The following is an 82240-nucleotide window of genomic DNA, read 5'->3' on the forward strand; positions in this document are numbered from 1 at the left end:
TTGGGGCCGAGGGTCACCTTGACGGCGTCCGCGAGCTGGTTCATGCCGCGCTCGAGACCGCGCCGGGCGTCCTCGTTGAACGCGATCATTTTCGATGTCATTCCTGCTCCTGCTCTTGACGGGGCTCTCCGGGACGGCGCCCGCGACGGACGGCCCACCGGCGGGCGGCCAACCCGCCGACGGACCTCGCCGTCCCGGCACACGCCGTGTGGTTGGCACTCTCCAGGCGTGAGTGCCAGGCGCTCCACCGCACTCTATCCACAACTTGCGTGCCACGCACATAGTGCGTGGCGCGCAATTTCGATAGGGTTGCCCCATGAACGACGACGCGATGGACCTCCGGGCACGCAACAGCCAGGCCACCCGGGAGGCGATCAGCCATGCCGCGCTGAGCCTGGCCATCGAGCGAGGCCCCAACGGGCTGGCCCTTGTCCGCGTCCATGACATCGCCACGGCCGCGGGAGTCTCACCCCGCACCTACAACAACTACTTCTCGAGCAGGGCCGAGGCGATCTGCGCCTTCCAGGCCGACCAGTCCAGGCGCGTGGGGCAGGCGCTGCGCTCGCGGCCCGCCGGCGAGCCGCTCGACCAGGCCGTCACCGCGGCCGTGATCGAGCTCTACAGCGACCCCGAGCCCGACAAGGCCGGCCTGCGCATGATCATGTCGACGCCCGAGCTGGAGGGCGAGGCGCTGAAGGCGTTCACCATGGCGGAGGGTCCGCTCGCCGAGGCGATCGCGACGCGCACCGGCACCGACCCCGGACGCGACCTGTTCCCCGCCGTCACGGCCGCCGCGGTCGCCGGTGCCATCCGCGTGGCGGGGCGGCACTGGCTCGAGCCCGGCAACACCGAGTCCTTCGCCACCACCCTGCGCCGCGCCCTGTCCTGCGTCCTGCCCGTCGCGCCGCCCGATGCCCCGTCCCGGCGTCCCGGCGGCACCGGGTGAACGGCCTCGTACCTGAACCGAGGTTCACCTCAGGTTAGGGTTGGCCCATGCCGGAACCCGCGACGATCGCCGAGGAGCTGACCATCGGCGAGCTGTCCGAGCGCAGCGGCGTGCCCGCCTCGGCGCTGCGCTTCTACGAGCGGCGCGGGCTCATCGCCAGCCGCCGGACCACCGGTAACCAGCGCCGCTATCACCGCAGCACGCTGCGCCGGGTGGCGTTCATCCGCGCATCGCAGGGTGTCGGCATGCCGCTGTCGGTGATCGGGGGAGTGCTGGGCTTCCTCCCCGAGGGTGTCCCGCCCACCCGGGAGTTCTGGCTCAAGGCGTCGGCGTGCTGGAGCGAGGAGATCAACGCTCGCATCGAGAAGATGGAGCGGATGCGCGACCGGTTCACCGAGTGCATCGGCTGCGGCTGCCTGTCCTTCGAGCAGTGCGCGCTGATCAACCCCGGGGACACGCTCGCCGAGCACGGCCCGGGTCCCCGCCGCCTGCTGGGTCCCTGACACCGGCCCGGCGGCGACGGGCGGAAAGCCGGCGGCCGGCACCGGGGACATCGGGCGCCGGGCTTCACACGGAGGCCGTCGCGACCCGGTTGAACAACCGGCCGGCGAGGTCGACTCCCACGACCGCGCCGCCGGCGTCGCGGGTGAAGAAGCCGCGCTGCCCCTGGAAGGCGCCGCCGGTGATGACGTACTCGTCCCCGTCGCCGGGCAGCAGGCCGAAGTCGAACGGCGCGTGGTCGGCGGGCAGTTCGATGTCCGCCGAGGCCCTGATCTCCGGCTTGATGAGGACCTCCAGCCGTAGCACCGCCCCCTCCGCGGTGATGGTGAGCGTCATGGCGTCGTTCTCGTACCTCCCGGCGATCTCCCGGGCCCGGGCGTCGTCGTAGGGGAGCGGCTCGGGGTCCCGGTCGACCACCCCGAGATGGTGCGCAAGCGCCCAGCGCACGACGGCTCGGTTGAAGGCGAGACCCTCGTCCGGGCCGGCGTTGGACACCGCGACGACGGCGAAGCCGCGTTCGGGCACGGTGAGGAGCTCGGCCTTTGTTCAAGCCCTTGTCGGCCGGGCTCGGCGAGGCGTCCCGGTCGCCGGGCGGGCTCGCCGGCGGTGAACGGATCGCGGTCGGCCGCACGAATATTTAAGACTTGACTTATATAAGTGTTAGATGAAATTGTCGATGCCGTGCAGGCCTTCGAGGCGCTCGGTGACCCGGTGCGACGCCGGATATTGGAGCTGCTCGCCGGCGGTGAACGGAGCGCGGGCGCGGTCGGCGGGGTCATCCGGACGGAGTTCGGGATCTCGCAGCCGGCGGTGTCGCGGCACCTGCGGGTGCTGAGGGACTCCGGCTTCGTGACCGTCCGCGCGGACGGCACCCGGCGGCTGTACGCCGTCGAATCGGCACCCCTGCAGGAGGTCGACATCTGGCTGGAGCGCTTTCGCCGGTTCTGGAACCGGCACCTGGACACGCTGGGCGCCGAACTCGCGCGCGGCGGACGCGGGCCCCGGAAACGGCGCGAGGACGACGCCGGGATACCGCCCGCGGACAGATACCCCTCAACGAGGAACGAGGAAGACACGTGATCGACATCGTCAACCAGATCAACGCCACCCACCGGGAGATCGGCGACCTCCCGGTCGCCACCGGCCGAGGGCGGTCGCTGCTCCTGCGCCGCACCTACGACGCCTCGATCGAGGATGTGTGGAGCGCCTGCACCGACCCCGACCGGATCGGCCGATGGTTGGCCCCGGTCGACGGCGACCTGCGGCCCGGTGGCACGTACCAGCTCAAGAACAACGCCGGCGGGACGATCCTGCGCTGCGAGGAGCCCCATCTGATCAAGGTGACCTGGGCCCTCGGGGAGGGCATGAACACCGAGGTCGAGGTCCGCCTCGCGCGCGGCGAGGACGGCGGCACCGTCCTGGAGCTGGAGCACGCCTCTCCCGCCGAGATCGTCGACGAGCTGGTACGCACCTACGGGCCCGGCGGCACGATCGGAATCGGCGGTGGCTGGGACCTCGCGCTGCTCGGTCTCGACCTGTTCCTGCGCGGCACCGCGTTCGACCCCGAGAGCTGGGAGGACACGCCCGAGGCGAAGGAGTTCGCCACCCGTAGCTGCCACGCCTGGGGGCCCGCGATCCAGGCCGCCTGGGGAACCGGCGACGACGACCTCGCCGCGGCCATCGCGTTCGGGGTGCGGCACTTCGCCCCCGAGACCCCGGGGGACGACAACGGCTGATCGCCGCTGGACGCGGGCCGCACCGGCCTTGACCAGAACGCGGCCCATGAGCGAGGACATGGGCCGCGTCCGGGTCGAGGCCGGGCCCGTGGCGGTCAGCTCGGACAGGCGTCGCGGCAGGCGCCGAAGCGATCGGCGTCCGGCCGGGTGAAGGCGGTCTCCTGCGTTCCCCGCACCGCCTCGGACATCGCCTCCTTCCAGACCAGGCCGGGAAGCGACGTGCCGTCCACCCGCGGGTAGTGGCGGCCGCCGATGGTGACGTCGATCAGCGGGTGCCGGAACGCGCCGCGCGGGTCGCCGAGGCTGACGGCCGAGGCCAGGCCGGGGGTGTAACCGGCGTACCAGGCGGCGGTGAAGTCGGCGGTCGTGCCGGGCATGCCCGCCGCCTCGCGGCCGATGCCGCCGAGCGCGCCTTTCGCCAGGACCTCCGACAACACCGCGGTGACCGCGTCGGCCACCGCCGGATCCAGGACCTGGCCGCAGCGAGGCGGGAAGGAACGTGGGACCCCTGAGCCGTCGCGGATCTCCGTGATCACCGTCGGCTCGCAGAAGCGGCCGCGGGCGGCGAGGCTGGCGTAGGAGTTGGCCACCGAGACGGGGTCGACCTCGTTGACGCCCAGCGTGAACGTCTCGAACCCCCGGAGCGGCGTCCCGTCGGCGCGCCTGAGCCCGAGCCGCTCGGCCATCCTGACGGTCTCACACAAGCCGACCTTCTCCGTCAAGCGCATGAAGAAGGTGTTCACCGCCTTCTGGGTGCCCGAGCGCAGGGTGACGAACCGGTCCCCGCCCTTCTCCAGGTTCACGACGGTGTGGGCCGGATCGGCGACAGCCTCGTTCGCACAGTTTTTGAACGCCCCGTAGTCCGGGGCGCGGTACTCGTCCGAGATCTGGAAGCCGTCGTCGTGGCGCAGACCGGCGGCGAGTGCGGCGGCCAGGGTGTAGGGCATCGCCGTCGTGCCCTGCTGGAAGGCCACCTCGCCGGCGGTCTCACGGCTGGTGGCCATGGCCCTGATGGCGCCCTCACCCGGGACGATCATGACCTGGGTGACGACCTGCGGGTCGTCGCGGTGGACATGGGCGTCGACGGCCCGCTGCGCCGCCCGCTGGAGCCGCTGGTCGATCGTCGTACGGATCGTCAGGCCGCCGCCGGTGAGCAGCCGCGGGTCCTCGGCGAGAAGCCGCTCCCTGATCTGCCGGCACAGGGAGGGATACCCGCTGTTCGCGCAGTCGCCGGAGAACTCCTCGATGACGGCGCCCTCGACGTCCAGCAGCACGCTCTTTCCGGCCACGGGGGACGCGGAGGCGATGGAGGCGGCGGAGGCGGCGGCGGACCCCGAGACCAGGTGCTCCTCAGCCGGACCGCCGTCCGCGGGGTTCAGCAGCAACAGGAGAACCGCGACCAACGCCCCCGCCACGGTGATGCTCAGGAAAACCAGCAGTGCCCTCATCGTCGCCCTTCGGTGCGCCTCACTCCGTGTATGGATCATCCGCGAACGGCGTGGCGCGGGCAACCGGCCACGACGGCTCTCCTGCCCTTCGGTCCACGCATGAGGGATCCGTTCTCCGCGGTCAGGGGCAGGGGGTGACGGGAGCCCGCCAGAGGCCGGCCAGCGCGTCGACGAGCCCGACGGCGACGGCCTCCCAGCTCGCGTGGGTCGTTGACTCGCCCTCGTGCAGGGCGCGCTCGCGCTCGGCCAGCGCGTGCGCGAGGAGCAGGCGGGTCATGTCGCCGCGCTCGCGGTGCACCTCTTCCGGCAGGTCGGGCAGCAACCGCAGCATGCCGTCCAGGGTGCGCCGCATCGACGGTGTCGCCACGGACTCCTCGGTGACGATCTGGCGCAGGGCGGGCACGGCGGTGACCTGGGCCAGGCAGCGGGCCCGCCAGCTCGGCACGCCCAGCGCGTCGAGGTGGTCGGTGGCGGGTCGTACCAGGCAGGAGATCCACGCGCGCAGGTCGGCGGAGTCGCCGATCGCCTCCAGCATGCGCAGCCGCCGCTCCTCGGTCTCGGTGGTGTAGCGGCGGATGATCGCTCGTACCAGGTCGGCCTTGGTGCCGAAGTGGTAGCCGACGGCGAAGTTGTTCGCCTGCCCGGCGGCCTGGCCGATCTGCCGGTTGGAGACCTCGCCGACCCCGTGCTCGGCGAACAGCCGCTCGGCGACGTCCAGGATGGCTCCGCGCGTCTCCCGCGCCCGCTCCGTCCTGCCGGGCACGGTCCTCCCGCGCTTCGTCACGCCGGACGCGGTCCTGCTGGGGACGGTCTTTCCACGCTCCCTCTCGTCGTGCTCCGTCTTTCCGTGATCCGTCCGGCCGGGCACGGTCACCATCGGACCGGAACCTTCTCCAGCCCGCCGACCACGAGACCCTCGCGGCGCCTGAGCTCGGCGGCCGGGACGGCCAGCTCCAGCGTGGGCAGCCGCTCCAGCAGCACGCTCAGCACGGTCTGCAGCTCGGTGCGGGCCAGCGCCTGCCCCAGGCAGGAGTGCGGGCCGGCACCGAAGGTCACGTGCGGGTTGGGCGAGCGGTCCAGCCGCATCTCGCCGGCGCCCTCGAACTGCCTCTCGTCCCGGTTGGCCGAGGCCATGCTGCACACGACCGTCGTGCCCGCGGGCAGCTCCTCCTCCGCCACCGTGACCCCCTCGCTGAGGTACCGCGGCATACCGAAGCCGGGATTGGCGTCGAAACGCAGCACCTCCTCCACCGCCGAGCGGATCAGCGTGCGGTCGGCCAGCAGCGCCTCCCAGCGAGAACGGTCGGCCAGCAGCATCGACACCATTTTGCCGATCATGTTGGCGGTGGTCTCGTGCCCGGCAACCAGCAGGCCCTTGGCCGTCATCACCAGCAACTGCTCGGTCAGCCGCCCGTCCAGCCCTTCCACCATCGAGGCCAGCTCGCTCAGCAGGTCGTCGCCCGGCTCGGCCCGCTTGGTGTCGACGTGTGCCATCAGGTAGGCGTCGAACTCGCCCTGGGCGGCGTCGATCTCCTCCTGGCCGAACCTGGTCATGCTGAGCATGGTGTCCGACCAGTACGCGAACCTGTCCCGGTCGGAGTCGGGCACCCCGAGCAGGTCGCAGATCGCCCACACCGGCAACGGGAAGGCGACCGCGCTCACCAGGTCGGCGGGCTCGCCCTGGACGACCATCCGCTCGACCAGCCGCTCGGCCATCGCCTGGATCCTGGGCCGCATCGCGATGACCCGCTTGGCGGTGAACGCCCTGCCCACCAACTGCCGCCACGCCCGGTGGGTGTCGCCTGTCATGTCGCCGCCGCCGTCACCGCTGCGGCCGAACACGCCGCCCGACTCGTTGGCCGTCACCCGCGCCGCCCCCTCGGCGTCGAGCCGGCGGGTGAAACGCGGGTCCGACAGGACCTCCTTGACGTCCTGGTAACGCGTCAGCAGCAGCGCGGTGTCCCCGCTGGCCAGCCGGATCGGCGCGACCGGGCAGCCCTCCCGCAGCTCGGCCCACTCCCGCGGCGGCTCCAGCGCGCTGGGGTTGCGGAAGGGGTATTCGGGCGCCTCGGCGCTGAGCTCGCTCAAGATCACTCTCCCTCGGAGACCACGGTTGGCGTCATTTAAGTCGCCCGACTTATTCAGGTCAAGTAACTCGAATTCGCTCCTCACCGGAACCTCCCGAGCGCGGCGGCTCCAGCCGATCGTCGGCCATGACCGGACGGTACTTCGCGGTGCGATAATCGTGAGCCGTGACTGACAACCGCATCCCTCCTCCCTTCATCGGTGACGAGCGCGCCATGCTGAACAACTGGCTCGACTGGCACCGCGAGACCCTGGCCGTCAAGTGCGCGGGGCTCTCGGAGGAGCAACTCCGAGAGCGCTCGGTGCCGCCGTCGACCCTGTCGCTCCTCGGCCTGGTCCGCCACATGGCGCACGTGGAGCGCGTCTGGTTCCGCCGCGTGCTGAACGACGAGGACGTCCCCCTGCTGTACAAGACCGACGACCCCGACGCTGATTTCAACGACGTGGACACCGCCTCCGCCCAGGAGGCCTTCGCCACCTGGCGGGCCGAGATCGAGCTTGCCCGCAAGCTCTCGGCCGAGGTGCCGCTGGACGCCGTCGCGAAGCGGCAGCGCCACGGGCAGGACTGCTCCCACCGCTGGATCCTGGTCCACATGATCGAGGAGTACGCCCGGCACAACGGCCACGCCGACCTGCTGCGCGAGCGGATCGACGGTTTCACCGGCGAATAGGCGTCCTTCCCGGCGAGGCCCGCCGCACGACGGACGACGCACGACGGAGGACACGGAGGACACCCGATGGACATCGTTGACGAGATCAACCAGGCGCACCGCGAGCTGCTCGACGGCGAGCGCAAGGTCATGACGCTGCGGCGGCGCTACGACGCGGAGCCCGAGGACGTGTGGGACGCCTGCACGAACGCCGAGCGGCTGAGCCGCTGGTTCCAGCCCGTCACCGGGGACCTGCGGCCGGGGGGAACGTACCGGATCGAGGGCAACGCGGGCGGCGAGATCCTGCGCTGCGAGCCGCCCCGCCTGCTGAGGATCAGCTGGCTGTACGGCGATGACCCCGGTTTCTCCGAGGTGGAGGTGCGCCTGTCGGGGGAGGGCGGCGGCACCCTGTTCGAGCTGCGCCACACCGCCGACGTGCCGCCGGAGATGTGGACCGGCTACGGCCCCGGCGCCGTCGGCGTGGGCTGGGACCTCGCCTTCCTGGGCCTCGGCCTGCACCTGTCGGGCGCGCCCAAGGTCGACGAGGACACCTTCCACCTGACCGACGAGGGCCGGCGCTTCATCGCGGCCGGCAGCCAGGCCTGGGGCCGGGCCCACGAGGCCGCCGGAGGCCCGCCCGGCCAGGTCGCCGCCGCCGTCGCCGCCACCACCGCGTTCTACGCCCCGCAAGAGGAGCCGCCATGACCCGGGACGGGCGCTCTCCCCGCGCCGCCCCCGGGGGACCGTCGTTTTCGAAGATCGGCGGCGCGTCACCCATCGCTCCCACGGGCACGCCACGCGGACGGCACGGGCGCGAGCTGCCATCTTTGTCGCCGCCCGGCAAACGGACTACCCTCGCCCGTGACCGGTCCGAACGGACCTTCGAGTCCACGAGCCGTCGCGCGACCAAGATCACATCAGTCACATGTCATACCCGCCAGATGTCACACCATCCCGATGGGCGCGTTTGTGCGAGCCGCACAACTCCGGCCGCGAAACACGCTTAGTCCCCGCCATTCCGGTATCCGGAGGCAGTCGAGAGGATGTACCCCGGTTACGGCGGGGACGACCGCCGTGTTCACCGTCTTCGAAAGGCCCGCTCAGTGTTCAGTCGTGTCGCCATCGTCAACCGCGGTGAAGCCGCCATGCGGCTCATCCACGCCGTTCAGGACCTAGCCGCGGAGACGGGCACACGGATCGAGACCGTCGCCCTGTACACGGACTCCGACCGGACGGCCACGTTCGTCCGGGAGGCGGACATCGCCTACGACCTGGGACTCGCCGCGGACCGGCCCTATCTGGACCACGCGGTCCTCAGAAAGGCCCTGGTCGAGACCGGTGCGGACGCGGCCTGGGTCGGCTGGGGCTTCGTGGCGGAGGACCCGGCGTTCGCCGACCTGTGCGCCGAGATCGGCGTGACGTTCGTCGGCCCGAGCGCCGAGGCGATGCGCAGGCTGGGCGACAAGATCGGCTCGAAGCTGATCGCCGAAGAGGTCGGGGTGCCCGTCGCGCCGTGGAGCCGGGGTCCGGTGGAGACGCTGGAGGAGGCGAAGGCGGCGGCGGAGCGGATCGGCTACCCGCTGATGCTGAAGGCGACCGCGGGCGGCGGCGGCCGCGGTATCCGGATGGTCGCCGACGCCGACGAGCTGTCCCAGGCCTACGAGCTGACGCGCCAGGAGGCCGCGCGGGCGTTCGGCAGCGGCGTCGTGTTCCTGGAGCGCCTGGTGACGGGCGCCCGGCACGTCGAGGTGCAGGTCATCGCCGACGGGCAGGGCACCGCGTGGGCGCTGGGCGTGCGCGACTGCTCCGTGCAGCGGCGCAACCAGAAGATCATCGAGGAGTCCGCCTCCCCGGTCCTCGGCGCCGAGCAGGTCGCCGAGCTGAAGGCGTCGGCCGAGCGGCTCGTGCTCGCGGTGGACTACCGGGGCGCGGGCACCATCGAGTTCCTCTACCACCCCGGTGAGCGGCTGTTCGCGTTCCTCGAGGTCAACACGCGTCTGCAGGTCGAGCACCCGATCACCGAGATCACCACCGGCGTCGACCTGGTGAAGGCCCAGTTGCACGTCGCGGCGGGCGGCAGGCTCGAGGGGGACGCGCCACAGGAGTGGGGTCACGCCGTCGAGGCGCGCCTCAACGCCGAGGACCCCGACCGCGACTTCGCGCCCTCACCCGGCCGGATCGCGCGGCTGGCACTGCCCAGCGGCCCCGGCATCCGGGTGGACACCGGGTTCAGCGAGGGCGACACGATCCCCGCCGACTTCGACTCGATGATCGCCAAGATCATCGCGCATGGCCGTGACCGTACGGAGGCGCTGGCCCGCCTGCGCCGCGCGATGTCACAGACGACCGTCATCATCGAGGGCGGCGTGACGAACAAGGGCTTCGTCCGCACGCTGCTCGACGAGCCCGCGGTGATCGACGGGTCCGCCGACACCGGCTGGATCGACCGCGTGCGCGCCCAGGGCGCCCTCGTCGCGCACCGGCACTCCGCGATCGCGCTGATCGCCGCCGCCATCGAGGCCTACGAGGACGAGGAGGCCGTGACGCGGCAGCGCTTCCTGGCCGCCGCGCACGGCGGCCGCCCGCAGTCGCAGCACGAGAGCGGACGCGCGCTGGAGCTCAAGCTCCGCGACGTCGGCTACCGCGTCCAGGTCGCCCGCACCGGCGGCCACCGGTTCCGCATCGGCATCTCGGCGGGCGGCCCCCAGCACGCGGCCGACGTCGACATCGAGCGTTTCGACGAGCACAGCGGCCAGATCACCGTGAACGGCGTCCGCTTCAAGGTCGTCACGAGCACTCACGGCCCGATCCACCTGGTCGAGGTCGACGGCGTCACGCACCGGATCAGCCGCGACGAGGGCGGCATCGTACGCTCGCCGGTTCCCGCGCTCGTGGTGGCCACGCCGCTGCAGGCGGGCGACGAGGTCGAGGCCGGCGCGCCGCTGCTCGTGGTCGAGAGCATGAAGATGGAGACCGTGCTGCGCGCGCCGTTCCGCGGCCGCGTGCGGGAGCTCGCGGTGTCGGTCGGCAGCCAGGTGGAGGCGGGTGCCCGACTGCTGCGCCTGGAGCCGCTGGGCGACGGCGACGAGGCGGCCGGTCCCGTGGCCGAGGTGCGGGAGGTCGAGCTGGATCTGCCGGCCGAGCCGGCGGACGTGCCCGCGGCCGAGCGGGCCGCGCGCGGGCTGCAGGACCTGCGCAGCCTCCTGCTGGGCTTCGACATCGACTCGCGGGACGAGAAGCGCCTGCTCACCGGCTATCTGGCCGCGCGTGCCGAGCTCGCCGAGAAGGGCGAGCACGAGCCGGCCGGCGAGGTCGAGTTGCTGCGCCTGTTCGCCGACCTGAGCGAGCTGAGCCGCAACCGGCCCGCCGGGGAGGAGTCGAAGCCCGACTCCTCGGTGCACAGCCCCCGCGAGTACTTCCACACCTACCTGCAGTACCTGGACCCGGACCGGGCCGGGCTGTCGGAGAGCTTCCGGCAGCGGCTCGCGCACGTGCTGTCCCGCTACGGCGTCGAGGGCCTGGAGCGCACGCCGGAGCTGGAGGACGCGGTCTTCCGGATCTTCCTGGCCCAGCGGCGCGCGTCCACCGACGTCGCCGTGGTGACGACCCTGCTGCGCCAGTGGGTCAAGGAGTCCCCGCCCGCCGAGGCGGACCGCGTCACCGTCGGCCTGGCGCTGGAGCACCTGGTCGCCGCCACCCAGGTCCGGTTCCCGGCCGTCGCGGACCTGGCGCGCGGCGTGGTGTTCGCCTGGTTCGCCCAGCCGCTGCTGCGCCGCACCCGCGCCAAGGTCTACACGGCCGTACGCAAGCACCTGCGCCACCTCGACCGGCACCCGGACGCGCCCGACCGCGCCGAGCGGATCTCCGCCATGGTCGCCAGCGCCGAGCCGCTCGTCCGGCTGGTCGGCCAGCGGATCGGCCGCGAGGGCGCGGACCCCGTGCCGCTGCTCGAGGTGCTGAGCCGCCGCTACTACGGCAACCGCGCGCTCGGCGACATCCGGGTGAGCAAGATGGCGGGCTGCACGTTCGTCGTCGCCGACCACCGCACCACGACCGGCAACGGCCGTGTCGTGGCCACCGCGGTCGACTTCCTGGCGCTGACCGAGGCGGTCAAGGCGGTCGACGAGTTCGCCGGTGACGGCGAGCTGGTGGCGGACATCTACCTGACCTGGTCGGACGGCCCGAGCGACCCCGACGAGATGGCCGAGCGCCTGCGCGAGGTCATTGTCGCGCAGCAGCCGTCGAACCGGGTCGGCCGCATCGTCACGACCGTCGCGGGCAACAGCGGCGCCGTGATGCACCACCACTTCACCTTCCGGCCGTCCGCGGACGGCTTCGCGGAGGAACGGCTGCTGCGCGGCCTGCACCCGCGCATCGCCGAGCGCATGCAGCTGGAACGGCTGCGCGACTTCGACCTCACCCGGCTGCCCGCCCCCGACGAGGAGGTCTACCTCTTCCGGGCCACGGCGCGGCAGAACCCGTCCGACGAGCGCCTCGTCGCGTTGGGGCAGGTCCGCGACCTGACCCCGCTGCGCGACGACGAGGGCAGGCTCGTCGCGCTGCCCGCGGCCGAGAACATCCTGGCCACGTGCCTCGACGCGATCCGCCGGGCCAAGAAGCCCGGCGCGAAGACGTCCGCCACCAACCGGATCGTCATCTACGTGTGGCCGCCGAACGACCTCTCGCCGGAGGACCTGAACACCGTGGCGAAGCGCGTGCTGCCGACGACGGCGGGCGCGGGCCTGGAGGAGGTGCTCTTCCTCGGCAGGCGCCGCGACGGCGCCACCGGCGAGCTCGTCGACATCGCCGTGCGGATCGGCTACGACGTGGGCTCCGGCGTGCAGCTGTCCGTCGTGCCGCCGCCGACCGAGCCCATCGAGCCGCTGGACGACTACCGCCAGGAGGTGCTGCGCGCGCACAGCCGAGGCACGCACCACCCGTACGAGCTGACCGCCATGCTCGCCGGGCCGTTCGGCTCGTTCACCGAGTACGACCTGGACGAGCGGTCGGAGCTGGTGCCGGTGAACAGGCCCAAGGGGCGCAACACCGCCGCCCTCGTCGCGGGCGTCGTCAGCACGCCCACGTCGCGCCACCCGGAGGGCATGACCCGCGTCGTGCTGCTGGGCGACCCGACGAAGGCGCTCGGCGCGCTGTCCGAGCCCGAGTGCGCGCGGGTGATCGCCGCGCTCGACCTGGCCGAGCGGATGCGGGTGCCGCTGGAGTGGTTCGCGCTCTCCGCGGGCGCCCGGATCTCGATGTCGTCCGGCACCGAGAACATGGACTGGGTGGCGGCCGCGCTGAAGCGGATCGTGAACTTCACCCAGGACGGCGGTGAGATCAACATCGTGGTCGCGGGCATCAACGTCGGCGCCCAGCCGTACTGGAACGCCGAGGCCACGATGCTCATGCACACCAAGGGCATCCTGGTGATGACGCCGGACTCCGCGATGGTGCTGACGGGCAAGCAGTCGCTCGACTTCTCCGGCGGCGTGTCGGCCGAGGACAACCACGGCATCGGCGGGTACGACCGGATCATGGGCCCGAACGGCCAGGCACAGTACTGGGCGCCGGACATCCGCGGCGCTCGGGAGATCCTGATGTCGCACTACGACCACAGTTACATCGCGCCGGGGGAGAGCGGGCCGCGCAGGACGGTCACCGGCGACCCGGTGGACCGCGACGTGTCGACGTTCCCGCACAGCGTGCCGGACAGCGACTTCACGACGGTGGGCCAGATCTTCTCCGTCGAGTCCAACCCGGACCGCAAGAAGCCGTTCGACATCCGCACCGTCATGCGCGCGCTGTCCGATCAGGACCACCCGGTGCTGGAGCGGTGGGCGGGCATGGCCGACGCGGACACCGCCGCGACCTGGGACGTCCACCTCGGCGGCCGGCCGGTGTGCCTGCTGGGCATCGAGTCCAGGTCCGTGCCGCGTCGCGGGTTCCCGCCCACCGACGGCCCGGACACCTACACCGCGGGCACCCTGTTCCCGAGGTCGTCCAAGAAGGCCGCCCGGGCCATCAACGCCGCCAGCGGGAACCGCCCGCTGGTCGTGCTGGCCAACCTGTCGGGGTTCGACGGGTCGCCCGAGTCGATGCGCAAGCTGCAGCTGGAGTACGGCGCGGAGATCGGCCGCGCGGTGGTGAACTTCAAGGGCCCCATCGTGTTCTGCGTGATCTCCCGGTACCACGGCGGCGCGTTCGTGGTGTTCTCCAAGGCGCTCAACCCGAACATGACCGTGCTCGCGGTCGAGGGCTCGTTCGCCTCGGTGCTCGGCGGTGCTCCGGCCGCCGCGGTGGTCTTCGCGCGCGACGTCGACAAGCGGACCGGCAACGACCCCCGCGTGCTCGCGCTCGCCGCCCGTGTCGCGGAGGCACCGGCCGCCACGCGGGCCGCGCTGGCCACCGAGCTGGCCGAGCTGCGGTCGTCCGTGCGAGCCGAGAAGCTCACCGAGGTGGCCACCGAGTTCGACCGCGTGCACAGCATCCAGCGGGCGGTCGACGTCGGTTCGGTGGACATGATCATCAGCTGCGCCGAGCTGCGGCCGAAGATCATTGAGGCGGTCGAGAGGGGCCTCGCCCGGCAGGTCTGACCCGGTCCCGGAGCCGGAGGCCCACGCCTTCGCCTCTGCCGTCCTCCGGCCGGCAGAGGCCGCGCTCTCCGGCCGCCGACTCGAACGGGGAGTCGTGGGGCGGCACGCGTCGTGCCGCCCCACGAACGGGATCGTCCGCGAGAAGACGGTTCGCGAGCGACGATTCCGCCTCGTGGCGGGAGTCTCACCTTCTGACCCCTCACCGACCGCTGCGAGGACTCCCATGGCCCACGACGGAACGCCGCCCGACACGACCGATCCGGAACCGAAGGCGGATCTCCGCCGCGCGTCCGACATCTGGCCGCTGATCCACGCCGAACGAGCGGCCCTCGCGGCGGACCTGGCGAACCTGACCGGCGAGCAGTGGACGACGCCGTCGCTGTGCACCGGGTTGACCGTGCGTGAGGTGCTGGCGCACCTCACCTCGGCGGCGAGCCTCACCCCGGTGCGGTGGCTGGCGGGCGTGATCCGCTGCCGCTTCGACTTCGACAGGCAGGTCGCCATGCGGCTCGCCGAGCAGCTGGGGGCGACCGCGGCCGAGACGCATGACAGTTTCCGCCGCGTCGTCACGAGCACCACCGGGCGTTCCCCCTTGAATGTGGACACCTTGGAGACTGGATCTTGAGGTCCAGGGGAAGAGATGTCACTGATGGTGATGAAGAACTACCCGCCCGAGTTCAAGGCCGACGCGGTGGCGTTGGTGTTGTCGAGGCCGGACCGGACGATCACGTCGATCGCGCGGGATGTGGGGGTCAGCCGCGAGACGCTGCGAGTCTGGGTGCGTGCCGCGCAGGCCCGCGGTGAAGGCGGAGCCGGCGCGGCCGCGGTGGGTAAGAGCGCGTCGGGCCGGCACGTACCCTCGGACGACGTGCTGGAAGAGGAGAACAAGCAGCTCAAGGCGCGGATCCGGGAGCTGGAGCAAGAGCGGGACATCCTGCGCAGGGCCGCGAAGCTTTTCGCGGGCGAGACGAACTGGTGAACCGCTTCCAGTTCGTTGACGATCACAAGGCGCTCTACGGGGTGAAGCGGTTGTGCCGGGTGCTACAGGTATCGCGCTCAGGCTTCTACCGGTGGCTGAAGGGCGCCGGTGCGCGGCCGGCCCGCCGCCAGGCCGAGGAGGATCTGGCCCGGCGGATGCGGCGGATTCACACCGAGTATGAGGGCACCCATGGCTCGCCCCGGATGACGGCTGAGTTGCGTGCGGCCGGGATCGAGGTCAACCACAAGCGGGTTGAGCGGGTGATGCGCCAGTACGGCATCGTCGGGCTGCATCTGCGCAAGAAGGTCCGCACCACGGTGCCGGAGCCGGATGCCCGGCCGGTGGCGGACCTGCTCCACCGCGACTTCACCGCTGAGCGGCCAAACAGCCGCTACGTGGGTGACATCACGTATCTGCCCGTTGGGGGCGGCATGTTCCTCTATCTGGCCACGGTCGTGGATCTGTATTCGCGTCGTCTGGTGGGCTGGTCGATCGCCGACCACATGCGCACCGAACTCGTCGTCGACGCGTTACAGGCTGCCGCGCACACCCGGGGCGGCCGCTTGGAGGGCGCGGTCTTCCACAGCGACAACGGGGCCCAGTACTGCTCGCGAGAGTTCGAGCAGGCCTGTCGTCGGCTCGGCGTCACCCGCTCGCGAGGAGCGGTCGCAACCAGCGCCGACAATGCCTTGGCCGAGTCGTTCGACGCGACCCTCAAACGCGAAACCCTGCAGGGCTCACATCGCTGGCCCGACGCCCGCACCGCCCGCCTGACGGTGTTTCGCTGGATCACCCGCTACAACACGGTCAGACGGCACTCCCGTCTCGGCCAAATGAGCCCGATCGACTACGGGGAGAGGGCAGATAACCTGAAGGCTGCCGCCTGAGATCGGTGTCCACATTCAGGGGGGAACCCCCGCGACGCGGAAAGGGACATCAAAGCGCGGACCCTACAGGAGTGGCGCCGCCGACTACGAGGTCGAAGGGGAGAACATTATCTAGGGTTGGAGGACCCTTCCAGCAGGTCAGAAGACGATGATCTCTTCTTTCACGTAGGCCAAATGACCGAACGCAGCCCGGATCCAAGAAGGCCCGTCGGCAAGAGTCGCGCCACACGGCCCAAATCAGCGGCGTGGCTGCAGGTCGCGGTGCGCGACGATATTACATACGGAGGGCAGGTTTCGGTTCGGGCGTTTGGGGACGAGTCAGGCGCCTTGCGAAGCGATAACGCTGGATTGGACATTTCCGCAGGTCGCGCTACTCGTTAACACCCCCTGTGTCAAGCCGCCTTGGGGCTTCCGATTCCAGCGTTGCTTTGGGGCGGCGCTGGCTCGGTTTGCGGCACACCCCACTCGGCCAAGCGTGGCTACGCCCGGGGTTGCGGGCGCGGACCTGCAGGCCAGATGGCTGTCACTGGACCGCCATGGTCTTTCCCATCGCGCATAATCTACTATAGGTAATGAATTAGTTACTTTACGTAGTTGGGCGGCCTATTAAGTCGGGATCGAAGAGGTCCCTGACCTCGTCCCATCGGAGATCCGTCATGTTGCCTGGTCGCGAGGCATCGGCAAATGGGATTTTAGAGCCGGTCGTCAGACCAGCGAGGCCAGCGCCACGCACACCACGAACGGGACGGGGATGAGCACGGCAGAGCCAAGCCACGCCGCCAGCCGTCGTCTATGCCAGAGTGGGAGGCATACGTCGATCACGATTATCTGTGTCAAGGTGAGTAGACCGGTTGTCACCAGTAAAATGGTGATGAAAAACCCGTTCTCGAGGGTCTCGTAGTTGCAGTTGGTGGGCTCGGCAAGGGCGCAGTCCATCGGCATGTACTCGGTCAGCAGCCACCACGCCAGATAGAACGGCACCATGGCGGGCACACCAAGTCCGAGGTTCGCCAGAGCGGGACCCCATAGGCCGCTTCTTGCTCGCCCCTTGCGCCCGGCATGCGCATCAGTCATGGTCACGCTCTCACCTCGTGGGCCCGTCTGGCCAGATCTGCACCGGCTTGATTGATCCTTAACCCTGCCACGGACGGCAGCGGACGTCTGGGGGATCTTGATACACGTAGCCGTCGGGTCTGTCAATCAAACGGCTCTGGCTCACTTTCGGTGGTAACCAAGCGTGCTCACAGGTGATGAGGAGGCGCTGGAGACGAATCAGGCGGCCAGAAGGGTGTCGTGGCGCGGTCCGGCGAGCAGGGGGCACGGGCGACCGCGCGGTCGCACAGGCGTCTGATAAGGAAACCGCCCAGCTCCGCGACGTCAGCTTGATGCGCACGTTCCGTCACCACCGAAAGTGAGCCAGAGCCGTTTTTTCTACAGTCCCGGTTGTGCAGTGCCGTCAAGAAGGCGGCCAGGGCGTCGGCCGCCTCCGCGCCGCGCGTGACGGGGGCGCGGCCGGCGGGCTCGCCCGGAACCCAGGTGGTGACGATCCAGGGACGCGGGAACCGCGCGGAGGGCTCACCAAGGCGTTGCGGGACGGGAACCGGCAGTGGAAGGCGCGGGGCGAGGGCGGGCAGCCAGGTGTGCTCCTTGAGTAGCAGTTCGTCCGCGGTGTCCCCACCCAGGGCAACCGGACAGCGAGGTCGTCGCCGAGCCGCCAGAGCTGGTTGGCCCAGCCCCGCGCGCCGAGCCTCACAGGGTGATCGGCCAGGTCGGGGTGCTGGTCGCGCAGCAGATCCCGCACCAACTGCGCAGTGATAACCATCGCGGTGTGAGTCATGCGGCGCACCGGTAGCCGGATGGCGAGCTGTGGGGCGAGGGGACGACCACGGTCGCCTCCGACTCCACGCACGTGCGGGTTCACTTCTCCTTGGCCGGGGAGAACCCCTCGATGGCCCCGTGCAGCACCTTCCTGAACGTTTCGCTGCCGGTGTGTCCGGAGTCGGCCACCACGTGCAGCTCGGCGTCCGGCCAGACCTCGGTCAGCTCTCAGGCCGTCTGGAGAGGGCTGCCCAGGTCCAGGCGGCCGTGGATCAGGGCGCCGGGGATGCCGGCCAGCCGGTCCGCGTTGCGCAGCAGCACGTCCTCTTCCAGCCAGGCGGCGTTGGCGAAGTAGTGTGCGCAGATGCGGGTCCAACTCCAGAAGTGTCGTTATATCGGCTCCGTTCTGGTGTGCGTTAGACGTCTAAGAGAAGTGCCGGTTTGGGTCGGTACGTCATCTACGGAGAAAACATGACGATTAAGCAGTACCTCGGCCTGCTTGTCTTCAGGACTTCACATGGCCCGTACCCGGATCCCCGATCGCCCAGCGGCGGTGGTTTCGACAGCAGCAGGAGTTCGCGCCGCCGGAGGCGTCGCCGCTGACGGCGCCCGAGAGGCGAACAAGCATGATGTGGCCAGGACCGGCGCAAGTGCGACTCTCTTCAGGAGAGCGCCCTTCGGTGACGGCACCTGGCCCCGTGCCGCCCGCCCCCCTTTTCCACCCCTGCTGACGAAAGGTGCCGGATCTGCCCGACCAGCTTGACTGGCGCCGACGAGATCTCGTGTCCCCGGATGCAGCGGTAGAAGCCGCCCGGCTGCGGCCAGCACAGCCGGCAATACCCCTTCTTGATCGGGACCTCGCAGTGGCAGCTTGCGCACTGGCCGACTTGGTGGAGCTGGCCGAAGGTGTAGCAGGCGCGGCAGTATCGCCCCGGGAGCACGCCCCAGGCATGGCAGCCCACGCAGGTCGCCGCCGGCTTGGTCGGGGAGCTGACCGACGACCTGCAGGCGCAGGTCCAGGCCGGCCGGACCGACAGCTTCACCACCGAGGTGCCGCAGGAGAACGTCCTGCTCAGCATTCTGGTGATGAAGCCCCATCAGACGGGTGGCAGCGACCGTCCGTCCCGACGTCGCTACGGTCGGACAATCCCTGATTCGTAGGCGATGATGACGAGGTGGACGCGGTCGCGGCCGTCGAGCTTGGTGAGCAGCCGTGACACGTGGGCTTTGGCGGTGGCCACGCTGATGTGGAGGCGGGCGGCGATCTCGCCGTTGGACAGCCCTCGTCCGACGAGGGTCAGCACCTCGCGTTCGCGCTCGGTGATGCCCTCGACGGGACGCGGGTGCGATGGGGGTCGGCGCCCTTCCCCGGTCTCCGGGCGGGCGGCGAACTCTGCGATGAGCCGCCGCGTGACGCTGGGCGCGATCAGCGCGTCCCCGGCGGCGACCACGCGGATCGCCATGAGGATGTCGTCCAGCGCCATGTCCTTGACGAGGAAGCCGCTGGCGCCGGAGCGGAGCGCGGCGTACACGTGGTCGTCGTCGTCGAAGGTGGTGAGGACGAGGACCCGTGGCGCGGCCGGGCCCGCCGTGATCAGCCGGGTCGCCTCGATGCCGTCCATGCCGGGCATGCGGATGTCCATCACGATCACGTCGATCCGGATGTCCCGGGCCAGTCGCACCGCTTCGGCGCCGGTCCCGGCCTCCGCGACGACCTCCAGGTCCGGCGTGTCGGCCATCAGAACGCGCAAGCCGGCACGGACGAGCGGCTGATCGTCGACGAGGACGACGCGAACCGTCATGGGACGTGAGCTCCTTCGGACAGGGGCAGCCGGGCGGTCACGCGGAAGCCGCCCCCGGGACGTGGTCCGGCGGTGAACTCGCCGCACAGCAGGTTGACCCGCTCGCGCATGCCGACGATGCCATGGCCGAGGCCGCCGGTGCCGCCGGTGCGGCCGCCGCGTCCGTCGTCTTCGACCTCGACGCGCACCTCGCCGTCCCGGTAGCCGATCGTCACCCGGCACTCGCAGGCGTCTGCGTGGCGCAGCACATTGGTGAGCGCCTCCTGGACGATGCGGAACGCGGCCAGATCGACCTCGGCGGGAAGCGACCGCCGTTCGCCGAGCCGTCTCACCTCGACCCGGACGCCTGCGTCTCTCGTCGCCGCGACCAGCCGGTCGAGATCGGCGAGCCCGGGGGCAGGGTCGAGGGACGCGGCTTCCGCCGCGGAAGGCGGCGGGGTCCCCGGTTGCGGGCGGCGCAGCGCGACCAGGGTGCGGCGTAGTCCGGAGAGGGCGTCCCTGCTGGTGTTCTCGATGGTGGCGAGCGCGTTGCGGGCCTCGGCCGGTTGCGTGTCGAAGACCCGTCTGCCCACGCCCGCCTGGATGGCGATGATCCCGATGCTGTGCGCGATCACGTCGTGCAACTCGCGGGCGATGCGGAGCCGTTCGCCGGTGACGGCCTCGGCCGCGGTCCTGGCCCGCAGCTCGGCCGCGTGCTCGCGGCGCTCCCGCACTGCCCTGCCGCTCATCCACACGGTGATCAGCGCGAGGACGAGAACCACGACGGTGCCGACGAACACGTCTCGCCGGACACCGAGGTAGGTCGCGGAGCCGATCTGCACGGCGAGCGTCATGCCGGCGGCGAGGAACGCGATACGGCGCGGGCGGTTGGCCACGATGTGGCCGACGCCGACGTCGGTCGCGAGAACGGACAGGTACAGCAGCTCCGGATAGGGCCGCGTGGCCGCCGCGGCGACCATGCCGGCGAGCATCAGCGCCAGGGCCGCCACCGGGCTGCGCCGCAGCAGCGCGATGGGCAGCAGCGTGGCGGCGGCCGACAGGAACAGGCGCAGCCCGGCCGAACGATAGGGCCCCGCCTGCACGGCGAGGGCCAGGGCGAACGGGTAGGCGCAGGCCCCCGCCCAGGCGAGAAGCGCACGCACCCTCAGCCAGGGGCGGTCGGTGGCGGGCATAGGGGCGATCGTAGTTGCCCGGCCCGGCGGCGGCGTCGGCCCGTGGTCGTACGACCACGGGCTACCCCGCCCCCGCAGTTGTGGCCCGTGGGCCGACGCCGCGCCAGCCGGGCCACGGCACCGTGGGGTGGGTGATCGAAATTCACGAACTGACCAAGCGCTACGGCCGGACCACCGCCGTCAAAGACCTGACCTTCACCGTCCGCCCAGGTCACGTCACCGGGTTCCTCGGCCCCAACGGCGCCGGGAAGAGCACCACCCTGCGGCTGCTCCTCGGCCTGCAGCAGCCCACCGGCGGAACGGCCACCATCGACGGCCGCCCGTTCCGGGATCGCCCGCGCGGGTTGCGGCAGGTCGGGGCGCTGCTCGACGCCCATGACGTGTACGGCGGACGTACCGCGGCGACGCATCTGCTCGCGCTGGCCCGGGGCAACGGCATCCCGCGCAGCAGAGTGGCGCAGGTTCTGGAGGAGGTGGGCCTGGCGAGCGCGGCACGACGCCGTGTCAGCGGGTTCTCCCTCGGCATGAAGCAGCGGCTCGGGATCGCCGCCGCGCTGCTCGGGGACCCGCCCGTGCTGCTGTTCGACGAGCCGATCAACGGCCTGGACCCCGAGGGGGTGCGCTGGGCACGCGGCCTGTTCCGGCGGCTGGCCGCCGAGGGGCGCACCGTGTTCGTCTCCAGCCACCTGATGAGCGAGATGGAGAGCACCGCCGAGCACCTCGTCGTCATCGGCCGGGGCGAGCTGATCGCCGAGGAGAGCGCGGCGCGGTTCGCCGCCCGCGGCGCCCGGCCGAGCGTGACCGTCCGGGCCGCCGACACCGCCACGTTGACGGCCGTACTGACCGCCGAGGGCGCCACGGTCCGGCCGCCCGACCCCGGCGAGGACGCACCCCTTACGGTGGCCGGCTTGAGCGCGGCCCGTATCGGCGAACTCGCCTGCCACCACCGGATCCCGCTGGCCGAACTCGCCACCCGTACCTCCTCGCTGGAGGAGGCCTTCATGGATGTCACCGCGCACAGCGTGGAATTCCGGACAGGAGACTCCCGATGACCACAGCAGTACCCTCGCGGGCGATCGCCGCCGCACGCGCCGTCGAGCACCGCGACCGCTTCGGCGACCTCCTTGCCGCCGAGTGGATCAAACTGTGGTCCCTGCGCTTCATGCCCTGGGCGTTCGGGCTCGGCGCCCTGATCGTCATCGGGATCAACCTGAACGCCACCGTCACGGACTACACGAACTACCCACTCTTCCCGCCGGAGATCCGGGACACGTTCGTACCGATCCGGGCGATGCGCGACGCCTTCACGCCCGGCGCCGGCCTGGTTCTCATGCTCGTCGCTGGCGGCATCGGCGCCCTCACGATCGTCAGCGAGTACAGCTCCGGGCAGATCCGCACGACCTTCGCCGCCGTACCCGCGCGGCGCGCCGTACTCGCCGCCAAGATGACCGTCGTGACGGCGTGCACGCTCGCCTACGGCGCCGTCGTCGCGGGAACGTCCTTCGGCGTGACCCAGGCCATCCTGTCCGGCCGGCACCTCGCCCTGCCGCTCGGTCACCCCGGCGTGCTGCGCGCCATCGCGGCCTCAGCCCTGCTCGCGCCGGTGTGCGCACTGGTCGGCCTCGCCATCGGCGTGTGCGTCCGGCACACCGCCGCCGCCATCGCGACGATCACCGGCGTCCTGCTGCTGCCGTCACTGCTCGACGAGCGCGATGAACGATCGGCCGCCCTCTTGCACGCGCTGCCACGGGGGGCATGGGATCGGCTGACCGAGGTCGGTCACTCCCCGCTGCCGGTTCCCCACCCGGCGTCGATTACCGGATCATGGACGGTGTACGCCGCCTGGTCGCTCGGCGCGGCGGCCATCTCCATGATCATCGTCTACCGCCGTGACCTCTGACCTCACCGGCCCTCCGATGGCACAGCCACAGCGTCACCGGCTGAGCGAAAGTCGACCGGTCGGCCAGCAACTCGGCCAGCCGGTAGCCGGCAGTGTCGGGATCGGCTTCGGCCAGCGCGCGCAGTTCGTCGAGACGGTCCTGCTCGGCCAGCAGCCGGGCCAGCAACGAGAGGGCCTCAGGACGGTCGGCGGTGGCGACGTCAACAGGGCGATGGCCTCCTCTGCCTGCCCCTGCTCGGCCAACGCTTCAGCCAGCCGGTGAGCGGCAACGGGGTGTCCCTGCTCGGCCAGCGCGCGAAGGTCGTCGATGCGACCGTGCTGAGCCGGCAGCGTGACCAGTTCACCGGTGGTGACTCGGCTGTCGACGTCGACCAGCGCCCGCAGCTCTGCGAGCGGGGCGTGCTCCACCAGAAGCTCTAGGAGCTGGCGGACGACAGAGCAAACGCCCGTGTGGGCCAGGGCTCGCAACGCGGCGATGGCCTCGTCCACCTCGCCCTTCTCGAGCAACAGCTCGTGCCGGGCTCACCGGCGGGGTGGACGGCCTCGACACGGGTCCGGTGCGCAGCTCGGCGCCGCGCTCGATCAGCGCGGCGGCGTAGCGCTTTAGGTAGGCGACGACCTCGTCGCGGCGCGGGTAACGCTCAGGGCCGCCGACTTGCTGCAGGCCCTGCGCGAGCGGCGCCCTACGAACGATTGGAACCCTCTTCCAACGAAACGTTCCGGCGCGGTGCAGGCGGGGGTGAACACCGCCCCGCGGCAGCCGGGGCCGAGGAAACGTGACGTGAACAGCCCGTATGACCCTGAGTTAAAGAGGCGCGCGGCTTGAGCTGGGATTTTCCGAACTTGCGTGCTAGATGTCCTAGCTGCAGGGCATCATGGACCTGCTAACCACTACATGTGGTGATTCGTGCAGTCCCAGCGGTGACGCCCTGCGACCCCTGTAGCGGTTCGGGGCCGAACCGGGCTGGTGTTTGGCCTGCCAGTAGGAGTGGAACGGCCAACCGGGCTTAGTGTCACATGTTTTGACGCCATGGGTCTGACCAGAGCGGACTTGCCCGATGGCGGATTTGGCAGAGCCTAGAGCCATGCACCAGACCCATTTGCCGCCGGAACTTACAACCAGGTCGCGGTCGGCGATTACCGATTCGTGGGTGCTGCGTCCACGGGAATGGTGGCGAGCAGCGCACGGGTCTCGGCAACGACGCGGTCAGCGAAAGCAAGGTCACGGACTTGAGCGGGGCCAACCATCGGCTGGCCGTTCTCGTCGTAGTACGCCCCTGTCCGATCCGACCTGTCGGTCAGTACCCCGGTGATCATCCGGGCGGCGCGCTTCGGGGTGCTCCAGTACTTGATGAGGGGCGCGAGCGGCGCGGCGAAGTACTTCGCCAGAAACCGGGCGGCGGCGTTCGCGTCGCGGCCGAGGCCGGTGCCCGGCATGAAGCCCGGTTCGACCGCGTTGAAGCGCAGCCGCGGAGTCTCACGCGCGAACGCGAGCACGGTGGCGAGGTTGCACTGCTTCGAGGTGACGTAAGCGTCGAAGCCAGCTTTGGACGAGCCGCCGGGCTTCCATTCGCCGCGCAAGCTGGCTTCTGCCGAGATGTAGCGCCCGCCGCGGAAGCCGGCGACGGCCGCGGGCTTCCGCTCCGAATCCTCGACGGCCGAGCAGACGAACACGACGTTCGCACCGTCGGAAAGGTGCGGAATGAGCGCCTCCGTCAGTGCGAATGGTCCGAGGTGATTGGTCGTGAAGGCGAGGTTCCACCCCTGTGCGATTTGATCGGCGCGGGTCGGCACGATGCCCGCGTTGTTGAGCAGGCCGGCGATCGGAAGACCGAGCGCGACGATCCGTGCGGCCGCGCGCCGCACGCTCGGGATGTCGGAGAAGTCGCAGACCACCGATACCGCGTGACCCTGGGGCCGCGCGTTGATCTTGGCTTCGACCTCTGCGAGCTTGTTCGGGTCGCGGCCCACCAGCACGACGGAGCCGTGCTCGGCGAGCCTGAGCGCGGTGCGCCGGCCGATTCCGGACGTCGGCCCGGTGATGATCCACGTCCTGGCCTGCGATGTGCTGCGGCTGGAGTTTGGCACGTCGGTTCCCTCACGGTGGAGATTATGGGGATGGATGGAGATCAGACGGTGGGCGCAGCGGAGGAGCCGGCCAGCACCCGCCAAATGGCGTCGAACGCGACACTGCCGCGGGCCTCGGCCTCGGTGCGGGCGACCCTGGACAGCCAGGGCATCGCCTACGCACAGATCAGGTTCGTCCCGACCGCGACCTCGGCGGCCCTGCAGGTCTTCCTGTCCACCCCGGACAACGTGGGGGACTGGGGCCGCATCAGCCGGTACGTGCCCACGCCCAACCGGGCTCCCCCGGCCGCCCGAGCCCGCACCGCCAGCGACAGCAGGCTCGAGGCTGGCTCCGGCGCGTGCCCCTGTTCCGCAACGGGCCGCCGCCTCCAGCCCTGCCCGCGAGAAAGTCCTTGAGGCCCAGCTTGCGCGGCTGCGGGGTTTGGACGGCGGGCCCACGCGCGACCCTGCCTCCGCGCCCAGGCCTCCCCGCCCACGTGAGTCAGAGCCCACTCGGCGGCACGCGCCCGCAGTGAGGGTGCCCGCGCCCCGCTCCGACGAGCAGATCGCCAGCGAGTTCAAGGACACCATCGCGCACCTGGAAGAGGCGCTGGTCCTGGGAGACCGCAAGAACAAGGCCCGGTGCGCACGGCGCCTGCACGCACTGCGCCAGGCCCACCGCAAGAGCCTGTCCAGCGACGACAACCGAGCAATCAAGGCCCTGCTCAGGCGGGCCAGTACCAACTGACCGCCTGCCTCCCGCGCCGGTCCCGTGCTCGCGCTCGCCTGAATGTGACCGGGGCGGAACACCATGGCCCAGCCGTCGTGGAAGCCGAACCTGAGGCGGCCCCGGGCTGGACGGTCGACCTGCACGGCCCCGCCGGCCTGCGGATGATCGGCCCGGGCGGCGCGCTGTATGACGGCGACCTGCAGACGGATCCGGCCTGGCGGCAGGCCACCACCGGCGCGGGCGTTTGCCTGCTGCTTGGTCGGCACCGGACCGCGCCTGCACCAAGCCCCGGCGAGCATGCGGGAGGCCCTGACCCGTATGAATGAGGTGGCGCGCGAGGGCCGGCTGGCCGGTAGCCTGGTGACCGTGCAAGCGCGCTGAACACCGATCTCGTTCCCGGCGGCCTGAGGCGGCGCGGCGCCCGAAGCGCGGAAACCGAAGACCCTCATCAAACGCCCCTCACCACACCCCACTGATGTTGAACGACAAGATCCTGACAGCGAGTCGCGACGAGAAGGTCAGTGGCGGAGAGTGAAGAACATCTTGGGACAACGCGAAGGGTGAAACCTCGGGGATCAGCGACACGGGCTCCGCTGGGGTGTGCAAGCTGCGCCGCATTCTCTTCGGAACCGCGATGCCGTGAGGGTCCCTTTCGGGTGGGCTCATACTGTTGCACTAGTGCACGGTATGGTATTTCCCGTTGTTGACGTGGGATCAGGCGTTCGCTTACGTACGGTGTCCACATGAAGTATCTGGAAGGGCCTTTCGCGCCCCTTACTGAAGAAGTCACCGCCTACGACCTGCCTGTCACCGGGCGGATCCCGGCCGAGCTCAACGGCCGCTACCTGCGCAACGGGCCCAACCCTCTGGGCGTGGAAGACCCCGTTGTGCACATCTGGGGCATGGGCCAGGGCATGGTGCACGGGGTGCGGCTGCGTGACGGCCGGGCCGAGTGGTACCGCAACCGCTTCGTGCGCACACCGGGCTTCGCGCCCATGGTGCACGTGATCGAGCACGCTCAGCGCACCTTCGCCTTGGCGGAGGGTGGCCTGCCGCCCGCCGAGTTGGACGAGGAGCTGAACACCGTGGGCGTGTGCGAGCTGGGTGGGACTGCGGAGGGGTTCACGGCGGGGGCGCACTCCAAGCACGACCCGCTCACCGGCGAGTTGCATTCGCTGTCGTACATGCCGGGCCGCGACTTCGTCCAGTACATCATGACCGACCCCGGGGGAAGTGTCGTCCAGACCACCGCCATCCCCATGACGCGGACGCCGTTCATGCACGACTTCGCGCTCACAGAGGAACACGTGGTGTTGTGGGACACGCCGCTGGGTTTCGACGGGTTCGAGTGCCGGTGGTTGCCGGGGCACCCGACGCGTGTGGGGGTCATGCCGCGGACCGGTAGTGACGTGCGCTGGCTGGACATCGATCCGATCCATGTCAGCCACACGCTCAACGCCTACGACGACGGCGACGCGATCGTGGTCGACCTGGTCACGGCCGAGGGGCCGTTCGATCCCGCCGACCCCGGAGCGATCCGGCCCACGCTGGACCGCTGGACGATCACACCGAACAAGATCCACCAGCAGCGCATCGACGACCGGCCGCAGGATTTCCCGCGTGTGAACGAGGCACGTGCCACCCGCCCATACCGATATGGCTACTCGGCCGCGACAGCCCTGTACGGGATTCCGTTCGTGCCCGAGGGCATGCCGCCGGACGACGCATTCACTAATGCCCTGGTCAAGCACGACCTGAAACGAGGGACGAACGAAGTACACGGGTTTGGCAGGGACGAGGCGGTCGGAGAGGCAGTGTTCGCCGCCGCGGGGCAAGGGGAGGACGAGGGGTACCTGCTTACGTACGTGCACAATCCTCGCCGAAACGCCAGCGATCTGGTGATCCTCTCGGCCCAGGACTTCACCGGCGAGCCCGTCGCGCGCGTCCACCTCCCTGTCAGGGTGCCGCTCGGTCTGCACGGCAACTGGCTGCCTGACCGCTGAGACGTGGCAGTATGGCCGTCGTGAACGATCCGCAACCGCCGTACCTCCGGATCGTCGCCGACATCGAGCGGCGCATCGCCGACGGAGAGTTGCAGTCCGGCGCTCCCGTTCCGACCACCAGGGCGATCATGCGCGAATGGGGAGTCGCCATGGCGACGGCCACCAAGGCGCTGGCTGCGCTCAAGCAGGTCGGCGCCATCGAGTCGGTGTCTCGGGTCGGCGCCGTGGTCGCTCCGCGGAGGCTGCCCTCGCGTTCAGCCGGGAGCCTCGAACGCGACCGCGTCGTCCGCGTCGCCATGGAGATCGCCGACGCCGACGGCCTGGCCGCACTGTCCATGCGGGCGGTCGCGGCTAAACTCGGCGTCGCCACCATGGCCCTCTACCGACATCTCGAGGCCAAGGCCGAGTTAACCCAGCTGATCGCCGACGCCGCGTTCGCCGAGATCGAATATCCGGCGCCGCCGCCGGGATGGCGTTCCCACCTGCGGGTGGCCGCTCAGCTACAGTGGGCGGCCTACCAGCGCCATCCCTGGCTGCCACGGCTCGTGTCCATCACCCGGCCGGCCACACTGCCCGGGCAGCTCGCGTACGGGGTATGGACCCTGCGCGCGCTCGACGGCCTCGGCCTGGACCCGATCACCCGCATGCACGTCTACGGCACGATCGTGAACTACGTCCGGGGGACGGCGATCAACATCGAGAGCGAGGCCATCGCTGAACTGGACACGGGCATGACCAGCAAGCAGTGGGGCCAGGCCAAGCTGTCCGTCGCCGGGCCGCTGATCGCCCAGGTCGCGGAGCCGGGCGCGGAGCTCGACCTGGAATCACTGTTCACCTTCGGCCTCGAACGCCTGCTGGACGGCCTGGCCACCGTGATCGCACCCCGGGAGATCCGCCGGTGACCGGGCCTTCACCAGAGTCGGCACGTCGATTGGACGCCGAAGCGGCCCAGTGGCACCGCGGTCTCGACCGCGTCCCTAACTGCGCGCGCAGCGTGGAAGGCCAGCGCACCAGAAGGGGTCCCGGTAGTAACGAAGCGGGAGACAACGGATATGCAGGTCAGCGGCCCACCTTCCAAGCTGTGCCCGAAAGTTCTTAAGGGGCCTCTGACCTGCATATCCGTTGAAAATTTCGCCGATGCTACCGGGACTCCGAGCAGAGCGTTGGTGTTGGCGGTGAGGCCGTGTCCACTGACCCTCCACCCTTGGTTACCGACGTTCGGTGATGCCACGACTATGGCCCGGCCAGCCTGCGACAGGGCATAGAAGAGCTGAACGGGCCGGGTGGCGTAGCCGGCGATACCAGCTGCGCCTAGGAACTGCTCGCACTGCTCCAACGCCGACTGGAACGTCGTGCGCCGCGCGCCCTGTTTCGCATATCCCGGTGGGTCGTGACGAAGCGCGCGCAGATTCCGAAAGGCCGTGCCCACAGATGCCACTCCGCTCCCTTGTCATCGGCACCACCGTACAAAGGGACTCGGCCGCCCATCCACCTGTTACTTCCGCAGGCGCCCCAGATGCTCGGCCGCTCTGACTCTGGCCCGCCAGATCAAGGCCCACGCCCCGCACTGCCGCGTCATCCTCACCATGTACGAGATGAAGCGCCTGAGCCGCGACGCCGCCGAGCTCACCGCCCTGGCCGACCACCTGACCGCGCACGGCCTGGTCCTGGAGATGCTCGCCGGGCCCCTGGCCGGTATCCACGACCCCACCGGGCCCGGCCGCATCCTGTTCGCCTTTTCGCCGCCATGGCCGAAACCGAACGCGACAACGTCCGCGAAGCCACCGTCGAAGGCCTCGATGCCGCCGCCCGCAAAAGCAAGCACGGCGGCCGCCCGCCGGTCATCACCGAAGACATGCTGCACACCGTGCTGCGCCGCCGCCTGAACGGCGAGTCCGTCGAGCAGATCCAGCCCGACCTGATCATCGCCACCGGCAAACGTAAAGGCCATAGCCCCAGCCCGGCCAGCACCTACCGAGCCATGGCCGAACACAACAAACGCCAGGCCTACCCCGAAGCCGTCCAAGCGGCCCACGCCGACTTCGCCACCCTCACCACCAGCCGGTGACTTTCACCCCGACGCCGCCGCGAGGCTACGCCGACCAATCCCAGCGGACTTGCATCTCATGATCGAAGTAGTCGGGCCGGACGACGGAAAGCTGCAGGCAGGTCAGCGCGCCCGTCTTCGTGGGGTGCACGACTTCCACATACCGTGCGCACCCGAACCTCGTGACCCAGCGGGGCAGGAACCGCAGATATTTGAAACCGAAGCTGGCGTAGTGCGCGGTGTCGGCGTTGTAGACGATGTCCTGACCGTGCAGGTGCACATCGCCGAGGTTCACATCCGCCTCCTCGAAGTGCGCCAGCACCGCCGCACCTGCCCGATAGGGCTCTCTTCCCCTGGACCTCAAGATCCAGTCTCCAAGGTGTCCACTTTCAAGGGGGAACGCCCCCCTGCCGACCGTGGCGATGCTGGGCGAGACGATCGTCCACGCGGAGGACATACGGCGCCCGCTGGGCATCCGCCGCGATTACCCGATCACCGCCCTCACCCGGCTGGCCGACTACTACCGGGGTTCCGACCTCGTGGTCCTCGCCAAAGGACGGATCGGCGGCCTGCGACTCGCCGCCGACGACGGCCCCTTCAGGGCCGGCTCCGGCGCGCTCGTGTCCGGCACCACCCTGGCGCTCACGATGGCCATGACCGGGCGCGCGGCGTACTGCGACGACCTCGAAGGCGACGGCGTCGCGATCCTGCGCGACCGCATGGGATGACGTGATCGTCCGGTTTGAACGGTCCCGCTTCCGGCGGCCCCGGGAAGCGATGATCATGACGACGCGGGAGATCTCGCGCGGGTGGCATCCGAACATGGAACCGGTGATCGTGGCCTCCGACCTGGCACTCCCGGCGCTCGCGCTCCTGCTCGTTTCGTTGGTCGGCCGGCGCGCCGACCGGATCGCGGCCGAGGTCGACAGCCGTGATGACGCCCCGCCCGCCGCCTGACCCCCGATGACGCCCGGGCACGGGACAAGGGCCCGGACCGGCGACCGCACGCGACGCGGCCGGCACGCCTGCTCGGCGGGCAGGACCGGCCGGGCGCCCCGCGCGGGCAGGGCCGGCGGGGCGCCCCGCGTGGGTCAGCCGACGCTGGCGATGACGGCGAAGCGCGCGCCGTGAGGGTCGGAGAGCACGGCGAAACGGCCGACGCCCTCGATGTCCGCGGCGGGCGCGACGAGGTCGCCGCCGAGCTCCCGCGCCCGGACGACGGAGGCGTCGCAGTCGGCCACCTCGAAGTACGCCAGCCAGTGCGGCCTGTCGCCCTCCTGAAGCGACATGACGCCTCCCAGGTCCTGGCTGTCGTCCCCGGAGGTCGACAGCAGGAGGTACGGCATGTCGCCGAACGTGATGTCCTGGACCTTCCAGTCGAAGACGGCCTGGTAGAAGGGGCGGACGGCCTCCGTGTCGGGGACGTACAGCTCGAGCCAGGCCAGGGAGCCGTTCTTGGTGACGAGGTCCAGACCCTCGATGGTGCCCGGCTGCCAGACGGCGAACTCGGCGCCGCCGGGATCGGTGAATCCGGCCATCCGGCCCTTGGTGAAGACGTCGTCCGGCGCGATGCGCACGGTCCCGCCCGCCTGCTCGACCGCCTTCGCCGTGGCGTCGGCGTCGGCGGTGTGGAAGTAGGGCGTCCACGCGGAAACCGCTCCCTCCTCGCTGAGCGGCCCGATGGCGGCGACGGTCTTGCCGTCGAGCTGGAAGAAGCCGTAGCCGCCCGCCTGGGGACCGGCCTCCTGGAAATGCCAGCCGAACAAGGAGGAGTAGAAGGCGGCGGTGGCCTCGGTGTCGGGCGTGCCCAGGTCGATCCAGTTGGGGGCGCCGGGGACATATCGGGTGGTGAGCATGGCCTCTCCTTCGATGCGTTCACGTGGCGGTGACCCGGCTCCGGGCTTCCGCGCGCGGGGGCGAAACCAGTGGGCCGGTCGCCCCTCAGCCTGCCAGAGTCCACCGACATTTCCCTCTCCCGCGTACCCGATGCGCGGGAAGCCCGGGAACCACCGGCCCCGCCACCGTGAACACCGGCGAGCGGACCTGCCGGCCGGCGTCGTGCGAGCTCCGTACGGACGTTCAGGTGAAGCGCCGGTAGGTGATGGGGGACGCGCCGGCCACCGTCTGGATCTTGACGTGGTCGCCCGGTTTCGGGGCGGCGATCATCTGGCCGTCGCCCATGTAGACGGCGCAGTGGGTCGCCGGATCGCCGAAGAAGACGATGTCGCCCGGCTGCGGCGGGCCGGTGATCGGCCGGCCGCTCGCCTGGTATCCGGCGGCGGTGTTGTCCCCGATCTTGATGCCCGCCTCGTTCAGCGAGACGTGCACCAGACCGCTGCAGTCGAACGCGTTGGGCCCGTCGGCGCCCCAGACGTAGGGCTTGCCGATGTGGCTCCTCGCGGCGGCCACGACGTCGGCTCCGGTGCCGTCGCCGGTGACCGTGTACGGGATCGCCTGGCCGCCCCCTCCTCCACCGCCTCCACTGCCACCGCCCGAGCCGCCGCCGTCGTTCCCGGACGACGAGCCGCCGCCCTGTCCACCGCCGCCCCGCGAGCCGGGTTCCGTACCGGCGAGCGTGGTGCGGAGCTCCTCCTCGGGCACCGGCACCCACCGGGTGGTGTGCCCGGGGCCGGGGACGAAGTCCTGGTCGCCCGCGGCCGGGATGGCGGAGAACACCGTGGTGTCGCCGAGATGCTTGTCGATCTCGCGCCGCGCGGTGGACAGCGCGGTCTCGGCCGAGTCGATGTGCCCCCGCACCTGGGACACCGCCATCTCGACCTGCCGGCCGATGCCCGGCTTGAGCTGCTCCTCGGTGGCGTGCGGGTTGCGGCGCCGGTATTCCGCCACCCACGTCAGCAGGTCGCCGCAGACGCGCTCGGCGTCCGACCTCGCCGTCTCGACGGCGCCGGCGGCGGTGTCCAGGGAGTTCGCGCAGTCGCCCAGCGCGTCCCGCAGGGAACCGCCGGCCTTGTCGTACCGCCGCATGTACGCGACGAAGGCGTCGGCGGAGGCGCCCCTCCAGGCGGTGTCCACCTGGTTGACCGCGTTCCTCAGGAGCCTGAACGGATCGGCGGACGAGCTGACCGCCTTGCGCCACCGGGTGGCGATCGCCCGGATCGCGGCGGGGTCCCCGTCCGTCTTCTTCACCAGCGCGGCCAGGGCCTGCCCTCCGGGCAGCGCCGCCACGGAGTCCATGTCGGTCATATGACCGGAAGATGACTCGTGGTGCCCCGCTCGGCCGCGGTCACGTTGTCCTCGATCGTGTCGAGGGCACGTTCGACGCCGTCAAGACGGCTCTTCACCGTGCCCAGCTCGCCGTCCGCGTACCCTTCGACCCGGCCGATCGCGTCGGCCAGCTCCCGGGCGCCGGTCAGGGTCCCGAAGAGCGACGAGCTCGCGCCGCCCTTGGCGGGGAAGTCGTCGCCGACGGTGGCGAGCCTTCCCCCCTGGGTGTTCACCGTGACGCGCAGCTTGGCCAGCGCCTCGCGATTCAGATCGAGGTTTCCCACCGGAGCCGACTCCCTCCGCCGTCGCCGAGATACCACCCGCTCGGACACCGGTTCGGCGCGTTGGCCGGTTGCCTGCCCACCGTCCGGCCATATCTACCAAGAAGCGATCATATCCAGCGAACCGTGATCATCGCAGTACAAAAACCTATCCGTCCCCGTGGTTCGCTGGTCGCGGTCCCGCCGGCAACCATGGCGTCGCCCTGCATTGTGATGACACGGTGAGGACGAGAAATCCGCGCGGTCCGCCCGCTGCCCGTCGATCGTGCCGCGGGGCGTTCCGGGCGCGATCAGCCCAGGCGGTGCTCGTACAGCTTCCGCAGTTCCTCGACGCGGCCCTCCGGCCGGCGCCGGGGCTCGCCCTGGACGACGGCCTCGAAGAGCGCCTCCAGGTGCGCCTGCCAGGCGGCGAGCGCCGTCGCGCGGAGATCGGCCAGTCGCGCGGGAACCGTCTGCGTCAGCACCACCCGGGTGCCCCGCGCGGGATCGTGCGCGAGCTCCCAGCGCACCCGCCCCGCGGGCTCGCCGTCATGGAGCCAGTCGTACTCCAGGACGCGCGGCGCCCCGGCCTCCGTCACCGGGCCCGTGGGCACGTACGGGTTCGTGAACCACGCCGACGGCTCCGCGCCCGGCCGGGGGTCGTCCCGCTCGGCGAGGATGTCCCACACCTCCTCGACGGGCTTCCACATCAGGTCGCGCGCGAACCTCACGAGGTGGCCGTCGCCGCTCTCCCGCGTCTCGCCCTCGGCCAGCCCGAAGGCCTCGACGTAGGCCCCGATGCGGTCGGCCCAGTCCGAGGGCTGCTCGGAGGGCTCGCCGTCCAGCGTGGCCAGCAGCGCGACCAGGCAGACGTCCCAGCCCGCCGCGGTGCGGCCCGCGGTCAGCCGACCGGCCCACCCGCCTCCCAGCGTGTGGGTGAAGACGAGCCGGCACCCCGGCCCGTCGGGGAGCACCTCGAAACGCAGCACGTCCTGGTTCCAGCGGAAGGCGTACACCTTCGGGGGGTCGAACTCGAGGATCCGGCCGTGGGTGAGGTCGTCCCCGCCCTCGAAGGTGAAGCGCATCGCGGCGCCGACCACCTGCTCGGTCTCCACCGTCGCCGGGAACCAGTGGACCATCTCGGCCGGGTCGGTGACGGCCTTCCAGACCTTCTCCGGGGAGTGGGCCAGCCGCCGTTCGAAGCGCAGCACCGGCCGGTCGTCGACGGTCCGCAGGGTCGCCTGTTGTTCCTCCATTATGTTGCCCTTTCTCAGGTTTTGTCGGATTACTGATGTCTCGTCAGGCCTCTTCCGGCATGGTGTCGAGGTGGCGTTCGAGCGCGTCCAGGCCGGCCTCCCACATGCTCCGGTAGGGCTCGAGCCAGGCGGCCATCTCGGCGAGCGGCTCCGGACGCAGCCGGTACCACCGGCGCTGCGCGTCGTGCCTGACCTCGACCAGGCCCGCCTCGCGCAGGATCCTCAGGTGCTTCGACACCGTCGGCTGGGTCAGCGCGAGCCGCTCGACGAGGTCGCCCACGGGACGCTCGCCGGTGCGGAGCAGGTCGAGGATCTCCCGGCGCCGGGGCTCGGCCAGTACTTCGAATGTGGTTGCCACTTCGGCAATATAGCTGGATTGGCATATAAGATGTCAAGGAGCATGGAGGGCGAGCCAGGCGTCGCGTCCGGCGTACGGGAGGGGAGTGCGTGGTTCGCGGGTTTCCGCGCGGGCGGCAGATGCCGGCGCCGGAAGGTGGGTGACCCGCGCGGCCACCCCGGGCCGCCCGGGGCGATTCGAGCCGTGGCGCCGGAGCCTCAGCGGGAGACGGTCTCGATCCTTCGCCTCCCGGCCATGACCACCACCACGATCGCGTAGAGGCCGAGCTGCACGACCGTTCCCGCCAGGGTCTGCCAGGGCACCGACCCCTGCTTCAGCGCCTCCGGCAGGCTCCCGTCGGCTCCGCTGACCCCGAACGCCAGCACGTTGTTGGCCACGTGCAGGGCGATGGCGGCCTCCAGGCCGCCGGTCCGCACCGCCAGCCAGCCCATCAGCGCCCCGAAGGCGAAAACGTCGATGACGCCCCAGTCGACGTAGGCGTGCACCGCGGTGAAGCCGGCGGCGCTCAGCAGGATGCCGGGCCACGGGTTGGAGAGGAAGGCGCCGAACGCCTGGATCAGCCATCCCCGGAACACGTACTCCTCGGCGGCGGCCTGGAAGGGCACCAGGAGCAGGGTGACGGCCAGGGCGGGCAGGAAGCGCTCCCAGCCCACCCAGCCGAACATGTCGCCGAGGTTCTTCCCGGTGGCGACGTAGGTGACGGCGACCGCGGCCTGGCCCAGCACCACGGCGCCGATCGCCACCGCCGTGCACCGCGCTATCCACCGCCACCGCAGGCGGCCCACGACCGAGGAGAGGGTGCCGGGCGGGCGCCGCTGGATCCACGCCACCACGCCGTACACGACGGGCAGGACGGCCGCGATCGAGAGCAGGTTGATCCCCAGGTCGAACACCGGATCGGTGAAGATCTGCCCGTCGGATCCGCCCATCTCGACGCCCGCGATCACGCCGGCCGTCGCACCGCCGAGGATGACGGCGAGCCCGGCCAGCATGAGGCCCGCGAGGCCCGCGACCGTGCCCAGCACCGGCCGCCACCAGGCGTGCAGGCGGGTGCGCGCCAGCCGGTCGTAGCGGCTGCCGGGCGGTGCCGGCACCAGCCAGGGGTCGCGCCGGGGCGGGGGCGGGGAGTGCTCCATGGGTACGCCGGGCGCGTCCGGAGCACCGGGAACGCCGAACCGGTGGGGCGGCGGGCCGGGAGGCTGGGCGGGGGGCTGGAGGGGCTCCGCCGCGGGCCGAGGGTCCTGGGGGACGTGCATGGATTCGTTCCGTTCCGATGGATTCGCGGAGTTCATGAGGGTTCATGAAATCAGGGGGCGGGGCGCGCCTCATCGAGCTCGACGCTCCACCCGGGATCCCGGTCCCCTTCCGGCACAACGACACCCGATGCCGTTCGGTTCCGCGCCGTTCCCTTCGGGGACGTCACGGGGTCCCGGCGGGCGGTCCCGGTGGAGGCCCCGGCCCTGAGCTCCGGAATCCGGTTTGAGCTGGTGTTTCGTGGATGGATCTCGCGGGGTGGGGTAGGTCGTCGATCAACGTCCACGACCGGCCGGCACCCCCTTGGGGCCGAGGCCGGGTCTCCACACCGGAGGGATCGAGATGAGTGAATACGAGCGTTCCCGTACGATCGCCGCACCGCCGGAGGTGGTGTTCGACCGGGCGGGCGATCTGGACAACCTTGACGAGTGGCTCCCGCACGACCTGCACGTGCACCCGGGAGACCTGCCCGCGGTGACGGTGCACGACGACACCGGCGGGCAGGACTCCACCGGGCAGGACTTCCGCGCGCTGCTGCGCACCGAGCGAGACCAGCTCCGGATGGAGTGGGGCACCCGCGACGACGGCAGCTACGCCGGGTGGCTCCAGGTGGCCGGCATCGGCGACGCCGAGAGCGAGGTGACGATCCACCTGTCCTTCTTCGACGAGGCGCACGCCCCGCCGGGCGACGCGGTCGACCGGGCGCTCGGCGACAGCCTGGAGCGGCTGGCCGGTCAGGTCGACCGGCGAGGCGGCTGATCCCCCTCCGGTGGCCGCGTGCGGGCGGCCGTACGCGACCGTACGCCGGGCCGGTCCCGGCTCCGGCGGCCCGGCGGGTACACGACACCGTCCCGGCCGGGCTTCCCGGCGTACCGGCCGCGTCCCCGAGCCGACCCGCGTCACGTCCCGGAAGATCACGCTCCGCGGACGTTGGTCATGATCGCGTAGACCGAGCTGGAGGCCGTCATGAACAGCCAGTTGCGCTTGAGGCCGCCGAAGACCAGGTTGGAGGTCTTCTCGGGAAGCCTGAGCCTGCCGATCAGGGTGCCGTCCGGGGCGAAGCAGTGCAGCCCCTCGTGCGTCGCCGCCCAGATCCGGCCGGCGATGTCGAGCCTGATCCCGTCGAGGCCGCCCGCCGAGCATTCCGCGAGCACCCTGCCGTTCTCCAGCGCGGCGCCGCGCACGTCGAAGACCCGCAGATGCCCGCGGTGAGTGTCGGCGACGTAGAGCAGGGACTCGTCCGGCGAGAAGGCCAGGCCGTTGGGGCGGGCGAAGTCGTCGGCCACCGCCGTGACCTCTCCGGTGGCGGGGTCGAGACGGTAGACCTGGTCGTTGCCGATCTCGCTTTCCGCGCGGTGGCCCTCGTAGTCGCTGGTGATGCCGTAACTGGGGTCGGTGAACCAGACGGAGTCGTCCGACCTGACCACCACGTCGTTGGGGCTGTTGAGACGCCTGCCCTGCCAGCTGTCGGCGATGACGGTGATGGAGCCGTCGTGCTCGGTACGGGTCACCCGCCGGTTGCCGTGCTCGCAGGAGATCAGCCGGCCCTGCCGGTCGAGAGTGTGACCGTTGGTGTAGCCGGCCGGGACGCGGAAGGGACCGACGTTTCCGGTCATCTCATCCCATCGGAGCATCCTGTCGTTGGGGATGTCGCTCCACAGCAGATAGCGGCCCGCCGCGACGTAGGTGGGACCTTCGGCCCAGCGGCAACCGTGGTGGATCCGCTCGATCCGCTCGTCGCCCCCGACGCCGACGAACCGTTCGTCGAGCACCTCGAACTCCGCCGCGATAGATTCCATCATGCAATCCTCCTTGATCACAGAATATGATACGGCGATGGACAAGATTGACAAGACGTTGGTCAGCCTCCTTCAGGTCGATGCCGGCCAGTCTTACGCCGCGCTCGGCGCGGCGGTGGGGCTGTCGAGCGGCGCCGCGCACGAGCGGGTGCGCAAACTGCGTGAACGGGGGCTGATCCGGCGGACGACCATCGAGGTCGATCCCATCGCCGCGGGCAGGGGCGTGCTGTCGTTCGTGCTCGTGGAGGGAGGGGCGTGGATGGGCGCGTCGGGCGAGGCACTGCTGGCGATTCCCGAGATCGAGGAGGCGCACGTCATCGCGGGCCCGGCGTCACTGCTGGTCAAGGTGCGCACGGCGAGCACCCGGGAACTGCAGGAGGTGCTGCGCAGGATCTTCGAGATCGAGGGGGTGACCGGGACGCAGACCGTCATGGTGCTGGAGAGCTTCTTCGAGCGTGGCCTGCATGTCCCTCACTAGGGTGCGAGAAGGCCTCCGCCGGTCACTACCGGCGGAGGTCCTCGCCGGTACCGAGCCCGGAACGGTGAGCGATGACGGCCAGCGCCGTGCGGTCCCGCGCGTCGAGCTTGGTCAGGATCCGGCTGACGTAGGTGCGTACGGTGGCCGGGCTGATGAAGAGCGCGGCGGCGATCCTGTCGTTGGTCTCGGCATGACCGATGCGGGCCAGGACGGCGAGTTCCCGTTCGGTCAGCGTGGCCAGCCGCGGGTCCGGCTCGGGCGGTCGCGGGGTCTGGGCGAGACGTTCCATGACGCGCCGGGCGATCGCGGGGGAGAGCACGTTGCCGCCGCCCGCGGCCGTCCGCACCGCCTTGCGGAGGTCCTCCGACGGTGTGTCCTTGAGGAGGTAGCCGGCGGCTCCCACGGTGACGGCCTCGACGATGTCCTCCTCGTCGTCGAACGTGGTCAGGATCAGCACCCGCGAGCCCCTCAGGGACTCGTCGGCGCGGATGGCCGCGGTCGCCGCGAGCCCGTCCATGCCGGGCATGCGGATGTCCATGAGCACGACGTCCGGGTGGAGCTCCCGGACGCGGGAGAGCGCGGCACGCCCCTCCGAGGCCTCGCCGACGACGGTGATGCCCGGATCGTTCTCGAGGAGTGTCCGCAGTCCCGCGCGCACGAGCTCCTGATCGTCGACGATGACCACGCCTATCATGACGTCCTCTCCAGAGGGAGGACGGCCCGGACCGCGAATCCCGCGGACTCGCGTCCGGCCGTCAGGGTGCCGCCGAGGGTCTCGGCCCGCTCGCGCATCCCGGCGATGCCGTGTCCCGGACCGATGCCGTGTCCCGGACCGATGCCGTGTCCCGGACCGACGCCGTGACCTGAGCCGACGCCGTGTCCCGGGCCGCCGTCACGGACCTGTCCGGGACCGTCGTCGACGACGGACAGGCGCAGGACCGCGCCGTCGTCGAGCGCGGTGATGCGGGCACGGGTGCCGCGGGAGTGCTTGACGATGTTGGTGACCGCCTCCTGGACGATCCTGAACGCCGAGGCGTCCACCGTCGCGGGAAGCTCGGCGGTGACGCGCATCTCGATGTCGATGTCGATCCCCGCGGCCGCGGCGGTCTCGCGGAGTGTGCCGACGCTGGACAACGAGACGACCGACCTCGCGTCCTCGTCCGGGGTACGGAGCAGGGCGACGGTCCTGCGCAGCTCGCTCATCGTGCGGGTGGTGGTGGACTTGATCAGGTCGAGAGCCGCCCGGGTCTGCGACTCGTCGCGGCCGAGCGACTCGCGGGCGACATCGGCGTGCAGGGAGATCACGGAGGTCGTGTGGCCGATCGAGTCGTGCAGGTCACGCGCGATGGCCAGGCGTTCTGCGTGCAGCCGGGCGTCCGCTTCCTGCCGGTACCGCTGGGCGGTGAGCTCGGCGATCCGTCTCGCTCCCGCCTGCGCGTTTCGCCGCGACCTCAGGCTGTCTCCCAGGGCGATCGCAGCGGCCATGAGCAGGATGTGCCCGGCCAGTTCGTACCCGACGACGAACGAGAAGTCATCTCCCTCGGCCAGGCGGAAGAACAGCGAGACCGCGATCACGACGGTGGCGGTGACGACGGCATGGACGAGACGGCCGAACTCGGCCGCCGAGAACAGCGCCGCGGCGACGGGGACCGCGATCCCGACGGCCGGATAGCCGGCGGCGTAGTAGGCGAACAGTCCCAGGGCGGTGACGGCGAGCACGGTCACCGGGTGGCGTCGCCGGGCGAGCATCAGTGCTCCCAGTCCCACGGCCCACAGGTGGGCGATCACGTCCGGGCTCTGCCGTCCTCCCTGGCCGGCGGAGATGACGATCGACACGATGAGAGCGACGCCCGCACCGATCAGGGCGTCGACCGCCCAGGGCGGAAGTCTCCTCAGCGCCTGCCCGTACCGCTCTTCGATCATGAATTCACCCTATGGCGCCGTCCCGTCGCTCCGCGTTCCGCGTGAGGCGACGCCGGCGGTCGCCTCTCGACGTACCGGCATCGAGACCGGAGACGGATGTGCCGCGTCCCCGGCGCTTCCTAGCGTGAGGCCATGACCTCTCGAAACACCCGGCCGCGTCAACCGCTCGCCTCCGGACGCCCGGTCCTCGGGCTGCCCGTGCTCGCCGTGATCGGACTCGCTCTTCTCGCGGCGCCCCGGGTCGTGCTCCACGACCTGGACGTCATCCACGAGGGTACCTTCGTGAACGCCCTGTTCGTCTTCGTGCCTCCGGTCGTCTGGATCGCGGTCGCCCTCTGGAAACGGGTGCCCAACCCCTTCCTCACCCTCCTCGTCGTGGGCCTGTTCTACGGCGTCTTCCTGGCCGCGGGACATCAGCTGCTCTGGAACTCCGCGTTCGGCGGCAACCCGCCCGCGCTCGGCGGAAACCTGAGCGACCTCGACCCGGCCACGCAGTCCGCCGTCCTGCGGCTCTTCGCCGCGATCAGCAGCGTCTTCACCGGTGTGATCGTCGGAGCGATCACCGGCCTCGTCGCCTGGGGACTCGGCAAGGTCGTTCCCTCCAGCCCCCGGAGGCCCTGAACGGGACGCGGCCCTCCCGGTGCCCCGGACCGGGCGTGACCCTCCCGGTCCGCCGGACGCGTGCGTGTCTCCGACAGTGCGCGACGAGCGGAGTCTTCCGCTGTTCAGGGGCCCCTACCGGCCCTGCCGCAGGCCTCCGGTTCCCGGAAAAGCGTGTCTAAACTGGTTCGCATGATCTCTCGGAGCGAACTGTTCGCGGGTGCCGCCACCTACTACGCGCGTTACCGGCACGGCTACGAAACAGAGATCATCGACTACATCGCGGACATGCTGGACCTCGACGACCGGGTACGGGTGCTGGACCTCGGGTGCGGTCCGGGCACGCTGGCGATCCCCCTCGCGTCCCGGGCCGGGGAGATCCTGGCCGTGGACCCCAGCGAGGAGATGCTCGCCGAGGGGGTCCGGTGGGGCACGCCCGGCATCCGCTGGCTGCGGGGCGACTCCTCGACGCTCGGAGAGCTGCCGCTCGGCCCGGTCGACCACGTCGTCATGGGCCGTTCCTTCCACTGGATGGAGCGCGAGCGGGTGCTCCGGCGTTTCGACGGGCTGCTCCCCGCGCACGGGGCGGTCGTCCTCGCCGGTCCCACCACCGACCCGGTCGAGCCGCCCTGGGAGCCGGTGGTGCAGGCCGTACGGCAGACGTTCGGCCTGGAGTGGCGGGCGAACAGCGAGGAGTACGCCCAGAGCGGGCGGCACCATCAGGAGGTGCTGCGCGAGTCGGCGTTCCGCCGGCTGGAGTCCCGGTGTTTCGCCCGCACGGTCCGGCAGTCCGTCGACGAGATCGTGGGGTTGCAGCTGTCGTTCTCCTACTCCTCGCCCGCGCGACTCGGTGAGCGCCTGCCCGCGTTCACGGAGGCGGTGCGCGAGGCGCTGGCCGCGGCGAACCCGTCGGGGGAGTGGCAGGAGGAGGTCGTCACCGAGATAGTCGTCGCGCGCAGGTCGTGACACGGGTCGTGACGGCTGCCGCACGCGTGTCTCGAACGCCCCGTTCGCCCGGTCGCGCCTCGTGGCGGCGCCGGGCCTGAGGGACCTTCCCGGAGCTCGCGGGGGTCCTCACCCGCGTGCTGGGCAGGCCCGTCGAGCACCGGGAGGTCACCGACGCGGAGGCCGGTTGGCCGGGGGGCGTGTTCCCCGCGGTGCGCGCCGGGGCCCTCGCCGAGACCGGCCCCGACCTCGCGCGCCTTCTGGACCGGCCGCCGTCCGGGCCGGAGGAGACGGTCGGCGCCCTCATCGCGCGTACGGCCGGCTGAGCGGCGTCGGCCGAGCGGCCCCGACGGCGATCGGCCCGGGTGACGGCGGGGCCGGAAGACCGATCAGGTCAGATAGTCGCGCAGGGCCCGCGAGCGCGAGGGGTGGCGCAGCTTCGTCATGGTCTTGGACTCGATCTGCCGGATGCGCTCGCGGGTCACCCCGTAGGCGCGCCCGATCTCCTCCAGCGTCTTGGGCCGGCCGTCGCCGAGCCCGAACCGCATCGCCACCACCCCGGCCTCACGCTCGGACAGCGCCTCCAGGATCGTGTGCAGCTGCTCCTGCAGCAGCGCGGAGGCCACCGCGTCCTCGGGGGTGATCGCCTCGGAGTCCTCGATGAGGTCGCCGAACTCGCTGTCGCCCTCGGTGCCCAGCGGGCTGTGCAGGGAGATCGGCTCTCGCCCGTACCCCTGGACCTCGACGACCCGCTCCGGGGTCATCTCCAGCTCCACGGCCAGCTCCTCGGGGGTGGGCTCGCGGCCCAGGTCGGTCGTCATCTGCCGGTGCACGCGCGCCAGCTTGTTGATCACTTCGACCATGTGCACGGGGATGCGGATGGTGCGGGCCTGGTCGGCGAGCGCCCGGGTGATCGCCTGCTTGATCCACCAGGTGGCGTACGTGGAGAACTTGAATCCCTTGGTGTAGTCGAACTTCTCCACGGCGCGGATCAGCCCCAGGTTGCCCTCCTGGATCAGGTCCAGGAACAGCATGCCCCGGCCGGTGTGACGCTTGGCCAGCGACACCACCAGGCGCAGGTTGGCCTCCAGCAGGTGGTTCTTGGCCCGGTGGCCGTCCTCGGCGAGCCATTCGAGCTCCGCGCGCACGTCGGGCTGGAGCCGGTCGCCGTCGTTGAGCCGTTCGGTGGCGAACAGCCCGGCCTCGATGCGCCTGGCGAGCTCGACCTCCTGCTCGGCGTTGAGGAGGGGGATCCTGCCGATCTGCTTGAGATAGTCCTTGACCGGGTCGGTGCTCGCCCCGACGGTCGCCTCCAGGGCTGCGGGTGCCTCGTCGTCGTCGGTCAGGACCAGGTCCTCTTCCTCAACCTCGACAACCTCAACGGTGCCTTCCACGGTGGCGGCTTCCATGGCGTTCACACCTTCCCCAGGTCTGGTCAGATACAACAACCCGTGCAGTTCAAGGTACGTCCCGCGACGGTGTGCTGCGGCGCCTGGCTCGCCGTCGCGTCCTTCGCTGGGAGCGGAGAGCTCCGCCGCCGGGAACTCTCACGGAGGGCGCGGCCGTCCCGTTCGACGCCGAGCGGCCGCCGGGCCGCCTTCCCGGCGGGGAAGGCGGCCCGGCGGATCTTCCGGCGACGCTGCGGGCGTTGCCGTGATGGTGGGCGTCCGGGGGAGGGAGGGGGAGCGGAGGCCGGATCTCGTCGAACCCCGCCGGACCCCACCGGGTCAGGACGAATCAGAACGAATCAGGCTGGATTAGGCCGTATCTGGCCGGATCAGGCCGGGAAGTCGTTCGGGTTGACGCCGGTCGTCCGGGCGTTGCCGCCCCTGACCGGGTTGAGGGTCAGGGTCCAGATGGTCGAGCTGGACGAGGTCGTGGTGAACCTCAGCTTGCTGGTGAAGCGCTGGTAGGAGGGGGAGCCGGTGAACCTGCCCCGGGAGGTGCTGAACCGGTGACCGGAGGTGAAGAAGATCGTGTAGGTGCCGTCCCTGACATCGCGGACCGAGGCCGTCGACCGGGCGCGGACGTAGATGCTGATCGCCTTGGACCTGCCGCGGACCAGCGTGACGACGGCGTCCCTGCCGGTGCCGTTCTTGACCTTCAGCGTGCCCCGCCCACCGCTGATGCGGTCGTAGAGGATCTTTCCGTTACCCGGTCGCGCGGCGGCCTCGGTCGAGGAGACGGCGACGGTTTCCCGGGCCGAGGCGGTCGCGGGGGCGGCGACGGAGCCGGCCAGCAGAACGGACGCGAGGGTGGCTCCCGCGAGGTGGCGTAAACGAATCATTGCGTAAATATGGCTAATTCCTGGTTGCCGGTCAAAGCAATTCGCGACCGCACTGACTCTTTGGGTGATTTGTATGGGTATTTAGGTCCTCTGGCGAGCGCTCGGGCGGTGTGCGGGATCCGGGGTCCTCCGGTCGGGGCCCCGCAGGCTCCGAGTCGCGGCACCGCCCGGTTTCGGCGGTCAATATCGTTTTCTGGTGGTCTTCGAGGGGCGAAGGAAGGTCAATACAATTCGTCTGATGTCGATGACCCCGATGACCCCGATACCCCGAGGATCGCGAGGATCGCGAGGATGAAAGTCATGCCGTGGCCGGTGCCTCGATCCGCGCGGGCCGGGGCGCCGGTCGCGCGGGCCGGGGCGCCGGTCGCGCGGGCCGGGGCGCCGGTCGCGCGGGCCGTCCGGCGTGGCGCGGGCCTGATCGCGGGGGGCGTGACGGGTGTCGCCGAGCTCGGCTTCCTGTGCGTCGCGGGCGGGCTGTTCGCGGTCCTGGCGGCGTGGCCCGCGGGCCGGCGCGCCGCCCGGCGCTTCGCGGCGGCGGGAACGGCGCGGTTGGTCGCGCTGGAACACGCCCGGCTGGCGGCGTGCTTCGACCACGGCACCGGCGTGTGGTCCGGCCACGGTTCCGGCGGGGGGCCGGCGAGGAGCGCGTACGGCTACCTCGCGCTGCGGGCGGCGTTCGGCACGTTCGCGAGCCTTCTGACCTTCACCGGTCTCTTCGTCGGCCTGCTGTTCCTGGCCGGCGGCGCCGGGGAACTGCTCTCCGGCGCGTCGTCCCCGGTCCCGCTGCGGTATCCCGGCGTGCGCCTGACGGTCGACAGCGGGCCGCTGGGCACCGCCTACGGGCTGGTCCTGCTGGGGCTGGCCGCGCTGTGCGGCGCGGCGACGGTGGCCGCCGAGCGGCGGCTGGCCGCGTACTTCGCCGGTCCCGGGGAGCGGGAGGCGATGCGCCGCCGCATCGCGGAGCTGACCGCCACCCGCAGCGGCATCGTGCGGGCCGTCGACGACGAGCGGCGGCGCATCGAGCGTGACCTGCACGACGGCGTCCAGCAGAGGGGCGTGGCCCTGGGAATGCTGCTGGGCCGGGCTCGGCACGGCGCCGACCCGGCCGCGGTCGCCGCCCTCGTGGACCAGGCGTACGCGGAGTCACGCCGCCTCCTCGACGAGCTGCGCGGCGTGGCCTGGCGGATCTACCCGGCCGCGCTGGACGAGCTGGGCCTGCGCGCGGCCCTGGCCGGGGTGGCGGAACGGGCGGGCGTGCCGGTGACCGTCCGCTACGGCCTCGCGGAACGCCCGGTGTCCGAGATCGAGACGGCCGTCTACTTCGTGGCCCGCGAGGCCATCGCCAACGCCGCGAAACACGCGGGTGCCGGCGGCGTCCTGGTGGTCCTGAGCGAGGACGAGCACGCGGTGACCGTGGAGATCTCCGACGACGGCCGGGGCGGGGCGGATCCCGCCGGTGGCGGGCTGTCCGGGCTGGAGCGGCGGGTTCTGGCGCTGGACGGCGCCTTCGAGGTGGACAGTCCCCCCGGTGGCCCGACCAGGGTCACGGCGACGCTGCCCCGCGGCGGGTCCGAACGCCCGGAGCCGTCATGAGGCTGATCCTCGCCGACGACTCCGTACTGTTCCGCGAGGGCCTGGTCCGTCTCCTGGAGGACGCGGGTCACGAGGTGGTGGCGGCGGTGGGCGACTCCGCGGGGCTGCTCGAGGCCGTGGACGGGCACCGCCCCGACGTGGCGATCGTGGACGTGCGCATGCCGCCGGGCCAGGCGGGCGAGGGGCTGCGGGCCTCGCTGACTATCCGGGAGCGCCAGCCGGGCGTGGGCGTGCTCGTACTGTCGCAGTACGTCGAGACGGCCTACGCCGCCCGGCTGCTCGCCGGAGCCCCCGAGGGGCTGGGCTACCTGCTCAAGGACCGGGTGACCGAGGTGGGCGAGTTCCTGGAGTCGCTGGAGCGGGTCCGCGCGGGCGGGACGGTCTTCGACCCGGAGGTGGTCCGGCGGCTGCTCGCCCGCACCACCCGCACCGACCCGCTGAGCAGGCTCACCCGGCGGGAGTCCCAGGTGCTGGAGCAGCTCGCCCAGGGGCTCGTCAACGCCGCGATCGCCGAGCGTCTGCACGTGTCGCAGAGCACGGTGGAGAAGCACATCAACGCGATCTTCGACAAGTTCGGGCTGTCGCGCACCCCCGGCTACAGCCGGCGCGTCCTGGCCATCCTGCGCTATCTGGACGGCTGAGCGGCGCCGGGCGCGGGCGTCCGGCGCGCCCGGACCAGGTGGCCGATCCGTACGGGGACCAGGACCGCGCAGGCCCCGGTGGCGAGGACGAGCCAGATCATGAAGGACGGGTAGATGTAGGCCACCTGTGTCCAGGTGATGTCCTTCCCCCTGGCCAGCATCCCGAAGACGTCGGTGATCGTCAGGCACAGCACCCCCGGCAGCGCGTACGGCAGCAGTCGCGCCGCCGCGCGCCACGCCGGGTGACCGGCACGCCGCGCCGCCCACCGGCGGGAGCGGGCCAGCCCGCGGCCCGCCAGCAGGAGCGTCACGGCGGCGGCCGCCGCGATGGCGAGGTCGATGATCAGGTGCGGGGGGATCGAGGGGGGTGCCTCGGGCTCCTGTCCCTCGGCCATGGCGACCAGCGCGTCCGCGACGGCGTCGCTGTCGGCGTACGCCGTGCCGGTGTTGGCCATCACCGCGATGCCGTACCCCGACCGGGGCAGGAGCTTCTGCTGGGCCGTCGCGGTGAGCAGGTCGCCGCCGTGCCCGACGACCGGTGAGCCGTTTCCCGTCGTGCCGATCGACCACCCCAGGGCGTAGGAGTCGTTGATCTTGGACGGGGTGCGCATCTCCGCGACGCTCGCGGCGGAGACGACGCGGACACCGCCCGGTCCGACCCCCTCGCCGCTCTGCATGATCATCCACCGGGCCATGTCCCCGGCAGTGCTGACCACCCCGCCGGAGCCGTTCCCGAACCCCGGGGGCTCGGGAAGGGCGAGCGTGGCGCCGAGCAGGTGGAGGTGGCCCCGCGCGCTCGCGGGGAGGTCGCGCTCGGTGTCGATCGTGGTGCTGTTCCGCATGCCGAGCGGGCCGAACACGTGTTTTTCGAGGTAACCGGCGAAGGGCACGCCGCTCGCCACCTCGACCAGTCGCGCGGCGACCTGGAAGTTGGTGTTGTGGTAGCTCCACCGCGTGCCGGGGTCGGCGGCCAGCCTCGCCCCCCTCAGCCGCGCCACGGCCTCGCGGAGCGATCGGGGCTGGGGCAGGCTCCTCTCGGGAAAGGCCTGGTCGGCCATGCCCGAGGTCTGGTCAAGCAACTGGCGGACGGTGATGCGGGCCGCCCGCGGATCGGCCATCACGAACTCGGGGAGCCGGACGCGCACCGGTTCGTCGAGCCTGACCACTCCCTTCTCCACCAGTTGCATGACGGCCAGGGAGGTGAAGGACTTGCTGAGCGACGCGGTCGCCATGGGGGTGTCCGCCGTGACGGGATCGCCGGAGGAGGTACGGCCGTAGCCGGCGACGTGGACGACCTCGTTCCCCCTGGTGACGGCGACGGCGACCCCCGGCAGTCCGGTCGCCTCCCGGTAGGCCTTCACGAAACGGTCGACGGACGCGGGATCGATGTCCCGGAGGGCGGTATTCGTCCCCGCCGATGACACCGGCGCCGATGACGTCGGCGCCGACGACGCCGTCGCGAACGGGGCCGGCGCGAACGAGGCCGCCGTCAGGAGGGCCGTCGCGAACATGACGGGGCGGGCCACCGGGCGGCGGCCGGCGGGGCGCCGGGAGAGCGGACCATTTGTGATCTTGAATTCGGGCACCAGTCGACGTTACGAACACCGCTCCGCCCGGACCATCGTGAGATCCCTCCGCGTTCCCCTGCGAAAAACCACAGGTTCCCCGGTGCCGGGACCATGCCGCCCCGCACCTCCGGACCGCGGGAGGCCCGCGACGCCGGGAGACTTCGTGGCGGTGGGAAACCCTTCGGCACTGGAAAAGAAACATCGGACCGTTCCAGGAGAGTGTGCCTGTTCGTGGCCCTGGTCGAGTCACCTGTCGGTCTCTGTCGGCCTATATATCGTGCAAAGCCATACTATAAGCATATTTTTGCGAAAAGAAGTAGAAACATTGCGGACATCTGTCCGCCATCTTATGGTGTGCACAGCGCCGTTCGCCGATCCCCCCGGCGACGGCGGTATCCTCTCCGCCCCCCACCCGGCTGGATCGCGGTGACCGTACGTTCCGCCGGCCGCGGCGATCCGGCCCCGCGTGACGAAGGGTCAGCCGATGAAGACATCCGATCAATCTGTCAGCCGCTTACGCCATACCGGGCGACGCGCCCAGATCGTCCTCGCGCTCCTGCTGGCCGCCCTGTGCTGGGCCGGAGCCCAGGCACCGCTCCCGGCGCGCGGCGCGGCCGTCCCCGAGCAGTCTTCCAACGTCCACCTGTTCTACTACTCCTGGTACGGCAATCCCCAGACGAGCGGTGAATGGCGGCACTGGCAGCAGGGCGGCCACACCCCGCCCGACGACGTGGGCGCCGACCTGTACCCCAGCCTGGGTGCCTACGACTCGGGCGACCACGCGGGCGCCGTCACCAGGCACATGCAGTGGATCAAGCAGGCCGGGGTCGGCGTCATCGTCTACAGCTGGTGGGGCCGCGACAGCTTCGAGGACAGGCTCACCCAGGGCGTGATGGACGCCGCCGCGCGGTACGGCGTCAAGGTCGCCTGGCACCTGGAGCCGTACGGCGGGCGCACGGCGGCCTCCACCGTCGAGGACATCCGCTACATCAACACCCGTTACGGCTCCCACCCGGCCTTCTACCGTGACGCCGAGCACGGCAACAGGGCGGCTTTCTACGTGTTCGAGAGCCTGAGGATCACCGACTGGACCGCGCTCGACCAGGTCACCGCGGGCAACATCGTGCTCGCCCAGACCACCGACACGTCAAAGATCGCGCACTTCTCCGGCATGTACACCTACGACGGGATCGCCGGCGCCACCGCGCCCGGCTGGGCCGAGGCGGGCGCGTACGCCAAGCAGAACAACCTGATCTGGGCGCCCTCGGTGGCCCCCGGCTACATCGACGACCGCGCGGTGCCCGGCAACACCACCCCGACCCTCGGCCGCGCCGACGGCGCCACCTACGACCTGGAGTGGTCCAACGCCCTCGACCCGGCCAAGGGCGGCCTGCCCACCTGGGTCTCCATCACCTCGTTCAACGAGTGGCACGAGGGCAGCTCCATCGAGCCCGCCGACTCCACCCCGCCCGCCGGGTTCGGCTACCAGACGTTCGACGGCGCGTACGGCAGGACGGGGACCGCGGCGGAGACCGCGTACCTGGACCGGACGAAGTACTGGGCGACGGAGTTCGAGACCCGCAGGGCCGGCGGCACGCGCGACACCCAGCCCCCGACCGCGCCGGGCGCCGCGCGCGCCGTCCCGGCGTCGAGCACGAGCATCACGGTGGGCTGGAACGCGGCCACCGACAATGTCGGGGTGACCGGCTACGACGTCTACCGCGAGGCGGGCGCCACCGACGTCAGGGTGGGCGGCACAGCGGGAACGTCGTTCACCGTCACCGGTCTCACGCCGTCGACCTCCTACAGCTTCTACGTGGTCGCCAGGGACGCCGCGCAGAACACCTCGCCGCCCTCCGGCACGGTGACCGCGACGACCTGGCCCCCGCCCGGGTGCTCCCCGGGCACCGGTGACCTGGCCCGCGGCAAGTCGATCACCGCGAGCAGCACCACGCAGAACTACGTGGCGGCCAACGCCGTCGACGGCAACGCGAACACCTACTGGGAGAGCGCCAACCACGCCTTCCCCCAGTCGATCACCGTTGACCTCTGCGCGCAGGCCGCCGTCGGGCGCCTGGTGCTGAAGCTGCCGCCGTCCAGCGCCTGGGGCGCGCGCACCCAGACGCTGTCGGTGCTCGGTTCGTCCGACGGCACCGCCTTCGGCACCCTCGTGTCGTCGCGGGGCCTCACCTTCGACCCGGCCACCGGCAACACCGCGACCGTCACCTTCCCGGCGACGACGAAGAGGTACGTGCGGCTGAACATCACCGGCAACACCGGCTGGCCCGCCGGGCAGCTGTCCTCGTTCGAGGTCTACTCCTCCTAGACACCCCTCGCACGCGGCCGGCCGGGCCGGCACCGGAGCGGTGCCGGCCCGGCCGGAGCGCGCCTCGTCAGGTCGCGTCGAGGTCGGGCCGCCTTGAGGTCCGGCCGCGTGAAGGGCCGCGTCGCTGCTGGACCGCCCTGCGGTCAGGCAGCGCGGAGGGCCCCGTGGGTCAGGCCGCGTCGAGGCGGGACAGCTCCTCGGCCGACAGCTTCACGTCGACCGCGCCGACCGAGTCGCGGATGGTCTCCGGACGCGAGGAGCCCGGGATCGGGATCACCACCGGCGCCTTGGCGAGCATCCACGCCAGGCACACCCGCTGCGGGCTCACCCCGTGGGCCCGCGCGACGTCCTCGAACACGGCGAACCGCGAACCCAGTTCGCCGGCCCGCGGGATCCCGCCCAGCGGGCTCCACGGCAGGAACGCGATCCCCAGCTCCGCGCACAGCTCCAGCTCGGGTTCGCTGGAGCGGAACGACGGCGAGAACTGGTTCTGCACGCTAACCAGCCGCCCGCCGAGAATCTCGTTGGCCTGCCGGATCTGGTCGGGATCGGCGTTCGAGATGCCCGCGAAACGGATCTTGCCCGCGTCCAGCAGGTCGCGGATCGCCCCGACCGACTCCGCGTACGGGACCTTCGGGTCGGGGCGGTGGAACTGGTAGAGCCCGATGGCCTCGACGCCGAGGCGTTGGAGTGACGCGTCGCAGGCCTTCTTCAGGTGGTCCGGCGAGCCGTCCAAAGTCCACGAGCCGTCGCCGGGGCGCACGTGGCCGCCCTTCGTGGCGATCAGCACGTCGGACGTGTCGCCGCCGTAGCCGGCCACCGCGCGGGCGATCAGGGACTCGTTGTGGCCGACCTCGTCCGCGCCCACGTGATAGGCGTCCGCGGTGTCGATCAGCGTCACGCCCGCCTCCAGCGCGGCGTGGATCGCCGCGACCGAACGCTGCTCGTCGGGGCGCCCCTCGATCGACATCGGCATGCCGCCGAGACCGATCGCGCTGACCTGGACGTCGCCGATGCGGCGTGTCTGCATGGGAGTTCCTCCTCGGAGATCGGTTGGTACGGCTTTCACCCTCTCCTGCCCCGATTAAGCTGTCCAATAGAAGAAACTGATGCCTTTCAGCGATTTCGGTGATGAATCATGGAACTACGGCAGCTGGAGTACTTCGTCGCCGTCGCCGAGGAGTGCCACTTCACCCGGGCGGCCAACCGGCTGCGCGTCGCCCAGTCGGGCCTGTCGGCCTCGATCCGCTCGCTGGAGCGCGAGCTGGGCGCCTCGCTGTTCCTGCGCAGCACCCGGCAGGTCGAGCTGACCCCCGCCGGAAGGGCGCTGCTGGTCGAGGCCCGGCGGGCGCTGTCGGCGACCGACGCGGCCAGGGACGCCGTCGCGGCGGTGCAGGGCCTGCTCCGCGGAAGCCTGGCCATCGGCTCGCTGCAGTGCCTGCACGCGGTGCACCTGCCGGCCGTGCTCGCCCGCTTCCTCGCCGCCTACCCCGGCCTGGAGATCCGGCTGCGCCAGGGGGGATCCGGCGAGCTGATCGAGCAGGTGCGCGCCGGACGGCTGGACCTGGCGTTCGTCTCCCGCCCGGCCCGGTGCCCCGACGACATCGTGGTCGGGCCGCTCGCGGACGAGCCGCTCGTGCTCGCCTGCGCGCCCGATCACCCGTTCGCGGCCAGGGAGAAGGTCGAGCTGCCGGAGCTGCGGGCGGAGCGGTTCGTGGACTTCCAGCCGGACTGGGGCACCCGGGACCTGGCCGACGACGTGTTCGCCGCCGCGGGCGTCGAACGCCGCGTCTCTCTGGAGGTGAACGACGTGCACTCGCTGCTCGACCTGGTGACCTTCGGGCTCGGCGTGGCGCTCGTGCCGCAGTCCTTCGCGGTCAAGACCGACCGGGTGCGCTTCGTCGGGCTCGCCGGGGCCGTGCCGGCCTGGGAGACCGTCACCGTGACGGGCGACCCGACGAGCGCGGCGGCGGCCGCGCTGCTGCGCGAGGTCCACGAGGCGAGGAGCGGCCCGGTCGCGGCGGAGCCGGTCACCTGACGTGCGGCGGAGGCCGGTCCCCCCGCCCGACTGATCTCCTTCGCCCGTCACTCAAGCGTGTGGCCGTCTCCCGCGTCTCTCACCCAAGTGTGGCCGGTCCTCCTCGCCCGTCATCTGAGCGTGTAGTAGAGGCCGATCTTGCTCAGTTCCGTGGCGGGGCCGTCCGCGAGGACCCGCACGACCTTCCCGCGCAGGTCCAGCATGACGACCTTCATGGTCTTCCCCTCGGTCACGGTGCCGAGGAAGTGGCGGTCGCCCAGCCAGCCGCTGAAGCTCATCCCTTTCCTGATCGGGACGACGGCCCTGCGCTCCGCCGTGGCGGCGTCCCACACGCAGACGTCCTGGGGCCTGTCGCGGCAGCGGGTCGTGAAGACCGTCCCGAGTGAGGTGGCCCGGACGTCGTCCGTGACCAGCCGGCCCACCTTCGGGACCGTCCGCAGCGGCGTGCCGTCCAGGCGGTAGAAGCGAACCGACCCGTCCGGCCCGGTGTGCAGGACCGAGGCCGCGTCGGCGCCCCAGACGTAGTCGGAGCGGTGGTCGTCGTCCCGCACCCGGAAGACGCGGGCCGTGCGCGAGGCCACGTCCACGATCACGAAGCCCCGGGAGCGCTGCTCCTCCTCGATTCCCTCGTAGATCGTCAGCAGGATCCTCGTCCCGTTCCGGTCCCAGTGCGGGTTGAAGGTCGTCAGCGGGGAGTCGACGGTCCTGATCTGGGTCTCCGGTTCTCCCCCCGGACCCACCAGCCGGATCAGGTCGAACCCCTCCAGCGTGAACTTGTTGTCCGGGTTGACGGCGACGCGCGCTCCTCCCGGCGCGGACACGGCGGTCATGAACGTCCCCAGGAACGTGAACTCCGCGGTGTCGCCCCGCCGAAGGAAGACGGGGGAGCCGCCGGCCCTCTTGCGCGAGTCCCGGTAGGTGGTGACCCGCTCCGTGTCCGCGGGGTTCTCCCTCAGGGTGATCTTCGTTCCGGGGATCCGCAGGTCGGTGGTGGAGGTGGTGGGCATCGTCCCGATCGGCGGTCTCGCGGGCGGGGAGGGGGTGCCCTCCGGACCGCTCGCGACCACCTTCGCGGGCTCCTCCGTCCCCGCCGCCCGGACCGCGAGGACCGCGACGCCGGAGGCCGCCGCGAGCGCCAGCGCGGCGAGGGCGGCGACCACCGGGCGCGAGGCGCGCCGCCGGGCCGGCGGGGGAGCGGCCTGCTTGCGGCCTTCGCCGAGCACCTCGTGACCCGATTCGTACGACGGCCGCTCCGCCGGATGGCCCAGCAACCGCAGCAGCGCCGGCATGGCCGCCGGGCGCGCCCGCGGGTCCTTGGCCAGGCACCCGGCCACCACCTCGCGCAGCTCGTCGTCCAGGGAACCGAGCGTGGGCTCGGCGTTCAGGATCCGATGGATCACCGCGGGCAGCGGGCTCGTGCCGAAGGGCGGTTCCCCCGTCGCCGCGCACACCACCGTCGACGCCCACGCGAACAGGTCGGCCGACGGCCCCGCCTCGCGCCCGTCGAACTGCTCGGGCGCCATGTACGGCGGAGTGCCGACCAGGTGGTCGGAGGCCGTGGAGACGGCGTCCAGCGCGCGGGAGATGCCGAAGTCGATCACCCGGGGGCCGTCGCGGGCGAGCAGCACGTTCGCGGGCTTGAAGTCGCGGTGCACGACGCCCGCCCGGTGGATGGCGGCCAGCGCGGTGAGGGTCCCGACCGCGAGCCTGCGCAGCTCGGCCCCGCGCAGCGGTCCCCGTTCGTCGATGACCTGGGCCAGGCTGGGCCCGTCGACGTACTCGCTGACGATGTACGGCATGCCGCCGGCCTCGCCGTGTTCCAGCACCTGCGCGGTGCAGAACGCCTCCACCCGGCGGGCCAGCTCGATCTCACGGTGGAAGCGCGCAAGGGTCTGCTCGCCGCCGCCCCTGCCGAGAACCTTCACCGCGACCCGCGCCCCGGCGGGGGACTCCGCGAGGTACACCGTGCCCTGCCCGCCGCGGCCGAGCCTGCCGGTGACCCGGTGCGGCCCGATCCGGTCGGGATCGCCGGGAGCCGGGGGGAGGACCCTGGTCATCCGGCCGTCACGGTGAAGCTCAGGAGGGCCGTGTCGCCCTTCTTGAGGTCGGCGAGGACCCGGACGGTCTTGCCGTACAGGTCGACCACCTCGATCTTGGAGCCCTTCTTGACGGGGTTCTGGAGGAGCAGGTGGTTGTTGTTGAACCAGCCCACGAAGCGGGCGTTCTCCCCGATGTTCATCGTGTAGCGCCGGTGGCCGCTCACCGTGTCCCACACGCACATGGTCTTCCCTTTGGGGCATATCGTGGCGAAGAGCGCGCCCGAGGGGGAGAACCAGGTGGTGTTGCGCGGCTGGCCGACCCAGTGCATCGTCCGGATGGACTGCCCGTTCGGGCCGTAGAAGTCGACCCCGTGGCCCTTGCCGTCGTAATATCCCCGCGCGACCGAGCCGTCCGGCGCGAACGTGACGGGAAACGTGTCGGAGCCGACGGACTCGGTGCGCACGTGGGTGGCCCTGCGCGCCGCCACGTCCACCACCACGAACCCGTCGGACTGCTCCTCGTCCGTGTCCCGTACCGACAGCAGGACCTTGGAGCCGTCCTTCGACCACACGGGGTTGTGCCCCTCCCTGGGCCGCTCGACGGTCGGGACGTCGAACTGGGTGCCGTTCCTCAGGTCGCGGACCCTCAGGTAGTCGAAGGACGAGTCGGCGAACTTCCCGATCGGGTTCAGCGCCACCAGGTCGCCCTGCGGCGACAACACCGGCTGCATGGCGCTGGCCACCTGTTTGAACGTCTCCTTCCCCTTCTCCCTGACGAACGAGGCGAAGGGCAGCTTGATGTTCACGTAGCCGCCCAGCTTGACCGTGTCCTTCGGGTTCTCGTGCAGGGTGATGCCCGTCCCCGGCAGCTTGATGTCCCTGGTGGCCTTCTCCGCCGACTCCCAGGGCGCCGTGGTCACGTTCGGGCTGAGCTGGGGCTGGGGGGTGAAGGCCGGGGCGAGCGCGCCCTGCGCGGTGCTCCGGGCCGGGCGCGGAGCGGCCGCGGGCGCCGGGTCTCCCGACACCGCCAGGTAGACCGCGCCGCCGGAGACGAGGGCGACGGCCAGCGCGCCCGCGGCCAGCAGCGCGGGGCGGGCACGCCGCAGCGGCCGGGTGGCGGGAGTGCCGGGCACGAAGGACGCTGACGACGCTGACGACGCTGAGGACGCTGAGGACGCGAAGGGGCCGAGGGGCGCCTGGTCGGAGGTGAGGAACCCGCCGACCAGGCGGAGCAGGGCGTCGCTCGCGGTCGGCCGCCGCGCGGGATCCTTGGCGAGACAGGTCGTGACCAGCTCGCGCAGGTCGTCGGGGAGCGCGCCGAGGTCGGGTTCGTCGTTGACGATGCGGTTGACCGTGCCCGACATCGTCCCCGCGTCGAAGGGGGAGCGGCCCGAGGCGGCGAAGACCACGGTCGCCCCCCACGAGAACAGGTCCCCCTCGGGCCCGGGGGAGGTGCCCATGAGCCTCTCCGGCGCGCTGTATGCGGGGACGTCGACCTTGCGGGTCGTGCTGGACGCGGTCGCCTCCAGCGCTCGCGCCATGCCGAGGTCGATCACCCGTGGCCCGTCGGGGCCGAACACCACGCTGCCGGGGCGCAGGTCGCCGTGGACCGTACCCGCCTGGTGCAGGGCGACCAGGGCGGTCATCGTCCCGACGGCCAGCCGGTGCAGCGCGGACGCGCCCAGGACGCCCTCGGAGGTCACCGTCTCCTGCAGCGTGGGACCGTCGACGTACTCGCTCACGATGTACGGCCTGTCGCCGTTCACCCCGCCGTCCGGCCCGCTGTCCAGCACCTGCGCCGTGCAGAAGGCGGGTATCTCCCGCAGCGGCTCCATCGCCTCCCGGAACCGCTCGGGACTCACGTCCGCGGGGAGCAGACGCACGACCACCCGGTCTCCCGAGGGGGCCGTGGCGAGGTAGACGTCATCCCCGAGCCGCCCGGTGACCTGGTACTCGCCCACGCGTTCGGGATCCCCCGCCCGTACGGGGTCGATATCGGGCATGGTCTGGCTTCCTCTCCGAGGAGTCCATTCGAGATCACTAATTATGAGGATTCGGCACCACAAAGTGGAGAATTCAGGAGAAGAGATGCGGACTTCTCCGGGCGCCGCGCTCACGGGTACGGCCGGACGGATGTCACCCGCCCGAGGCGTGGTCCGGGTTCCGGTGAACCTGCTGTTCCGTATGGGAATGGCCTAAATTCGGGTCGCGGTGTCCTCGTCTCACTGCGGGGAACGGGCCTGACGTGAAAAGCTCGACCATTCACTGGGCGACCGGTCGCGGTCGAAGGGGGCGAACTTGCGCGTTGTTCGGGCGATGAGCGAACAAGCCGATGGCCAGAACCCGGATCACCGGCAGGCCGGGCCCACCGTGGTCCGCATGCTGGTGGGCGCGCAGCTCCGGCGGCTGCGCGAGAACGGCCACATCACGCGCGAGGAGGCCGGAGAGGCGATCCGCGCCTCGCACTCCAAGATCAGCCGCCTGGAGCTGGGGCGGACCGGCTTCAAGCAGCGCGACGTGGCCGATCTCCTCACCCTCTACGGGGTCGTCGACGACGACGAGCGCGCCTCGCTGCTCGCCCTGGCCGCGGAGGCCAACAGGCCCGGCTGGTGGCATGCCTACGGCGACGTGGTTCCCCCCTGGTTCGACGCCTTCCTCGGGCTGGAGCAGGCCGCCTCCCTCATCCGCGGCTACGAGGTCCAGTTCGTCCCCGAGCTGCTGCAGACCGAGGAGTACGCCCGCGCCCTCATCCGGCCCGCCTGCGCCGGCGCCCCCGAGTCAGAGGTCGAGCGCCGTGTCGCCCTGCGGATGGGGCGCCAGCGGCTCCTCACCCGGCCCGAGCCCGCCACGCTCTGGACCGTCGTCGACGAGGCGGTGCTGCGCCGTCCCGTCGGAGGCCCCCGGGTGCTGCGCGACCAGCTCCGGCACCTCACGGAGATCGTCGAGCTCGGCCACGTCACCCTCCAGGTCATGCCGTTCAGCGCCGGCGCGGCCGCCGCGGCGACGGGCCCCGCCACCATCCTGCGCTTCCCCGAGGGGGAACTGCCCGACCTGGTCTACCTCGAACAGCTCACCGGAGCCCTCTACCTGGACAAGGTCGCCGACGTCGAGCGCTACTGGCACGTCATGAACCGGCTGGGGATCGAAGCCGAACGGCCGGCCGCGACGACGGCTCTCCTGCACCGCCTCATCAAGGAGATCTGAGGTTCTCCCCGAGCCCCTCAAGGAGACCCGGGCCTCCCGGCCCCGGGGGAGGGAACCGGGACGCGGACCGGCCGCGGGAGCGCGGGGAGACCGGCCCGGGGCGGGTGACGACCCGGGCGTCCGTCTCCGCGGGAATCACGGGTCGCGCCGGATGCGGCGGCCGGTGACCTCGGTGGCGGCGATCCTCACGTACAGCTCTCGCTCACCTCCCGCCCACGGCCGGACGCCCAGCGCCGCCAGGGCGGCACGGTCCTCGTCCGAGGAGACGTGGTGGACCCCGCCGCGCACCAGCACGCTCCAGCCCTCGCGGCCGGCGTCGTCGATCCGGTCGACCTCGAAGGCCACCTTGGACTCGACCCCCTGGACCCCGGTGCGCAGGGCGTCGTCGAGCGGGCCGCCGAAGGCGGTGCGGAAGATCACCGAGCTGCCGTGCAGGGCGTAGTTGACCGGCAGGATCACCGGGCCGTCGATCTCCTCGAAGGCGATCCGCCCCACCCCGCCGGGGGTGATGAGCCGCAGGCACTCGTCCCGGTCCAGCTTCTCCAGCTCCGGCCGGGAGCCCGGCCGGCCCCGGCCGGGCGGCAGATCGACGTTCCCGCCGAGCAGGTCCTCGGGCCTGGTGTCCAGGGCGGTGGCCACGCGGTTCACGGTGCCGGTGTTCGGCGAGGCCACGGCGTCCTCCAGATAGGCGAGATAGCCCGGATCGATCCCGGCGCGCCTCGCCAGCTCGTCCCGGGTGAGGCCGAGGTCCTCGCGTCGTCTGGCGATCCGGCGGCCGAGGTCGCCCGGGGCCGATACGCGTCCAGTCATGGGATTCTCCAGCTGAGAAGATCGATGTCGCTGCGAGTCCGGGGCTCCTCCGGCTCCGCGCCCCCCGATCGGCATCACCTGAGGCCTCCCCCCACTCGCTCGCCCCTAATCCGGTGCGGCGGATGACCCGCCCCGCGGCCTCGCCCGCCGGAGCCCCGCCATCCCGGCACGCGCGAGATGGCGGGGCGTCTACGATGGACTCGCCTGGGAAGCGCTTTCCGGACGGCGGTGGCGAGGGAGCCTCGATGAAGTTGGCGTTCAGCACGCTCGGCATGCCGGGGCAGGGCCTGCGCGAGGCCGTCGCGACGGCCGTGGAGTACGGCTGCGCCGGTCTCGAACTCCGCCTCCACCCCGACACCGGGGTCCATGCCGGGCTCTCCCCGGCACGGCGCGCGAAGGTCCGCGCGGTCCTCGCCGGGTCGCCGGAGGGGCACCCGGCAGTCGCGGGGGCGCCGGGTGCCCACCGGCAGGACGCCGGGTCGCCGGGCGGCCGCCCGGAAGAGGCCGGGTCGCCGGGCGACGGCGGGGACGGCACGCCGGGCGCCGCGCGCCCCGCCGGTGGCGGCTCGTCCGGGATCGCCCGGCCGGAGGTCTCCGCCCTCGCCGGATACGTCAGGATCGCCGCGGCGGGCCCGGACGAACCCGTCGTGCGGGCGCTGCGGGACGATCTGGCGCTCGCCGCCGACCTGGGCGCGCCCGCCGTGCGGGTGTTCCCCGGAGGGGATGACGTCGAGATGGGGGCGCGGCGGCTGCGCGCGGTCGCGGACCTGTGCGTGGAGTCAGGGGTACGGGTGCTGGTGGAGACCCATGACGCGATGCCGACCGGCGCCGCGGTCGGGCGGCTGCTGGACACGGCGGGCGTTCCCGGGGCGGCGGGCGCGCTGTGGGACGTGCTGCACCCGTGGCGGCACGGCGAGGAGCCCGCGGAGACCCTGGCGGCGCTGGCCGGGCACCTGGCGTACGTGCAGATCAAGGACGCGGTCTCGGCCGCCGACACGACCCCGGTGCCGATGTGGGCGGGCGGGGTCCCCCTCGACGAGTGCGGCGAGCTGCTGCGCGGTTTCGGGGGCTGGGTCTCCCTGGAGTGGGAGCGCACCTGGTATCCGCACGTGGCGCCGGTGGAGGAGATCCTCCCCGGAGCCCGCGAGTGGGTCGCCCGCTTCTCGGCGTGACCGTCCTCCGCGCCGTCCCCTCCCGGTTGATCCGTCAGGCGGGCCCGGCGGGCGGGGTCGTGGTGAGGCCGTGCCCGGAGAGCGGCGCCGGGCAGCGGGCGGCGGCCCGGTACGCCGGCGCCGGGCCCCGAGATCAGGATGTTCCTGTTTCGGGACCCCGTTCCGCCTCACTGTCAACCGGTGAAGAAGTTGGTGTGACCACGGCAATCGCGTTTTGTTCCGGATGAAACAGGTCGGCAACGTCCGCCGGTTGAACTGGCGTCAGCGGTAAAGGCCCGCCGATTCGGATAAGGCCGCTTTCACCTGTGGAGATTCGCATGCCTGAGATGTACTTCCAGGTCAGATGGCCCGATGGCTCGCGACAACGCTGTTATTCTCCATCGCTCGTCATCGAGGACTTTCTTCGTCCCGAACAATCGTACCCAATCGCCGAATTCGTCTCGCTGAGCAGCAAGGCTCTGGAGGCGGCCGGCGGGCGCGTACGCGAGAAGTACGGGTTCGGGTGCACGGCCGCGGCCGGCCAGCTCGCCGAGATCGAGAGGAAGGCGGCCGGTTTCGCCGGTGCCGGCATGGTGACGGTCGAGAGGTTCGAGCGGTGAACGGCCGTCACCACGAGGTGGTCGTCGTGGGCGCGGGCCAGGCCGGCCTGTCGATGAGCCACTGCCTGCGCCGGGACGGCGTCGACCACCTGGTGCTCGAGCGTCATCGCGTGGGCAACGAGTGGCGCGCACGGCGCTGGGACTCCTTCTGCCTCGTCACGCCCAACTGGCAGTGCCGCCTGCCGGGGTTCCCCTACGCGGGCGACGACCACGACGGTTTCATGCTCCGAGACCAGATCGTCGCCTACCTGGAGGACTACGCCGCCTCCTTCTCCCCGCCGGTGCTGGAGGGGGTGAACGTCACCCGCCTCCTCCCCGACGGGCGGGGCTTTCGCGTGGAGACCGACCGGGGCACGGTCACCGCGGGCCAGGTCGTGGTCGCCACCGGCCCCTACCAGGTCCCGGTGATCCCGCGGGTGGCCGAGCGGTTCCCGTCGCACATGACGCAGATCCACTCCGGTGACTACCGCAATCCCGAGCAGCTGCCTCCGGGCGAGGTGCTGGTCGTCGGCACCGGCCAGTCGGGGTGCCAGATCGCCGAGGACCTGCATCTGTCCGGGCGGCGCGTGCACCTGTCGGTCGGCGGCGCGCCCCGGGTGGCCCGCTTCTACCGGGGCAGGGACGTGGTGGCCTGGCTGGACCTGATGGGCCACTACGACCGGCCCATCGACTCCTTCGACGACCGCGACGCCGTCCGCGCCCGCGCCAACCACTACGTGACCGGCCGCGACGGCGGACGCGACATCGACCTGCGAGTCTTCGCCCTGGAGGGGATGAGCCTGTACGGCAGGCTGGTCACGGTCGAGAACGGCGCCGGAAGCGGCACAGCGCGGTTCGCCCCCGACCTGCGACGCAACCTCGACCACGCCGACGCGGTCTGCGAGAGCGTCAAGGACTCCATCGACGCCTTCGTCGACCTCCACCGCATCTCCGTCCCCACCGAGAAGCGCTACACACCGCCCTGGCAGCCCGCCTTCGAGCCCGACACCCTGGACCTGGGACGGATCACCTCGGTCGTCTGGTGCACCGGCTTCCGCCGCGACCACGGCTGGATCAGGGTGCCGGTCTTCGACGGCACCGGCTACCCCACCCACGAGCGCGGCGTCACCCGGGTCCCCGGCCTGTACTTCCTCGGGCTGCCCTGGCAACACACCTGGGGCTCGGGCCGCTTCTCCGGAGTGGCGGCCGACGCCGAGCACCTGGCCCGGCACATCGCCGCCGCGGGCGGTCCCGTACCCGCCCCGCGCGCCGCGGGACCGGCGCCGCTCGGCTACTTCGTCCACCCCGAGCTGCTGGGAACATGACATGGTCTTCGACGCCCACCGCCACCTCGGGGTCCTGCCCGCCCACCCGTTCTACGGGGGCCCTCCGGTCAACCCCGACACGACCGCTCGCGCGAGCGTCGCACGACTCCTGGCCGACCTGGACGCCGAGGGCACCGAGCGCGCCCTGGTGATGCCCAACTACGGGGTGCCCGATCCCGGGGTCGCGTTCGCCTTCAACGAGCTCTGCCTGGAGGCGGCGGACCGCGATGACCGGATCCGCTGCGGCCTGTGGGTCTCGCCGCGTCCCGAGGACGAGCGGCGCACGGCCGAGGCGCTGGCGCTGGCCGCCGAGAGCGGCGTGCGCGCGCTGAAGCTCAGCTTCCTACTGGGCGGGCGCCCCACCGACCCGGCCTGCCGGCCCGCGCTCGACCGCATCTTCACCGCGGCCCGCCTGCACGGCCTGGTGGTGCACGTGCACACCTCGCCGGGTGCCGCCTCCGACATCGACGAGGTGGGCCACCTGGTCGAGTGGTACGGCGACGAGGTCGCCGTCCACCTGGTGCACTTCGGCGGCGGCATGAGCGGCCACATCAAGCTCGCCGGGGCGCGGTTCTTCGACTGGATCACCGCCGGCAAGCGCGTCTACACCGACCTGTCCTGGGCGATCGGATTCACGCCGCGCTGGCTGGCCCAGGAGATCGACCGGCGCGGCATCGGCCACGACCGGGTGTTGTTCGCCAGCGACGAGCCGTGGGGCGACTACGCGGGCGAGCGCGCCCGCCTCGCCGCCGCGGCCGGCGACGGGGAGCTGGCCCGCCTGGCCTTCCGCGACACCTTCGAGAAACTGTACGGCTGACAAGGAGAGACCCATGACCGACCTGACCGACCTCGAGAAGCAGAGCCTCACCGAGATCCCGCACCCCTCCCTCCCGGAGGGCTCCAGCCTGTACGGCGGCACCAAGGTCTTCCCCGACTATCAGGCGGAGAACGGCGAGTCGTACTTCACGCTCGTGCACGGCATCGCCCACGAGTCGTCGGTGAGCTTCGTGGCGATCCTGCAGGCGACCCGGGCTTTGCGCAAGGGCTTCGAGTCCGCGATCTACTTCTACGGTCCCGGCTCGCTGAACTGCCTGGCCACCCGGGGCTTCCCGACCACCGGCAACTCCGCCTTCCCCGGCGAGCACAACATCAACAACTCGCTCAAGACGTTCATCGAGGAGGGCGGCAAGGTCTACTGCTGCCGGTTCGGCCTGTCGCTGCACGGCGCCCGCGAGGAGGACCTCATCGAGGGCGTCATTCCCACGCACCCGCTGGACGTGCAGGACGCGCTGATCCACTACGGCCGCAAGGGCGCGATCATCAACTCGACCTACATGTTCTGAGGGGGCACCGGTGAGTGTCGGCACGAGAGTCGACGTGGCCATCATGGGCGTCCGCGTGGACGCCCCGGTGCGCCGGGCGGGCGGTGCGGGACCCAGCGACGACGGGCACCTGGTCCTCGACGGCGCCAACGCCGCGATCCCGCTCAACCCGGCCAGCCCGTACGCCGTCAGGGACGGCAGGCTGTGGCTGGGCGAGACCGATCTGGGTGCCTCCGTCCACGCGGTCGGCCGTCCTCGCTTCTACGACCTGGCGACCGCCGACGGCGTCCCGTACGAGAGGATCGCCCGGCTGCACGGCGCCGACGTGCTGGCCACCACCGTGGTGCAGACCTGCGTCCGCTACGGCGAGGCGGAGCGGTGCCGGTTCTGCTCGATCGAGGAGTCCCTGAGTTCGGGCGCCACCGTCGCCGCGAAGACCCCGGCGCAGCTCGCCGAGGTCGCCGAGGCGGCGGTGCGCCTGGACGGGGTGCGGCAGATGGTGATGACCACCGGCACCACCGGCGGCCCCGACCGGGGGGCGCGCGTCCTGGCCCGTTCGGTGCGGGCCGTGCTGGAGGCCGTACCCGGCCTGCCGATCCAGGTGCAGTGCGAGCCGCCGGCCGACCTGGCCTGGATCGGCGAGCTCAGGCGGGCGGGCGCGTCCGCGATCGGCATCCACGTGGAGTCCCTCGACGAGGAGGTGCGCCGCCGCTGGATGCCGGGTAAGTCCGAGGTGCCGATGTCCGCCTACGAGGCGGCCTGGGACGAGGCCGTGCGCGTCTTCGGCCGCAACCGCGTCTCCACCTACCTGCTGGTCGGTCTCGGTGAGGATCCCGACGAGCTGGTGGCCGGGGCCGCGGGGCTCGTCGAGCGCGGCGTGTACCCGTTCGTCGTGCCGTTCCGCCCGATGCGCGACACCCTCGCGGGCCGCGACGGTGTGCCGGGCCCCGACCCGGCCGTGGTCCGCCGGGTGACCGAGAGTGTCGCCGCGCTGCTGCGGGACGCGGGCATGGCGGGCGCCGATCAGCGCGCGGGCTGCGCCGCGTGCGGCGCGTGCAGCGCGCTCCAGGCCGCGGGCGGGTGAGGCGCCCGTGAGCCTCACCTCCGATCTCCCGGTCGCCTCCGCCCTGAGCGGCGGCTCGGGGCGGGGCGGCCGTACCTCTCCCGGCCGCGGGTCGCGGCTCCCCGAGCCGGTCTGCGACGTGCTGCTCGGCACCCGCGCACCCTCCTTCATCGTGGAGGAGGCGGACACGTCCGGGCTGGCCGCCTACCGGACGCTGCGGCACCGGGTGTTCGTGACCGAGCAGCGCGTGTTCAGCGGCCACGACCTGGACGATCGCGACGACGACCCGCGCACCGTCGTCCTGGTCGCCAGGGACCGGGGCGGCGCCGTGGTCGGCGGCGTCCGGCTCGGGCCGGCCGGTGACGGCCCCGACATCGGGTGGTGGAGCGGCGGGCGGCTGGCCGTCGACCCGGCCGAACGCAACGGCGCGGGCATCGGCCCGGCGCTGGTGCGCGCCGCGTGCGCGCGGGCCGAGGCGGCCGGGGCGCTGCGCTTCGAGGCCACCGTACGGGCCGGTGCCGAGCGCATGTTCACCCGCCTCGGCTGGCGGCCCGTACGCCCCCTGGCCGTGTCCGGCGTACCGCACGTGCTGATGCGCTGGCCCGTCGGCAGGATCGCCGCGCTGGTCGCGGCCACCAAGAGCGACCTCGGGGCGCTGCTGGCCGGGCTCGCGCCCGGCGGTCCCGGTTTCGTCGGCGACGACGGCGCCCCGGTGCCGGGCAGCGACCTGGTCGCGGCCTGCGACGCGATCCTGCCGTCCATGGTGGAGCGCGACCCGGAGTGGGCGGGCTGGTGCTCGGTACTGGTCAACCTCAACGACCTGGCGGCCATGGGCGCGGAACCGGTCGGACTGCTGGACGCGGTGGGCGCCCGCGACACCTCGGCGGTGGCCAGGGTCCTGGCGGGCCTGCGCCGCGCCGCCGACGCGTACGGGGTGCCGGTGCTCGGCGGTCATACCCAGCTCGGCGTACCGGCGGCGCTGTCGGTCACCGCGCTGGGCCGCGCCCGGAAGCCGGTTCCCGGCGGCGGGGCGCGTCCCGGACACCGGGTGTGGCTCACCGCGGACCTGGGCGGCGGGTGGAGGCCCGGCTACACGGGCCGCCAGTGGGATTCCACCACGCACCGCCGCACCCCGCAGCTGCGGGCCATGCTGGGAGCCGTCGCCGCCGCCCGCCCGGCCGCCGCCAAGGACGTGTCCATGGCGGGCGTCGCGGGTACCCTCGGCATGCTCGCCGAGGCCTCCGGCTGCGGAGCCGTACTGGACGTCGCGTCCCTGCCCAGGCCCGGCGCGGCCAGCATGGGTGACTGGCTGACCTGCTTTCCCGGCTTCGCGATGCTCACCGCCGAGCGTCCCGGCAGTCCCGGCCTCGACGCAGGGCCCGCCTCCGGTGCCGCGTGCGGCGAGTTCGTTCCCGGCGGGGGAGTGCGGCTGCGCTGGCCGGACGGGGAGCTGACCGAGGTGATCACCGGCCCGGTGACCGGGCTGGGCAGGGCCGATCCCGGCGGTCGTCACGGGGTCGGAGCGGCCGGCGGGTACGCGGCGGGGAGATCCGGCGTCACCTGAGCCACCTGATCCAACGGAGCCCCGGGAGCCGCCGGAGCCGTAGGGAACCCAAAGGACCCGCAGAACCCGCAGAACCCGGGGAAGGAGAAACGTGAAGTTACGCATGGGCGCCGTCGCGGCGCCGTTCGACCGCGACGTGGAGGGCGGCTTCGCCCGCATCGAGCAGCTGATCACCGCGGCGCGGGCCGAAGGGGTCGGGCTGCTCGCCCTGCCGGAGGCATGCCTGGGCGGCTATCTGCTCAGCATGGACGGCGACCCGCAGGACGCCCCGCCCGCCCTGGACCCCGCCGGGCCCGAGATCCGCAGGCTGGCCGCTCTGGCGGGCGACATGGTCGTCTGCGCGGGCTACTGCGAGGCCGACGGCCCCCGCAGGTACAACAGCGTGGTCTGCCTCAGCGGCGACGGCGTGCTCGGTCACCACCGCAAGGTCCACCAGCCGCTCAGCGAGAACGCGCTGTTCGCGGCCGGTGACTCCTTCTCCGCCTTCGACACCCCGGTCGGCCGTCTCGGCATGATGATCTGCTACGACAAGGCGTTCCCCGAGTCGGCGCGGGCGCTGGCGCTGGACGGTGCCGAGATCGTGGTGTGCGTGTCGGCCTGGCCCGCCAGCAGGACCGATCCCGCGCCCGACCTCGCCGACGACCGCTGGACCCGCAGGTTCGACCTCTTCGACCAGGCCAGGGCGCTGGAGAACCAGGTGGTATGGCTGTCGGCGAACCAGTCGGGGGTCTTCGGCGCCCTCAGGTTCGTCGGCAGCGCCAAGGTCGTCGGCCCCGGAGGGGAGATCCTGGCCCGTACCGGTGTGCCGGGCGGTGTCGCGGTCGCCGAACTGGACGTGCGGGCGGCGCTGGAGGCCGCCCGCCGCTCCATGGGCCACCTGCGCGACCGCCGCCCGGACGCCTACCGTCCCGCGCTCGCCGTGGGAGGATCCTGAACCGTGATCCGCATAGCCGCGGCCTCCGCGCACTTCGGCCGGGACCTGGAGTTCGACCTGCGGCGCATCGCGAAACTGATCGACGACGCCCGCAGGGCGGGGGCGGGGCTGCTGGTACTGCCCGACGCCGCGCTGGGCGGCTACCTCGCCGACCTGCGCCATCCCGACCCCGACGCGCTGCCCCCGGCACTCGGCCCCGACGACCCGCTGATCAAGCGGGTCGGCGAGCTGGCCGCCGAGATGGTGGTGTGCGTCGGCTACTGCGAGGCCGACGGCACCCGCAGATACAACAGCGCCGCGTGCGTCAGCGGCGACGGGGTGCTGGGACGCCACCGCAAGGTGCACCTGCCCGCGGGGGAGATCGCGGCGTACGCGCCCGGCGAGCGTTTCGACGCCTTCGACACCCCGGTGGGCCGCGTGGGCATGCTCATCGACTACGACAAGACCTTCCCCGAGTCGGCGCGGAGCCTCGCCCTGGACGGGGCGCAGATCGTCGCCTGCCTGTCGGCCTGGCCGACCAGCATCACCAACCGGGCGCCCCGGATGGCCCAGGACCGCCAGTCGCGCCTGTTCGACCTCTACGACTGCGCCCGTGCCGCCGAGAACCAGGTCATCCTGGCCTCGTCGAACCAGACCGGCGCGATGGGCGGCATGCGCTTCCTGGGTCAGGCCAAGGTGGTCGGTCCCGGGGGTGACATCCTCGCCCGTACCTGGTCCAAGGCGGGCCTGGCGGTCGCCGAGGTGGACGTCGCCGCCGAGATCGCCACCGCGCGGCGGGTGCTGAGCCATCTCGGCGAGCGCAGGCCGGGCAGCTACCGGGGAGCCTCATGAGCGACGCGCGCACGCCGGGCGCGGTGAGCGCCGGACGCACTGCGCACCCCGCGCATGCGGCGGGCGCGATGAGCACCGGGAGCACCGGGAGCACTACGGGCCCGGTCGGCCCGGTCGGCACGGTAGGCGCGGGAAACGCCCCAGGGGCGTTCCCGGTGATGAGCATCGCGCTGCTGACGTACTCCACCAAGCCGCGCGGCGGGGTCGTGCACACCCTCAACCTCGCCGAGGCGCTGGCCGAGGCGGGCCAGGACGTGACGGTCTGGACGCTCGGCCGCGGCGGTGACGCGGGGTTCTTCCGGCCCGTGGCGCCCGCGGTGCGGCAGGTGGTGGTGCCCTTCGGCGAGGTGGCGGGTGAGACGGTGGGGGAGCGGGTGCTGCGCTCGATCTCCGCGCTGCGCGAGGCGTTCACCCCCGGCGGCTACGACATCGTGCACGCCCAGGACTGCATCAGCGCCAACGCGGTCGAGCGGTGCGTGCGGACCGTCCACCACCTGGACCACTTCACCACCCCCGAGCTGGCCGCCTGTCACGAGCGCGCCATCGTCGAACCCCGCGCGCACGTCTGCGTCTCGCGTGCCGTCGCCGCCGAGCTCGCCGCCGGATGGGGCATCACCGCGACGGTCATCCCCAACGGCGTCGAGGCGGACCGGTTCGCGGACGCCGCCGCGCGCGGCGACGGCCGCTGGAGGGACCGGCTGGGACGCTACGTCCTCACGGTCGGCGGTATCGAGCCCCGCAAGGGCTCGCTGGACCTGCTGGAGGCGTACGCGTCGCTGGCCGCCGGAGACCCCGGCCTGAAGCTGGTGATCGCCGGGGGCGAGACCCTGTTCGACTATCGCGACTACCGGGCCCGGTGGGCCGAGCGTGCCGCGGTCCTCGGCGTGGAACCGGTCGTCCTGGGTCCCGTCGGCCACGAGGAGCTGCCGTCGCTGGTCGCCTCCGCGGCCGTCTTCGCCTTTCCCTCGCTCAAGGAGGGCTTCGGCCTGGCCGCCATGGAGGCGCTGGCGGCGGGCGTGCCGCTGGTCACCCGGGACCTGCCGGTCCTGCGCGAGGTGTTCGGGACCGCCGCGCGCTTCGCCGGCGACCCGGCGGGCTTCGCCGCCCAGATCGGCGCGGCACTGGCCGGAACCGACCTCGCGCGCCTGGCCGCGGGCCGCCTGCTCGCCGCCCGCCACACCTGGCGGTCGGCCGCCGAGCGGCACATCGCCCTGTACGCGGCCTTACGCGACCCCGTCAGCCCGAGCGCGGGAAAGGCGGCCACTCCGGGTAGAGGAGGGCGTTGATGCCGAGCGCCGCCGCGGCGCGGACGTTGGCGGCCCGGTCGTCGAGGAAGGTGACGTCGCCGGGGGCGGCGTCGAGGCGGCGCAGGACCTCCTCGAAGATGGCGGGGTCCGGCTTGGTCAGGGCCATGCGGCAGCTGTAGAAGCGATGGCTGAACGCCGCCGCCCAGGGGGCGTCGTCGATGGCCGCCGCCAGCGGTTCGGGGGCGTTCGACAGCAGGGCGAGCCTGTGACGTCCCGCGAGGTCCTCGATGCCGCGCAGGGTCTCCGGGTTCAGGTGGAACCAGCTCTCGACGTCGGCCGCCTCGAGCTTGGCGACGAGCGGATCGTCGTCGGCGAGCGTCCTGCCGAGAACCGCGCCCCAGTACAGGTGGGAGGCCTGACCGCGGTCGTAGGCCTCGCGGTGGCGCCAGTAGCGGTCGTGGAAGGTCGCCTCGTCCTGGCCGATCAGCTTCGCCATGGAGGCCGTCGCGTCGGAGGGCTGTGGCATGGAGATGACCTCGCCGTAGTCCAGCAGCATCCACGTGGTCACGGGTTCTCCTCGCATCGGTCCTGCGCCGACGGTTCCGGTGTCACCCCCGATGTGGCGGGTGGGGCCTCGCACGCACGGCCCCGGCGCGTCCCGCGCTCGGCGGGATGAGAATGATCAACGATCGTTCGACGCCGTTCCGAAACCCTTTCGTGTTCATTCGATCGTACTTCGTGTGTGATTTCAAGATGGAGATCTCGGTCGCCACGGCGGGAACGGATCCCGGCGCGCCTCCGCCGCGCGCCTGACCGGTCTCGTACGCCTGTCCGGTCCCGTCGCCGGTCAGTCGTCGTCGCCCCGGTTCGTCGCGCGCCGGTGGTGCCGCCGGGCCTTGAGCCGGTTGCCGCAGGCGGCCATCGAACACCAGCGGCGGGAGTTGGCCCGGCTGTGGTCCACGAGGAACAGGCGGCAGTCGTCGTTGGCGCACGGGCGCAGGCGGCCGGGCAGGGTTTCCCGGAGATGCGCCCAGGCCAGCACGCACCGGACGCCGAAAGGGTCCGCGGAACCGGTGTTCAGCTCCCAGCGCACGCCGTCGTCGCCGACCGACGGGGTCTGCGACACCCCTTCGAGGAAGGTCTCCAGCGTCCGGGCGGGCTCCTCGCCCCTGACCACGAGGGCGATCGCGTCCCTGACGCGGCGGGCCGAGGCGACGGCGGCCGGTGAGCGGGGCAGGTCGCGTTCGCCCAGCCACCGGGCCGCTTCGCGCGGGTCCGCCGCCCGACCCCGGGCCGTTCCCGCGCCCGCTCCGCCGTCTCGCCTTCCCCATCCGGCCCTCAGCCGGTGGCGATCGTCAGGTCCGCGCGGGCACGGACGTCGTCGCGGGCGTGGAAACGCTCCTCCTGAGCCGCCCAGCGGTTCCAGTGCGGGGCGTAGAGATCACCGTCGCGCTCCAGGGCGCGGGCCTTGCGCACTCCGTCGGCCGCCTCCAGCCACAGCAGGCCGCTCAGGTACGGCGCGGCGGCGAGGGCGCCGGAGCCGGTGCCGTCGAGGACCAGAACCCCGGTGCCCGGGACCTCGTGCCACTCCGCGTAGGCGCCCTCCGTCCAGTCGTAGCGTCGCCACCGCGCGGGCCGGTCCAGGCTCAGCGGTCGCAGGACCCACTCGACCAGCGCGTCGACCCCTCCCAGCAGGCCGTCCCACCCCGGGTAGAGATCGTCCATCCGTACGACGGGCGCGGCCAGTTCCGCGGCCAGGGCGGTGGCGAGGGTGGACTTGCCCGACCCCGAGCGTCCCTCGACCGCCAGGACACGGGTGCGGCCCGCCCGGGCGGGGCGGGTGCGCAGCCAGCGCGAGATGCGCGGCACGTGGCCGTTCACGCCGGCGTCACAGGATGCTCCGGACGACAGGAGAGCGCGGTCACGCGCTCCGGCGGGTGCGCCAGCGGGTCAGGATCTCACGATCGGAGTCGCGCTCCTCGACGTCGCGGCGGCGCTGCTCGTCCTCGTCCTGTGCCAGGGCGAGCCATTCGGAGTATTCGGGATCGTCGCGGCCTATGTCGCGGGTGCCGTCGATCTTGGTGCCGTTGGCCAGCGTGGTCGTCGCGGGGACGCGGAGGGTGCCTCCCGGCAGCATGGTCACGTTCATGGCGTGGCCTTTCCGTCGTCTCTGACCGCTGTCGGCCCAGCATAGCTCCGGGGGTCGTGGCACGCCCACGGTCAGCCGATGCCGTACTGCCCGGACAGCTGGTGATACACCCGCTCGGCCTCCGCCTCCGTGCCGATCAGGTGGAGCAGCCGGGTCGCCCTCCGGGTGAGCACGCAGGCGAAGGCCTCGGCGAACAGCTCGGTGACGTCGTCGCGGTAGGGCGGCCGGAGACGGCCGCGGGTGCGAGCGTGCAGGTCGGTCCAGAACGGGGAGTGCGAGGGCAGCCGGTCCATGTGGTCGGTGGCGTGGCCGATCTCGTGCCCGCACACCGACACCGAGGGCGAGGGGGCGCTCCCCACCCCGATCCGCCGCCGCCGGGGGTCGTAGACGCCCGCGCTGCGTTCCCACAGGCCCGCCTGCAGGGGCAGCGCGACGCCGCGCAGCCATTCGAAGCCGGGAAGGTCGGGCACCGATCCGGGCCCCACCACGATGCCGCCGCTCAGGTGGGTGGTCAGGCGGGTGGCGAGAGCCTGCGGCACGGCCGCCAGCGTCAGTATGGCGAGGAGTGTCTCCGCCGGTGGGAACGTGCCAGGTTCCCAGGTGCGCGTCAGCCGCACCTCCAGTGGGCCGACGTGCAGCCAGCCGGGGCGTCCTCTGCTGTGGTCGGCCAACGCAGCCGCTTCTCCTGGATCGGGGGGCGATCCGCCACGGCTTGCGGGCCGGGCGATCCGGTCCGCGGGCCGCGATGGTGATCACGCGAGACTACCTCTCCCACGCCCCGGCCCGTGCGGGTACGCGTCCGCGGACGATGGCAGGCGGGGCGGTCCCGCGACCTTCCGGTACGGCCCCGCCCTACCGGTGTCCGGCCAGGACGGCGTGGTGGTCGGCGCCTTCCGGGCCGTCGGGGTCGGCGTGCACGGTGGCGGCACGCAGGCGGGGCAGGTGGTGGATCAGCCGGTGCTCGGCCTCCACCGCCACGCCGTGCGCCCGGAGCGGCGACAGGTCCTCGCCGACCACGATGTCCACCTCGGCGCGCAGCGTGTGGCCCACCCAGCGTAATCGCACCGATCCCACCCGCCGCACGCCGCCGGTGGCGGCCAGGATCCGCTCCGCGCGGTCGACGAGCGCCGGATCGACCGCGTCCATCAGCCGGTGCTTCCCGCGGTCGCGTCCGTTCGCGATGTCAATTGACAGATTAATTTGTCTAATGGTTCCATGGGGGCATGGCCGCGACCGAGATGACACTCATGGACGAGCCCGACCGTCTGCGCGTGGCGCTCACCCCGATCCGCCGACGGCTTCTCGCCCGCCTGCGCGATCCCGCCTCCGCGGTCCAGCTCGCGGCCGAGTTCGGCCTGCCGCGCCAGCGGGTCGGATACCACCTCAGGGTGCTGGAGGAGGCGGGGCTGATCGAGCTGGTGGAGGAGCGCCCGCGACGCGGTTTCGTCGAGCGCGTCATGGGCGTCACCGCGAACGCCTTCCTCGTCGATCCCGGCGTGCTCACCTCACCCGGCGAGGCCGCCGAGGCCGCCGAGGCCGCCGAGGCGGATGGAGGCGACGAGACTGACGAAGCCAGTGGCGACGGCGACGGTGACGGGGCCACCGGGGCCACTGGGGCCACCGGGACCGCCGAGGTGGCCGGGGTTTTCCGCCGTGTCGCCGACCAGTACGCCGCCGAGCATCTCGTCGAGGTGGCCGCCGGCACCGTGCGCGACGTCACCCGCATGGCCGCCGCCGCCGACCGGCAGGGCGTCCGGCTGCTGACGTTCACCCTTGAGGCGCGGGTGCGCTTCGCCGAGCCCGGCGACGTGCACGACTTCACCGACGCGCTCGCCGACGCCTTCTCGCAGGTCGCGGCCCGCTTCGACACCCCCGGAGGGCGGCCCTACCGCCTCGTCGCCGGTGGGCATCCGGCCCCCGGCACGCGAGAGACCGGCGGACGGCTCGCCCCCGGCACGCCGGAAACCCGCAGTTGACATCCGTCCCGGGACCAAGGTCCGGGGCCCGACATTGAGAGGCATCCGATGACAGACGAGCCGTTCTCCCTCGAGGTCACCATCGCCGCACCCGTCGACGACGTGTGGAGCGCGCTGCGCGACCCCGAGCTGATCCGGCGCTGGCATGGCTGGCACTTCGACGGCCTCGACAAGGAGATCGAGGTCATCTACCACCAGAACGTCGTGGAGTCGGCCGCCGAGCACCGGCTGGAGGTCCAGGGCGGCGACCTGTTCGAGCTGGCCGACCTCGACGGCCGTACGCGCCTGCGGATGACCCGTGCCCCGCGCGGCGGCGACCCCGAGTGGGACGCCTACTACGACGACATCACCGAGGGCTGGATCACCTTCGTCCACCAGCTCGCGTTCGCCCTCGAACGGCACCCGGGCGCCGACCGGCGCACGGTCTTCCTCTCCGGTGCGGCGGCCTCGCCGGTGCTGGAGGCCACCGGCCTCGCGGCGGTGGCCGGACTGGCCCCGGCGAGCCCGTACGAGCTGGAGGGCCCCACCGGGGAGACGCTGCGCGGCCAGGTCCGGTTCCGCTCGGCCAACCAGGTCGGTCTCACCGTCGACGGCTGGGGCGACGGCCTGCTGGTCGCGGCCGAGACCCCGCCCTCGCCCACCAATCCGGGCGGCGCCGCCATGATGGTGCTCACCACGTACGGCCTCGACGACGCCGCGTTCGCCGACCTCGAATCCCGCTGGACCGCCTGGTGGGGACGGAACTTCCCGGAGGCTCCCGCGAACGACCAGGATGCCCCCGCCGGCGCGGAGCGGGTCCCGGACGCGTAGAGGTCTATCCCACCACCCGGAACCGCAGATGCGTGACGCGCGGAGACCCGGCCAGGCCGGTCCTTTCCAGCTCGACGCGGTCGCCGCCCGGGTGGTCGAAGAGCCGGGTTCCGGCCCCGAGCAGCACCGGTGCCAGCTGGAGCTGTATCTCGTCCACGAGCCCGGCTCTCACGAGCTGCCCGGCGATGTCCGCCCCGCCCATCACGAGGACGTTCCTCTCTTTCGCCGCCTTCCGTGCCCGCCGGATCGCGCTCTCGAGTCCGTCGGAGACGAAGGTGAAGGTCCCGCTCGTCATGGGCAGCTCCTCCCGGTCCTCATGGGTGAGCACGAAGCACGGCGCGGGGAACGGCGTGTCCTTCCACAGGCCCACCCCCACGTCGAAGGTCCGCCTGCCCACCACCACCGCCCCCGTCGAGGCGGACAGGTCCCGATGTACCTCGGCGTCCACATCCCGGTCGGCGTCGTCGTTGAACAGCCATTCGTGGAGCCGCTCACCGCCCTTGCCCATGGGCTGTTCGACGCCGATGTCGGGCCCGGCGACGAAGCCGTCAAGCGACATCGTGATGTTCAGAAGAACCGTTGCCATGGAATTTTCCCCTCGTTGCCGGGGCCTCGTCGCCGGGGCCCCCGTTGCCAAAGTCTTGGTCGTCAGGGCTCCGGTCGTCGGAACCCCTGCCGATCGGCGGGTGTCTCCCCTGGCCGGAGGGAGGCGCGTCGCCCCTTGCCGCCGGCCAGGCCACCGTGTCCTGCGTCGCCCTCACCGGGGTACGGCCGTCCGGTCGTACAGGGCGGGGGCGAGCCCGGTGAACAGCACGGCGGCGGTGACGGCGAACCCCGCCGGGTAGCCCACCGACCCGGCCAGGAGCCCGAACCCGACCGCGCCGACGCCGAGCCCGGCGTCGTAGGCGAGGTTCCATGCCGCGCTCACCTGGCCGAAGGCGGATTCGGGGGCGCGCTCGAACATCAGCGCCAGGGTCGCGTTCTGGGCCATGCCGAAGCCCACCCCGAACAGTCCCATGCCGGCGATCATCGCGAGAGGGACGTCCACCCAGAAGAGTCCGGCCGTGCCGAGAGCGGCGGCCAGGGTGGCTGGGACCAGCAGGCGAGCGGGGCCGTGGCGGTCGCCGTACCGGCCCGCCGCCCAGCGCGCGAGCGGCGTGACGCAGGACTGCGTGAGCAGGGCCAGCGCGACCAGATCGCGCGACCGCTCCGGCGCGGCCAGCGGGAGGAAGGTCAGCAGGACACCGGCCGCCGGTGTCACCGTGGCGAAGACGATCGCGGGCCTGGCGACGCCGGCGTCGCGGAGGACGCCGAGGATCCCGCTCCGGCTCCCGCCCGGGGACCCGGCCTGGGTCCCGCTCCGGCCTCCGTCGTGGGTCCCGCTCCGGCCTCCGTCCCGGGGCCCGCCGTGCCGTTCGGTCCGCGCACGCGGGGAGGGCAGGCCGGGTACGGCGGCCAGCCCGAGCAGCGCCAGCGCCGCCCCGGCGACGAACACGGGTCCGTGGCCGATGTGCTCGCTCAGCCAGAGACCCAGCGGCAGGCACGCGATGGAGGGAATCCCGACGGCCACCCCGTACAGTCCCAGCCCCTCGCCGCGACGGCCGGCCGGCACCAGTTCGGCCATCAGGGCCGCACCGGCCACCACCACGAGCCCGAGCCCGGCACCCCGCGCCAGGCAGATCCCCAGCACCGGGGGCATCGACGCCGACGCCGGCAGCAGGAGGGCGGGTGCTCCGAGCAGGAACAGGCCCAGTCCCATGACCGCCCGGTAGCCGTACGCGCGCAGCAGGCCGGGCGCCACGAACTCCGTCAGCACGGTTCCCAGCATCATGATGCCGGTCGCCAGGCCCGCGCCCACACCGCCCGCACCGGACGTGGCCGCGTACAGGGGGACGACGGGCACCAGCAGGTAGAAGCCGCCGAGGGCGCCGAGCGAGGCGGCCAGCAGCAGGACCACCGGGCGATTCAGGATACGAGGATCCGGAACGCGGGCGCCGTCCCCCCGTGCCTTCCCGCCGTCCTCCCCGGTTTCCGTGGCGTCCCCCCGAGCCTCTCCGCGATCCTCCCGGGTCTCGTCGGCGGCGCTCTTCTGATGAGTCATGGGCCGACCCTAGAGCGGGAACCGGCTCAGCGATAAGGTCCGGTTTCATGTCGATCGAGTGGACCGGTTCGGGGCCGGAACTCCTGTTGCGGGTTGACAGGAACCGGCCGGAACCCTTGCGCGAGCAACTGGAAGGCGCGCTGCGCGAGAGCGTCCGCGCCGGTCGGCTGGCCGCCGGTGAGCGGCTCCCGTCCTCACGCGCCCTGGCCCGTGACCTCGGCGTCTCGCGCGGCCTGGTGACCGAGTGCTACGCGCAGCTGCAGGCCGAGGGCTACCTCGTCACGCGCGGCGGCTCGGCCACCCGCGTGGCCACCGCCGCCCGCCCGCCGGTGGACGCGCCGTCACCGCCCAGCGCGCTTGCCGGGCCCGCCGCGCCCGTCGGGATCGACTTTCGGCCCGGTGTGCCCGACCTGTCGAGTTTCCCCCGCGAACGATGGAGCCGCGCCCTTCGGCGCGCCTGCCGCGACGTGCCCAGCGACCTGCTCGGCTACGGCGACCCGTACGGTGACCCGATGTTGCGCGACGTGCTCGCCGCCTACCTGCGACGGGTTCGCGGGGCCGCCGCCGACGCGGCCCACACCGTCGTGTGCGCGGGGTACGCGCAAGGGCTGCAGCTCGTCCTGCGCGCGCTGGCGGGGGAGGGCGTGCGTGTCGTGGCCGTGGAGGATCCCGGCGACCCCGACCACCGCGTCGCCGCCGCGGCGGCGGGCCTTGACGTCGTCGCGGTCCCCGTCGACGAGCACGGTGTCGACACCGGCGCGCTCGCGGCCACCGGCGCGCGTGCCGTGCTGCTCACCCCCGCCCACCAGTCGCCTACCGGGGTCGTACTGGCTCCCGGCCGGAGGCAGGCACTGATCGCCTGGGCCGTCGCCCGCGACGCGACGATCGTCGAGGACGACTACGACGCCGAGTTCCGCTACGACCGCGAACCGGTCGGGGCACTGCAGGGTCTCGCTCCGGACCGGGTGGCGCTCCTCGGCTCGGTCAGCAAGTCGCTCGCCCCGGCTCTGCGTCTCGGATGGGTCCTCTGCCCGCCCCGGCTGTCCGCCGGCGTCGCGCGTCAGAAGCGGCTCGCCGACCGGGGCTCGCCGGTCCTCGACCAGTTCGCGCTCGCCGACCTGTTGCGGTCGGGTCAGTACGACCGCCACCTGCGCCACATGCGGACGCGCTACGCCGCCCGGCGGGCGGCCCTCGTGGACGCGCTGGGGCGGTACGCGCCCGAGGTCGAGGTACGCGGGCTGGCCGCCGGTTTCCACGCCGTCGCCCAGCTGCCACCGGGCACGGACGAGCGTGCCGTGGTCGAGGCCGCCCGCCGCCGGTCCGTCGCGCTGTACGGGATCAGCGGCTATCTCCTCGACCCGCCGGAACGACGGGCGTCCTCCGCGCGGCTCGTTCTCGGGTTCGGCAACCTGACCCCGGACGCCATCTCCGACGGCATCGCCGCCGTCGCCGACCTGCTGCGGGGCGGCTGAGCCACCGCGGGGGCCCAGCCGGCCGGTGCCGTCCCTTCAGGGGAGTCCGGGCCCGCTTCTGAGTGGCCGCTTCGTCATGACGGTGCACGCCCGCTTCCGGACGGCGGCCTCGTCGCCGGAGGTCACGCCTCCTTGAGGAGGGCGGTCACCGACTCGCCCAGCGGCGTGGTGGGGCGGCCGATGAGAGCGCTGAGCTCGCCCGGCGTGTGGGAGAGGACGCCCTGGGCGATGCCGAGGTCGATGTCGGCGTACATGGTCGCCACCGGTTCCGGCAGGCCCGCGTCGATCAGGGCCCGGAGGTAGTCGGCGTGCGGGAGGTCCCGGTAGACGACCGGCCTGCCGGAGACCGCCGCCGTCTCGGCGGCCAGCTCGGGCAGGCTCCACGCGGTGTCGCCGGAGAGCTCGTAGATCTTGCCGCCCTCCTCCTCGCCGGTGAGCACGGCGACGGCCGCGGCCGCGTAGTCGGCGCGGGACGCGCTGGCGACGCGGCCGTCACCGGCGGCGCCGAGGATCACGCCGTGCTCGACGCCCTGGAGGACGGACGTCGCGTAGACCTCGGTGTACCAGCTGTTGCGCAGGAAGGTGAACGGGATCCCGGAGGCGCGGATGTGCTCCTCGGTGCCCCGGTGGTCGATGGCCAGCGCCAGGGGCGTGGTGTCGGCGTGCAGCACGCTGGTGTAGGCGATGCGGGCGACCCCGGCCGCCCTGGCCGCGTCCACCACGACCTGGTGCTGCCCGAGGCGCCGCCCGACGGCGTCGCTCGAGATGAGCAGGACCGTGTCGCCCGGGCCGAAGGCCCGCTCGAGCGTCTCCGGCCGATCGTAGTCGGCCTCCCTGATCTCGACGCCGCGCGCGGCCAGGCCGGCGGCCTTGCCGGGATTCCGCACGGCCGCCACGACCTGGCCGGCGGGCACGCTCTCCAGCAGGCCGTCCACCACCAGGCGGCCGAGCTGGCCGGTGGCACCGGTGACAACGATCATTTCGCTTCTCCTCGTTCCGAAGGGGTAGCCGCCAGGTTAGTACTAACTAATATATAGTGCCAACTAAAAGTTAGTGCTTTCTTTTGTGCGGTGTGGCGAGAAAGTAAAGTGGACGGATGGACGACCAGGCCGCGACCCCGCTGGACGAGTTCAGCCAGCTCACCTTCGACGTCTTCATGCGCGGCTGCGTCTCGCGCGAGACGATGGAGCACATCACCGGCCGCTGGGGCATCCTGGTCATGGTCGCGCTCCACGAGGGGACCTACCGCTTCAACGCCCTGCGCCGCCGGGTCGACGGGGTGAGCGAGAAGATGCTCGCCCAGACCCTGCAGGCTCTGGAGCGCGACGGCCTGGTCCACCGCGAGGCCGAGCCGACCATCCCCCCGAAGGTCGAGTACAGCCTCACACCGCTCGGCGATCAGGCCGCCCGGCGCCTGCTCGACCTCATCGAATGGCTGGAGGGCGAGATGCCCGCGGTCATGGAGGCCCGCGCACGCCACGACCAGGCCAGAGGCGGCCACCGGACGACGTAGGCCCGCCCGTGCCGGGGCCCGCCCGCCGCGCGGCCGGAAGAACCGGATCGAGAAACGTCGCCGGAGACCTATAGCGTGAGCCGCATGAGCGACGAGATCATCGATTCCCCCACCGCCTGGGTCTCCAAGCACCTTCGCAAGTACGTCGAGTCGAACGGTGCGGAGGGTCACCTCTACCACGGCAGGCCCACCCTGCTGCTGACCACCGTCGGACGCAGGTCCGGGCTGAAGCGGCGGACCCCGCTGATCTACGGTCGTGACGGCGACGCCTACGTGGTCGTCGCCTCCAACGGCGGGGCCGACGACCACCCGCTGTGGTACCACAACCTGCTGGCCCTGCCGCAGGCCGAGGTGCAGGTGCGGGACGAGGTGTTCACCGCCGTCGCGCGGACCGCGACCGCGGGGGAGAAGCCCGCCCTGTGGGAGCAGATGGTCGGGATCCACGGTGAGTACGCCGACTACCGGCGCAAGACCGCACGCGACATCCCGGTGGTGATTCTCACCCGCGCCTGACGTTCCGGCCCCGCCGGGCCGAGCCTGGCGGGGCCGGTCCGTGATCCGCGACGGCGGGCCGGGGAGGCGGGCATCGCGGCGATCACGCCGCGGGTGGGGCAGGCGCCGACACGCCGGGAAAAGCCTGGTCGTAGCATGAGATGGCCGCCGGTGGTCTGTCGTACGACCTCGGCCGGACGGGGCGGCGGCGAAGGACGGACGGTGCCGGAGCGGCGCTCCGTCAGGTCCGGGGGCCGGATCTCAGCGTGCGGGGAAGGCAGGAGTGGATCGGCGCTGGTTTTCATCCCGGTGGTCGTGTGGGGGAGCCGCCTCGCGTGGGATTGGAGACACTGATGGTGCCGTTCGACACGGACGTGCTGGTTGTTGGTGCCGGTCCGGCGGGTCTGCTGATCGCGGGTGACCTCGCCGCGAGAGGTGTCGCCTGCACGGTCGTGGAGCGGGACCCCCAGCGTTCGACGCTCACCCGGGCCTTCCCCCTGCACGCCCGTACGCTGGAGCAACTCGACGCCCGGGACGTGGCCGACGAGCTGATCGGCACCGGCACGATCGTCAAGAAGGTACGGCTGTTCAACGGCCTGGACCTCGATCTGTCCAGCCTGCCGTCGCGATTCCCGTTCCTGCTGTGCACCCCCCGGCACAACGCCGAGCGCGTGCTCGAGGAGCGCGCCACCCGGTTCGGAGCGGAGATCGTGCGCGGCGCCGAGGCGGTCGGGCTGTGCCAGGACGCGGCCGGGGTGGACGTAGACGTGCGGGCCGACGGCATGGTGCGCACCTGGCGCGCGCGGTTCGTCGTGGGTGCCGACGACCTGCGCAGCGTCGTGAGGGACGCGCTGGGCGTTCCGTTCCCGGGGCGTTCCACCGTGCAGTCGATCATGCAGGCCGACGTCCGCCTGGAGGAGAGGCCGGAGCGGGAGCTGATCCTCGTCGCCAACGACGAGGGCTTCTCCTTCGTCTCCTGCCACGGCGACGGCTGGTACCAGGTCATCACCTGGGACCGGCGGCGCCAGCTTCCCGACAGCGCCCGGCTCAGCATCCACGAGGTGAGCGAGGCCACCCGGCGCGTCACGGGCAGCGACTTCGGCATGCACGACGCCCGCCATCTGTCGAGGTCCCACAGCGACGAGCGGCAGGTGCTCCGCTACCGTGTCGGCCGGGTGTTCCTGGCCGCCGAGACCGCCTACGTGCACTCGCTGGCATGCGGGCAGGGCATGAACACCGGCCTGCAGGACGCGGCCAACCTCGGCTGGAAGCTCGTCGCCGAGGTCCAGGGCTGGGCGCCGGACGGCCTGCTCGACACCTACCACAGCGAGCGGTATCCGGTCGGCAGGAGGGCCCTGCGGCTCAACGGCGCCCTGCTCGCCGTCGCCATGGGCTCGACCCGGAGGTCGCGGGCCGCCCGCTCCATGCTCCCGGTCGTCGCGAACCGGATCCGTCCCCTCGGCCGCCGGCTGACCGAGACCATGTCGGGCCTGGGCATCTCCTACCCCGCCCTCCCGGGGGCGCACCGGCTGGCCGGCCAGAGGGTGCCGGACATCCACCTGGCCGGGGAGCCGATCCGGCTGTACGAGGCGCTGCGGGCCGGGCGCTTCGTGCTCCTGGCCCCCACGGGCGACCCGGCGGAGGCGGTGGCCTCGCCGTACGGGGAGCGGGTGGTCCACGCCGTTCCCGCGAGCGCCGACCTCCCCGTCCTGCTGATCCGTCCGGACGGGTACATCGCCTGCGCCGTCGACGAGAGGAACCCCGTCTCCCTCGACGTCGCCCTGCGCGCGGCCCTGGCCGCGTGGTGCGCCGCCCGCCCTCCGGTGGCATCCACCACGAAACCCGGGTGAAACGGTCTGTCGCCACCGCCCCGCTGGCCACGAAGGGCAGTACGATCTACTGTAATTGACAGTAAACCGTGCGTAAGGAGTGGGACGTGGATCTCATCGTGCCGCCGACGGAACGGCTCTGGTGATGGCAGGCCAAGCGACCATCGGTGACCGCATCCGTGGATTGCGGTTGAGCAGGCACATGTCCCAGGCGCAGTTGGCCGGGCCAGACCTGTCTGACAGTTACGTTTCGCTCATCGAATCCGGAAAACGGACTCCCACCCCGGTCGTCACGCGCCTGCTCGCCGAGCGGCTCGGCTGCGGCATGGAGTTCCTGCTCCACGGGATCGAGCCGCACCAGCGCGTGGACACCGCGCTCGCCCTGCGGCAGGCCGAGCTCGAACTGTGCCACGGGGACCCGGCCGTCGCGGCCGGGCTCTTCGCGGACACGGCCAGGGCCGCGGGTGACGACAACGCCACCCTCGCCGCGCGGGCGCGCTTCGGCCAGGCCCGCGCGCTGGAGGCCCAGGGGGAGACGGGGCGGGCGGTCGAGGCCTACGAGCTGCTTCGCCGCGAGGCCGCGGCGCATCCCGAGCGCCTCGCCGACCTTCCGCTCGCCGTGGCGCTCTGCCGCTGCTACCACCGCGCGGGTGACACGTGGCGCGCCCGGGATCTCGGGATGGAGGCTCTGGCCCAGGCCGACCGGCTCGGTCTCGACCAGGGCGACCTCGCCCTCGACCTCGCCGCAGTGCTCGCCGAGATGGAGATCGCCCTCGCGTACGTCGAGCGCGTGCTGACCGCCTCCCGCATGCCCGACGCCGTCGACCGCGACTCGGAGGTCCTCGGCCTGTGGCGGGCCAGCACGGCCGCCGCGGAGGAGGACTCCGCGCTCGCCGCCCGGCTCGCGGCGGACGCCGTCGCCGCCGGCCGGCCCGCGCGGATGGCCGTCCGCTACGTCCGGAGCGCGATGCGCTGGGCGTGGATCGCCACCGTGCGTCCCGAGGCCGCCGACCTCGACCGGGCGGGTGAGTTCGCCGCCTCCGCGGTCGAGATCCTCTCGCGCCTGTCGCCCGGGACGATCGAGCACGCCCGGGGCCTGGTCGTGCTCTCCCGCGTGCGGCTGCGTTCCGGCGACGCGGACGCCACGGCGGAGCTGGCCGAACAGGCCCTCGGCCTGCTCGCCGGCGTGCGCGGGACGGTGCCGGCGATGGCGTACGTGGTTCTGGCCGAACTCGCTCTGGCACGCTCCAAAGACGGCGGTCCGGCGCTGACGAAGGCGCAGGAACTGCTCGCCGACCCGGTCGCCTCGGTGGCCTCCTTCGTCGACCGGGATTCGGCCAGGCTCTGGCGCGAGATCGGTGACCTCTGGGGCCGGGCCGGGGCGCCGGAGAGGCAGACGAACGCCTATCGCAGCGCGCTCGAAACCGTCGGGGTCGGCTCGCGCACGGAGACCCCGCCCGGCTCGACGTGGCGCGAGGTCGTCGTCCCGGCGATTCCGGCGCACCTCGGCGTCTCGCACGAGTCGAGGGCCGGCTGACGCCCTCTCCCCGATGCCCCCACGCCCCCGGGGCCGCACCCCGCCGGTGCGGCGTCCGCCGATCCTGAGGTGGGTGAAGGACGGGCACGCGAGAACCCGCCCTGGACCAGGTCGGGTTCTCGCGTACCCGGGCACGGCACCGGCGATCACGCGCCGATCGCCCCCGGCCGGTGGGGAGCGCGTCCGAGGGTACAGACTCGGAGGTATGGCAAAGGGCGAGCCAGGGCCGTTGATCCCGCACATGCGGCTGGACGAGCTGCTGTCGGAGCTGCAGGGGCGCCTGGAGGCGGTGCTGGCCACCCGCGACCGGGTGCACGCGCTGCTGGAGGCCGTGGTCGCGGTGGGCAGCGACCTGGA

At 71.9% G+C, this 82240-nt stretch carries 82 protein-coding genes and 3 pseudogenes; 47 read left to right on the forward strand and 38 right to left on the reverse strand.

The features are described from left to right. Window positions 1-316: 316 nt before the first annotated feature. Together ACVCAG_RS40410 and soxR are read left to right on the forward strand one after the other, a co-directional pair. Window positions 317-946, forward strand: a complete 630-nt coding sequence (locus ACVCAG_RS40410; RefSeq protein ID WP_440088705.1) for an acyl-CoA-like ligand-binding transcription factor — start codon at window positions 317-319, stop codon at window positions 944-946. 47 nt (window positions 947-993) lie between these two features. Beyond that, the gene (gene soxR / locus ACVCAG_RS40415) at window positions 994-1449 is read left to right on the forward strand and encodes a redox-sensitive transcriptional activator SoxR (RefSeq protein ID WP_440088706.1); all 456 of its coding nucleotides are present in this window, start codon (window positions 994-996) and stop codon (window positions 1447-1449) included. Between the two features lie 64 nt (window positions 1450-1513). Here soxR and ACVCAG_RS40420 read toward each other — a convergent pair whose 3' ends face one another. Continuing rightward, window positions 1514-1972, reverse strand: coding sequence for a hypothetical protein (locus tag ACVCAG_RS40420; protein ID WP_440088707.1), 459 nt, complete (start codon window positions 1970-1972; stop codon window positions 1514-1516). Window positions 1973-2104: 132 nt separating this feature from the next. Here ACVCAG_RS40420 and ACVCAG_RS40425 point away from each other — a divergent pair, with 132 nt between their 5' ends. Further along, the gene (locus ACVCAG_RS40425; protein WP_440088709.1) at window positions 2105-2527 is read left to right on the forward strand and encodes a metalloregulator ArsR/SmtB family transcription factor; all 423 of its coding nucleotides are present in this window, start codon (window positions 2105-2107) and stop codon (window positions 2525-2527) included. Continuing rightward, a complete protein-coding gene (locus ACVCAG_RS40430; RefSeq protein ID WP_440088711.1) occupies window positions 2524-3183 on the forward strand; it encodes an SRPBCC domain-containing protein in 660 nt (219 codons plus the stop codon). The genes ACVCAG_RS40425 and ACVCAG_RS40430 overlap by 4 nt, the downstream gene beginning before the upstream one ends. Before the next feature lie 95 nt (window positions 3184-3278). Here ACVCAG_RS40430 and ACVCAG_RS40435 read toward each other — a convergent pair whose 3' ends face one another. From ACVCAG_RS40435 to ACVCAG_RS40445, 3 genes are all read right to left on the reverse strand, one after another. Continuing rightward, window positions 3279-4631 carry a penicillin-binding transpeptidase domain-containing protein gene (locus ACVCAG_RS40435; protein WP_440088713.1) on the reverse strand — a complete coding sequence of 451 codons (1353 nt, stop codon included), beginning with the start codon at window positions 4629-4631 and terminating at the stop codon, window positions 3279-3281. A 121-nt stretch (window positions 4632-4752) separates the two neighbouring features. After that, the gene (locus ACVCAG_RS40440; RefSeq protein ID WP_447191378.1) at window positions 4753-5508 is read right to left on the reverse strand and encodes a TetR/AcrR family transcriptional regulator; all 756 of its coding nucleotides are present in this window, start codon (window positions 5506-5508) and stop codon (window positions 4753-4755) included. Beyond that, window positions 5502-6719 carry a cytochrome P450 gene (locus tag ACVCAG_RS40445; RefSeq protein WP_440088716.1) on the reverse strand — a complete coding sequence of 406 codons (1218 nt, stop codon included), beginning with the start codon at window positions 6717-6719 and terminating at the stop codon, window positions 5502-5504. The genes ACVCAG_RS40440 and ACVCAG_RS40445 overlap by 7 nt, the downstream gene beginning before the upstream one ends. A gap of 164 nt (window positions 6720-6883) precedes the next feature. Between ACVCAG_RS40445 and ACVCAG_RS40450 the strand changes: the two genes are divergently transcribed. From ACVCAG_RS40450 to ACVCAG_RS40470, 5 genes and pseudogenes are all read left to right on the forward strand, one after another. Then, window positions 6884-7387 (forward strand): DinB family protein, encoded by a 504-nt coding sequence (locus ACVCAG_RS40450; RefSeq protein WP_440088717.1) that lies wholly within the window; start codon window positions 6884-6886, stop codon window positions 7385-7387. Between the two features lie 66 nt (window positions 7388-7453). Continuing rightward, window positions 7454-8071, forward strand: a complete 618-nt coding sequence (locus ACVCAG_RS40455) for an SRPBCC domain-containing protein (protein WP_440088718.1) — start codon at window positions 7454-7456, stop codon at window positions 8069-8071. 398 nt (window positions 8072-8469) lie between these two features. After that, window positions 8470-13959 (forward strand): ATP-binding protein, encoded by a 5490-nt coding sequence (locus tag ACVCAG_RS40460; protein WP_447191379.1) that lies wholly within the window; start codon window positions 8470-8472, stop codon window positions 13957-13959. A gap of 223 nt (window positions 13960-14182) precedes the next feature. After that, window positions 14183-14539, forward strand: a pseudogene (locus tag ACVCAG_RS40465) (maleylpyruvate isomerase family mycothiol-dependent enzyme); the annotation flags it as partial. 69 nt (window positions 14540-14608) lie between these two features. Next, a protein-coding gene (locus ACVCAG_RS40470) for an IS3 family transposase (protein ID WP_447191416.1) occupies window positions 14609-15825 on the forward strand; the annotation gives its coding sequence in 2 pieces (ribosomal slippage) (window positions 14609-14912 and window positions 14912-15825; 1218 coding nt in all). A 705-nt stretch (window positions 15826-16530) separates the two neighbouring features. Here ACVCAG_RS40470 and ACVCAG_RS40475 read toward each other — a convergent pair. The 5 genes and pseudogenes from ACVCAG_RS40475 to ACVCAG_RS40495 all read right to left on the reverse strand — a co-directional run bounded on the left by ACVCAG_RS40475 (window position 16531) and on the right by ACVCAG_RS40495 (window position 20617). After that, window positions 16531-16905, reverse strand: a complete 375-nt coding sequence (locus ACVCAG_RS40475) for a hypothetical protein (RefSeq protein ID WP_447191380.1) — start codon at window positions 16903-16905, stop codon at window positions 16531-16533. Window positions 16906-17270: 365 nt separating this feature from the next. Further along, a pseudogene (locus ACVCAG_RS40480) lies at window positions 17271-17662 on the reverse strand (phosphotransferase); the annotation flags it as partial. A 643-nt stretch (window positions 17663-18305) separates the two neighbouring features. Further along, on the reverse strand, window positions 18306-18722 hold the full coding sequence (locus ACVCAG_RS40485; RefSeq protein ID WP_447191381.1) for a hypothetical protein: 417 nt from the start codon (window positions 18720-18722) through the stop codon (window positions 18306-18308). A gap of 54 nt (window positions 18723-18776) precedes the next feature. Next, window positions 18777-19445: a response regulator gene (locus tag ACVCAG_RS40490; RefSeq protein ID WP_447191382.1), complete on the reverse strand. Its 669-nt coding sequence runs from the start codon at window positions 19443-19445 to the stop codon at window positions 18777-18779. Beyond that, a complete protein-coding gene (locus ACVCAG_RS40495; protein WP_447191383.1) occupies window positions 19442-20617 on the reverse strand; it encodes a sensor histidine kinase in 1176 nt (391 codons plus the stop codon). Before ACVCAG_RS40495 ends, ACVCAG_RS40490 begins: the two co-directional genes overlap by 4 nt. A 131-nt stretch (window positions 20618-20748) precedes the next feature. Here ACVCAG_RS40495 and ACVCAG_RS40500 point away from each other — a divergent pair, with 131 nt between their 5' ends. After that, window positions 20749-21669 (forward strand): ABC transporter ATP-binding protein, encoded by a 921-nt coding sequence (locus tag ACVCAG_RS40500; protein ID WP_447191384.1) that lies wholly within the window; start codon window positions 20749-20751, stop codon window positions 21667-21669. After that, window positions 21666-22517, forward strand: coding sequence for a hypothetical protein (locus tag ACVCAG_RS40505; protein WP_447191385.1), 852 nt, complete (start codon window positions 21666-21668; stop codon window positions 22515-22517). Before ACVCAG_RS40500 ends, ACVCAG_RS40505 begins: the two co-directional genes overlap by 4 nt. On the opposite strand, the gene ACVCAG_RS40510 is transcribed toward ACVCAG_RS40505, so the two are convergent. Beyond that, window positions 22492-22683, reverse strand: a complete 192-nt coding sequence (locus ACVCAG_RS40510; protein ID WP_447191386.1) for a hypothetical protein — start codon at window positions 22681-22683, stop codon at window positions 22492-22494. The genes ACVCAG_RS40505 and ACVCAG_RS40510 overlap by 26 nt on opposite strands. A gap of 92 nt (window positions 22684-22775) precedes the next feature. On the opposite strand from ACVCAG_RS40510, the gene ACVCAG_RS40515 reads away from it, so the two are divergent. Next, entirely contained in the window at window positions 22776-22937 is a 162-nt protein-coding gene (locus tag ACVCAG_RS40515) for a hypothetical protein (protein WP_447191387.1), read from the forward strand. Between the two features lie 717 nt (window positions 22938-23654). On the opposite strand, the gene ACVCAG_RS40520 is transcribed toward ACVCAG_RS40515, so the two are convergent. Continuing rightward, complete coding sequence (locus ACVCAG_RS40520) at window positions 23655-24605, reverse strand: SDR family NAD(P)-dependent oxidoreductase (RefSeq protein ID WP_447191388.1); 951 nt, start codon at window positions 24603-24605, stop codon at window positions 23655-23657. Between the two features lie 48 nt (window positions 24606-24653). Between ACVCAG_RS40520 and ACVCAG_RS40525 the strand changes: the two genes are divergently transcribed. From ACVCAG_RS40525 to ACVCAG_RS40545, 5 genes are all read left to right on the forward strand, one after another. After that, the gene (locus ACVCAG_RS40525; RefSeq protein WP_447191389.1) at window positions 24654-25001 is read left to right on the forward strand and encodes a hypothetical protein; all 348 of its coding nucleotides are present in this window, start codon (window positions 24654-24656) and stop codon (window positions 24999-25001) included. Window positions 25002-25116: 115 nt separating this feature from the next. Continuing rightward, the gene (locus ACVCAG_RS40530) at window positions 25117-25332 is read left to right on the forward strand and encodes a hypothetical protein (protein ID WP_447191390.1); all 216 of its coding nucleotides are present in this window, start codon (window positions 25117-25119) and stop codon (window positions 25330-25332) included. Window positions 25333-25409: 77 nt separating this feature from the next. Then, window positions 25410-25640, forward strand: a complete 231-nt coding sequence (locus tag ACVCAG_RS40535; protein ID WP_447191391.1) for a hypothetical protein — start codon at window positions 25410-25412, stop codon at window positions 25638-25640. 417 nt (window positions 25641-26057) lie between these two features. Beyond that, complete coding sequence (locus ACVCAG_RS40540) at window positions 26058-27317, forward strand: carotenoid oxygenase family protein (RefSeq protein WP_447191392.1); 1260 nt, start codon at window positions 26058-26060, stop codon at window positions 27315-27317. A gap of 11 nt (window positions 27318-27328) precedes the next feature. Next, window positions 27329-28219: a GntR family transcriptional regulator gene (locus tag ACVCAG_RS40545; RefSeq protein ID WP_447191393.1), complete on the forward strand. Its 891-nt coding sequence runs from the start codon at window positions 27329-27331 to the stop codon at window positions 28217-28219. Between the two features lie 8 nt (window positions 28220-28227). On the opposite strand, the gene ACVCAG_RS40550 is transcribed toward ACVCAG_RS40545, so the two are convergent. Then, window positions 28228-28755, reverse strand: a complete 528-nt coding sequence (locus ACVCAG_RS40550; RefSeq protein ID WP_447191394.1) for a YaaC family protein — start codon at window positions 28753-28755, stop codon at window positions 28228-28230. 309 nt (window positions 28756-29064) lie between these two features. Here ACVCAG_RS40550 and ACVCAG_RS40555 point away from each other — a divergent pair, with 309 nt between their 5' ends. Continuing rightward, complete coding sequence (locus tag ACVCAG_RS40555) at window positions 29065-29385, forward strand: hypothetical protein (RefSeq protein ID WP_447191395.1); 321 nt, start codon at window positions 29065-29067, stop codon at window positions 29383-29385. A 25-nt stretch (window positions 29386-29410) separates the two neighbouring features. Here the strand turns inward: ACVCAG_RS40555 and ACVCAG_RS40560 are convergent, their stop codons facing one another. Beyond that, window positions 29411-29686 (reverse strand): hypothetical protein, encoded by a 276-nt coding sequence (locus tag ACVCAG_RS40560; RefSeq protein ID WP_447191396.1) that lies wholly within the window; start codon window positions 29684-29686, stop codon window positions 29411-29413. Between the two features lie 94 nt (window positions 29687-29780). Here ACVCAG_RS40560 and ACVCAG_RS40565 point away from each other — a divergent pair, with 94 nt between their 5' ends. Together ACVCAG_RS40565 and ACVCAG_RS40570 are read left to right on the forward strand one after the other, a co-directional pair. After that, entirely contained in the window at window positions 29781-30092 is a 312-nt protein-coding gene (locus ACVCAG_RS40565) for a hypothetical protein (protein WP_447191397.1), read from the forward strand. A gap of 55 nt (window positions 30093-30147) precedes the next feature. Then, window positions 30148-30321, forward strand: a complete 174-nt coding sequence (locus tag ACVCAG_RS40570) for a hypothetical protein (RefSeq protein ID WP_440088722.1) — start codon at window positions 30148-30150, stop codon at window positions 30319-30321. Window positions 30322-30455: 134 nt separating this feature from the next. Here the strand turns inward: ACVCAG_RS40570 and ACVCAG_RS40575 are convergent, their stop codons facing one another. The 6 genes from ACVCAG_RS40575 to ACVCAG_RS40600 form a co-directional block, all read right to left on the reverse strand. Next, window positions 30456-31220 carry a VOC family protein gene (locus tag ACVCAG_RS40575; protein ID WP_440088723.1) on the reverse strand — a complete coding sequence of 255 codons (765 nt, stop codon included), beginning with the start codon at window positions 31218-31220 and terminating at the stop codon, window positions 30456-30458. A gap of 223 nt (window positions 31221-31443) precedes the next feature. Continuing rightward, a complete protein-coding gene (locus tag ACVCAG_RS40580) occupies window positions 31444-32568 on the reverse strand; it encodes an NlpC/P60 family protein (protein WP_440088725.1) in 1125 nt (374 codons plus the stop codon). Then, window positions 32565-32873, reverse strand: coding sequence for a hypothetical protein (locus tag ACVCAG_RS40585; RefSeq protein WP_440088726.1), 309 nt, complete (start codon window positions 32871-32873; stop codon window positions 32565-32567). Before ACVCAG_RS40585 ends, ACVCAG_RS40580 begins: the two co-directional genes overlap by 4 nt. A gap of 287 nt (window positions 32874-33160) precedes the next feature. Then, window positions 33161-34105 (reverse strand): SRPBCC domain-containing protein, encoded by a 945-nt coding sequence (locus ACVCAG_RS40590; RefSeq protein ID WP_440088727.1) that lies wholly within the window; start codon window positions 34103-34105, stop codon window positions 33161-33163. A gap of 43 nt (window positions 34106-34148) precedes the next feature. Next, window positions 34149-34463, reverse strand: coding sequence for a metalloregulator ArsR/SmtB family transcription factor (locus ACVCAG_RS40595; protein ID WP_440088729.1), 315 nt, complete (start codon window positions 34461-34463; stop codon window positions 34149-34151). 197 nt (window positions 34464-34660) lie between these two features. Further along, a complete protein-coding gene (locus ACVCAG_RS40600; RefSeq protein ID WP_447191398.1) occupies window positions 34661-35719 on the reverse strand; it encodes a CPBP family intramembrane glutamic endopeptidase in 1059 nt (352 codons plus the stop codon). A 340-nt stretch (window positions 35720-36059) separates the two neighbouring features. On the opposite strand from ACVCAG_RS40600, the gene ACVCAG_RS40605 reads away from it, so the two are divergent. Beyond that, window positions 36060-36476, forward strand: coding sequence for an SRPBCC family protein (locus ACVCAG_RS40605; protein WP_440073599.1), 417 nt, complete (start codon window positions 36060-36062; stop codon window positions 36474-36476). 155 nt (window positions 36477-36631) lie between these two features. On the opposite strand, the gene ACVCAG_RS40610 is transcribed toward ACVCAG_RS40605, so the two are convergent. After that, complete coding sequence (locus ACVCAG_RS40610; RefSeq protein ID WP_440088733.1) at window positions 36632-37519, reverse strand: SMP-30/gluconolactonase/LRE family protein; 888 nt, start codon at window positions 37517-37519, stop codon at window positions 36632-36634. 34 nt (window positions 37520-37553) lie between these two features. Between ACVCAG_RS40610 and ACVCAG_RS40615 the strand changes: the two genes are divergently transcribed. Then, the gene (locus ACVCAG_RS40615; RefSeq protein ID WP_440088734.1) at window positions 37554-37994 is read left to right on the forward strand and encodes an Lrp/AsnC ligand binding domain-containing protein; all 441 of its coding nucleotides are present in this window, start codon (window positions 37554-37556) and stop codon (window positions 37992-37994) included. A 25-nt stretch (window positions 37995-38019) separates the two neighbouring features. On the opposite strand, the gene ACVCAG_RS40620 is transcribed toward ACVCAG_RS40615, so the two are convergent. Then, window positions 38020-38688: a response regulator gene (locus ACVCAG_RS40620; RefSeq protein ID WP_440088735.1), complete on the reverse strand. Its 669-nt coding sequence runs from the start codon at window positions 38686-38688 to the stop codon at window positions 38020-38022. Then, entirely contained in the window at window positions 38685-39917 is a 1233-nt protein-coding gene (locus ACVCAG_RS40625) for a sensor histidine kinase (RefSeq protein WP_447191399.1), read from the reverse strand. The genes ACVCAG_RS40620 and ACVCAG_RS40625 overlap by 4 nt, the downstream gene beginning before the upstream one ends. Window positions 39918-40049: 132 nt before the next feature. On the opposite strand from ACVCAG_RS40625, the gene ACVCAG_RS40630 reads away from it, so the two are divergent. The 3 genes from ACVCAG_RS40630 (at window position 40050) to ACVCAG_RS40640 (ending at window position 41788) form a co-directional block, all read left to right on the forward strand. Further along, entirely contained in the window at window positions 40050-40538 is a 489-nt protein-coding gene (locus ACVCAG_RS40630) for a hypothetical protein (RefSeq protein WP_440088738.1), read from the forward strand. A gap of 171 nt (window positions 40539-40709) precedes the next feature. After that, window positions 40710-41483, forward strand: coding sequence for a methyltransferase domain-containing protein (locus tag ACVCAG_RS40635; RefSeq protein WP_440088740.1), 774 nt, complete (start codon window positions 40710-40712; stop codon window positions 41481-41483). A gap of 116 nt (window positions 41484-41599) precedes the next feature. Continuing rightward, complete coding sequence (locus tag ACVCAG_RS40640; protein WP_440088741.1) at window positions 41600-41788, forward strand: hypothetical protein; 189 nt, start codon at window positions 41600-41602, stop codon at window positions 41786-41788. A 63-nt stretch (window positions 41789-41851) separates the two neighbouring features. On the opposite strand, the pseudogene ACVCAG_RS40645 reads toward ACVCAG_RS40640, so the two are convergent. Together ACVCAG_RS40645 and ACVCAG_RS40650 are read right to left on the reverse strand one after the other, a co-directional pair. Next, window positions 41852-42820: pseudogene (locus ACVCAG_RS40645) on the reverse strand (RNA polymerase sigma factor); the annotation flags it as partial. Between the two features lie 419 nt (window positions 42821-43239). Then, on the reverse strand, window positions 43240-43749 hold the full coding sequence (locus ACVCAG_RS40650) for a hypothetical protein (protein ID WP_447191400.1): 510 nt from the start codon (window positions 43747-43749) through the stop codon (window positions 43240-43242). A 291-nt stretch (window positions 43750-44040) separates the two neighbouring features. On the opposite strand from ACVCAG_RS40650, the gene ACVCAG_RS40655 reads away from it, so the two are divergent. Together ACVCAG_RS40655 and ACVCAG_RS40660 are read left to right on the forward strand one after the other, a co-directional pair. Further along, window positions 44041-45342 carry a sensor histidine kinase gene (locus ACVCAG_RS40655; RefSeq protein WP_447191401.1) on the forward strand — a complete coding sequence of 434 codons (1302 nt, stop codon included), beginning with the start codon at window positions 44041-44043 and terminating at the stop codon, window positions 45340-45342. After that, window positions 45339-45983 carry a response regulator gene (locus ACVCAG_RS40660; protein WP_440088744.1) on the forward strand — a complete coding sequence of 215 codons (645 nt, stop codon included), beginning with the start codon at window positions 45339-45341 and terminating at the stop codon, window positions 45981-45983. Before ACVCAG_RS40655 ends, ACVCAG_RS40660 begins: the two co-directional genes overlap by 4 nt. Here ACVCAG_RS40660 and ACVCAG_RS40665 read toward each other — a convergent pair. Further along, entirely contained in the window at window positions 45968-47569 is a 1602-nt protein-coding gene (locus ACVCAG_RS40665) for a serine hydrolase domain-containing protein (RefSeq protein WP_447191402.1), read from the reverse strand. The genes ACVCAG_RS40660 and ACVCAG_RS40665 overlap by 16 nt on opposite strands. A gap of 466 nt (window positions 47570-48035) precedes the next feature. Here ACVCAG_RS40665 and ACVCAG_RS40670 point away from each other — a divergent pair, with 466 nt between their 5' ends. Further along, on the forward strand, window positions 48036-49877 hold the full coding sequence (locus ACVCAG_RS40670; RefSeq protein ID WP_447191403.1) for a discoidin domain-containing protein: 1842 nt from the start codon (window positions 48036-48038) through the stop codon (window positions 49875-49877). 169 nt (window positions 49878-50046) lie between these two features. Here ACVCAG_RS40670 and ACVCAG_RS40675 read toward each other — a convergent pair whose 3' ends face one another. After that, window positions 50047-50907, reverse strand: coding sequence for an aldo/keto reductase (locus tag ACVCAG_RS40675; protein WP_447191404.1), 861 nt, complete (start codon window positions 50905-50907; stop codon window positions 50047-50049). A gap of 108 nt (window positions 50908-51015) precedes the next feature. Here ACVCAG_RS40675 and ACVCAG_RS40680 point away from each other — a divergent pair, with 108 nt between their 5' ends. Further along, on the forward strand, window positions 51016-51915 hold the full coding sequence (locus ACVCAG_RS40680) for a LysR substrate-binding domain-containing protein (RefSeq protein ID WP_440088749.1): 900 nt from the start codon (window positions 51016-51018) through the stop codon (window positions 51913-51915). Window positions 51916-52025: 110 nt separating this feature from the next. Here the strand turns inward: ACVCAG_RS40680 and ACVCAG_RS40685 are convergent, their stop codons facing one another. Both ACVCAG_RS40685 and ACVCAG_RS40690 read right to left on the reverse strand, forming a co-directional pair. Then, on the reverse strand, window positions 52026-53972 hold the full coding sequence (locus ACVCAG_RS40685; protein WP_440088750.1) for a protein kinase domain-containing protein: 1947 nt from the start codon (window positions 53970-53972) through the stop codon (window positions 52026-52028). Further along, on the reverse strand, window positions 53969-55957 hold the full coding sequence (locus tag ACVCAG_RS40690; protein WP_447191405.1) for a serine/threonine protein kinase: 1989 nt from the start codon (window positions 55955-55957) through the stop codon (window positions 53969-53971). The genes ACVCAG_RS40685 and ACVCAG_RS40690 overlap by 4 nt, the downstream gene beginning before the upstream one ends. Before the next feature lie 313 nt (window positions 55958-56270). Here ACVCAG_RS40690 and ACVCAG_RS40695 point away from each other — a divergent pair, with 313 nt between their 5' ends. Beyond that, a complete protein-coding gene (locus tag ACVCAG_RS40695) occupies window positions 56271-57158 on the forward strand; it encodes a Scr1 family TA system antitoxin-like transcriptional regulator (RefSeq protein ID WP_440088752.1) in 888 nt (295 codons plus the stop codon). A gap of 135 nt (window positions 57159-57293) precedes the next feature. Here ACVCAG_RS40695 and ACVCAG_RS40700 read toward each other — a convergent pair whose 3' ends face one another. Then, a complete protein-coding gene (locus ACVCAG_RS40700) occupies window positions 57294-57968 on the reverse strand; it encodes a pyridoxamine 5'-phosphate oxidase family protein (RefSeq protein WP_440088753.1) in 675 nt (224 codons plus the stop codon). A 245-nt stretch (window positions 57969-58213) separates the two neighbouring features. Between ACVCAG_RS40700 and ACVCAG_RS40705 the strand changes: the two genes are divergently transcribed. The 10 genes from ACVCAG_RS40705 to ACVCAG_RS40750 all read left to right on the forward strand — a co-directional run bounded on the left by ACVCAG_RS40705 (window position 58214) and on the right by ACVCAG_RS40750 (window position 68043). Continuing rightward, window positions 58214-59140 (forward strand): sugar phosphate isomerase/epimerase family protein, encoded by a 927-nt coding sequence (locus ACVCAG_RS40705; RefSeq protein ID WP_447191406.1) that lies wholly within the window; start codon window positions 58214-58216, stop codon window positions 59138-59140. 317 nt (window positions 59141-59457) lie between these two features. Then, window positions 59458-59739 (forward strand): MSMEG_0570 family nitrogen starvation response protein, encoded by a 282-nt coding sequence (locus tag ACVCAG_RS40710; RefSeq protein ID WP_440088756.1) that lies wholly within the window; start codon window positions 59458-59460, stop codon window positions 59737-59739. Further along, a complete protein-coding gene (locus ACVCAG_RS40715; RefSeq protein ID WP_447191407.1) occupies window positions 59736-61043 on the forward strand; it encodes an MSMEG_0569 family flavin-dependent oxidoreductase in 1308 nt (435 codons plus the stop codon). The genes ACVCAG_RS40710 and ACVCAG_RS40715 overlap by 4 nt, the downstream gene beginning before the upstream one ends. A gap of 1 nt (window position 61044) precedes the next feature. Then, window positions 61045-61860, forward strand: a complete 816-nt coding sequence (locus ACVCAG_RS40720; protein ID WP_440088759.1) for an amidohydrolase family protein — start codon at window positions 61045-61047, stop codon at window positions 61858-61860. A 13-nt stretch (window positions 61861-61873) separates the two neighbouring features. Continuing rightward, window positions 61874-62386, forward strand: a complete 513-nt coding sequence (locus ACVCAG_RS40725) for an MSMEG_0572/Sll0783 family nitrogen starvation response protein (RefSeq protein ID WP_362691351.1) — start codon at window positions 61874-61876, stop codon at window positions 62384-62386. Between the two features lie 10 nt (window positions 62387-62396). Continuing rightward, window positions 62397-63449: an MSMEG_0568 family radical SAM protein gene (locus ACVCAG_RS40730; protein WP_440088760.1), complete on the forward strand. Its 1053-nt coding sequence runs from the start codon at window positions 62397-62399 to the stop codon at window positions 63447-63449. 7 nt (window positions 63450-63456) lie between these two features. Continuing rightward, window positions 63457-64992, forward strand: a complete 1536-nt coding sequence (locus tag ACVCAG_RS40735) for an MSMEG_0567/sll0787 family protein (RefSeq protein ID WP_440088762.1) — start codon at window positions 63457-63459, stop codon at window positions 64990-64992. 91 nt (window positions 64993-65083) lie between these two features. Beyond that, window positions 65084-65926, forward strand: coding sequence for a carbon-nitrogen hydrolase family protein (locus ACVCAG_RS40740; RefSeq protein WP_362691360.1), 843 nt, complete (start codon window positions 65084-65086; stop codon window positions 65924-65926). Between the two features lie 3 nt (window positions 65927-65929). Further along, window positions 65930-66757: a nitrilase-related carbon-nitrogen hydrolase gene (locus ACVCAG_RS40745; protein WP_440088764.1), complete on the forward strand. Its 828-nt coding sequence runs from the start codon at window positions 65930-65932 to the stop codon at window positions 66755-66757. Beyond that, the gene (locus ACVCAG_RS40750; protein ID WP_447191408.1) at window positions 66754-68043 is read left to right on the forward strand and encodes an MSMEG_0565 family glycosyltransferase; all 1290 of its coding nucleotides are present in this window, start codon (window positions 66754-66756) and stop codon (window positions 68041-68043) included. Before ACVCAG_RS40745 ends, ACVCAG_RS40750 begins: the two co-directional genes overlap by 4 nt. Here ACVCAG_RS40750 and ACVCAG_RS40755 read toward each other — a convergent pair. The 6 genes from ACVCAG_RS40755 to ACVCAG_RS40780 all read right to left on the reverse strand — a co-directional run bounded on the left by ACVCAG_RS40755 (window position 67994) and on the right by ACVCAG_RS40780 (window position 71299). Continuing rightward, window positions 67994-68572: an HAD-IA family hydrolase gene (locus tag ACVCAG_RS40755; protein WP_447191409.1), complete on the reverse strand. Its 579-nt coding sequence runs from the start codon at window positions 68570-68572 to the stop codon at window positions 67994-67996. The two genes, ACVCAG_RS40750 and ACVCAG_RS40755, sit on opposite strands and share 50 nt — an antisense overlap. Window positions 68573-68851: 279 nt before the next feature. Continuing rightward, entirely contained in the window at window positions 68852-69181 is a 330-nt protein-coding gene (locus ACVCAG_RS40760) for a CGNR zinc finger domain-containing protein (protein WP_447191410.1), read from the reverse strand. Window positions 69182-69342: 161 nt separating this feature from the next. Further along, window positions 69343-69885, reverse strand: coding sequence for a hypothetical protein (locus tag ACVCAG_RS40765; RefSeq protein ID WP_440088771.1), 543 nt, complete (start codon window positions 69883-69885; stop codon window positions 69343-69345). A gap of 40 nt (window positions 69886-69925) precedes the next feature. Beyond that, window positions 69926-70153, reverse strand: coding sequence for a hypothetical protein (locus ACVCAG_RS40770; RefSeq protein ID WP_350974245.1), 228 nt, complete (start codon window positions 70151-70153; stop codon window positions 69926-69928). Between the two features lie 71 nt (window positions 70154-70224). After that, a complete protein-coding gene (locus ACVCAG_RS40775; protein ID WP_440105784.1) occupies window positions 70225-70824 on the reverse strand; it encodes a hypothetical protein in 600 nt (199 codons plus the stop codon). Between the two features lie 181 nt (window positions 70825-71005). Next, window positions 71006-71299, reverse strand: coding sequence for a cation transporter dimerization domain-containing protein (locus tag ACVCAG_RS40780; RefSeq protein WP_447191411.1), 294 nt, complete (start codon window positions 71297-71299; stop codon window positions 71006-71008). 77 nt (window positions 71300-71376) lie between these two features. Here ACVCAG_RS40780 and ACVCAG_RS40785 point away from each other — a divergent pair, with 77 nt between their 5' ends. Together ACVCAG_RS40785 and ACVCAG_RS40790 are read left to right on the forward strand one after the other, a co-directional pair. Further along, window positions 71377-72129 (forward strand): helix-turn-helix domain-containing protein, encoded by a 753-nt coding sequence (locus tag ACVCAG_RS40785; RefSeq protein WP_447191412.1) that lies wholly within the window; start codon window positions 71377-71379, stop codon window positions 72127-72129. Between the two features lie 48 nt (window positions 72130-72177). Continuing rightward, window positions 72178-72939 (forward strand): SRPBCC family protein, encoded by a 762-nt coding sequence (locus tag ACVCAG_RS40790; protein ID WP_447191413.1) that lies wholly within the window; start codon window positions 72178-72180, stop codon window positions 72937-72939. A 4-nt stretch (window positions 72940-72943) separates the two neighbouring features. On the opposite strand, the gene ACVCAG_RS40795 is transcribed toward ACVCAG_RS40790, so the two are convergent. Both ACVCAG_RS40795 and ACVCAG_RS40800 read right to left on the reverse strand, forming a co-directional pair. Beyond that, entirely contained in the window at window positions 72944-73525 is a 582-nt protein-coding gene (locus ACVCAG_RS40795) for a dihydrofolate reductase family protein (RefSeq protein ID WP_440088778.1), read from the reverse strand. A 171-nt stretch (window positions 73526-73696) separates the two neighbouring features. Next, window positions 73697-74896: an MFS transporter gene (locus ACVCAG_RS40800; RefSeq protein WP_440088780.1), complete on the reverse strand. Its 1200-nt coding sequence runs from the start codon at window positions 74894-74896 to the stop codon at window positions 73697-73699. A gap of 191 nt (window positions 74897-75087) precedes the next feature. On the opposite strand from ACVCAG_RS40800, the gene pdxR reads away from it, so the two are divergent. After that, a complete protein-coding gene (gene pdxR / locus ACVCAG_RS40805) occupies window positions 75088-76512 on the forward strand; it encodes a MocR-like pyridoxine biosynthesis transcription factor PdxR (RefSeq protein ID WP_440088781.1) in 1425 nt (474 codons plus the stop codon). 122 nt (window positions 76513-76634) lie between these two features. On the opposite strand, the gene ACVCAG_RS40810 is transcribed toward pdxR, so the two are convergent. Further along, a complete protein-coding gene (locus ACVCAG_RS40810; protein WP_447191414.1) occupies window positions 76635-77492 on the reverse strand; it encodes an SDR family oxidoreductase in 858 nt (285 codons plus the stop codon). A 116-nt stretch (window positions 77493-77608) separates the two neighbouring features. Between ACVCAG_RS40810 and ACVCAG_RS40815 the strand changes: the two genes are divergently transcribed. The 4 genes from ACVCAG_RS40815 to ACVCAG_RS40830 all read left to right on the forward strand — a co-directional run bounded on the left by ACVCAG_RS40815 (window position 77609) and on the right by ACVCAG_RS40830 (window position 81883). Beyond that, on the forward strand, window positions 77609-78025 hold the full coding sequence (locus tag ACVCAG_RS40815) for a winged helix-turn-helix transcriptional regulator (protein WP_440088784.1): 417 nt from the start codon (window positions 77609-77611) through the stop codon (window positions 78023-78025). 84 nt (window positions 78026-78109) lie between these two features. Beyond that, window positions 78110-78538, forward strand: a complete 429-nt coding sequence (locus ACVCAG_RS40820; RefSeq protein WP_440088785.1) for a nitroreductase family deazaflavin-dependent oxidoreductase — start codon at window positions 78110-78112, stop codon at window positions 78536-78538. A 314-nt stretch (window positions 78539-78852) separates the two neighbouring features. Further along, complete coding sequence (locus ACVCAG_RS40825) at window positions 78853-80367, forward strand: FAD-dependent monooxygenase (RefSeq protein WP_447191415.1); 1515 nt, start codon at window positions 78853-78855, stop codon at window positions 80365-80367. Between the two features lie 124 nt (window positions 80368-80491). Beyond that, the gene (locus ACVCAG_RS40830; protein WP_440088788.1) at window positions 80492-81883 is read left to right on the forward strand and encodes a helix-turn-helix domain-containing protein; all 1392 of its coding nucleotides are present in this window, start codon (window positions 80492-80494) and stop codon (window positions 81881-81883) included. Window positions 81884-82240: the final 357 nt, after the last annotated feature.

This window comes from Streptosporangium sp. G12 (assembly GCF_052983175.1).

Coding starts and splice junctions, on each gene's coding strand:
- ACVCAG_RS40410 (WP_440088705.1), top strand. CDS start 317: ATGAACGACGACGCGATGGACCTCCGGGCACGCAACAGCCAGGCCACC.
- soxR (WP_440088706.1), top strand. CDS start 994: ATGCCGGAACCCGCGACGATCGCCGAGGAGCTGACCATCGGCGAGCTG.
- ACVCAG_RS40435 (WP_440088713.1), bottom strand. CDS start 4,631: ATGAGGGCACTGCTGGTTTTCCTGAGCATCACCGTGGCGGGGGCGTTG.
- ACVCAG_RS40440 (WP_447191378.1), bottom strand. CDS start 5,508: ATGGTGACCGTGCCCGGCCGGACGGATCACGGAAAGACGGAGCACGAC.
- ACVCAG_RS40455 (WP_440088718.1), top strand. CDS start 7,454: ATGGACATCGTTGACGAGATCAACCAGGCGCACCGCGAGCTGCTCGAC.
- ACVCAG_RS40485 (WP_447191381.1), bottom strand. CDS start 18,722: ATGCTGAGCAGGACGTTCTCCTGCGGCACCTCGGTGGTGAAGCTGTCG.
- ACVCAG_RS40490 (WP_447191382.1), bottom strand. CDS start 19,445: ATGACGGTTCGCGTCGTCCTCGTCGACGATCAGCCGCTCGTCCGTGCC.
- ACVCAG_RS40495 (WP_447191383.1), bottom strand. CDS start 20,617: ATGCCCGCCACCGACCGCCCCTGGCTGAGGGTGCGTGCGCTTCTCGCC.
- ACVCAG_RS40505 (WP_447191385.1), top strand. CDS start 21,666: ATGACCACAGCAGTACCCTCGCGGGCGATCGCCGCCGCACGCGCCGTC.
- ACVCAG_RS40540 (WP_447191392.1), top strand. CDS start 26,058: ATGAAGTATCTGGAAGGGCCTTTCGCGCCCCTTACTGAAGAAGTCACC.
- ACVCAG_RS40545 (WP_447191393.1), top strand. CDS start 27,329: ATGGCCGTCGTGAACGATCCGCAACCGCCGTACCTCCGGATCGTCGCC.
- ACVCAG_RS40555 (WP_447191395.1), top strand. CDS start 29,065: ATGGCCGAAACCGAACGCGACAACGTCCGCGAAGCCACCGTCGAAGGC.
- ACVCAG_RS40570 (WP_440088722.1), top strand. CDS start 30,148: ATGACGACGCGGGAGATCTCGCGCGGGTGGCATCCGAACATGGAACCG.
- ACVCAG_RS40575 (WP_440088723.1), bottom strand. CDS start 31,220: ATGCTCACCACCCGATATGTCCCCGGCGCCCCCAACTGGATCGACCTG.
- ACVCAG_RS40580 (WP_440088725.1), bottom strand. CDS start 32,568: ATGACCGACATGGACTCCGTGGCGGCGCTGCCCGGAGGGCAGGCCCTG.
- ACVCAG_RS40590 (WP_440088727.1), bottom strand. CDS start 34,105: ATGGAGGAACAACAGGCGACCCTGCGGACCGTCGACGACCGGCCGGTG.
- ACVCAG_RS40600 (WP_447191398.1), bottom strand. CDS start 35,719: ATGCACGTCCCCCAGGACCCTCGGCCCGCGGCGGAGCCCCTCCAGCCC.
- ACVCAG_RS40605 (WP_440073599.1), top strand. CDS start 36,060: ATGAGTGAATACGAGCGTTCCCGTACGATCGCCGCACCGCCGGAGGTG.
- ACVCAG_RS40610 (WP_440088733.1), bottom strand. CDS start 37,519: ATGATGGAATCTATCGCGGCGGAGTTCGAGGTGCTCGACGAACGGTTC.
- ACVCAG_RS40615 (WP_440088734.1), top strand. CDS start 37,554: ATGGACAAGATTGACAAGACGTTGGTCAGCCTCCTTCAGGTCGATGCC.
- ACVCAG_RS40620 (WP_440088735.1), bottom strand. CDS start 38,688: ATGATAGGCGTGGTCATCGTCGACGATCAGGAGCTCGTGCGCGCGGGA.
- ACVCAG_RS40625 (WP_447191399.1), bottom strand. CDS start 39,917: ATGATCGAAGAGCGGTACGGGCAGGCGCTGAGGAGACTTCCGCCCTGG.
- ACVCAG_RS40630 (WP_440088738.1), top strand. CDS start 40,050: ATGACCTCTCGAAACACCCGGCCGCGTCAACCGCTCGCCTCCGGACGC.
- ACVCAG_RS40635 (WP_440088740.1), top strand. CDS start 40,710: ATGATCTCTCGGAGCGAACTGTTCGCGGGTGCCGCCACCTACTACGCG.
- ACVCAG_RS40650 (WP_447191400.1), bottom strand. CDS start 43,749: ATGATTCGTTTACGCCACCTCGCGGGAGCCACCCTCGCGTCCGTTCTG.
- ACVCAG_RS40655 (WP_447191401.1), top strand. CDS start 44,041: ATGAAAGTCATGCCGTGGCCGGTGCCTCGATCCGCGCGGGCCGGGGCG.
- ACVCAG_RS40660 (WP_440088744.1), top strand. CDS start 45,339: ATGAGGCTGATCCTCGCCGACGACTCCGTACTGTTCCGCGAGGGCCTG.
- ACVCAG_RS40670 (WP_447191403.1), top strand. CDS start 48,036: ATGAAGACATCCGATCAATCTGTCAGCCGCTTACGCCATACCGGGCGA.
- ACVCAG_RS40675 (WP_447191404.1), bottom strand. CDS start 50,907: ATGCAGACACGCCGCATCGGCGACGTCCAGGTCAGCGCGATCGGTCTC.
- ACVCAG_RS40680 (WP_440088749.1), top strand. CDS start 51,016: ATGGAACTACGGCAGCTGGAGTACTTCGTCGCCGTCGCCGAGGAGTGC.
- ACVCAG_RS40685 (WP_440088750.1), bottom strand. CDS start 53,972: ATGACCAGGGTCCTCCCCCCGGCTCCCGGCGATCCCGACCGGATCGGG.
- ACVCAG_RS40690 (WP_447191405.1), bottom strand. CDS start 55,957: ATGCCCGATATCGACCCCGTACGGGCGGGGGATCCCGAACGCGTGGGC.
- ACVCAG_RS40695 (WP_440088752.1), top strand. CDS start 56,271: ATGAGCGAACAAGCCGATGGCCAGAACCCGGATCACCGGCAGGCCGGG.
- ACVCAG_RS40700 (WP_440088753.1), bottom strand. CDS start 57,968: ATGACTGGACGCGTATCGGCCCCGGGCGACCTCGGCCGCCGGATCGCC.
- ACVCAG_RS40705 (WP_447191406.1), top strand. CDS start 58,214: ATGAAGTTGGCGTTCAGCACGCTCGGCATGCCGGGGCAGGGCCTGCGC.
- ACVCAG_RS40710 (WP_440088756.1), top strand. CDS start 59,458: ATGCCTGAGATGTACTTCCAGGTCAGATGGCCCGATGGCTCGCGACAA.
- ACVCAG_RS40720 (WP_440088759.1), top strand. CDS start 61,045: ATGGTCTTCGACGCCCACCGCCACCTCGGGGTCCTGCCCGCCCACCCG.
- ACVCAG_RS40725 (WP_362691351.1), top strand. CDS start 61,874: ATGACCGACCTGACCGACCTCGAGAAGCAGAGCCTCACCGAGATCCCG.
- ACVCAG_RS40750 (WP_447191408.1), top strand. CDS start 66,754: ATGAGCGACGCGCGCACGCCGGGCGCGGTGAGCGCCGGACGCACTGCG.
- ACVCAG_RS40770 (WP_350974245.1), bottom strand. CDS start 70,153: ATGAACGTGACCATGCTGCCGGGAGGCACCCTCCGCGTCCCCGCGACG.
- ACVCAG_RS40780 (WP_447191411.1), bottom strand. CDS start 71,299: ATGGACGCGGTCGATCCGGCGCTCGTCGACCGCGCGGAGCGGATCCTG.
- ACVCAG_RS40785 (WP_447191412.1), top strand. CDS start 71,377: ATGGCCGCGACCGAGATGACACTCATGGACGAGCCCGACCGTCTGCGC.
- ACVCAG_RS40790 (WP_447191413.1), top strand. CDS start 72,178: ATGACAGACGAGCCGTTCTCCCTCGAGGTCACCATCGCCGCACCCGTC.
- ACVCAG_RS40795 (WP_440088778.1), bottom strand. CDS start 73,525: ATGGCAACGGTTCTTCTGAACATCACGATGTCGCTTGACGGCTTCGTC.
- pdxR (WP_440088781.1), top strand. CDS start 75,088: ATGTCGATCGAGTGGACCGGTTCGGGGCCGGAACTCCTGTTGCGGGTT.
- ACVCAG_RS40810 (WP_447191414.1), bottom strand. CDS start 77,492: ATGATCGTTGTCACCGGTGCCACCGGCCAGCTCGGCCGCCTGGTGGTG.
- ACVCAG_RS40815 (WP_440088784.1), top strand. CDS start 77,609: ATGGACGACCAGGCCGCGACCCCGCTGGACGAGTTCAGCCAGCTCACC.
- ACVCAG_RS40820 (WP_440088785.1), top strand. CDS start 78,110: ATGAGCGACGAGATCATCGATTCCCCCACCGCCTGGGTCTCCAAGCAC.
- ACVCAG_RS40830 (WP_440088788.1), top strand. CDS start 80,492: ATGGCAGGCCAAGCGACCATCGGTGACCGCATCCGTGGATTGCGGTTG.